Source organism: Pseudomonas sp. LM13 (genome assembly GCF_041381355.1).
In the GTDB taxonomy this organism is placed as follows: Bacteria; Pseudomonadota; Gammaproteobacteria; order Pseudomonadales; family Pseudomonadaceae; genus Stutzerimonas; species Stutzerimonas frequens.
On record NZ_JACBXH010000003.1, the window covers coordinates 1 to 113,669 of the forward strand.

The following is a 113,669-nucleotide window of genomic DNA, read 5'->3' on the forward strand; positions in this document are numbered from 1 at the left end:
TTAGACCGCGTCACCAAAAACTACACCGACGCTACCGCGACCGAGAGATTCAGTGGCGGTTGCGCAAGCCCGGCGGGACACTTGGCGGCGCCACTGGCTCCCAGGGGCCATCAGGCTGACCGGCACAGAACCAATCTCCATCCCAGCGATAGTAAAGACGCTCGCGATAGTACAGCTCGCGTCCTTCGACGACGTACACCCCAAGCCGGTTATCCCAGTGCGCCGCAACATGCGGCGGCGGCGCATAACGAGGATGGCTTTTCTGGGTCGCCGGCGCGCGCGGTGCAGGCGGCGCCTTGATCGGTGGCGGCGAAATGACCGGAGCACTCGGTTCGGGGGCGCGCGGTACCGGCTTCGCCGCGGGCGGCTGAGGGCTCGACTCGTAAGGGGTCCCCGCGCAAGCGCCGAGCAACACGCTCAACCCTACCAGCACGGCGTGTTGCCAGGTAGTCCGGAACGCGCGGCGTCCAAGGGTTGGCTTCGCAGTCATTTGTCTCTCTTGGGCGTCAGGGAGTGTCGGCACGATCGATGACGAGTCGTACGGTCCGCTCGTCACCCTTGGTGTCGAGCGCCTCGCTTCGACCCATCCACTCGCCTTTGGTTGCATCACCTGTGCTGGAAATCCTGGCCATCAGCACTACCTGCTCGACACTGGATATCTTCAGGGACGGGATCATCGCATCGGCATCGCTCAGGCTGATCGACGCCGGTAGATCGGCAACCGTCAGGCGCTTGGCCGCGAGCGGAGCAGGCGGTCCGGCGACGGCACGTGCGAAAACGAATACGCTGTCCTGCGGCGAAACAGCCTTGGCCACCTCAGGATCGAGCTGGACCTCAACCTGCAGCGTGATGCCCGCTACCTCAGGCTGCGACGCCGTTTCGGCAGGCTCACCGAGCTGCTCACGAGCGCGGTTGATTCCTCCCCGAATCGCCTCCCGAGACGGATCGTTCTCCGGAAGCGCAGCGACCAGCTGCTCCCAGAAACGTACCGCATCGGCATAACGCGCCTCTTCGAACGCCGCAATTCCGAGCAGCCCAAGGCTGGTTACCTCCTGAGGATCTCCCCGCAGCGCCTCGTCGGTCAGCGCCTGCAGGTCAGGAGTCCATTGCCGATCCCGCGCGAAATACAATGCCTGCGCCCACTGACCGAGCAACTCCGGCTGACGCCCTGCAAGCTCGACAACCTGGGCAAAAGCCTTCGCCGCATCCGCTGGACGCTCCTGATTCATGTAGGTACGGCCAAGGAAGTACCAGGCCTCGGCCGAATCCGGCTGCGCCTTCACTGCCTGTTCGAGGCGTGCGGTCATTTCCTCGACGGTGCGCGGCTGCTCACTGAACTGTCGCGCCAGCTGCACCTTGTCGCTGGCGCCCCAATGCAGGTATAGGCCATAGCCCATCAGCGGCACCAGAAGCGCCGCGACCAACGGGACGCTGCGACCAAGTTTGGCCGTGCGCGGTGCACCGCTCTCTTCGGTATCCTCAAGCAACTCACGAGCGGCATCCGCTCGCCCCGCCTCCAGCTGCTCGGCACTCAACGTGCCGGCCTCGTGCTGGGCGGTGAGCTCTGCCATGCGCTCCTCATACAACGCCACATTGAGCGCGGTGCGGTCTTCTTCTGCCTGGGCACGGCGGCCGCGCAGAATCGGAAGCAGGAGAAAGGCCAGCGCCACCAGCAGCAAGCCGGCGGCGGCAATCCAGAAATCGATCATGGTTCTTTTTTATCCAACAGCTTGGCGAGACGTTCGCGTTCTGTCTCGGAGAGAGTGTGCGATGCGGGGGCCTTCTCGAACCGGCGACGACGAACCAGAATGACCGCCAGTACGCCAAAACCCAGCACCAGCAGCGCGACGGGCCCATACCAGAGCAGCATGGTCTTCGCATTCATCGGCGGCTTGTATCGAACGAAATCGCCATAGCGCTCGACCAGGTAATCCACGATCTGCTCGTTGCTCTGCCCCTCTTCGAGCATGCGGAAGATTTCTTGGCGCAGGTCCATGGCAATCGGTGCGTTCGAGTCAGCGATGTTCTGGTTCTGGCACTTCGGGCAGCGCAGCTCTTCGGTCAGGGTGCGATAACGCTCGCGCTCGGCCTCGTCACGAAACTCATAGGTATCGATTGCGCCCTGCGCGCTGGTCACCAGCGCAAGCCCGAGAAGCACGGCGTGGATCAGTCGTTTCATTCGTCCACCAGCTCCTGATATAGCGCCGCCAGCTGCTCACGCCAGACCTGATCGTCGATGACCCCTACGAACTTGTGGCGAATGACACCCTGCTTGTCGATCAGGAAAGTCTCCGGCGCGCCGTAGACGCCCAGGTCCAGCCCCAGGCTGCCCTGCTCGTCGCGAATGTTCAGTTGATAGGGGTCGTGAAACTCGTTCAGCCACTTCTGCGCCGCCGCGTTGTCGTCCTTGTAGTTGACGCCATGGATCACCACGCCCTGAGCTGCGAGACGGTTGAGCACAGGGTGCTCGACCTTGCACGCGACGCACCAGGTCGCCCACACGTTGAGCAACGCCGGCTTGCCCTTGAGGTCGTCCTGGCTGATCAGGCGCTGCTCATCCTCCACCGAAGGAAGCGAGAACGACGGTACCGGCTTGCCGATCAACGCCGAAGGCAGCTCCGACGGATCGAGGAACAAGCCGCGATAGAGAAACACCGCGATGATCAGAAAGACCACCAGTGGCAGCAGCATCAACAGTCTTTTCACATCAGGCTCCTTGTGCCGCCATGCCGAGAGCTTCGCGCACCCGGGTCTTAACCTTCACTCGATAGCGGCGGTCGCTGGCCGCCAGCACACCGCCGAACGCCATCATCAGACCGCCGAGCCAGATCCAGCGCACGAACGGCTTGATATGCACTCGTACCGCCCAGGCGCCGCCATCCAATGGCTCACCCAGCGCCACATAGAGGTCACGGGTGAAGCCGGCATCGATGCCCGCCTCGGTCATCGGCATCTGCTGCACTATATAGAGGCGTTTCTCGGGATGCAGCGTAGCAACCTGCTTGTCGCCATCGAGCACGCGGATAGTCGCCTTGTCCGAAGTGAAATTCGGCCCGTCATGGTGCACGGCGCCTTCGAAGACGAACCGATAGCCACCCAGCTCCAGCGATTCGCCGGGCGCCAGCCGCAGATCCCGCTCAGCGCTCTGGTGGCTGGTCAACACGACACCGATGGCACAGACGACCAGGCCAATATGCGCCAAGTGCATGCCCCAATAGCTCGGCGACAGACTGCGCATGCCCTTGACCAGCCCCTTGTGACGGGTCTTGTCGAGCAGATCGCGAGCACTGGCCAGCACCACCCAGGCCCCAAGCAGACACACCGCCAGTACCGCCCAGTTGAAATCGCCGAACAACAGCGAACCCAGGCCGCCGAGGATCGCGCTGGCGATCAACACCGGCGTGAGCATGCCGAGCAGCCACTTGAATGGGGTGTCTTTCCAACGGACAAGGATGCCTACGGCCAGGGCCAACATCAGCGCCGCTACCAACGGAACGAACATCGCGTTGAAGTACGGCGGGCCGACCGAAAGCTTGGCGCCGGACAGCGCGTCGAGCAGCAGCGGATACAGCGTGCCCAGGAGAATCATAGCGGTCGCAACGACCAGCAGCAGGTTGTTCACCAGCAGCAGCGTTTCACGGGACCAAAGGCCGAAACCGACCTGACTCTTGACAACCGGGGCGCGCAGGGCGAACAGGGTCAGGGAGCCCCCCACCACCATCAGCAGGAAAACCAGAATGAATACGCCGCGTTCCGGATCGGTAGCGAATGCGTGTACCGATGTCAGCACGCCGGAGCGGACCAGGAAGGTGCCGAGCAGACTCAGGGAGAACGCGGCAATGGCCAGCAGCACCGTCCAGCTCTTGAATACGCCGCGCTTCTCGGTGACTGCCAGCGAGTGGATCAGCGCGGTGCCGACCAGCCACGGCATGAAGGAGGCGTTTTCCACCGGATCCCAGAACCACCAGCCACCCCAGCCCAGCTCGTAGTACGCCCACCAGGACCCCAGCGCGATACCCAGCCCGAGGAAGGCCCAGGCCACCAGGGTCCAGGGACGCGACCAGCGCGCCCAGGCGGCGTCGAGCCGCCCGCCCAGCAGCGCGGCGATGGCGAATGCGAATGCCACGGAAAAGCCGACGTAGCCCATGTACAGCATCGGCGGATGAACGATCAGACCGAAGTCCTGCAGCAACGGGTTGAGATCCCGACCGTCCATCGGCGATTGCGGCAGCAGCCGCTCGAACGGGTTGGACGTGACGATCAGGAACAGCAGAAAGCCGATGCTGATCAGCCCCATTACACCAAGCACCCGGGCGAGCATGTCTTCCGGCAGCTGGCGGGAGAAGATCGACACGGCGAAGGTCCAGCCGGCCAGGATTAATGCCCAGAGCAGCAGCGAGCCTTCGTGGGCGCCCCAGACCGCGCTGAACTTGTAGTACCAGGGCAGCGCACTATTCGAATTCTGTGCGACATAGGCGACCGAAAAATCATCGACCATGAAGGCATAGGTCAGGCAGATGAAGGCGAATGCGAGAAACGCGAACTGCCCCCAGGCCGCCGGCTGCGCCAGCCCCATCCACTGCCGGTCACCCCGCCAGGCACCGATCAACGGCAGCGTCGCCTGCACGACCGCCAGGCACAGCGCAAGAATCATCGCCAGGTGGCCAAGCTCGGGAATCATTTCGCGTACTCCTTCTTGCCGCCTTCGTAGTGTTTCATCATGCCGCTCTGCTCCAGCGCCTGGGTCACTTCGGGCGGCATGTAATTCTCGTCGTGCTTGGCCAGCACCTCATCGGCGACCAGGACACCATCGGCATTGACCCGACCCAATGCGACGATGCCCTGCCCTTCGCGGAACAGATCGGGGAGGATGCCCTGATAGCTGATGGTCACCGTCTCCACTCCGTCGGTCACTCGGAACGATACGCTGAGCGAATCGTTGGTGCGCTGTACCGAGCCTTCCTCGACCAACCCGCCGGCGCGAATACGCGTGCCTTCCGGCGCCTCTCCCGCCGCGATCTGGGTCGGTGTGTAGAACAGGTTGATGTTCTGCTGCAGAGCGGACAACGCCAGCGCCACGGCAATACCGACACCGGCGAGAATCGCCAGGACGATGAAAAGACGCTTCTTGCGCACCGGATTCACTTCGACTCCTCCCGGCGCAAACGACGCGCCTCATCTTGCAGATAGCGCCGGCGCGAGAGGGCCGGCAGCACGACATTGAGAATCAGGACCGCCAGGCTTATGCCGTAGGAAGTCCAGACATACACGCCATGATTGCCCATGGCGATGAATTCGGGGAAGGACGAAAAGTTCACGAGTTGTTTCCCACCAGAGCCTTGACCTCGGTCTTCACCCAGCTGGCACGCGATTCACGGCGAAGGACTTCCAGGCGCATGCGCATGAGCAACACCGCAGTAAAGAAGCAGTAGAAGCCGATCACCATGATCAGCAACGGCAGCCACATCTCTACCGGCATCGCAGGCTTCTCTGTGACCTTGAAGGTGGCCGGTTGATGGAGCGTGTTCCACCACTCGACCGAGTACTTGATGATCGGAATGTTCACCACGCCGACGATCGCCAGCACGGCGCAGGCCTTGGCAGCACTGTCGCGGTTGCTGATCGCCTGGCCCAACGCGATGACACCGAAATACAGGAACAGCAGAATCAGCATCGAGGTGAGGCGTGCATCCCAGACCCACCAGGCGCCCCAGGTCGGCTTGCCCCAGACCGCACCGGTCAGCAGTGCGATAAAGGTCATCCAGGCGCCAATGGGGGCCGCCTGCTGCAGCGCAACGTCGGCGAGCTTCATCTTCCAGACCAACCCGACCACGCCGGCGACGGCGAGCATCACGTAGATGGACTGGGCCAGAAATGCTGCGGGAACATGAATGTAGATGATCCTGAAGCTATTGCCCTGCTGATAATCCTCCGGTGCGAACGCCAACCCCCAGACCGTTCCGACGCCGATCAGCAATACCGCAGCCCACCCCAACCAGGGCAGCCAGCGCCCGCTGATCTCGTAGAACCACTTGGGTGAACCCAGCTTGTGAAACCATGTCCAGTTCATCGGATGACTCGTCGTTGTGCGAGTGCCTGAACTCAGGCCTCGACATTCGCTATGTCGACCGGGCACAGGCGCCGGCCATCAGGTGTACCGCTACTCGCCAACGCTGATCTTCAGCCCGGCGGCTATCGCAAAGGGTGTAAGAGTAACCGCCAACGCGGTCAGACTGGCCAGCCACAGCAGGTGCCCGACCGCCGGAAGCCCCTGCAAAGCGGCCTGCAACGCACCGCTGCCCAGGATCAGCACGGGGATGTAGAGCGGCAGAATGAGCAGAGCAAGCAGCAACCCGCCTCTTTTGAGCCCCACCGTCAGGGCCGCACCGACCGCGCCGAGCAGGCTGAGAATGGGCGTACCCAGCAGCAGCGAGATCAACAGTACCGGCATGGTGTCGAGCGGCAATCCCAGCATCAGCCCCAGCAAGGGTGCCAGCAGGACCAGCGCCAGACCGGAAAACGCCCAGTGTGCCAGCACCTTGGCGAGCACCAGAAGCGCAAGCGGGTGCGGCGAAACGACCCACTGCTCGAGCGAGCCATCCTCGAAGTCACTGCGAAAAAGGCCATCCAGCGAGAGCAGCACGGCCAGAAGCGCGGCGACCCAGACCAGCCCCGGAGAAATCGTTTGCAACAGTTGCGTCTCGGGCCCGACCGCCAGCGGAAACAGCGCGATGACGATTGCGAAGAACACCAGGGGATTGGCCAGCTCGGCCGGACGACGAAACAGCAGGCGCGCCTCGCGAGCCAGCAGAAGCGTGAAGACACTGCTCATGCGGCTCGCTGCCCCAGATCCAGTTCACGGTAGCCGGCAGGCATCTCGGTGAGACTGTGGTGAGTAGTCAGCACGACCAGTCCGCCCTGCTCGCAATGGGCCGCCAGGTGTCGCTCCAGTTGCGCCACACCATGCTTGTCGAGCGCCGTGAACGGCTCGTCGAGAATCCACAGCGGCGGCGGGGAAAGGTAGAGTCGCGCAAGCCCGACACGACGCTGCTGCCCCGCCGAAAGGGTGTGGCAGGGCACGTCTTCGAAACCGCGCAGTCCTACGGCAGCAAGCGCCTGCCAGATCGCTTCGCGACTTGCCGGTTGATGCAGCGCACACAGCCAGGTCAGGTTTTCTTCTGCGGTAAGCAGGCCCTTGATGCCGGCAGCGTGCCCGATCCACAACAGGTTGCGGGCCAGCTCGCCACGTTGCGCGTCGAGTGGCAGCCCCTTGAGTCTGACCTCGCCGGCGGTGGGCTGCATGAGGCCGGACAGCAGGCGCAGCAGGCTGGTCTTGCCGCTACCGTTGGGGCCGGAAATCTGCAGCATTTCGCCGTTCTCGAGGCGCAGATCGAGCTTGTCGAACAACAGCCGCCAGTCCCGCTCGCAGGCGAGCGCCACAGCTTCGAGGAAGGGAGTTGACACGCTGGCGACACCTCAAGATGAAAAAGGCCTGGCCGCTATACTCAGGCGGGTAGGCCAGGCGGGCGGAATTATACATGGCAACCTTGAGTGCCAAAGGCCGCAAGCACGAAAGGTTGTAAGAGCATTTGAGGAAAGATGACCGAGATCAAGAGTACCACCGCTCTGCCCCAGGCCGGCATGCCACGCCAGAGCGCAGCCTCCAGCGAGCTCGCACTGAAGCTTCTGCAACCGATGCAGGGTCTGCTGGCAGCCGGCGAGCAGGCCGAGGCAGAGGTGGTCGGCATCAGGGAGGCAGCGCAGGCCTTTCGCCTGGTGCTGCGTCTGACCATGACCGGGGGACGCCAGGCCACTGTCGAGGTCAGTAGCAACAAGGCGCCAGCTCTCGGCGCGGCCTATGTCATCACCGCACTCTCCGACACACGCCTGCTGGCGTCGCAACAGGCAGCCGGACGCCAACCCGCCTCCGCGCTCGATCTCGAGCAGTTGCCGGTCGGCAGTGTGATCCAGGGCCGTGTCGTCGCCAGCAGCGAACATCGGCTGGACGACGGACAGAAGCTGTTCAAGGTGGTGATCAGCTTGCTCAACTCACCACTCAGCGGCCAGAAGCTGAACATCGAATCGAGCGCCCCGCTAGCGCTAGGCAGCCTGCTGACAGCGCAGGTAAAGGGGAGCCAGGCGTTGAGCTTCTTGCCGTTGAGTGGCCGGCTCGATCAGCTGCATCTAGGCGAGCAGCTCAGCGCGCAGCAGCAGCGCCAGGCTTCGCTCGAAGGTTTGTTCAAGGCGCTGCAAGGCGCCTCGGGCACGCTGCCCGGCGGCCTGAAGGGCGCGGCCGAAGCCTTGCTTGGCCAGATCCCCGACATGCAGCAGCTGACCGATGCCAAGGCGCTGGCTGCGGCACTGGCCAAGAGTGGTGTCTTTCTCGAGGCGCGACTGCTGGCGGGACAAACCGAGGGCCTGCAGGGAGATATCAAAGCTGCCCTGCTGCGTCTGCTTGCGCAGATGCCGAGCCTCCCTGGCAGCACACCGCTGACTGGAGCCCAAGCCGGCGCCGCCATGGGACATGTGCTGCCGGCGTTCGCACGCCAGGCCCTGGGCGCATTGACCCAAGGCAGCACCCGCCAGCTCGCGATCGGCTTCCCCCTACCCAGCAAGCTTCCACCGGGCATGGAAGAGGAAGCCGACCTGGAACTGCTGCTCAAGCTTGCCGCGGCAGCAGTCTCGAGACTGCAAACGCACCAGCTTTCCAGCCTGGCGCAAACACAGGTCGGACCAGACGGTGCCCTGCTCACGACGTGGCAACTGGAACTGCCGATGCGGGACGGTCGGGACTTCGTGCCGTTGCAAATCAAGCTGCAGCGTGAAGACCCGCCAAGACGGCAGGAGAAAGAACGCGGCGAGGCAGTTTGGAAGATCGAACTGGCATTCGATATCGCGCCGCTGGGCCCGCTGCAGGTCCAGGCACAGCTGATGCGCGGCACCCTGGCGAGCCAGCTCTGGGCCGAACGCAGCGCCACCGCACAGCTGATCGCTACCGAACTCACGCACTTGCGTGAACGCTTGCAAGCCGCGGGATTGAGCGTGGGCGAGCTGACCTGCCGTCAGGGCGTGCCGCCGCAAGGGCCAAGCACCACACTCGAACAACGCTTCGTGGATGAAACCGCATGACCGACAAGCAACCGCCGCGCCAGGCCATAGCGCTCAGCTACGATGGCATCAACGCCCCGAGCCTTACGGCCAAGGGCGACGATGAACTGGCCGAGGCCATTCTGGCCATCGCGCGCGAACACGAGGTACCGATCTACGAAAACGCCGATCTGGTGCGCCTGCTTGCGAAACTGGAACTGGGCGACGAAATCCCCGAGGCGCTCTATCGCACCATCGCCGAGATCATCGCCTTCGCCTGGTACCTGAAGGGCAAGTGCCCACCTGGTTTCCGCGAACCGGCCAATGACACGACCCAGACGCTGCCACTGCTCAGTGGGCCTGGGCGTTGAGCGCAACGGCTGCTCGGTCCTCGCCGGTCACCTGAGGCAGGTCGTGCAACTGCCAGGCAAAGTAGCCGGCTCGAAAATAGAACACACGCTGATAGCCCCAGGCGACGGCCATGCGTGCGGCTTCCGCACTGCGGGGGCAGATCTCACTGTCGCAGTAGATGACCAGAGGCAGCTCCCGCGGCCATTCGGCACCTGCCAGGCTAACGAAGTCGCTGGCCAGATCGAAGTGCACCGCCCCCTCCACATGTCCCCATAGCCACTCGCGGTCCGAGCGCACGTCGATGAACACCGCACCCAGTTCGTGCAAGCGCTTGGCCTGGAAGACATTGATGGTCATGGCGCCATCCACCTCGTCCGGTGCTTCAACGGCGTGAACCGTGCCCAGAGAGGCCATCAACAATAGAAAAACGAGCACGCAGCGCATCACCGCCCTCCTCGTTCCGAAAAACGGAACCGTACCCTTCCTGGTCGGACCAGGCCGATACGAGTTGGAATGCAGTGGCTGGAGGAGGTTCCGATCACCTGGGAGGAACCGATGGGCGATGTGCGCCAGCTCAGGGTTTTTGACGCGCCTGATGCAGCTTGCTCATCAGCTCGGCCTCGGACTGGGAGAGACCGCAGGATTGGGTGAGATCATCGATGCTTGCCCCCATGCCGACCAGCTTGGCGGCCTGAGAGAAGGAAAAATTGTTGGGATCGCGCAGTTCCAGCTGGTTGAGCTTGTCCGGCAACGGCGCAACGACGCGCGCCAGCTCACGCAGCTCGTCGCCAATGCGCATGTTGCCTTCGAGATAGGCATCCAGACGATTGCTCAGCTCCTTGATGCGCTTGTCCCGCGCCGCGTCACGCTGGCGCTGCTGCTCAGCCAGCAACCGCTGTCGCTTGAGCAGCCAAAGGCAGAACCCCAGCAGGCCCAGACAGCAGAATGCCAGCGCGATCAGCGATGCGACCAGCGACGCGATCAGCATGTATCAGATGCTCTCAAGCTCGGCCCACTCTTCTTCGCTCATCATCTTGTCGAGTTCGACCAGAATCAGCAGCTCGCCGTTCTTGTTGCACACGCCCTGAATGAACTTGGCCGATTCATCGTTGCCGACGTTGGGGGCGGTTTCGATTTCCGACTGACGCAGGTAAACCACCTCGGCGACGCTGTCGACCATGATGCCGATCACCTGCCGATCCGCTTCGATGATCACGATACGGGTGTTGTCCGAAACCGGGGCCGGGGCCAGACCGAATCGCTGGCGCGTATCGATTACCGTGACCACGTTGCCTCGCAGGTTGATGATGCCCAGCACGTAGCTCGGCGCCCCGGGTACCGGCGCAATCTCGGTGTAGCGCAACACTTCCTGAACCTGCATCACGTTGATGCCGTACGTCTCGTTATCCAGACGGAAGGTTACCCATTGCAGAACAGGATCTTCGGAGCCCTGCGCAGACGTCATCTTCATAATCCCACCTTCTTCAATTACCGCTCGCGGCGGTCGATTCTATCGCCAGGCCGCACACCGCGTGCGACCGTCATTCATTCCTCAGCGCTTGTGCAGCTTTGCCGCGTCCTGCATCTGCTTGACCGCACCACTGGCGATCAACTCGGCCAGTGCCGTGACATCGACCAGCGCACACATGTGTTCGATAACCGTACCGGCCAACCAAGGGCGCTGGCTGCGCTGTGTACGCCACTTCACTTCGCTGGGGTCGAGACGGATCGACCGGCTGACCTGATGTACCGCCAGCCCCCATTGATAACCCTGCACCGAAATCACGTACTGCAGGCCCTGGCGAAAATCGTCGCGATAGCGATCAGGCATCACCCAGCGCGCGGTGTCCAGCACCTTCAGATTGCCCGCTTGGCTCGGCAGTATGCCAAGAAACCAGTCGGGCTGGCCGAACAGCGGCGTAAGCTCCTGCCCCGCCAGCGGATAGATGGACCCCAGGCAGACCAGTGGCACCGCCAGCGTCAGCCCGGCGACATCGAACAGCAAACACTCGAAGGGCTCGTCGCCCCAGCCCGGATGCCGATCAGCGACGATAGCTGTCGGTTCATCGACCGGCTGCGCAGCGGCAGCCAAGGCAATGATTGGCGCTGCGGCATGCACTGGCGCGGGCGCAGGTATTTCAGGGGCTTTAGGCGCGACGACCACAGGCGGCGCGGGCGGCGTGGCCACGATCTCCAGGCGCGGCGGCTGGCTGATTCGCGCATCGCGCAGCTGTTCCTCGAGCACGGCGGCCTGGAATTCGTCCTGACTGACCGAGTCCGCCAGTTCGATGGCCGCATCCTGCAGCAGCCCGTCGAGATAGGACTGCAGCGCTTGCTGGGATCGGGTTTCGGTAAGGACGGTGCGACTCATGGAAAGACTCGTAAGGAGAAGCTGAACAGGCTATCGGCTGCCGACGCAACAAACTTGAGGCGCCGAGCGCCGAGCGGTTGTCCCTTTTGTCAAGCCACCTGCGGCGACGGTTGCAGCGCCAGCAGGTGCTTCAGCAAGGCGCGATAGGCAAGAACGGCGCGGCTGGCAGGATCGAACTGCGAAGGTGTCAGACCGGCGCGACTGGCGTCGCGCAGCCGCGTATCGATTGGAATGAAAGCCGGCCAGAGATGGTCGGCGTAGCCGGCACGCAAGACTTTGAGCGTGTTCATCGAGGCCTGGGTACGACGGTCGAAAAGCGTCGGCACGATGGTGTACGGCAGCGCCTGCTTGCGCGAGCGGTTGATCATCGACAGCGTGCTGACCATGCGCTCGAGGCCCTTCATCGCGAGGAACTCGGTTTGTACCGGGATCACCAGTTGCTGGCTGGCAGCAAGCGCATTGACCATCAGCACGCCGAGCAGCGGCGGGCTGTCGATGACCGCGTAATCGAAGTCCTGCCAGAGCTGCGACAGACTCTTGGCGATCACCAGACCCAGACCGTTCTGCCCTGGCGACTGACGCTCCAGCGTCGCGAGCACCGTGCTCGACGGCATCAGGGAGATTCGCTCATGACTGGTGGAGAGTAGAAGCTGCCAGGGCAGACCTTCTGGCACGGTACCCTGGTGCTGGAACAGGTCGAAGACGCTGTGCTCCAGATTGTCCGGATCGTGACCAAAATAGCTGGTCATCGACCCGTGCGGATCCAGGTCCAGCACCACGACACGCTTACCGGAGTCGGCCAGCAAGCCCGCCAGCGCGATCGACGTGGTGGTCTTGCCCACCCCACCCTTTTGATTGGCAACAGCCCAGACTCTCATGGTTCCCCACCCGGCGAAGCTGACCGGCAGTTCCCACCTGAAACGGCGGGGCGACGGTGTTTTGACGATTGCACCTTCAGGCGCTCACATGGCTGCAGCCGGTGCAGATTGTGTGCCAGCCCGACGCAGTGCCTCGTTGGGCCTGGCATTTGCGCTACCGACGCCGGAAACGCTGCGGCGCACATCGAGATTGCGCGATACCACGAGGATCACCCGTCGGTTACGCGCGCGCCCCTCGGCCGTCGAATTGTCAGCCACCGGCTGGAACTCACCGTAGCCTACGGCCGCAAGCCGGGACGGGGCGACTCCTTGCGCGGCGAGCATGCGTACGACGCTGCCGGCTCGCGCTGCGGACAGCTCCCAGTTGGTCGGGAACTGGCTCGTGCTGATGGGCAGATTGTCGGTAAAGCCTTCGACATGGATGGGATTGTCGTAAGGCGCCAGGATGGCCGCGACCTTGTCGATCAACTGGAACGCCTGATCATTGGGCAGCGCGTCACCGCTGGGAAACAGCAGACTGGAGTTGAGCTCGATCTCGATCCACAGCTCATTGCCGCGAATGGTCAGCTGCTCGTTGGCGATCAGTTCGCCGAAGGTCTCGCGCATGCTTTGCGCGATACGCTCCAGCGGATCGAACGTCGGCGCTCCGGATGTCGAGGACGGGCCGGAGAGGTCCTGCACCTGCGAAACATCCGACTCGGTGGTCCGCGGCCGCTCGTCACCAATCGGGATTGGTTTCACGGCCCGATCGACCTGGTTGAACACGCCGACCAGCGAGTCGGAGAGAATCTTGTACTTGCCCTCGTTAATCGAGGAAATCGAGTACATCACCACGAAGAAGGCGAACAGCAGTGTGATGAAATCGGCGTACGAAACCAGCCAACGCTCGTGATTCTCGTGCTCTTCCGGCGCTCTGCGTCTGGCCATGGCGATCAGTCCATGAAGCCTTGCAGCTTCATCTCGATGGAGCGTGGGTTTTCGCCTTCGGCGATGGATAGCACACCTTCGAGCAGCATCTCGCGATAGGCCGTCTGGCGCTGAACGACACTCTTCAGCTTGTTGCCCACCGGCAGGACCAGCAGGTTGGCGAAGGCGACCCCATAGATCGTCGCGACGAAGGCCACGGCGATGCCGCTGCCGAGCTGGCTGGGATCGGCCAGATTGCCCATGACGTGAATCAGGCCCATCACTGCACCGATGATGCCGATGGTCGGAGAATAGCCACCCATGCTCTCGTAGACCTTGGCGGCCCGAAGATCGCGGCCTTCCTGGGTGTAGAGGTCAACTTCGAGAATGCTGCGGATGACTTCCGGCTCGGCGCCATCGACCAGCAGCTGCAGCCCCTTGCGTGCGTAGGGATCGGGTTCAGTCTCGGCAACCGGCTCGAGGCCGAGCAGGCCTTCCTTGCGCGCCGTATTGCTCCAGGCGGTGACCATGGCGATACCGCGAGCCAGATCGATGCGCGGCGGAAAGAAGATCCAGCGACCGATGCTCATGGCACGCATGAACACCGCGATGGGTGTTTGCAGCAGTACCGCGCCGAGCGTGCCGCCCAGCACGATCAACGCGGCAGGTCCGTTGAGCAGCGCCGATATCTGGCCACCCTCGAGAAAGTTGCCGCCGACGATCGCGACGAACGCCAGCAGCAACCCGATGAGGCTGAGAACATCCATCAGCGGCCAGCCTTCATCAGATGCAGGCCTCGGCCAGATTGCGGCCGATGTCGTCCAACCCGTAAACGGCGTCACTCAGATTGGCCTTGACCACCGCCATCGGCATTCCGTAGATCACGCAACTGGCCTCGTCCTGAGCCCACACCTGACTGCCGCTCTGCTTGAGCAGCCGCGCGCCCTCGCGGCCATCGGCACCCATACCGGTGAGCACCACTGCAAGCACCTTGTCGTGAAACGACTTGGCCGCCGAACCGAAGGTGACATCGACGCAAGGCTTGTAGTTGAGGCGATCGTCGCCGGGCAGGATGCGCACCGCGCCGCGCCCGTCGATCATCATCTGCTTACCGCCGGGCGCGAGCAGCGCCAGGCCGGGTCGCAGCACATCACCATCCTCCGCCTCCTTGACGCGAATGCGGCAGAGCTTGTCCAGGCGGTCGGCGAATGCCTTGGTGAACGCCGCAGGCATGTGCTGAATAAGCACGATGGGTGCCGGGAAATTGGCAGGCAGTTGAGTCAGCACCCGCTGCAGCGCCACTGGGCCGCCGGTCGAAGTGCCGATGGCAACCAGCTTGTAGGCCTTGCGCTTGGGCGCCGGCGCACGCGCGGGTGCTGCCGGGGTCGCGCCAGCACCGGTGCTACGGGCAGTGGCCAATGCGGCGGGTGTACCGCGGACAGAGGGTGCCGGGGCGCTGACGCTGGAACTGCAGAAGGTGCTGTAGCGTCGGTTGCTGCGCGAAACGGTGTGCACCTTCTCGCACAGCAGCTGCTTGACCTTGTCCGGGTTGCGCGAGATGTCCTCGAAGTTCTTCGGCAGATAGTCCACCGCGCCGGCATCCAGCGCATCGAGGGTGACCCGCGCGCCTTCGTGTGTCAGCGAGGAGAACATCAACACCGGCGTCGGACAGCGCTGCATGATCTGCCGCACCGCAGTGATGCCGTCCATCATCGGCATCTCGTAATCCATGGTGATGACGTCCGGCTTCAGCGCCAGCACCTGGTCGATCGCCTCGCGCCCGTTGGTAGCGGTGCCGACGACTTGAATATTGGGATCAGAGGAAAGGATTTCCGAGACACGCCGGCGAAAGAAACCGGAATCGTCGACGACCAGGACCTTGACTGCCATACATCACTCCTAGCGGCAGCGCGCCCCTCCCGGAACGGCGCTGCCTGACCGAATCAAATCCTGCGTGCGTAGCGCTTGAGCATGCTGGGAACGTCGAGAATCAGAGCGATGCGGCCATCGCCGGTGATGGTTGCGCCGGACATGCCGGGCGTACCCTGCAGCATCTTGCCCAGCGGCTTGATGACCACCTCCTCCTGCCCGACCAGTTGATCGACGACGAAGCCGATGCTCTGGTTGCCGACGCTGAGAATCACCACATGACCTTCGCGTTGCTCTTCCTGAGCAGCATCGTGAACCAGCCAACGCTTGAGGTAGAACAGCGGCAGCGCCTTGTCGCGCACGATCACGACCTCCTGGCCATCGACGACATTGGTCCGCGACAGGTCCAGGTGGAAGATTTCGTTGACGTTGACCAGCGGGAAGGCGAAAGCCTGGCTGCCGAGCATGACCATCAGGGTCGGCATGATCGCCAGGGTCAGCGGCACCTTGATCACCACCTTCGAGCCTTGGCCCTTGGTGGAGAACACGTTCACCGTACCGTTGAGCTGGGAAATCTTGGTCTTGACCACGTCCATGCCGACGCCACGACCGGACACGTCGGAAATCTCGGTCTTGGTCGAGAATCCCGGCGCGAAGATCAGGTTGTAGCACTCCAGATCGCTCAGGCGATCGGCGGCATCCTTCTCCAGCATGCCTTTCTCGACGGCCTTGGCGCGCAGGACGTTGGCGTCCATGCCCTTGCCGTCATCGCTGATGATCAGCAGGATGTGGTCGCCTTCCTGCTCGGCCGACAGCACCACACGGCCGGTACGCGGCTTGCCGGCCGCCTCGCGTTCCTCGGGCATCTCGATGCCGTGGTCGACGGCATTGCGCACCAGGTGCACCAGCGGGTCGGCCAGGGCTTCGACGAGGTTCTTGTCGAGGTCGGTTTCTTCGCCCACCAGTTCCAGGTTGATCTCTTTCTTCAGGCTGCGCGCCAGATCGCGTACAAGCCGCGGGAAACGGCCGAACACCTTCTTGATCGGCTGCATGCGGGTCTTCATCACCGCGCTCTGCAGGTCGGCGGTGACCACATCGAGGTTGGAAACGGCCTTGGCCATTGCCTCGTCGCCGCTATTGGAGCCCAGGCGCACCAGACGGTTACGCACCAGCACCAGCTCGCCGACCATGTTCATGATCTCGTCCAGCCGCGCGGTATCGACGCGCACCGTGGTCTCGGCCTCGGCCGGAGCCTTCTCGGCCGCGGCTGGCGCGGCGGGCTTGCTCGCTGCGGCAGCCGCTGGCTTGGCAGCAGCCGGACGAGCCGGCTCAGCTTTCGCGGGAGTCGGTTTGGTCGGCGCCTTTTCTACCGATGCAGCCGCGGCGGATTCGCTGACGCCGGCCGGGCTGGCGCTGACGACTGGGGGTTCGAACTTGCCTTTGCCATGCAGCTGATCGAGCAACGCTTCGAACTCGTCATCGGTGATCTCGTCGCTTGCGCCTGCCCCACTACTGGCTGTTGCAGGCTCGGCAGCCGCCGGCGTGGTCGCTGCGGTGGTTCCCGGCTCGAACTTGCCCTTGCCATGCAGCTGATCGAGCAGTGCTTCGAACTCGTCATCGGTGATCTCGTCGCTTGCGCCTGCCCCGCTACTAGCAATCGCAGGCTCGGCAGCCGCCGGCGTGGTCGCTGCGGTAGTTGCCGGTTCGAACTTGCCCTTGCCATGCAGCTGATCGAGCAACGACTCGAACTCATCATCGGTGATTTCGTCAGCCACGGTGCCTGTATCGGCGGATGCCAGCGGCTCGACAACGGGCGGTTCGATCGCGTCCAGCAGCTGCTCGAAATCGCTGTCGGCGCCTTCGCTCACAGGCTCGGCGATGGCCTGGGGCGCTGCGGCGGCAGGTGCTTCGTCGTCGGATGCAGGCTCGGCCAGACGGGCCAATGCGGCCAGCAGTTCAGGCGAGGCAGGAGTAGGTTCGACGCGCTCACGGACCTGGCTGAACATCGCGTTCACGGCGTCGAGCGCCTGCAGAACGACGTCCATCAGTTCGGAATCGACTCGACGCTCACCCTTACGCAGGATGTCGAAGACGTTTTCGGCAATGTGGCAGCATTCCACCAACTCATGAAGCTGGAGAAAGCCCGCACCGCCCTTGACCGTATGGAACCCGCGAAAAATCGCATTGAGCAACGCCATGTCATCGGGGCTGCTTTCCAGCTCCACGAGTTGCTCGGACAATAATTCGAGAATCTCGCCGGCCTCTACCAGGAAGTCCTGGAGAATTTCTTCATCGGCGTCGAAGCTCATATTCACTTCCCCTAAAAGCCCAGGCTTGAAAGCAGATCATCGACATCGTCCTGGCCGGAAACGACGTCTTCACGCATATCGGCATGCATCTGCGGACCTTCACCATTGGAAGGCGATTTTTCTTGTTTTTTCTTCTCTTGCTCGGCGCGCATGGCATTGCGGTCGTGCTGGATGCCAGCCACGCGGTCGACCTGCCCCGCCATCAGGACGAGATTGAGCAGATTGCTTTCAAGCTCGGTGATCAGTCGGGTGACACGCTTGATGACCTGACCGGTCAGGTCCTGGAAATCTTGGGCCAGCATGATTTCGCTGAGGTTCTGCGACAGCTGGCTGCCATCGTTCATGCTGCGCTTGAGGTACTGGTCGATGCGCTTGACCAGCCCACGGAACTGTTCAGCATCCATTTCGCGGCGCATGAATCGCTGCCAGTCGGCCGTCAGGCTCTGGGCCTCGTAGCTAACGTAGTTGACCAGCGGCGCCGATTCCTCCACCAGATCCATGGTGCGGTTGGCGGCCTTCTCGGTCATCTCCACCACATAGGACAGGCGATCGGTCGCATCGGTGATCGGTGACGGATCGCCGCCGGTGGCACAGGTATCCATCTCGAGTTTGACGATGGCGTTGTGCAGCTCGCGGGTGAGCTTGCCGACTTCCTGATAGAGACTGTGATTACGCGCCTGGCTGAGTTCATTGAACATCTGCGTCGCTTCATCGAAGCGGCCCTGCTGCAGGCTTTCAATCAACTTAGGGGCGTTGGCCTTCAGAGTCGCTTCGAACTCTGCCAGGCTCTGATCTGCTTGCGTCATAGTGCCCTCGCGGCGTTGCTGCTTCAGCCGTTGACGCGCTCGAAGATCTTCTCGATCTTCTCCTTGAGCACCTGGGCAGTGAAAGGCTTGACCACATAGCCGTTTACGCCGGCCTGTGCCGCCTCGATGATCTGGTCGCGCTTGGCTTCGGCAGTGACCATCAGCACCGGCAGGTGCTTGAGGCGCTCGTCGGCACGCACGGTACGCAGCAGATCGATACCGCTCATGCCCGGCATGTTCCAGTCGGTGACGAGAAAGTCGAAGCTGCCGCTTTTCAGCATCGGCAGCGCGGTGGTGCCATCGTCCGCTTCGGCGGTGTTGGTGAACCCCAGGTCACGCAAGAGGTTCTTGATGATTCGTCTCATCGTCGAGAAGTCATCGACGATGAGGATTTTCATGTTCTTGTCCAAGTCGACCTCCGTAAGTCCCAAAATGCCTCAGCAAACCGAGCACGTCATACCGCAAACAATCGTCAATTGGCGCGCCATTCACCGAGGCGCGCACGCAGGCGCGCCGCACACTGGCTATGCAACTGGCTCACACGCGACTCGCTGACTCCCAGCACCTGACCGATTTCCTTCAAGTTCAGCTCTTCGTCGTAATACAACGACAGCACCAGCTTCTCGCGCTCCGGCAGGTTGGCGATGGCTTCTGCCAGCGCCAACTGGAAACGCTCGTCCTCCAGATCGCGGAAAGGCTCGGGGTGCGTACTGCCGGCATCCTCCTGCAGCTCGCCATGCTCGCCTTCCTGCAGCAGGTCGTCGAAGCTGAACAGTCGGCTGCCGAGGGTATCGCCGAGGATGCTGTAATACTCATCGAGACTAAGCTTAAGTTCGGCCGCAACTTCATGATCTTTAGCGTCACGACCGGTTTTCGCTTCGATGGCGCGGATCGCCTCGCTGACCATGCGCGAGTTGCGATGCACCGAGCGTGGCGCCCAATCGCCCTTGCGCACCTCGTCGAGCATGGTGCCGCGGATGCGGATGCCGGCGTAGGTTTCAAAACTGGCGCCCTTGCCGGCGTCGTACTTCTTCGCTGCTTCCAGCAGTCCGATCATTCCAGCCTGGATCAGGTCGTCCACCTGCACACTCGCAGGCAGACGCGCCAGAAGGTGGTAAGCGATACGCTTGACCAACGGCGCGTACTGATCGATCAGGCGATATTGAGCATCCTTTGCCTGAGCCTTGCTGTAATACATAGCGGATCCGGCACCTGTCATTCGTGGCTTTCTGAAGCGGGACTGATGAGGCGCTCGACGAAGAACTCGAGATGGCCGCGCGGGGTAGCGGGCAATGGCCAGGTATCGATCTTCTGCGCAATGGCCTTGAAGGCCAGCGCGCATTTGGAGCGCGGATAGGCTTCATAGACGGCACGCTGCTTTTGTACCGCTTTGCGTACGGCCTCGTCGTAGGGCACGGCGCCGACATACTGCAGCGCCACATCGAGAAAACGCTCGGTGACCTTGGTCAGCTTGGCGAACAGGTTGCGACCTTCCTGGGGCGCATGCGCCATGTTGGCCAACACCCGGAAACGACTGATGCCGTAGTCACGGTTGAGCAACTTGATCAGAGCATAGGCATCGGTGATGGACGTGGGTTCATCTGTGACGACCAGCAGCACTTCCTGCGCGGCACGCACGAAGCTGACCACCGAATCACCAATCCCGGCCGCGGTATCGATGATCAGCACGTCCAGTTCATCGCCCAGTTCACTGAATGCCTGGATCAGACCGGCATGCTGCAGGGACGACAGCTGCACCATGCTCTGCGTCCCGGATGCCGCGGGCACGATACGGATACCGCCGGGGCCCTGAATCAGCACATCGCGCAGATCGCACTCACCGGCGATCACATCGGCCAGGGTTCGCTTGCTGGTCAGGCCAAGCAGGACGTCGACGTTGGCCAGACCCAGGTCGGCGTCGAGCAACACCACACGCCGGCCGAGATCGGCCAGCGCCAGCGCCAGATTGACCGACACGTTGGTCTTGCCGACGCCACCCTTGCCGCCAGTCACCGCAATCACCTGTACGGGATGCATACCCATGTTCACACGCCTATATCTTGCTGGGGCCATACGGCCGGCGATGCGCCCGCATGGCACGCATCTGGTTCATTCTGGTACCGCACTCGCTTGATCATCCGGCCCGCCGTGACGAGCCGTTGTACAACCCGGCGAACATGTCGGCCATGGCCTCTTCGCTCGGCTCCTCGCCTGATTGCAGGCTTACCGCACGGCTGACCAGCTGGTGGCTACGGGGCAGATGCAGGTCATCCGGAATCCGCGGGCCATCGGCGAGGTAGGCTATCGGCAAATGCTGGCTGATCGTGAGGCCGAGCACATCGCCGAGGCTGCCTGCCTCGTCCAGCTTGGTCAGGATACAACCCGCCAGGCCGCAGCGACGATAGTTGTGCCATGCCGCCTTGAGTACCTGACTCTGGCTGGTAGCCGCCAACACCAGATAGTTCTTGGATTTCACACCGCGATCCGACAGCGCTTCGAGCTGCTTGCGCAAGGTCGGATCGCTGGCCGGCAGGCCGGCGGTGTCGATCAGGATCACGCGCTTGCGGGCCAGCGGCGCGAGCGTCTTGCTCAATGGCTGGCTCGGGTCGATCTGCAGCACCGGTACGTCGAGGATACGCCCAAGCGTCTTGAGCTGCTCCTGCGCGCCGATCCGGTAGTTGTCCATGCTCGCCACGGCGATGTTCTGTGCGCCGTATTTGAGTACGTAACGTGCCGCGAGCTTGGCCAGGGTGGTGGTCTTGCCAACACCGGCAGGGCCGACCAGCGCGATCACTCCGCCCTCTTCCAGCGGCTCCTGCTTGCTGACCTTGATCGCCTGCGCCATATAGGCCAGCACCATGCGCCAGGCCTGACGCGGATCGTTGATGGTCGCGACCTTTTCCAGCAGGCTGCGCGACAGTTCGGCCGGCAGGCCGAGGCGCTGCAGCCGGCGCCAGAGGCTGGCCTGCTGCGGACGGCGGCTCTGCTCCTGCCCCCAGGCGATCGAGCCGAGCTGCACCTCAATTAGCTCACGCAGACCGTGCAGCTCAGAATACATCGCCTCGATCGCGCGCGGATCGACGGCAGCAGATGGCGCGGCAGCCGGCTCGGGCTGAGCGCTCGGCGCCACGGCGGCCGGCTTCTCGTCAAGCAGTTGACGATCCTGCATCTTCGCCTGCGGCGTGGCGCTCAGTTCGGCATGGGCACTGGCCAGGCGCGATTGCGTCTTGCGCAGCTCAGCTTCCAGCGCAGGATTGGGCTTGGTCGCTGCCGGCGCGGACTGCATCGGGTAGTCGAGTACGGCCGTCAGCTCGACGCCACCGGCCACCCGGCGATTGCCGATGATCACGGCATCGGCGCCCAGCTCGTCACGCACCATCTTCATGGCGATGCGCATATCGGCGGCGAAGAAACGTTTGACCTGCATGGCCTGTACCCTCGGTTAATTCTGACCCACCGTCGAGACGATGGTGACCTGCTTGTTGTCCGGTATTTCCTGGTAGGCCAGAACATGGATGTTCGGCACTGCCAGCCTTGCGAACCGCGACAGCATCGCCCTGACCGGGCCGGCGACCAGCAGAACCGCCGGTTTGCCGAGCATTTCTTGACGCTGTGCCGCTTCTACCAGAGACCGTTGCAACTTTTCGGCCATTCCCGGCTCCAGCAGGATGCCGTCATCGGAGCCCTGCCCAGCCTTCTGCAGGCTATTGAGCAAGATCTGTTCCAATCGGGGCTCAAGGGTGATCACAGGCAGCTCCGGCTCTAGTCCCACAACGTTTTGCACGATTGCGCGGGATAGCGCAACGCGCACCGCAGCCACCATCGCGGCGGGATCTTGACTCTTGGCGGCCACGTTGGCGATAGCCTCGGCGATGGTGCGGATGTCGCGCACGGGAACCTGCTCCTGCAACAGCGCCTGCAAGACCTTGAGCAGCGTGGAGAGCGACACCATGCCAGGCACCAGCTCCTCGGCGAGCTTGGGCGAGCTCTTGGCCAGCAGCTGCAGTAGCTGCTGCACTTCCTCGTGCCCCAGCAGCTCGTGCGCATGCTTGTACAGCACCTGGTTGAGGTGCGTGGCGACGACAGTGCTGGCATCCACCACCGTATAACCCAGCGACTGTGCCTGATCGCGCTGGCTGGTCTCGATCCACACCGCCTCCAGCCCGAATGCCGGATCCTTGGCGGCAATGCCGTTGAGTGGGCCGAACACCTGGCCCGGATTGATCGCCAGCTCGCGATCCGGATAGACCTCCGCCTCGGCCAGGCTCACGCCCATCAGCGTCAAGCGATAGGCGTTGGGTAACAGGTCGAGGTTGTCGCGGATATGGACCGAAGGCATGAGAAAACCCAGGTCCTGCGAGAGCTTCTTGCGCACACCCTTGATTCGCGCCAGCAGCTGCCCCCCCTGATTACGATCGACCAGCGGGATCAGACGATAACCGACCTCCAGGCCGACCATATCGACCGGAGTCACGTCGTCCCAGCCCAGCTCCTTGGTTTCGGCGGCTCGTTGCGCGGGCAGCATCTCCTGCTGCTTCTGCACCTCCTGCTCGGTCTTCTTGACGGACTGCTTCTGGCGGTGCCAGATCCAATAGGCACCTGCTGCAGCCGCGGCACCAAGGCCGAGGAAGGACATATGCGGCATGCCCGGGACCAGCCCCATGGCAATCATGATCGCTGCCGACACCGCCAGCGCCTTGGGCGAGGCGAACATCTGCCGCTGCACCTGCTGCCCCATATCCTCCGAACTGGTGACGCGGGTCACCATGATGGCTGCTGCGGTGGACAGCAGAAGGGAAGGAATCTGTGCGACCAGACCGTCACCAATGGTCAGCAACGCATAGACCTGGCCTGCCTCACTGAAGCTCATGCCGTGCTGCGCCATGCCGATGCCGACGCCGCCGATCAGGTTGATGAAAAGAATCAGCAGGCCGGCAATGGCATCACCGCGCACGAATTTCGAAGCACCGTCCATAGAGCCGTAGAAGTCGGCCTCCGAGGAAACCTCGCTGCGGCGCTTCTTGGCTTCTTCCTGGTCGATCAGGCCGGCGTTGAGGTCGGCGTCGATCGCCATCTGCTTACCGGGCATGGCGTCGAGGGTGAAGCGTGCGCTGACTTCCGAGATGCGTCCGGCGCCCTTGGTGACCACGACGAAGTTGATGATCATCAGAATCGCGAAGACGACGATACCCACGACGTAATTGCCGCCGATCACCACGTTGCCGAAGGCCTCGATCACGTGGCCAGCGGCCGAGCCGCCTTCATGGCCGTTGATCAGCACCACCCGGGTCGAGGCAACGTTAAGTGCCAGACGCATCAGGGTCGCGACCAGCAGGATGGTCGGGAAAACGGCGAAGTCCAGCGGCCGCAGCGCATAGACGCTGACCAGCAGCACGACAATCGATAGCGCGATGTTGAAGGTGAACAGCAGATCCAGGAGGAGCGGCGGCACCGACAGCATCATCATGCCCATCATCACGAGCAACAGCAGCGGTACGCCGAGATTGCCGCGCCCCGCGCCTGCCAGGCCGTTGCGAATATTGACGAGTTGCGTGCGATCCACAGAAACCCCGGAAATACAGAACGAATTCTTGACGCGAAATGCGCCCTGCCGGGGCTATAGCAAGAAGGGGTCCAACTCTTTGCCGCATCGGCTACCAGCGTGCTCTATACCGCGGGGCGGTGCGAACGCCATGCAGCGTCGGCAGTCACAGTTGCTACCGGCGGCACTCCGTCGCCGTCTGCGCAAAAGGAGCTTTCAGATGAAACAGTGGATCATCGCCGCCCTAGCCGGCTGCACCGCCTTCGCCGCCCAGGCGGAAACGCTGAACGTCGAGATCAACGCCGTCACCGCCCAGGGCATCGGAGAATCCGTGGGCAGCGTGAAGATCGAAAGCAATGAGTACGGCCTGGTGTTCCGTCCCGAGCTTGCCGACCTGCAGCCCGGCATCCATGGCTTTCATATTCATGCCAAAGGCAGCTGCGAGCCGGCCGAAGTCGATGGCAAGCCAACCGCGGCGGCGGCTGCGACCGGACACTGGGACCCGAAGAACAGCGGCAAGCACGGCGAACCCTGGGGCGACGGGCATATGGGCGACCTGCCCGCGCTCTACGTCGACAGCGAAGGCAAGGCCAACCAGCCGGTACTGGCACCACGCCTGAAGAGCCTGGGCGACATCAAGGGCCTGGCGCTGATGGTCCATCAGGGTGGCGACAACCATTCCGACCATCCGCAGCCACTGGGCGGTGGCGGCGCACGTGTCGCCTGCGGCGTAATCGAATAAGCGCTGCGGCCGGGCGACGCAACCCGTCACCCGGCCGGATCACTCGTCGCGCCGCAGGTCCGGCGGAATCGGCAGATTGTTCAACGGCTCGGGTCGGCGCCCCTTGCCCGCGCGGTACTGACGCAACTGATAGACGTAGGCCAGCACCTGTGCCACGGCCAGATAAAGGCCAGCCGGGATCTCATGATCCAGCTCGGTGGAGTAGTACACCGCCCGCGCCAGCGCCGGCGATTCCAGCACCGTCACCTTGTGCTCCTGGGCGATTTCACGAATCTTCAGCGCCACGAAGTCGCCACCCTTGGCCACTAGCCGCGGTGCACCGCCCTTGTCGCCGTCGTATTTCAGCGCGACGGCGAAGTGCGTCGGGTTGGTGATCACCACGTCGGCCTCGGGCACCGCCTGCATCATGCGCCGCTGCGCAGCCTCACGCTGCAGCTGGCGGATGCGCGACTTGACCTCCGGCTTGCCCTCGGAATCCTTGTATTCGTCCTTGACCTCCTGCTTGGTCATCATCAGCTTCTGCTTGTTGTCCCAAAGCTGGAACGGCACGTCCACCGCCGCGATGATGATCAGCCCGCAGGCCATCCACAGGGCGCACCAGCCGACGATCTCGACGCTGTGCATGATGGCGAGGTCCAGCGGCTGCTTGGCGATGGACAGCAGGTCGTCCTGATACGCCGACAACACCAGCAGCGCAACGCTGAGCACGACGAGGAACTTGCCCAGCGCCTTCAGCAACTCGACCAACGCTTGAGTGGAAAACATGCGTTTAAGGCCGGCCGCTGGATTCATCCTGCTGACCTTGGGCGCCATCGCCTTGGCCGAGAACAGCCAGCCGCCCAGTGCCACCGGGCCGACAATCGATGCGATCAACAATGCGATCAGCAGGGGCATGATCGCCTCCAGCGCCATCAGACCGCTGCCCATCAACAGACTCGCCATGGAGCCCTCGTCCAGCAGCGTTTCGCGGCTGAGCTCGAACGTGCCCTGCATCATGGCCATCAGGGCTTGCGCCAGGCCCCCACCGGACGCCAGCAACCCGCCGATACCACCCAGCGTTACCGCCACCGTGCTGAGTTCGCGGGAACGTGCCAGCTGCCCTTTCTCGCGTGATTCGCGCAGGCGTTTCTCTGTGGGTTCCTCGCTTTTGTCGGCGCCGCTTTCGCTCTCAGCCATGCGCGACCTCCGTCAGGTACAGGGCCCGGTTCATCAGCGTGCCCCCGCCAGCTCGCGCAGCATCATCAGTGCCTCGCTGACGAATATCTGGTATTGGGCGAAGATATCGGCCATACCGATCCAGACGATGAACAGGCCGAGCACCAGGGTCAGCGGAAAGCCAATGGAGAAGATGTTCAACTGCGGCGCCGCACGGGTCATCAGGCCGAACGCGAGGTTGACCACCAGCAGCGCGGTGATCGCCGGCAGCACCAGCAACAAGCCGGCACCCAGTACCCAGCCCAACTTGCCGGCCACTTCCCAGAAGTGATTGGTCGACAGGCCAGCCCCTACCGGCAGGGTGACGAAGCTCTCGGCGAGGATTTCCAGCACCACCAGATGGCCGTTGACCGAGAGGAACAGCAGGATCACCAGCATGTTGAAGAACTGGCCGAGCACGGGCACCGAGATGCCATTGGCCGGGTCGACCATCGAGGCGAAACCGAGGCCCATCTGCATCGCCAGCAGCTGGCCCGAGACGATGAAAACATGAAAGAACAGCTGCAGGACGAAGCCGAGCATCACACCAATCACCAGTTGCTCGGCAATCAGCAGCAAAGACCGCAGGCTGAGCGAATCGACCGCAGGCATCGGCGGCAGCGTCGGCACCAGGACCAGTGCGATCGCCAGAGCCAGATACAGGCGTACACGCATCGGCACCAGCTGGGTACCGATGAGCGGCATGCTCATGAGCAATGCAGCTATGCGAAACAGCGGCAGCAGAAACTGCGCCACCCAGCCGCCGATCTGTGCATTGCTCAGCTCCAGCATCGGGCTAACCGATCAGCAACGGGATGTTCTGCACGAGGTTCTGCGTGTACTCCATCAGCTCGCGCACCAGCCAGGGGCCGGCCCAGATCATCGTCAGCAGCATCACCAGCAGGCGCGGCAGGAAGCTCAGGGTCTGCTCGTTGATCTGCGTTGCGGCCTGAAACATCGCCACCACCAGACCGACCAGCAGGCTCGGCACCACCAGCACGCCGACGATCATCGCGGTCATCCACAGCCCTTCGCGAAACAGGTCCACCGCCACTTCCGGTGTCATTCGCGTCCCTCCTACAGGGTGCCGAAGCTGCCGGCCAGGGTGCCGATGATCAGCCCCCAGCCATCGACCAGCACGAACAGCATGATCTTGAACGGCAGCGAGATGATTAGCGGCGAGAGCATCATCATGCCCATCGCCATCAGCACGCTGGCCACCACCATGTCGATGATCAGAAACGGGATGAAGATCATGAAGCCGATCTGAAACGCCGTTTTCAGCTCGGAGGTGACGAACGCCGGCACCAGGATGGTCATCGGTGCCGCCTCGGGCGAGGTGATGTCGGTGCGCCGTGACAAGCGCACGAACAGCTCCAGATCGCTCTCGCGCGTCTGCGCCAGCATGAAGTTCTTCAGCGGCACCTCGGCGCGGCTGATCGCTTCCTGTGCCGGAATCTGCTCGCTCAGGTAAGGCTGCAGCGCCTCCTGGTTAATCCGGTCGAACACCGGGGCCATGATGAACAGCGTGAGAAACAGCGTCAGGCCGACGAGGATCTGATTCGACGGCGTCTGCTGCAGGCCCAGGGCCTGACGCAGGATGGAAAACACGATGATGATTCGGGTGAAGCTGGTCATCAGCATGACGAACGCCGGAATGAAGCTCAGCGCCGTCATGATCAGCAGGATCTGCAGGCTGACCGAATACTCCTGCTGCCCCTCGGCATCGGTAGTCAGGGTGATCGCAGGGATCGACAGCGGATTGTCGCCCTGCGCCAGGATGCCGGACGACTCCTGCGCGACAGCGAGAGGGCCGACCAGCATAAGCGCGGCCAGCAGCAGAATGCGCAACATCAAGGCTTGTCCTTGTGGTCCTTGCCGAGCAGCTCCATCAGACGCTGGGCGAATTCGGGATTGGCCGGCTCGGCATCCGGCAGGTGCACGGGCTCCTTCATCACGTGCAGCGGCGTGATGCGGCCGCCGCTCAGGCCGATGAGGATCTGTTCGCCGCCGACCTGCACCAGCACCAGCCGCTCGCGCGGACCCAGCGCCTGGCTGGAGATCAGCTTGATCACCTGGGTGCCACGTGGATTCAGCTGCTGCACGCGACGCAGCAGCCAGGCGAGCAGGAAGATCAACCCGATCACCAGCAACAGGCCGAGCAGCAGCTTGCTCAGCTGTGCGCCCATGGCGCTGCTGCTCATACTCGCAGTCGGCTCCGCCGCCCACACCGGGAACGCCAAGAGCACCGCCAGCAATGCCAGGCCGCGCATGTCAACGCAACTTCTTGATGCGTTCGGTGGGGCTGATCACATCGGTCAACCGGATGCCGAACTTCTCGTTGACCACTACCACCTCGCCATGAGCGATGAGCGTACCGTTGACCAGTACATCCAGCGGCTCGCCGGCCAGGCGGTCGAGCTCGACCACCGAGCCCTGATTGAGCTGCAGCAGGTTGCGGATGCTGATTTCCGTGCTGCCCACTTCCATCGAAATGGACACCGGAATATCCAGAATGACATCCAGGTTCGGCCCCTCAAGCCCCAGCTGAACACCTCCGGAGGACTTCGGCGCACTGGCGAAATCCTCCAGCGGTGCGCGCGGCGCAGTCGGTGCGGCAGGCGCCGCCGCTGCCGGCCCCTGGTTCAGCAGCGCATCGATATCGTCCTGGCTGGCATCGCCGGCTTCGGCCAGGGCCGCGGCCCACTCGTCGGCCAGCGCCTGCTCCTCGGGGGATGTATTGTCGTGTTCGTCTGCCATCGCTAGTCCTCGAACGGCTCGAATTGAGTAAAGGGCGGAGTCAGCGTGGGCGAACCACGGGCTCCAGCACCTGCAGCGCCAGGTTGCCCTTGTGGGCGCCCAGCTTGACCTTGAAGGCCGGCATGCCATTGGCACGCATGATCATGTCTTCCGGCATTTCCACGGGAATGACGTCCCCTGGCTGCATGTTGAGGATGTCGCGCAACTTGAGCTGGCGGCGCACGACGGTGGCCCCCAGCGGCACGTTGACGTCGAGAATGTCCTCGCGCAGCGCCTTGACCCAACGCTCGTCCTGGTCGCTGACATCCGACTGGAAGCCGGCATCGAGCATCTCGCGAATAGGCTCGATCATCGAATAAGGCATGGTCACGTGCAGATCTCCGCCGCCACTGTCCAGCTCGATATGGAAGGTGGAAACCACCACCACCTCGCTGGGGCTGACGATGTTTGCCAGCGCCGGGTTCACTTCCGAGTTGACGTACTCGAAGTTGACGTCCAGCACCGCGTGCCAGGCTTCTTTCAGGTCGGCGAAGGCCTGATCCAGCACCATGCGCACCACGCGCAACTCGGTCGGGGTAAATTCGCGACCCTCGATCTTGGCGTGGCGGCCGTCGCCACCGAAGAAGTTGTCCACCAGCTTGAACACCAGCTTGGCGTCGAGAATGAACAGCGCCGTGCCACGCAACGGCTTCATCTTCACCAGGTTGAGGCTGGTCGGCACGTACAGCGAGTGCACGTACTCGCCGAACTTCATCACCTGGACGCCACCGACCGAGACATCGGCCGAACGCCGCAGCAGGTTGAACATGCTGATGCGGGTATAACGGGCGAAACGTTCGTTGATCATTTCCAGCGTGGGCATGCGCCCGCGCACGATGCGATCCTGACTGGTCAGGTCGTAGCTCTTGATGGACCCCGGCTCGGAATCGCTTTCGGTATCCACCAGACCGTCGTCGACCCCATGCAGGAGCGCATCGATCTCGTCTTGCGAGAGCAGGTCTTGAACAGCCATCTGCGGCAGCCTTCTATTGCAATACGAAGTTGGTGAACAGCACTTGCTCGACGGCAAGTTTGCCGATTTCCTTCTGCGCCAGTTCCTGCACGCTGGCAGTGGCCTGCTGACGCAGCATTTCCTTGCCTACCGGCGTTTTCAGCGCCTCGAAATCCTGACTCGAGAACAGCATCACCAGCCGGTTACGCAACAACGGCATATGCACCTTCAGCGCATCCAGAGCGGCCTGGTCACGCGACATCAGCGCGATGCTCACCTGCATATACCGCTGCCGCCCCTTGTGGCTGTAGTTGACCACGAAGGCCGGCATCAGCACCTCATAGATCGCCGGCTGCTTACCCGAAGCGGTGGCTGGGGCTTCTTCCGCCTTGTCACTGTCCAGGCCATCACCCTTGCTCATGAAGTAAAGCGTACCGCCGATCGAAAGCCCCACAGCCACCAACATGGCGACCACGATCACCAGAATGAGTTTCAGCTTCCCTTTGCTTGCCTGAGGCGCTTCCGGCCCGGTTGGCGGCACTACCGGTGGAGCCTGTTTCTTAGCCATGCCAAATATCCGTCATCAACAGCGTTTCGACCCGATTGTGCGAAGTTAGGAGCAACAGCTGTGCCAACGTGCCGGCGCCAGCGCGCTAGGGTATGTCGTTCCGTTAGCGAAAAGGTATCAGGAAAAGGCTGCAGTCACGGCGACCGCAACGGGCCGCGACGGCTATCCAGACAGACGGCGGAAAACCGGCGCACCCCGAGGCTGGACGCGCCGGAGTGGAGGCAACACGACTCAGGCGTAGTAGTCGACCAGGCCGCGATCGCCACCGGTGCGGGTACTCGAAATCTCGCTGATACCGCTCTGCTGATCGTCCTCGATAGCCATATCGGACGCACCGGAGGAGCCGCCCCTCGACGAACCGCCGTCCGCCCCGCCCTGCCAGCCGCGCGCCAGCGACTGATCGGAGACATTGACGTCCATCAGGCTCATACCCTGCTGGTTGAACATTTCGCGCAAACGCTGCATCTGTCCTTCAAGCGCGTCACGTACGCCAGCGTGAGGACTGAGGAAGGTGACCTGCGCCTGGTCCTTGGTCATTTCGATACGCACTTCCATGCGTCCAAGCTCGGCGGGGTCAAGCTGAATCTCAGCCGATTTCAGGTTCTGGCTGGACATCCACATCACCCGATCCACCACGGCCTCGCTCCAGCCGGATTGCTGCACCTGGACCGGCTGTCCCGGCACCAGCGCCGGTCGCTGGGCCTGCTGAATCTGCTGCGCGATCGCCTGGCTCAACGGATTGACCCGGGCGGCGGCAGACTCGCCAAGGCTCGAGGCCCGACTCTCCTTGGGCGCATCAATCGTTTCCAGCAGCTCCTCGGCTGTCAGTTTCAGCTCTGTCTCCGCATCTTCGAGCGACTCGCTGCCAGCCAGCAACGCATTGGCGAAGCCATCATCGTTGTCGGCCTTGAGCTGTGCCTGGGCCAGCGGATCGTGCAGTTGCGCGGCCGCTTTCTGCATCCCCACCGGCTCATCGCTCACCAAGCCCGTGCTGGTCATGGTCGGCTCGGCGATCTCGCCGTCATCACTGACCAGCCCCTGCACGGCCGGCAACCCGGAGAGCAGGGTCTCTGGCTGGACTTCGCCGATTGGCTGAATCTCGCTCGGCGCGACGGACTGGCCGCCAAGGCCCAGCATCAGAAGCGGATCCAGTTCGGCCTCCGGCACCTCGTCCGACTCGCTTGCGGCAGGCAAGGCATTGCCGCTTTCGGCAACCGCCGGCTTTTCGTCACCGCTCGCCTCTGCCGCTTTCGCCTCGCTTTTTTCATCGACAGGTTTGTCGCGAGACGAATCGCCACGTTCGACGCGCTCGGTCGGCCGGGTCTGGCGCTCCCGTGCGTAGACGTCGGAAAAGCTCGCTGCGCCGCCGTCGCGGCTCTCGCGCGGCGTATCCGGCGCTTTTGCCGAAGCCTTGGGACGCACATCGACGGTGGGGGTCTTGAGCAGCAGGTCGGGGGTAACAGCCATGGAATGAGTCCGCCACGAATGATCGTGAGCGTGACAGAGCAATTTCTGGGCCAGGACGTGAGGGAGGCGCCCGGAGCGCGACCAGGGTCCACCGGCAGCGCGACTTACGCTACCGCGCGGACTGAGAGTCCTCCGACCGCCACTTGACCGAACAGCGCCAGAAAGTCGTCTGCTCAGCCGTAACGCTGTCGCTCAGCGCGGAACAGGATGCCGATGATGGCGAACTCGCGCTCGATGGACGCTAGCAGCGCCGGCGCATCCTCCAGCCGCTCATTGCGGGCGGCACTCTCCAATTGCTGGCAAAGCTCGGCGAGCAAAGTCGCGCCCATGTTGCTGCAGCTGCCCTTGAAGCTATGCGCGGCACGCCGCAGTGACTCGCTCTGATCCGAATGCAGCGCCTGGCGAAGCAGCCGGACGCGCTCCTCGGAATCGGTCAGGAAGGTATCCAGCAGCGCCGGGTACTCACCCTCCATCACGTCCTGCAGCGTGGCGAGCACGGCACTATCGAGATGAGTGTTGGTCACCGGGACACTCCTGATTCAAAGGGCCGGATTATGCCTCAGGCGGCCAGCTGAACTCTACGCTCAGACCTCGCCCGTCCGGCCGCCACTCGAACCCATCGCTCAGCTCGCGCACCAGGTGCAAGCCGCGCCCGCTGAACTGGTCTCGGCCGAGCCCGAGCCGCAATGCCCGGGCCACATCGAACCCGCTGCCGCTGTCGCTGATAGCGACCCGCAATCGTCCGCCCTGCGGGCCGGTCTTGATGCTCAGCTCGAGGTGCACATGGCCCTCGGCAAGCGTCTGCAAACGCTGCTGACGCAACTCATAGTAGCGCTTGAAGCCGTCCCCATCGCACTTGAGGGTCGAATCGAGCCCCAGCACGCCGTGCTCCAGCGCATTGGAATAGAGTTCGCCAAGCACTGTATAGATCTGACCGGCTCGCGGACGCAGCTGGTTGACCTGCAAGAGAACCTGCAGCACGGAGGGCAGCGGATTGCCGCCACGCAGGCTGTCGGCGCGCAGTTCGATCCGAAACGACCAGTCCATCGGACGTACACGACTTGCCGAAACCGGCGCCGCCAGCGGCATCGGCACCGCTTCGTCACTGACCACGACCTCGACCAGGCTCAAATCGTCGTGGGGCTGGCCATGAAAGTCGAGCAGCGCCTGCTCGATCTCGTCGAACAACCGCGACGGATCGCGGTTGGCAGCCAGGGCGGCCAGCAGACGCTGCTCACCGAACAGCTCGTCGTCGGCATTGCGGCTCTCCACGACCCCATCGGAAAGCAGCAGAAGCCGATCGCCCGGCGCCACAGGATAGTGTTCGAACTTGTCATCCAGCTTCGCAGCCGAGACGACGCCCAGCGGTAGATGCCGGGACACCAGCGGGGTCTGCCGACCATCCGCCGAAATCAGGTAGCCATCAGGAAGACCGCCGTTCCACACGCGTAAACGCCCCTGCTTGGGGTCGATGTCCAGCAGCGTTGCGCAGCAGAACATCTCCACCGGCAGGATCTGCTTGAGCTTGGCATTCATCTCGCGAAGGATGTCGTTGCTCGAATGGCCCTTGGCGGTCATGCCATAGAAGGTTTCCGCCAGCGGCATGGCGCCGATCGCCGCTGGCAGCCCATGGCCGGTGAAATCACCGAGCAGAACGAACATCTGCCCTGCCGGCGCCTGCGCAGCCAGCAGCAGATCGCCGTTGAACAGCGCCTGGGGTGATTGCCGGTAACGGATGTTAGGCGCGCTGAGACAGCCAGCATGGGCAACCTTGTCGAAGATCGCCTTGGCCGCGCGATGCTCGTCGAGCAGCTGCTGGTTGCGCCGGACGATCAAATCGCGCTGCTCGAGCACTGTCGCCTGCAGACGGCGCAGGCGATGCATGGCCTGGATCTTGGCTTCGAGAATGATCGGGTCGTAGGGCTTGGCGATGAAGTCGTCACCCCCTGCCTCGAGGCAACTGACCAGCGCCTGATGCTCGGTCAGCGACGTCAGGAAGATGATCGGCACCAGCTCGTCGCCGGCCAACTGCTTGATGCGCCGGGCCGCCTCGAAGCCATCCATCACCGGCATCAGCGCGTCCATGAGCACCAGCTGCGGCTTCTCGCGCTCGAACAGCTGTACCGCTTCAAGTCCATCGGCGGCGGTCAGCACGCGATGCCCCTGCTTGGCGACGATGGTCGAAAGCAGCATCCGATCGACCGGGCTGTCCTCGGCGATCAGGATTGACAGCCCCATGGGCATTTCAGGCGATCACGAACAGCTGTTCGAAGTTGGATACCGAGAGGATCTTGCGCACGTCGGGGCTGCAGTTGAGCAGGCGAATGTCCGCTTCGTCGCCCCCGGCATGGTCACGCAGCAGCAGCAGCATGCCCAGCGCCGAACTGTCCATGTAGGTCGTGCCCTGTAGGTTCACCACGTAGCGCTGCGGATGGACGTCCTGACGCTGATAAGCATCGCGGAAGGCCTGATGCGCGTTGAAGTCGAAGCGTCCACTGATGGAAATGGTCAGCTCCTGGCCATCCGCCGAAGGCTGCGAAGTGATGGTCATGTGACACTCCTGATCCGGTACGTCGTGAAGCTCGCTTGCGAGCGGTTGCCGCTAAGGCGAAATGAAACAGCCGTGTACCGGCTGAAAACGACGAACCGCCATCAGGACCTCGCCTGGCAAGGCCGCAGGCCCGACCGGGATCGCCGCGCTGAAACACCGCCAAGATTTAACATTCACGCCGCGGTACGGCAAGCGTGAATCCGGCCGGTTCGGGTCAATGCTCACGCCCTCTTCCGGCCAGCCGCTGGGCAAACTCGTCGAGCAACTTCTGTTCACGCTTGTCGGCAGCGATACGGGCCTCGCGCTGATAGCTCTCGACCAGCTTGCTCAGCCCCTCGACGCGCGCGTGGCGCTGCTGCCACTGCTCACGCAGCTTGCGCAGATTGTCGCGGTACCAGTTGACGCTACGCTGTTGCTGAGCGATGGCCGACTCGAGCTGGGACAGAAAGCGCTGGTAGTTCATCAGCCACTGGCCGGAAACGCCCTGGCTGCCCTGCTGCATCCATTGCTCCTGGTAGTCCCTGAAGTATTGCTCCAGCTCTCCCAACTTGGCTTCGGCCTGATTCAGTTGCGTCTGGCCCTGCCCGAGCAGGCGCGCGGCATCCTGCTCGGCCTTCTCGGCCATCTCGATCACCGGCGCCAGGCGTGCCGCTCGGCTGGCCGCCATCGATTAGCCGCCTTGCCGCGCGGCGAAGACCGCTGCAAGATGCGCCGAGCTGCGCGCCAGGTCCTCACTCTCGTCAAGTCCCTGGCGCAGGTAGCTGACCATCTCGGCCTGCCGCGCGATAGCCATATCCGTTTCTGGATCGCCGCCCGGCACATAGGCGCCGACACTGATCAGGTCGCGACTCTGCTGATAACGAGACCAGAGCTGCTTGAAGCGCTGCGAGGCGCGAACGTGCTCGGCGCCCACCACCTGTGGCATTACACGGCTGATGGAAGCCTCGATGTCGATAGCCGGATAGTGGCCTTCCTCGGCCAGGCGACGCGACAACACGATGTGCCCATCGAGCACACCGCGAGCAGCATCAGCGATCGGATCCTGTTGGTCATCGCCTTCGGACAGCACCGTGTAGAACGCCGTGATCGAGCCGCCACCCTGCTCGGCATTGCCGGCGCGCTCAACCAGGCTGGGCAGCTTGGCGAACACCGATGGCGGGTAGCCCTTGGTAGCCGGCGGCTCGCCGATGGCGAGGGCGATTTCACGCTGGGCCTGGGCATAGCGGGTCAGCGAATCCATCAGCAGCAGTACGTTCTTGCCCTTGTCGCGAAAATACTCGGCGATACGCGTGCAGTACTGCGCGGCACGCAGGCGCATCAGCGGCGCTTCGTCGGCCGGCGACGCGACCACTACCGAACGTTTGATGCTTTCTTCACCAAGGATGTTTTCGATGAACTCCTTGACCTCGCGACCGCGTTCGCCGATCAGCCCGACCACGATGATGTCGGCTTCGGTGAAGCGGGTCATCATGCCCAGCAATACCGACTTGCCGACACCGGTACCGGCGAACAGACCGAGACGCTGGCCGCGCCCCACCGTGAGCAGCCCGTTGATACTGCGGATGCCGACATCCAGCGGCTCGCTGATCGGGTGACGCTTGAGCGGATTGATCACCGGGCCGTCCATCGGTACCCAGTCCTCGGCTTTCATGCCGCCCTTGCCGTCCAGGGCACGCCCTGCTCCGTCCAGCACCCGGCCGAGCATCGACATGCCCATGGGCAGACGTCCGGTGTTGACCAGCGGCACTACACGCGCGCCAGGGGCGATACCGGCCAGGCTGCCGACCGGCATCAGATACAGCTTGCCACTGGAAAAACCCATCACCTCGGCCTCGACCTCGGTGGGGTGATAGCTGTCGTCGTTGATCACCAGGCAGCGGCTGCCGACCGCCGCACGCAGCCCCTCGGCCTCCAGGGTCAGGCCGACCATGCGCAGCAGGCGGCCCTCCAGCAGCGGCTGGCTGGCCAGCTTGATCGCGTCACCGTAGGCTTCGAGACGTTTGGCGAAGCTGGTTCGCTCAAGGCGCATCGGACACATCCAGGTCGATAGTCAGATCAGCCGCCGGCGGATGGGTCGCATTCTCCCGCTGCTGTTCGAAGAGCTGCTTGATGGCCTGGGTCAGACGCGTTTCGATACTGGCATCGATGCGGCTGTGCTCGGTTTCGATGTGGCAGCCGCCCGGTAACAGACTGCTGTCCTCGAGAATCCGCCAGCTTTCCTCGTGGCGTTCGCGCAACGCCTTGATCAGTTCGAAGTCCTGCGGGTTGACATGGATACGCACGTTGCTGGCCCCCATGGGCAGCAACTTCAGCGCCTCGCGCAGCACCTGACGAATCTGGCTGGAATCGATCAGCAGATCACGCTGGATCACTTCCCGGGCCATGTGGCTGACCAGGGTCGCCATGGCGTGCTCGAGATTGCGATCCTGATCGGCGATCGGATCGAGCAACTGTGTCATCAACCGCTCAAGGCTTTCCAGGCGTGGCGCCAAAGCGGCCTCGGCTTCCTGACGAGCCTTGAGCTGGCCCGCGTGGAAACCATCCTTTTCACCGGTGGCAAAGCCTTCGTTATAAGCCTGCTGGCGAATCGCCTCGAGCTCATCGAGCGTCAGCGGTTTGACTTCCTCGACCGGCACATCCTCACTGCGCGCCAACTCTTCGACTGGCTCGTCGACGTTCGGCTTCGCAGGCGGTTCCTCTTCACCCTGCGGGTCGAAGCTGGGCAATGACCAGCGATCGAACAGACTGACGTCTTTCGCGCGAATGAGGTCGCTGGGGTTGTCCTTCGCCATCTATGCAGTGCTGTCCTGTCAGATCATCTCTTCGCCGCCCTTGGAGCCGAGAACGATCTCCCCGGCTTCGGCCATGCGACGAGCAATGGTGAGAATTTCCTTCTGGGCGTTTTCCACGTCGCTGACGCGCACCGGCCCCTTGGCTTCGAGATCGTCGCGCAGCAGTTCACCAGCGCGCTTGGACATGTTCTTGAAGACCTTTTCCTTGATGCCGTCGTCGGCGCCCTTGAGCGCCATCACCAGCACGTCGGAGGATACCTCACGCAGCAGCACCTGGATGCCACGGTCGTCGACGTCGGCCAGGTTGTCGAAGACGAACATCAGGTCCTCGATCTGGCTGGACAGGTCCTCGTCCACATCGCGAATCGCATCCATCAGCTGGCCTTCGATGGAGCTGTCCAGGTAGTTCATGATATCGGCCGCACGCTTCACGCCGCCCAGGCTGGCGCGGCTGGTGTTGGTGTTGCCGGAGAACTGTTTCTCCAGGATCAGGTTCAGCTCTTTCAATGCGGCGGGCTGAACGGTGTTCAGCGACGACACGCGCAGGACGATGTCCAGCCGCACCTTGTGATCGAAGTGCGAGAGCACCTCGCCGGCCTGGTCCGGGTCGAGATAGGCCACCACGATGGCCTGGATCTGCGGGTGCTCGTAGCGGATTACATCGGCCACGGCGCGCGGCTCCATCCACTTCAGGCTGTCCAGGCCACTGGTATTGCCGCCCAGCAGGATGCGGTCGATCAGCCCGCCGGCCTTGTCCTCGCCCAGCGCCTGAGTGAGCATCTTGCGGATATAGCCATCGGAGCCGACGCCGAGACTGGTCTGGTCGCCGACGATTTCGACGAACTCGCTCATCACCTGTTCGATCTGCGCCTTCTGCACGTTGCGCATCTGCGCCATGGCCGTACCGACGCGCTGCACTTCTTTCGGCCCGAGGTGGCGCAGCACCTGGGCCGCGTCGGTCTCACCCAGCGAGAGCAGGAGGATGGCGGCCTTGTCGACCTTGTTGAGCTTGGCTTGAACTCGATTGTCATTCATCGGCGTTGATCCACTCTTTCACCACCTGGGCTACCCGTCCCGGGTCATCGGCCACAAGGTTCTTGATCGCGTTCAGCTGGGCTTCATATCCCTCGCTGGGGCTCGGCAGCAGAATGTTCTGCGGGCCGCTCAGGCTGACCCGGTCGCTGGCCAGGCCGGAATCGAGTCCATCATCGTCACCCAGTTCGCCCGGACCGCTGGCGACCTGCAGTTCCTTGCCAGCCGAGGGGTTGGTCAGGCTCTTGAGCACCGGGCGCAGTACGCCGAACACCAACACCAGGATGAACAGCACGCCGAGCACCTGTTTGACCACATCCCAGAACCAGGGCTGCGAGTAGAACGGTATCTCTTCGAAGGTCTCTCCGGCGCTGTCGGCGACGAACGCGGTGTTGATCACGCTGACGCTGTCACCACGGCTGGCATCGAAGCCCACCGCGTCCTGCACCAGACGGGTGAAGCGCGCCAGGTCATCGGCGTTCCAGGGCACGCGAACCATCTCGCCGGCCGCATTGAGCGTCATCTGGTCATCGACCACGACGGCAACCGACAGCCGGCGCAGGCGGCCCTGCTGCTGCTTGGTGTAGCTGATGGAGCGATCGAGCTCGTAGTTGCGGGTGGCCTGCTCGCGTTTGTCGGCCGGGAACGGCGCCAGCATCGGCTGCCCGGTTACCGGATCCATGATCTGCTGGCCATTGGCGTCGAGCAGCGGCTGGCCAGGGGCGACGGCACCAGCGGCGGCAGCGGCCTGGCTGGCCTGCTCCGGTGCTGTCGCCGGACCCGGTGGCTGGTTGCTCAGGGCTCCGGGTACGCCCTGCGGCGGCAGGCTGCTCTGGCGTTGTTCGTTGACGCTTTGCTCGCTGCGCAGCGCCGGCTGGTCCGGATTGAAGGTTTCCGATGTGGACTCGACCGCACTGAAATCCACGTCCGCCGAAACCTCGGCCTTGTAGCGACCGCTACCGAGCACCGGCTGCAGAATGTTGTGCACGCGCTGGGTATAGAGACTCTCCATGCGGCGGCTATAGTCGAACTGCTTGCCCGCCATGGTCAGCTCGGACAGCTCCTGCTGGTCGGACAGCAGGTTGCCCTTCTGGTCCACCACAGTGATCTGCGACTTGCTGAGCTCCGGCACGCTGGTGGCGACCAGGTTGATGATCGCCATCACCTGGCTCGGCTCCAGCGCGCGCCCCGGATAGAGTTCCACCAGTACCGAGGCGCTGGGCTTGCGCTCGTCGCGCACGAATACCGAGCTCTTCGGGATGGCCAGGTGCACGCGGGCACCCTTGACGTTGTTCAGGCTGGAAATGGTGCGCCCCAGTTCGCCCTCGAGGCCGCGCCGGTAGCGGGTCGCCTCCATGAACTGGCTGGTACCCAGCCCCTGGTCCTTGTCGAGGATTTCGAAGCCGATGTTGCTATCGGCCGGGGCGATGCCGGCGCCTGCAAGTTTCAGGCGCGCACGCGCCAGGTCATTGGCCTTGACCAGCAACGCGCCGGAATTGGGTTCGACGGTATAGGCGATGTCCGCCGCGGCAAGCGTCTCCATCACCTGATTCGCGTCCATCCCGGCCAGACTGCCGAGCAGTGGGCGGTAATCGGGCTGCTGCGACCAGAGCACCACGGCAAAACCGATGGCCACACTGGCCGCCAGTCCGACCAACAGGCCGACCTGCCGCAGCATGGACATTTCCGAGAGATTCTCCAGGAACGACAGTCCCAGCAAGGGCTTCTTGCCAACTTCGGGGGTAGCTGGTACCGGAACGTTGCTCACCGCTTCAGCCATGATTCAATCCGCCTCACACCGGCATCTGCATGATGTCTTGGTAGGCCTGAACCAGTTTGTTACGTACCTGGGTCATGGCCTGAAAGGAAACGCTGGCCTTTTGCGAGGCGATCATCACTTCGGTCAGGTCGACGCCGCCCTGCCCCATCTCGAAAGCTGACGCGAGCTGGCTCGAAGCCTGCTGGGTTTCGTGTACCTTGTTCACCGCCTGGCCGAGCATGTCGGAAAAGCTCGGCGCGCCGACCTCCTGGGTCTGCATCTCCGGCTTGGTGCGCGCCATGGCATCGGTCTGCATGGCCCGCATTTCCAGCATCAAGCGATTGAATTGGACACCCTGACTCATCTAATCCTCCAACAGCCGCGGTTTTTTTGACGCATCGCGGCGAGCACTGACTAGATAGCAACAAGGGTGCCAGAACCCCATGCGCCATTCCGCGTGGCGATGGGTTGCATGGACACGGGCGACGACTGTTACGTCCAATGCACCCGTGGCTGTACCGGGACGCCCACCAGTACTGCCCAATAGGCTAGCGATGAGCCGGATGGCAGCGTCCCTTTGCAATCTCGATAAATAGAAGAGCAAGAATGAATGAAACCAGCCGCATCGCCCTGCGCCCTCTGAGCGACAGCTCGCCCTCCACCGTCGTTGCCGGCTTCGTCGCCATGCTCACCGGCTATACCAGCTCGCTGGTGCTGATGTTCCAGGCAGGCCAGGCGGCCGGGCTGAGCGAGGCGCAGATCTCGTCATGGATCTGGGCACTGTCGATCGGCATGGCCATCTGCAGCATCGGCCTGTCGCTGCGCTATCGAACGCCAGTGGTGATCGCCTGGTCGACGCCGGGCGCGGCGCTGCTGATTACCAGCCTGCCTGGGGTTCCCTATGCCGAAGCCATTGGCGCGTTCATTTTCGCCTCGGTGCTGATCGCATTGAGCGGCCTGACTGGCAGCTTCGATCGCCTGATGCGTCGAGTGCCGGCTTCCCTGGCCGCCGCTCTGCTGGCTGGGGTGCTGTTCAATATCGGCAGCGAAATATTCCGCGCCGTTGGCGTTCAACCGGTGCTCGTGCTCGGGATGTTCTTCACTTACCTGCTGGCCAAGCGGATGCAGCCGCGCTTCGCCGTACTGGCCGCCCTGGTAGTCGGCTGCCTGATCGCCGGCGTCTCTGGCCTGCTGGATTTCCAGCGCTTCAGCCTGCAGGTAGCCGTGCCGGTGTGGACCACGCCGGCGTTTTCCTTCGCCGCCATCTTCAGCATCGGCATTCCGCTGTTCGTCATCGCCATGGCCTCGCAGAACATGCCGGGGCTGGCCGTGCTGCGCGCCGAAGGCTATCAGGTGCCAGCCTCCCCGCTGATCTCCACGACCGGCATCGCTTCGGTATTGCTGGCCCCGTTCGGCTCCCACGGCATTCACCTGGCAGCGATCACCATGGCGATCTGTGCCGGCCCCGAAGCACATCCCGATCCACAGAAACGCTACACCGCCGCGGCCTGGTGCGGCGTGTTCTACGGCATTGCCGGCATCTTCGGCGCGACGCTGGCGGCATTGTTCGCGGCGTTTCCGGCGGCGCTGGTGTTGTCCATCGCGGCGCTTGCCCTGCTCGGCTCGATCGGCTCCGGGCTGACCCAGGCGATGCAGCAGCCCGACGAGCGGGAAGCGGCGCTGATCACCTTTATGGTCACGGCTTCGGGCCTGACGCTGTTTGGCATCGGAGCTGCGTTGTGGGGATTGATCGCAGGGGTAATCGCCCTGCTGATTCTGCGCCGCCGCAGCTGAGCGGCGCAGAAGAAAGGGTGCCCGGCGAGACACCGGGCGCGCCCTCAGATTGCCGTCGCCCCCCCATCCACCGCCAACGAGTGGCCGGTCGTGAACGCGGCGCCGTCACTGCATAGGTAGAGCACGGCCGCGGCGATTTCGTCGACCTTGCCGATGCGCCCGACCGGATGCATGGCGGCAGCGAACTCCGCCTTGCGCGGGTCCGCCTCGTAGGCGCGGCGGAACATGTCGGTATCGATCACGGCCGGGCAGACGGCGTTCACGCGAATCTGCTTCTTGGCGTACTCGATCGCCGCCGACTTGGTCAGGCCGATCACCGCATGCTTGGACGCGGCGTAGATGCTCATCTTCGGCGCAGCGCCGAGCCCGGCGACCGATGCGGTATTGACGATCGCGCCGCCGCCCTGGGCCAGCATCACCGGCAGCTGATGCTTCATGCACAGCCAGACGCCCTTGACGTTGACGCCCATGATCGCGTCGAACTCAGCCTCGCTGCCTTCGGCCAGACGGCCCTGCTCGATCTCGATGCCGGCGTTGTTGAACGCGTAATCGAGCCGGCCGAACTGCGCCAGCGTCTGCTCGATCAGCGCCTTGACCTGCTCATCGCGGGTCACATCACAACGAACGGCGATCGCCTCGCCACCGGCGGCGCGGATGATTTCGGCACCGTCGCGGATACCCGCTTCGTCGATGTCCGCCAGCACCACCTTGAGGCCCTGCTGGGCGAAAGCCAGTGCCGTGGCGCGACCGATGCCGGCCGCCGCGCCCGTCACCAGGGCGACCTGACCGGAGAATGTCATGCTCATGATTGTTCTTCCCGAAGATTTTCGACTCGCTTTGTGCCTGAAATGACCACGCCAAGCGTCCCGGTCAGACTTATACCCTCATGCGTACGGGCATTTCACCGCCGCCGCGGTCATATCACCGAAGTGGATGCCTGTGCATTCCAGCGCTCCGACGTTCCTTGCAGCTGCGCGCCGGGCGAGCTACACCAAACCTTTCGCAACTACGAGGCAAACGTTCATGACCCTGCTCAACCAGCAATTCCTGCTCGCCCAGCGACCTGTCGGTGCACCGACCCGCGAGACCTTCGAGTTCGTCGAGAAACCGCTGGGCGAGCCTGGACCGAATCAGATTCTGGTCCAGGTCGAGTATCTGTCCATCGATCCGGCCATGCGTGGCTGGATGAACGACGCCAAGTCCTACATCCCGCCGGTGGGCATCGGCGAGGTGATGCGTGCACTGGGCGTGGGCAGGGTGATCGCCTCGCAGCATCCCGATTACAAGGAAGGTGATTACGTCAACGGCGCCCTGGGCGTGCAGGCGTACTACCTTGGCGAGCCGAAGGGCTTCTACAAGGTCGACCCGCAGCAGGCACCGCTGCCGCGCTATCTGTCAGCGCTGGGCATGACCGGCATGACCGCCTACTTCGCGCTGCTCTCGGTCGGCCAGCCCAAAGCCGGCGAGACCGTGGTGATCTCCGGGGCCGCCGGCGCGGTCGGCAGCATTGCCGGGCAGATCGCGAAGATCAAGGGCTGCCGCGTGGTCGGCATCGCTGGCGGCGCGGACAAGTGCCGGTTCCTCACCGAGAAGCTCGGCTTCGATGGCGCCATCGACTACAAGAACGAGGACCTGGCCGCGGCGCTCAAGCGTGAGTGCCCGAAAGGCGTGGACGTGTACTTCGACAACGTCGGTGGCGACATCCTCGACACGGTGCTGCAGCGCCTCAGCGTCGGCGCGCGGGTAGTGATCTGCGGCGCCATCAGCCAGTACAACAACAAGGAGGCGGTAAAAGGGCCGTCCAACTACCTGTCGCTGCTGGTCAACCGCGCACGGATGGAAGGCATGGTGGTGACCGATTATGTGTCGCGCTACCCGGAAGCGATACGCGATATGGCCGAGTGGCTCGCCAGCGGCCAACTGAAGAGCAAGGAGGACGTGATCGAGGGACTGCAGACTTTCCCGGAAACGCTGATGAAGCTGTTCACCGGCGGCAACTTCGGCAAACTTGTGCTCAAGGTCAGCTAAACATAGACCCCGGAGGCTAAAAAGGCCGAGCCTGCATGGGGCTCAGCCTTTTTTCGTTTGCGCTTAACCCAGCTCGGCGACCACATTGGCCAGCGCGCTCGCCGGGTCCGCGGCCTGGCTGATCGGGCGACCGATCACCAGATAATCGGACCCCGCCGCCATGGCCTGAGCCGGAGTCAGGATGCGGCGCTGATCGTCCTGGGCACTGCCGGCCGGCCGAATGCCCGGGGTGACCAGCTGCAGCTCCGGGAACTGTGCTTTCAGCGGCACAGCCTCCTGCGCCGAACAGACCAACCCATCCAGGCCTGCCTGCGAGGCCAGACCGGCCAGACGCAGCACCTGCTCCTGCGGGGCGATATCCAGGCCGATGCCGGCGAGATCGGCCTGTTCCATGCTGGTCAGCACCGTGACGCCGATCAGCAGCGGCGCGGGCCCGGTCATGCCAGCCAGGGTTTCGCGACAGGCTGCCATCATCCGCAGGCCACCAGAACAATGCACGTTGACCATCCACACGCCGAGCTCGGCGGCAGCTTTTACCGCCATGGCCGTGGTGTTGGGGATGTCGTGAAACTTGAGATCGAGGAACACTTCGAAACCCATCGCCTGCAACTCCTCGACGATCGCAGGCCCGCAACGGGTGAACAGCTCCTTGCCGACCTTCACCCGACACAGCCGCGGATCGAGCTGCCTGGCCAATGCCAGTGCGGCATCGCGGGAGGGGAAGTCGAGCGCTACGATAATCGGAGTCTGGCAGGTCATGGCATGTCCTCGAGAAATTCGGCGCGCATTGTCGCAGAAAATGTCCCATGCGACGAAAGCCTCGGCGCAGGGTCCAAACAGGCATGATCAGCAAAACGGTGACCGCTCGGGCGCACCCAAGTAAAGTGCGTGAACCCACCCACCGCTCGCCTGCCTGGAGGAACCCATGCCCTGGTATTTCTGGCTGATTCTGGTCGTCGCGCTCGGCTCGATCGTCGGCAGTCTGTTGATGTTGCGCTCCACGGCCCGGAAAATTCCGCTCACCGACGAGCAGAAGAAGCGTATTGCCCAGCGCAATGCCGAGGCCGACGCACAGGAGTCGCGCGACCGCTGAGCGCCGACCGATGCCTGGCGCAGGTACCGGCTGACGTTTACAGATGCCCGCCGCACTCAATAGTGGCACTATGCCTGTTTGCCGCGATCATGCAGTTCTGGCAGGACTTTCTTAATGCAATCTCCCCTCCCCGTTGACGGCCCGACCAACCCGAAGGCCAAGGCGATCTTTGCCCGTCGCATTCTCCCCGGCATGGTCGCGCTGCTGGTGGCGGCAATCGTCGCGGCCGCTTTCGCGGTCGTTCATATCGCCCGCAAGATCGACCAGGACGCCCTGCAACAGAGCCGCTTTCTCGCTGGCAAGGCGCTGCAGGCACAGTACGAATGGATGAACCGCTCCATCGTTGACTACGCCTTCTGGGGCGACGCGTACGTGCACCTCAATCAGCAGGTCGACGTGAACTGGGCATTCACGCAGGCCAATCTTGGCCCTTCGCTGTACAAGGACTTCGGCTACGACGCAGTGCTGGTGATCACCCCGGCGGGCACTACCTCGTATGCGGTCATCCGGGGCAAGCTGCAGCCGGTGGATGCTTTCCAGTATCTGCAACACGGCTTGCCCGAACTGCTGGCACGGGCCCGCGAGGCCGCCGAAGATGACGCAGGCGCCTCGACCCTGCTCTGGGCTGAAGGGCAGCCTGCTCTGGTTGCCGCTGCCTCGCTGACCACTGGCGGCACGAATATCGAAGAACACGAAGGGCCGCCTTCCACTCTGGTCTTCGTCGATCTGCTCGACGCCGCACGACTGGAGGCAATCGGCGAGCAGTACGCCGTGCACAAACTGCAGCTGCTTGCCGATCCATCGGCCCAGGCTGGACCGATCATCAGCCAGGCGCTGGAGGATGGAACGCCCGTTCACCTCACCTGGACGGCGGCAAAGCCGGGGCGCCTGCTGCTTCTGGTCACCCTGCCCGTTCTCACCGCCGTGGCGCTCGGTCTTGGGCTGCTCGCCTGGCTGCTGGTACGCCATGCGCTGCGTGTCGTGCACCTGCTCGACGTCAGCTATGCACGGCTCGCCTCCAGCCGCAGTGCGCTGGCCGAGAGCGAGGAACGCTTCCGCGATGTGGCAGAAGCTGCCTCCGACTGGATCTGGGAAACCGACGAACAGGCCCGCCTGACCTTTCTCTCAAACCGCTTCCAGCAGATCACCGGCTACCAACCGAAGCAGTGGCTGGGCCGACCTCTGCTGGAGCTGCTGATCACCGACAGCGCCGCGCTGCAGAGCTGGCTCGAGGCGCCCCACAGCGCACCGCTGCGCAGCAGCTACCGCGCCGCCGATGGCTGCGAGCGCTATTGCCGGCTGGCTGCGCGCACCATCCGGCACGATGGCAAGCTGCTCGGCTACCGCGGGACCGCCAGCGACGTCACCGAGGAGACCCGGGCACAGGCGCGGGTTCAATACCTGTCGCAGCATGACGCACTGACCGGGCTGCCCAACCGCAGCCGCCTGCGCGACTACCTCGAGCAGAACCTCGCGTCGCTGCGTAGCGGCTCGACCCTGACGCTGCTGTATATCGACCTCGATCGCTTCAAACCGGTGAACGACACCCTGGGCCATGCGGCCGGCGACGAGGTGCTGATCGGTGTCGCGTCACGTCTGCGCGAGCGCACCCGCGACGGCGACCTGGTGGCGCGCCTGGGTGGCGACGAGTTCGTCGTCGTGCTCCATCGCATGGGCGAGGACGACGATATCGATCGGCTGTGCAACCGCATCATCGATGCGCTGAGCGCTCCATTCACCTACGAGGATCAGCAAATCAGCATCGGCGCCAGCATTGGCGTGGCTCTGGCACCGAGCGACGCCAGCCAGGCCAACGAACTGTTGCGCTGTGCCGACATCGCTCTCTACCAGGCCAAGGACGCCGGCAGAGGCACATGGCGCGCCTACGGCCAGGAGATGGATCAGCGCCTGCATGAACGGCTGCGCCGCGAAGAGGAACTGCGCGTAGCGATCGCCGAACAGCAGCTTGAGGTGCATTATCAGCCGCGCTACCAGAGCCACGATCTGCACATCATCGGCGCCGAGGCACTGGTGCGCTGGGAACACCCACAGCGCGGCATGCTGCTGCCCGAGCAGTTCATCCCGCTGGCCGAGGAAACCGGGTTGATCATCCCACTCGGGCGCTGGGTGCTGCGCCAGGCCTGCCAGCAGGCGGCGCGCTGGCCGGGCAACACGGTGGTATCGGTCAATCTCTCACCGCTTCAGCTGCATGATGATCGGCTGCTGGAAGAGATCACCCAGGCACTGGCGGACAACGGCCTTGCCGGCGACCGCTTGGAACTGGAGGTGACCGAGAGCGCACTGCTGCGCGAAACCCAGAACACCCTGGAGTTGCTCAAGCGCATCAAGGCGCTGGGTGTTCGCCTCGCGGTGGACGACTTCGGCACCGGCTATTCATCCCTGACCACCTTGCGGCACTACCCCTTCGACGTGATCAAGATCGACAATAGCTTTGTCGCCGGCATCGGCCAGTCCATCGAAGATCACTCCATCGTCCGCGCCCTGATCGAGCTGGGCCGTGGCCTGCGGATGCGGGTGACGGCCGAGGGCGTGGAAACCGAAGAACAGCTACGCCTGCTGACCGACGACGGCTGCACGGAGGTGCAAGGCTTCCACATGAGTCATCCATTGCCCGCCGAAGAGCTGCACAGGATGCTGTACACAGCGGAGCGCCAGCGCTAGTCGCGGCGCCCGGGCAGCTTTAGCGCTTGAGTTCGAACTGGATTTCAGCACCTTCGATCAACGACTCGTCTTCGGCTTCGCCCGATATCAGGCGGCCGCCGATCTGCATCGATCGCGACGGCTCCCCCGTATCGAAAAGCGGTGGCAGAAGGCGGATGGATTCGCTGCTAGGCGCCGGTTCCAGCTCTTCGGCCAGTTCTTCCGGCAAGCGCAGATCAAGCACCGGCTCGACAAGCTCGACCTCGGCCGGCTTCTCCGGCTGCTTTGGCGGCGCAGGGCGCGATCGGGCGGCAGGCTGAGGAGCTTCAGGCTCAGGAATGTCGATCTGTACAGGCGGCGGCTCAGCTTCCGCCGCCTGATTCACAGGCGCCACCTCGACCTCCAGATCAGGTGGCGCCTCTGTCGCGTCAACGGGCTCTGATATCGACTGCTGCGGCGTTTGCGCTGCTCGTTCGGCTTCCGGAGCTTGCTCCTCGCGCTCGCATCCACTCAGCAAGGCCAACAATAGCAACAAAAACAGCGGCCTCGACATCGGCATCATTCCTCGCAGCGAAGGACTCAGGAGCGCCTATTGTGCGTCCTGGCACAGCTCCGACGCCAGTTGCCCGAGCGTACGCAAGGCGCGCTCGGTCTCGTGGTTCCAAGGCAAACCGCAGTTGAGCCGTATGCAGTGGTTGAACTGCTCGGTGTTGCTGAAGATCAGCCCCGGCGCAATGCTGATGCCCTGCGCCAGCGCCCGCACGTGCAGCTCTTGGGTATTGACCCGCACCGGCAGACTGACCCAGAGGATGAAGTTGCCCTTGGGCCGCGTCATCTGCGTGCCTTCCGGGAAATAGCGCTGCACCGCCAGCTGGAAGGCGCTGAGGTTCTTGCGATACTCTTGGCGGATCGCCCGCAGGTGCCGGTCATAGCCGCCGTTCTCCAAGTACGCCGCCACGGCCATCTGCGTCACGCTGCAGGCCGAGTGTGTACTGAACGTCTGCAGGCGCTCGATCTCCGGTTGATGGCGTCCTGCGATGACCCAACCGATACGCACGCCCGGGGACAGCGTCTTGGAAAAGCTCGAGCAGTAGATGACCCGCCCGTCCCGGTCATTGGACTTGAGCGCCTTGTACTGGTCCTGCTCGAACATCAGCTCACCGTAGATATCGTCCTCGACGATCTGGATGTCGAACCGTGCTGCCAGGTTCAGCAGCTGCTTCTGTCGATGGTCGGGCATGCTCACACCCAGCGGATTGCTCAGCCGCGCCGTGAGCACCAACGCCTTGATCGGCCATTGCCCTGCCGCCAGCTGCAGCGCCTCGAGGCTCATGCCGGTATCCGGGTCGCTGGGAATCTCGATGACCTTGAGCCCCAGCAGATCCGCCAGTTGCAGCAGACCGTAATAGCTCGGCGATTCAGCGGCAATCAGATCCCCTGGCCGCGTCAGCACCCGCAGCGACATCTGCAGCGCATCGACGCAACCATGAGTGATGACGATCTCGCCGGGATCGACCACCACACCGGCGTCGCGCATACGGATCGCCACCTGACGGCGCAACGGCTCATAGCCAGGACTGAACATGTAGCTGAACGCCCGCGGGCTCTGGAAGCGCGTGACCTTGGCCAGCTGCTGGTGCAGCGCCCTGACCGGCAGGTAATCCACATGCGGCACGGCGGCACCCAGCGGAATCAGCCCTTCGCGACGGGACTCGCTGAGTACCTGGTTGATGATGCTGCTGCGCGTGACCAGCGTGGGCCGCTCGACCCGCGCGATATCGGGTGTCGGCGCGGTGAGCACCGGGGTCTGGTGGACATAAAAGCCGGACTGCGGGCGCGCCCTGATCATGCCCTGATCTTCGAGATTGGCGTAGGCCTGGAGCACGGTCGCATGGCTGACGCTCAGCTGCCGGCTCATCTTGCGTACCGAAGGCACACGTTCGCCGGGTCGATACACCCCGCGCCGGATATCCTCGGCGAGCTGCTGGGCAATGCGCTGATAGAGCAACAGATTGGTCATCTCACCGGTCTCCCGCCAACTGAACCGTAACAGTAGCTCAGCGAAACACCAGCAGACCAATACAGTTGCGCAGCATGTGGGCGAAACAGTCCAGCCTCTAGCCCACGATTTCAGCGATCGGGCGCGAGATTACCTTCCCCGTCGGAAAACAGGATCTCGACCCGGCGATTCTGCGCACGGCCACGTGCCGAAGCGTTTTCCGCCAGCGGAAACTGCTCACCGTAACCGCGAACTTCGATACGCTCGGCGCTGATTCCCAAGCTAACCAACAGATCAGCCACCATCTGCGCCCGCGCGCGCGACAGTTCCAGATTCGCCTGCGGGTCGCCACGGCTGTCGCTATAACCCTCGATACGTACCTTGCGCTGCGGGTTGCGCTGCAGGAACTGGACGAGCTTGAGCAGGGTTCGGTTCGCCGTATGGCTCAGCTCCGCACTGTCCGGACTGAAAAGCACGTCACCGAGCGTCATGACCTGGCCACGGTCGGTCTCGCTCGCCGCCAGGCTCATCAGCTGGTCTTCGAGCCAGCGCCCCTGCTGTTCATCGGTCATCAGTCTGGCGTCCTGCAACATCCGCCGCAGTCGGTCCCGCTCCATTTCCAACCGCGCCACCCGCTCCTGCTGTTGCAGCAGCTTGCCCTGCAGCTCGGCGATCTCGCTGTAGCGCCGACTGAGATAGGCGTAATGGCGAGCATCCTCGGCACCGCCCCAATACTCTTTGAAGCGCTCGGATCGTTGCAGGGTTTCAACCGCGCGCTGCAAATCCTTTGGCGCACTGCGATGGACGGCAGGATCGGTCTCAATCCGCTGCAATGCGGCAGAGGCCTCGCCGATCGCCCGCTCGGTTTCCTGGCTTGCGCAGCCGACCAGCGCCAGCCCGGCCAGCAGCATTGCGAATCGCCCTGTCACCGTACGTCTCCTAACTGCTGCCGTAGACGCTGAATGCGCCGATTGAGATCGCCGACCTGCGCCTCACGCTGATCGCTGAGCACGCGCAGCTCCGCCAGACGGGCGTCCAGCTCGGCCTGCTCGGCCAACAGGCGCGCCTCACGGTTCTCGCCGGCCTCAAGCGCCGAGCGGGCAGCAGCCAACTTGGTCTCGGCCTGCACCAGTTCCTCGTAGACCAGAGCGGTTTCGATCGAGCGGGCCTGGGCAACAGCCTCTTCGGTCAGGCGCAACTGCGCCACGGGAGCAGGGTCACTTGCACACCCCAGCAGAACCAGCAGCGGCAACGAAAGGGCACAGGGAAGTAGTCGTCTCACGGTGAATCCTATTTTTTCGAAGCGCTGCCACGGCCAGTCTGCTGGTTCTTCCACACCGTCAGGTTGTGCACCAGCAACTGCTCTGGCACGCCGGCGGCGCGCAATTCTGTCATTTTCCGCGCCAGTTGTCCGCGCAACCAGGGATCGTTGCACGCCGAGTCATGGGAAATCGCCAAATGCATGTCACGGCCAACAACCGGAGGATCCAAACGTTGCACCTTGTCCAGCAATCCCAACGCGTCAGCTGCGGCAATCGTGCCGTAACGCTCATGCAACAGGTACTGGCGATCACCCTCGATCAACTGCCGCAGCCCCTGCTCGAGCCCGGGCGCCTGCTGCAATTGCAGATTTGCCTTGGCGAAGGCGTCGAACTCGCTGCCATAACGGCTGCCAGCGACAACCACGCCAGGATGACCTCGCAAGTCTTCGCGGCTGGAGTAGAAGAAACCGGGTTCATTACGCACCCATGCGACGGTTTGCAGCTGGACGATGGCCGGATGTATGAAGTCCAGTTCTTCCAGTCGCTGGATCGTCAGCGTCGCATCGGCAAGGACATCCACGCGTCCACTGCGTACCTCATCGAGCGCCTTGATGCGATCGCCGGTGTAGAGCAGCTCCAGCTTCAAGCCGAGGGAGTCGGCGATCTGCCCCAGCAGATCGGCGTTGGCACCCACCAGGCGCTTGGGGTTCTGCGGATCGCGCCAGAGAAACGGCGGGTTGTCTGCCGCACCGGTTGCCACCAGGCGATCACATTTTCCCGCTGCCGTTGCCGTGAGCGGCGCCGCCAGGGCCAACGCGATCAACGCAGATTTCAACGCAAAGGCGAAACGCATGAATATCCTCTTAGTGCGGTAAAGCTGGTGCGAAACGGTTACGCCGATGGTACACCGACGAGCCCGCTGATCGCCCATGAAAAAACCCGCTACATGAGCGGGTTTCTTCAACAGCGATCAGCTTCAGACCAGCTTTTCCAGCTCCGGCACGATCTCGAACAGATCGCCCACCAGGCCGTAGTCGGCAACCTGGAAGATCGGCGCTTCCTCGTCCTTGTTGATCGCAACGATCACCTTGGAGTCCTTCATACCTGCCAGGTGCTGGATGGCACCGGAGATACCGACCGCGATGTACAGCTGCGGCGCAACGATCTTGCCGGTCTGGCCGACCTGCATGTCGTTCGGCACGAAGCCGGCATCGACCGCGGCACGCGAGGCACCGACTGCGGCGCCGAGCTTGTCGGCCAGCGAGTACAGGTGCTTGAAGTTCTCGCCGTTCTGCATGCCGCGACCGCCGGAAACGACGATCTTGGCAGCGGTCAGCTCAGGACGATCCGACTTGGCCAGCTCTTCGCCAACGAAAGCGGACTTGCCGGCATCGCCAGTACCGGAGACTTGCTCGACCGCAGCCGAGCCACCGGTGGCATTCACCGCATCGAAACCGGTCGCACGCACAGTGATGACCTTGATGGCAGCGCTGGACTGCACGGTAGCGATGGCGTTACCGGCATAGATCGGACGCTTGAAGGTATCGGCGCTTTCAACCGCGATGATCTCGGATATCTGATCGACATCCAGTTGAGCGGCAACGCGCGGCAGGAAGTTCTTGCCGTTGGTGGTGGCAGCGGCCAGCACGTGGCTGTAGTTCTTGGCCAGGTCGGCGATCAGCGGCGCGACGTTTTCCGGCAGCTGATTGGCGTAAGCCGCGTCGTCAGCGACCAGGACCTTGGCCACACCTTCGATCTGCGCGACTGCTTCGCCGATGGCACCGCAGCCGCTGCCGGCGACCAGTACGTGGATGTCACCACCGATGGCCTTTGCTGCAGCAACGGTATTCAGGGTAGCGGCCGCGAGGACGGCATTATTGTGTTCAGCGATAACCAGGATAGTCATTTAGATTACCTTCGCCTCGTTCTTCAGTTTCTCGACCAGTTCAGCCACGGACTTGACCTTGATACCGGCGCTGCGGGCTGCCGGCGCTTCGACTTTCAGGGTCTTCACGGTGGAAGTGGTGGTGACGCCCAGTGCATCCGGGGTCAGCGTTTCCAGCGGCTTCTTCTTGGCCTTCATGATGTTCGGCAGCGACGCGTAGCGCGGCTCGTTCAGACGCAGGTCGGTGGTGACGATCGCCGGCAGGTTCAGCGCGACGGTCTGCAGGCCGCCGTCAATTTCGCGGGTGACGTTGACCTTGTCGCCAGCCACTTCCACCTTGGAGGCGAAAGTGCCCTGGGCATAGCCGGTCAGCGCGCCGAGCATCTGGCCGGTCTGGTTGTTGTCGCTGTCGATCGCCTGCTTTCCGAGGATGACCAGCTGCGGCTGCTCCTTGTCGACCACGGCCTTGAGCAGCTTGGCAACCGCCAGGGAGTTCAGTTCGTCGTTGGACTCGACTAGCACGGCACGGTCGGCGCCCAGCGCCAGCGCGGTGCGCAGCTGCTCCTGGGCAGCGGTCGGACCGATGGAGACGACAACGATTTCGCTCGCCACGCCTTTCTCTTTCAGGCGTACTGCCTCTTCCACGGCAATTTCGCAGAAGGGGTTCATCGACATCTTGACGTTGGCCAGGTCAACGCCGGAATTGTCCGCCTTGACGCGAACCTTGACGTTGTAATCGACCACTCGTTTGACAGCTACAAGAACCTTCATGGATTCCTCGTTACTCTCCGGTGAATAGAATTCCGCCGAGGCGAACCGAGCCTTGCTCGTGGCTTGGGTTTTGATAGCCGCTGCCCTGTTCGGCGAGTGCAAACCGTCCGTATCTTGACCGCAGGCCGCGGACGGGGTCAACAACGCATATGACCCGTCATAACGACGCGGTTCGGGCGATTCTAACAGGCTTCCAGAAAATTCAAACAAACGTTTGTATTGGACCGATTCGAGCGTCTATATATAATGCGCCGGCCCGGCTCGGTCAGGGGCCGATCACAGCCCTCCACCACTTATATAACAACCAAGCCCTGAGTAGGAGAAAGCCTAATGGAACGCGAATACATGGAATTCGACGTTGTCATCGTCGGCGCCGGCCCTGCAGGCCTATCCGCAGCCTGCCGCCTGAAGCAAAAAGCCGCCGACGCTGGTCAGGAAATCAGTGTATGCGTCGTCGAGAAAGGCTCCGAAGTAGGTGCCCATATCCTGTCCGGCGCGGTCTTCGAACCTCGCGCGCTGAACGAACTGTTCCCCGACTGGAAAGAACTCGGCGCCCCGCTCAACACGCCGGTCAAGCGTGACGACATCTACCTGCTGAAGACCGCCGAAGCGGCCAGCAAGCTGCCCAATGCACTGGTTCCCAAGACCATGCACAACGAAGGCAACTACATCATTTCCCTCGGCAACCTGTGCCGCTGGCTGGCCCAGCAGGCCGAGAACCTGGGTGTCGAGATCTACCCGGGCTTCGCCGCTCAGGAAGCGCTGATCGACGAGAACGGCATCGTGCGCGGTATCGTCACCGGTGACCTGGGCGTCGACCGCGAAGGCAATCCCAAGGAAGGCATGTACACGCCCGGCATGGAACTGCGCGCCAAGTACACGCTGTTCGCCGAAGGCTGCCGCGGTCATATCGGCAAGCAGCTGATCAACCGCTTCCAGCTCAACGCCAACGTCGACCCGCAGCACTACGCCATCGGCATCAAGGAACTCTGGGACATCGACCCCGCCAAACACGAGCAGGGTCTGGTGGTGCACACCGCGGGCTGGCCGCTGAACGACGATAACACCGGCGGCTCCTTCCTTTATCACCTGGAAAACAACCAGGTGGTCGTCGGCCTGATCGTCGACCTGTCGTACAGCAACCCGTATCTGTCGCCGTTCGACGAATTCCAGCGCTACAAGCACCATCCGGTGATCAAGCAGTACCTGGAAGGCGGCAAGCGCGTTTCCTATGGCGCACGTGCGATCGCCAAGGGCGGCATCAACTGCCTGCCGAAAATGGTATTCAACGGCGGTGCACTGATCGGCTGCGACGCCGGCACCCTGAACTTCGCCAAGATCAAGGGCAGCCACACGGCGATGAAGTCCGGCATGCTGGCTGCCGAAGCCGCTGCGGACGCACTGCTGGCCGGACGCGAAGGTGGCGACGAACTGACCGCGTACGAAGAGGGCTTCAAGTCCAGCTGGCTGTACGATGAGCTGTACAAGAGCCGCAACTTCGGCGCTGCCATTCACAAGTGGGGCGCAATCAAGGGTGGCGCGTTCAACTTCATCGATCAGAACATTTTCGGTGGCAAGATCCCCTTCACCTTGCACGACACCAAGCCGGACTACGCCTGCCTCAAGACGGCCGCAGAGTCGAAGAAGATCGACTATCCCAAGCCGGACGGCAAGCTGAGCTTCGACAAGCTCTCCTCGGTATTCCTCTCCAACACCAACCACGAGGAAGAGCAGCCGGTTCACCTGAAGCTGGCCGACCCGAGCATTCCGATCGAGAAGAACCTGCCGCTGTACGACGAGCCGGCACAGCGTTACTGCCCGGCCGGCGTCTACGAAGTGGTCAGCAACGACGATGGCAGCAAGCGCTTCCAGATCAATGCGCAGAACTGCGTGCACTGCAAGACCTGCGACATCAAGGATCCGGCGCAGAACATCACCTGGGTCGCGCCGGAAGGTACCGGCGGGCCGAACTACCCCAACATGTAAGCAACGAAAAAGGCTCCCTCGGGAGCCTTTTTTCTATCGGTGCTGACACCGAAATACAGCGATCACTATTCGGCACGGCCGATGGGAAAGAACACGCCGCCGCTCCATACGCCGAGCCAGCTCTCACCCTCTACATCACCGGGCACAGCCAGGCCCACCAACTGATAGAAGACGTTGCGATGAATCAGCGCCTCGAGATTGGCGCGCACATGAATGTACGGCGACGGCTCTTGGGTTTGCGGATCGAGGCTGACGCGCAGCGGGTGCTCCTGGCCGGCCTCCACCACATCGTCGACGTTGGTGACGAAACGGAGCAGCTGCGCTTCGCCCTCCCCACTCACGTCCAGCCGCACCGCGACGAAGGGTGCATCCTCGACCTGGATGCCGACCTTTTCCACCGGCGTGACCAAGAAGTAATCGTCGCCGTCGCGTCGAATAACCGTGGAGAACAGACGAACCATCGCCGGCCGCCCGATCGGCGTGCCTTGGTAAAACCAGGTACCGTCACGCGCGATACGCATGTCGAGATCGCCGCAGAACGGTGGATTCCACAAATGCACCGGCGGCAGCCCCTTCTTCTCGTTGGCCGAGAGCTGAGCCAGCAAGTCGCCCGCCTTGCCTGTATCGTTCATCCAGATCTCCTCGCTTCGCAGCTATGTCCGCTTCGATACTGCCACATCGCTCAGCGTGACAGACCCAGCAACCGACGAGCATAGTCCTCAAGCGGTGGCCGCAGAAGATGCTCGGGCCGGGTGTCATAGATCCCCAACAGTCCTCCGCGGCTGCGAATACGCGCGGTGTCGACCAAATAGCGGGTCCCCGTCTCGATCAGCATCAGTTGCACCACGCCGGAGTCCACGCCGAGTCGATCCAGCGCGCGCTGCTCATTCAGTTCGTCAAAGCTACCGATACGATCATCTGCGGCCGCATAGCGCAGATACAGAAGGTAATGGGCCCCGACCGCCGAGGCCTGTGCCATGGCCTCCTCCAATCCGGCTGGCTCGCGAGCACGGCGCACCAGCGGGAAGTATTCGACGAAACCGTTGAAGGCCTCCTCCGCCACCACATTCGGCCGTGGATAGACGTCACCCGGCGGGACGAAATGGCCCTGCGCGATATAGATGAAGGAATCCGCTTGCAGACGCCATGAGCTGGAGCGACGCGTGTCGCTGTGGTCAAGAATGCCGGCGTCACGAAGGTGATAGCGGGTACCCTCGGCCATATCACTGACCTTCATGCAGCCAGCCAGGACAAGCAGCGCCAGCAAACCTGGCACGCTTAACAGGAAACGCATGGACTCATCCTCCAGGAGGCCGGCGACGGAAAACCGGCAATCGCACCGGCAATGCAGCATCCACGCCATATTGCTCTTCGGCAGTTCACGGCGACCCCGCGCATCTGCGGTCATAGTCCGCGCTGCCACTCCTGGCGCAAAGGCGCGTTGCGGGGATCGTCGATCGCCTCGCGTAGCTGGCTCATCAGCCGCCGCTTGTCGGCACCCAGGGCGCCCTTGAGCACCAGGTAATTAGACGCGTGATCGCTGCGGAAAACCGTGTCGCGCAATTCGAGATCGCCCAGTAGCCACTCCAGTTCGACGAGCAGGTCAGTCAGCGTCAGCGGCTCGAAGTTTCCGTATCCCTCGCGAAAGCGCGCATCGCCCTGCGGGAAGCTGACCACCAGGGTAGAAAGGAACTCTGGCTGCGCCGCATTCATCAGACGCGCGGAATTGCGCGCATGCTGCCGGCTCAGCGCCCTTCCACCGAGACCGTTGAGAATCATCACCGAACGGGCAATTCCCGCCTGACCGAGCTTGTCCAGCGCACTCAGGGTCGAGTCGTAGGTTTCGCCCTTGTTGACCCGCGCCAGCACCTCGTCGTCGCCGGATTCGGCGCCGACGTAGGCCATGCCAAGCCCGGCGTCCGCCAGCTCGCGCAACTCCTCGACCGACTTTTTGCGCAGGTTTCTCGGCAGGCAGTAGCTGGAGACCCTCTGCACCTCCGGCAGGCACTGACGAATCTGCTCGAGGATCGTCAGCAGCCTGCGGGTCGGCAGCACCAGTGCATCGCCGTCGGCCAGAAACACCCGCTGAACGATCAGCTGCTCACCGCAGCGGCGGATCTCCTCGAGCACCTCGGCTTCATCGCGGGCGCGAAATTTCTTCTGCGGCGAGGTGTACATCTCGCAGAACGTGCAGGCGTTCCAGGAGCAGCCATTGGTCACCGGCAGGATCAGCGAGTGCGCCTCGCTGGGTGGCCGGAAAACCGGCTCGATGTAGCAGATGGGGAAATCGCGCATGCTCATCGGTTCTTGCCCGTCGCTCAATCAATCGCGCTTGCGCTTGTTGCCCATGCGCACACCGATATCCATCAGGAACTGGAAGAAGCCGTCCTGATCTTCCAGCACATTGCTCCAGAACGGCGAGTGATACAGCGCCACGGCTCCGTGCACCAAGGCCCAGGCGGCGCAATAGTGGAAGTACGGTGGGACGTCTTCCAGCTTGCCCTCGGCGATGCGGCCCTTGATCAGCTGGGTCAGGTGTTCGAAGTTGGAGGCGCGGATGCTGTGCAACTGCTCGACCATCTCTGGCACCTGGTTGCCCTTGACCACTTTCTCCTCTAGGCGGTCGAACAGCCGATAACGCTGCGGATCGCGCATGCGAAACTCGAAGTAGGCGCGCGACAGCGCTTCCTTGTCGCGGTCCAGGTCAGGAGAGTGGAGGATCTGGTTCAGGTCGCGCTCGTAGTCGAGCATCAGGCGCAGGTAGATTTCGGCCTTGGACTTGAAGTGCTTGTAGATCGTGCCTTTGCCGATGCCGACCGCATCGGCAATCATCTCGACCGTAACGCTGTCCTCTCCCTGATCGAGAAAAAGCTGCAACGCGGTATCGAGGATTTCCTGTTCGCGGCGACGAAATTCGCGGACCTTACGAGGTTCATTCTGCATAGGAAGGCTGCTTTGAGGTAAAAAACGAGGCAGCCATTATGCCTAACCGGTCATCAAATGCACGGGGCATCCAGCGATGTTTCACATAAATGACGAATTTCCGCAAATAGTCGGTTTGCGATATCTCAACCATGCTGCCGTCGCGCCCTGGCCTCGGCGAGCCGCCAGTGCCGTCAGTGCCTTTGCCGAGCAGAACGCCACCCTCGGCGCACGTAACTATCCGCAATGGCTTACGGTCGAGCGCAGCCTGCGCCAGCGCCTTACGCGCCTGCTCAACGCACCGACCAGCGCCGACGTAGCACTGGTCAAGAACACGTCCGAAGCACTGTCGTTTGTCGCCTTTGGCCTGGACTGGAAAAGCGGTGATCGCATCGTCATCAGCGATGAAGAATTTCCTTCCAACCGTGTCGTCTGGGAGGCGCTGCAGCCATTCGGTGTGGAGGTCGTTCAGGTCAGCCTTAAGGGTGCCGATCCGGAAGGCGACCTGCTGGCGGCCTGCGGGCCGCGGGTACGACTGATGGCGATCAGCGCGGTGCAGTACGCCAGCGGCCTGCGCCTGGATCTTGCACGTCTGGGCGAAGGCTGCGAGCAGCGCGGTGTGCTGCTGTGCATCGATGCGATCCAGCAGCTCGGCGCCCTGCCCTTCGATGTCCAGCAGAATCGCTGCGCTTTCGCCATGGCCGACGGCCACAAGTGGATGCTCGGCCCCGAGGGGCTCGGCGTCTTCTATTGCCGGAGCGACCTGCGCGATCAACTGAAGCTGCACGAGTACGGCTGGCACATGCTGGAACACGCCGGCGATTATGATCGCACGGACTGGGAACCGGCCCGCAGCGCACGACGCTTCGAATGCGGCAGTCCCAACCTGCTCGGGGCGATGGCGCTCGAGGCCAGTCTTTCCCTGCTGGAGGAAGTGGGCATGGAGCAGGTCGCCGCAGCCCTCGACGAACGCGTCGAATGGCTGTGTCGGGGATTAGGCGATCTGGGCGGGGTCGACATCCTGTCGCCGACAACAGCCGAGCGTCGGGCCGGCATCCTCACCTTCCGCCTGCATGGCTGGGACAATGCAGCGCTCTTCGAGCGGCTGAAGGCGGCGCAAGTCGTCTGCGCCTTGCGTGGCGGCGGCATTCGCTTCTCTCCGCACTTCTACACGCCGCAGCGCGTCATCGATGAAACCCTGGCGCTTCTGCATGAGCTGGCAAGTCACTGACGGCGATCAGCCAGCGAGACATGTATTCCAAATGCGTTTAAAAAGCCCGGAAATCCGCCAGCAGACCGCTAATGCAGCGTTAATACTTGAGTCACTGGCTAGGCAATCCCCCCACTGCCTGGCCAGATGAGGTCGCCTGGATTGCGATTTCATACTCCTAATGGTCTTGGCCCGGTTTCTCAGGAATCCGGTTTTTTTTTTGCGCGCTCGTAAGCCGATCAAGTCGACGCAGCACCGAGACGCGCCCGCAACCGGAAACACAGCCAGAGGAAGCCGACCCAGAACGGAATGGCGAACACCGACAGACGAATGCCGGGAATCCACAGCATGATCACCAGGATACCGCTGACGAAGGCCAGGCACAGGTAATTGCTGAGCGGGAACCAGAACGCCTTGAAGCTCGGTACCACACCCTGGCGCTGCATTGCCCGTCGGAATTTCAGATGGGCCAGGCTGATCATCGCCCAGTTGATCACCAGTGCGGCAACCACCAGCGACATCAACAACTCCAGCGCGCCCCGTGGCAGCAGATAGTTCACCAGCACGCAGAGCAGCGTCACCACAGCCGAGACGCCGATGGCGAGCACGGGCACACCACGAGCGTTGATCTTCATCAGACTGCGCGGCGCATCGCCCTGTTCGGCCAGGCCGTAGAGCATGCGGCTGTTGCAATACACGCCACTGTTGTAGACCGACAGCGCGGCGGTGAGCACCACGAAATTGAGCAGATGCGCGGCCGTATCGCTGCCGATCAGCGAGAAGATCTGGACGAAGGGACTGCCACTGTAGGGATCACCCGCCGCCCCCAACGTCTGCAGCAGCGCATCCCACGGATAGAGCGCCAGCAGCACGGTCAGAGCACCGATATAGAAGATCAGGATGCGGTAGACGACCTGATTGATCGCCTTCGGTATCACCGTCTTCGGATCGGCCGCCTCTGCCGCCGTGATGCCGACCAGCTCCAGACCACCGAAGGAAAACATGATGATCGCCAGTGCCAGCACCATGCCGCTGAAACCGTTGGGAAAGAACCCGCCGTGGCTCCAGAGATTGCTGATGCTCGCTTGCTCGCCGCCCTGCCCGCTCACCAGCAGGAACAATCCGAGCAGGATCATGCCGATGATGGCGGCGACCTTGATGATGGCGAACCAGAACTCGGTTTCACCAAACGCCTTCACGTTGCTCAGGTTGATCAGATTGATCAGTACGAAGAACGCCGCGGCAGTCGCCCAGGTGGGCACGTCCGGCCACCAGAACTGCACGTACTTACCCACCGCGGTCAGCTCTGCCATGCCCACCAGCACATAAAGTACCCAGTAGTTCCAGCCGGACAGAAAGCCTGCGTAGCCTCCCCAGTACTTGTGCGCGAAATGACTGAAGGAACCGGCTACCGGTTCTTCGACGATCATTTCCCCCAGCTGACGCATGATCAGAAAGGCGATGAAACCGCCGATGGCGTAGCCCAGAATCATGGACGGACCGGCGCTCTTCAGCACCCCGGCGGAACCCAGGAACAAGCCGGTGCCGATCGCCCCGCCCAGGGCAATCAGCTGGATATGGCGGTTTTTCAGGCCTCGTTGCAACGGCCCGGTGTGCAGCGTCTCAGCGGTCATTACGCCACCTTGCGGATAAAGTACGAAGTGCGCAGCGCGCGGCAGATCAGGCAGGTTGCAAGCACGGAAACCGCGACCTTTCAGCCGCGAACCCGGGCAAGCGGAAAAAGCGACCTGAAGTTGGCGGTGGTCTGCTCCGCCAGCTGTTCGAAGGAAACACCCCGCAGCTGCGCCAGGAACTCGGCCACCTCGCGCACGTACTGCGGCAGATTGGCCTTGCCACGGTAGGGAATCGGTGCGAGGTAGGGCGAATCGGTCTCCACCAGCAGGCGATCGGCAGGGACCTGCCGGGCGACGTCACGCAACGCGTCGGCATTACGGAAGGTGACGATGCCCGAAAGCGAGATGTAGAAACCGAGGTCCAGCGCGGCCCTGGCCATCTCCCAATCCTCAGTGAAGCAATGCAGCACCCCGGCCTGGGGCAAGCTGGCTTCACGCAACAGCGCCAGGGTGTCTGCGCGTGCCTCGCGGGTGTGCACGATGACCGGCTTGCCGGTCAGTCGGGCAGCCTCCAGATGCAGGCGGAACGACTGCTGCTGGAGTTCGGCCGCCTCGGGCTCGTAGTGGTAGTCCAGCCCCGTCTCGCCGATGGCAACGGCATGCGGATGCTGCAGCTCACTCAGCAGCCAGTCCAATGCCGGCTGACTGGTCGGCTCCAGATCGAGCGGGTGTACACCGATGGAACAGTCGACATTGACGTAACGCTCGGTCAGCGATTTGACCGCCGACGCGTTGTCGGCGCTGACCCCGATGCACAGGAAGTGTCCGACCCCTCGCGCTCGGGCAGCATCGAGCGCTGCATCGAGCGACCCGTCATGGGCGGTCAGGTCGAGTCGGTCAAGGTGACAGTGGGAATCTACCAGCATGGAGGGCGCAACTTGCTATCGCAGAAAAGGGGCGATTGTAGAGCAAATGGCGGGGAAGCAGAAAAGGCAGGCGGCACAATGGCGCCTGACGTAACGCACCGGGACGCCGACGATCACATGGTATGGGTCGGCCGATCGGATTTCAGCGCGCCGGCCAGATAGGTTTCGATCTTGTTGCGCGCGGTGTTGTCGCCCTCGTTGAACTGCACACCGATGCCTGCAGCCCGGCTGCCCTGGGCGCCCTTGGGGGTGATCCAGACCACCTTGCCAGCCACCGGAATCTTCTCCGGCTCGTCCATCAGGTTCAGCAGCATGAACACTTCGTCGCCGAGCTTGTAGCTCTTGTTGGTCGGGATGAACAGCCCGCCATGCTTGATGAAGGGCATGAACGCGGCATAGAGCACCGATTTGTCCTTGATGGTCAGAGACAGGATGCCGTTACGCGGACCAAGGTTTGCTGGCAGGCTCATGCGGTGTTCCTAACGAAAAGTCGGTCGATTCTAGCCCGCGCCCGGCAGCGTTGCCCACTGCACCAGCAGCGCTTCGAGAAGCAACACACGGTTGAGGTTGGCTTTGCCCAGCACTTTTTGTCGATGCTCGAGCAACCAGTCCTGCAGCGCGATCACTTTTTGCTGCGAGGATTTCTGTGCAAGATACTGCAGCACCTTCTGCATATCGGCCGCGCCGAGCTCCGCTTCATCGCCGGCCATCTGGTAACGCAGGATCAGATGCGCCCATTCGCAGAACCAGTCGAAAAGCAGGATCAGTGGCAGCGCGTTCCAACCTTCGGCGAGCTGGCTGGGCGATTGCTGCTGCTTGAGCAGCTTCTTCACACCGTCGACCACCTGCGCACGCAGCTCCAGGACCTTCTGCTCGTGCAGTTTGAGCGCCGCCAGCGGCGACCCAGCGGCAAGGGTCAGCAACTGCTCACGAAGCTCGGGAGCAAGCTCAGGCAGCTGCGCGGCGAGCCAGTCGAGGCACTGCTGTCGCCCCGGCAATGGGCAGGCCTGCTGCACGCAGCGGCTCTTGATCGTCGGCAACAGGCGGCTGGGCTGATGGCTGATCAGCAGTAGCACCGTATCGCCCGATGGTTCCTCGAGGCTCTTGAGCAGCGCATTGGCAGCATTCAGGTTCATGGCCTCGGCGGGCTCCAGCAGGATCACCTTGCGCCCACCCAGCTGCGCCGTCTGGGTGACGAAGCCGACCAGATCACGTACCTGATCGACCCGGATCGCCTTGTCGACCTCCTCGGGCTCGAGGATGTAATGATCCGGGTGGGTCTGCGCGGCAAGCAACTGGCAGGACTTGCATTCACCACATGCGCGGGCATCGACCGGCCGTTGGCAGAGCAACAGCGCCATCAGCTGCTCGGCCAGCAGGCGCTTGCCGATACCTGCAGGGCCATGCAGCAGATAGGCGTGCGCATGCTGAGCACGCCCCGCCAGCTGCCGCCAAAGATCAAGCTGCCATGGAAGCACGTCAGCCATCGAGGCGCACCAGCAACTCGGGAATCAGCGCCTCGACATCACGTTGGACCGCGCTGAGCGGTTGTCCGGCGTCGAGGACGCGATAGCGCGAAGGCGCTGCTTCCGCGCGCTGCAGATAGGCACTGCGCACCGCTTCGAAGAAGCGCATGCCCTCCTGCTCGAAACGATCGAGGCGTCCCCGTGCGGCCGCTCGTGCCAGTCCCACTTCCACTGGCAGATCGAAAATCAGCGTCAGGTCAGGGCGCAGATCGCCCTGTACAAAGGTCTCCAGCTGCGCGATCCGCTCAAGGGGCAGGCCACGACCGCCGCCCTGGTAGGCGTAGGTGGCATCGGTAAAGCGATCACATAACACCACCGCCCCTCGCGCCAGCGCAGGACGGATAACCTGCGCCAGGTGTTGCGCGCGCGCGGCGAACACCAGCAGCAGCTCGGTATCGACCGCCATCGGTTCGTCCGCAGGTGTCAGCAGCAGGTCACGAATGCGCTCGGCCAGTGGCGTACCACCGGGCTCGCGGGTCAATACCACATCCAGCCCTCGCGCTCGAAGGCGATCTGCCAGATACTCTCGATTGGTACTCTTGCCCGCGCCTTCGGGGCCTTCGAGGGTGACGAAGAGTCCTTTCATTGAGCGTTCTCGCTATTGGCCGGGGCCTGCCGGGGCGGCGGACTGGAACGGTAATCGGCGCGACGCTTGAGCTGATACTCGCGTACCGCACGGTTGTGCTGCTCAAGGGTGTCGCTGAAGACGTGGCTACCATCGCCGCGGGCGACGAAATAAAGACTGGAGCCTTCGACCGGATGCAGTGCGGCCCGGATCGCCTCACGTCCGACCATGGCGATCGGCGTCGGCGGCAGACCAGCGTTGGTGTAGGTGTTGTATGGCGTCGGCGTCCGCAGATCGTTGCGAGTGATGCGCCCCCGGTAGGCTTCGCCCATGCCGTAGATCACCGTCGGGTCTGTCTGCAGAAGCATGCCACGCGCCAGTCGGCGCACGAAGACGCCGGATATCTCGCCCCGCTCTTCCGGCACACCGGTTTCCTTTTCAATGATCGAGGCCATAATCAATGCCTGATAGGCATCCTTGTACGGCAACCCCTGCGCACGCTGCTGCCATTCCTCCTCAAGCACCTGTTCGAGGCGCGTGAAGGCACGGCGCAACAGGTCCAGGTCGGACGTTCCGCGAGTGAAACGGTAGGTATCCGGGAAGAAACGCCCTTCCGGATGCAGCTCCGGCGCGTCAAGTTTCGCCATGATCTCCGCATCGGATAGGCCATCCAGGGTCTGCTCCAGTTTTGGCTGGTTCTGCAACGCACCGCGCAGTTGGCGGAAATTCCAGCCCTCCACCAGGGTCAGGCTGTACTGCACAACCTCGCTCCGCTGCCAGAGTCCGATCATGTCCCGCGCAGTCATGCCCGGCGCGAGGCGATACTCACCGCTGTGCAGGCTCTGCCCGGACAGGTTCAGGCGCCAGTACAGACGCAGCCAGAACGCATCTTCCAGCACGCCGTCGGCCTCCAGCCGTTGAAATACGCCGCTGGGCGTATCGCCTGGCCGCACATCGAGCAGCAAAGGCTCGTCAGTCACAGCCAAGGGCTGCTCCAGCGCAGCATGTTGCTTCCAGGCGAACAGCCCGAGCGCAATTACTGCCAACAGGGACACCGTCAGCAGCAAGACAAGAAGTTTACGGATCACGAATCACTCAACAGGTCGGCAACAACGGTCTGCAGTTTACGGGTCAGCGGACCGACCGGCCAGACGCACTCGGCCAAACCTGTGACCGGCCAGATGCCGTAGAGGCTGTTGCAGAGAAAAACCTCGTCGGCCTGCATCAGTTCGGCATAGCTGACGTCGCACTCGCTCAGCGGCAGCGCCAGTAGGGGGGCGCGAGCCATGATTTCAGCGCGCATCACGCCGGCAACGCCACACCGGGCAAGCGAAGGCGTCCGCAGCTGGCCATCGGCAACCAGGAAGAGGTTGCTGAACACGCCTTCGATCACCCGGCCGGACAGATCCCGCATCAGCCCTTCGGCAAAAGCCGGATCCTGCCACTCGGCACGCGCCAGCACCTGTTCGAGTCGATTCAGATGCTTGATCCCCGCGAGCCTCGGCTGCTCCGCCAGGCGCGTGTCACAAGGAAAGAGCCGAACACCGTCTTCGGCATGCTGCGCTGGGTACGCGGGAAGCGGCGATCCCAGCAGCAGGCGCCGCGGTTGACAGGGCTGTGGAAGTGCATAGCCGCGCTGACCGGTGCCGCGTGTGACGATCAGCTTGGCGACACCCTGGCCGAGCGCCTCGCAGAACTGCAGTAGCTCATTGCGCAACTCGTCTATGTCGACGGGAATGGCGAGGCGTCGCGTGCCTTCACCCAGACGCTGGAGATGCCGGTCCAGCAGATGCGCCCGACCGCCCGTCACGCGGATCGTTTCGAACAACCCATCGCCATAGGCCAGTCCGCGATCGTGAACGGGCAACCCTTCTGTGGGCCGCCCGTTCAACCAGCTCACCGTCACTCGGCGAACCGGCGGAACACCAGCGAGCCGTTGGTTCCACCGAACCCGAAAGAGTTGGACACGACGACGTCGATCGGCCGCGGCTTGGCCTGATTCGGCACGAAGTCGAGGTCACAGCCCTCGTCCGGCTCCTCCAGGTTGATCGTCGGCGGCGCCACCTGATCCCGGATGGCCAGAACGCTGAAGATCGCCTCCACGGCACCGGCCGCACCGAGCAGGTGACCGACCATGGACTTGGTCGAACTCACCGACAGCTCGTAGGCGTGGCCACCGAATACGCTGCGAATGGCGGCAGCCTCGGCCTTGTCGCCAGCCGGCGTCGAGGTTCCGTGAGCGTTGATGTACTGCACCTGCTCGACGTTCAGCTGGGCGTCGTTCAGCGCATTGCGGATGCAGCGCGCCGCACCGGCTCCGTCGTCGGGCGGCGAGGTCATGTGGAAGGCGTCTGCGCTCATGCCGAAGCCGATCAGCTCGGCATAGATATGCGCACCGCGTGCCTTCGCATGTTCGAGCTCTTCGAGCACCAGCGCCCCGGCTCCGTCGGAGAGCACGAAGCCATCGCGCCCCTTGTCCCACGGCCGGCTCGCCCCTGCCGGGTCATCGTTGCGCGTGGAAAGCGCGCGCGCCGCGGCGAAGCCGCCAATGCCGAGCCCGCAGGCCGCCATCTCGGAACCGCCGGCGACCATCACGTCGGCTTCGCCGTAGGCAATGTTGCGCGCGGCCATGCCGATGCAATGGGTGCCTGTGGTGCACGCTGTGGCGATTGCATAGTTGGGGCCTTGCAGGCCAAGGTGAATCGACAGGAAACCGGACACCATGTTGATGATCGAGCCAGGCACGAAGAACGGCGAAATACGCCGCGGCCCCTGCTCCATCAATGCCTTGCAGCTGTTCTCGATGTTGGTCAGGCCACCGATACCCGAGCCCATCGCCACGCCGATTCGCTCGCGATTGGCATCGGTGATCTCCAGACCCGAATCACGCACAGCCTGAAAACTCGCAGCGAGGCCATACTGAATGAAAAGGTCAAGCTTGCGAGCTTCTTTCGCTGGCAGGTACTGCTCGACATCGAAGCCTTTGATTGACCCGCCAAAACGAGTGGAGTAGGCCGAAAGATCCATGTGCTCGATCAGGCCGATACCACTGCGACCAGCAAGAATACCCTGCCAGCTGCTTGGCACATCGTTACCCAGAGGCGAAAGCATGCCCATCCCGGTGACTACGACGCGTCTACGCGACACAGCGATTACTCCTATACCTAAACGTACTTGGCTCACTCCTGCCGCGACAGGAACGGTTCGAGCGCAAGGCAAGCGCCCGCAGTCTCGATAAAACCCCTCTCAAAGAAAAGCCGCACTACCCGATCAAGGCAGTGCGGCTTTCTTGATTCCGAGCGGATTACAACTTACTGCGCGTGCGCGTTGATGTAATCGATGGCTTCCTGAACGGTGGTGATCTTCTCAGCCTGCTCGTCCGGGATCTCGGTCTCGAATTCCTCTTCCAGAGCCATCACCAGCTCAACGGTGTCAAGAGAGTCGGCACCCAGGTCTTCGACGAAGGAAGCGCTGTTGGTTACTTCCTCTTCTTTAACGCCAAGTTGCTCGGCAACGATTTTCTTGACGCGTTCTTCGATGGTGCTCATACCTTGTTTTCACTCCTATGGAAAAATCAGGCAGCTGGTTTGCGCGGTAGTGTATAGAAAGCGTTTTCCGCATTTCAAGCTGGAAGCAGGCAAGCATGACGCCGCCTTCAACCATCTATCTATAAATCAGCTGCAGTTTTATAGCTAATTTAAAGACAGCCGTTATGACTGTCCTCCTGCGTTTGGCGTCACACTCAGCTCATGTACATGCCGCCATTCACCGGCACCGTGGCACCGGTAACATAGGCAGCGCCGTCAGAAGCAAGGAAAGCAACGACCTTGGCAATCTCTTCGGCCTGACCGAGACGCCCCAGGGGAATCTGCCCCAAGAGCGCATCACGCTGGGCTTCCGGCAACTCGCGAGTCATGTCGGTGTCGATGAAACCAGGCGCCACGGAGTTCACCGTAATGCCACGCGAACCGACTTCCCGCGCCAATGCACGGCTGAAACCCTCCAGTCCGGCCTTGGCTGCGGCGTAGTTTACCTGCCCGGCGTTACCCATGGCACCAACCACCGAACCGATATTGATGATCCGCCCCCAGCGCGCTTTGGTCATGCCGCGCAGCACCGCCTTGGACAGGCGATACAGGCTGTTCAGATTGGTATTGATGACGTCATACCATTCGTCATCCTTCATGCGCAGCATCAGGTTATCGCGGGTGATCCCGGCGTTGTTGACCAGAATCGCCGGCTGCCCGAGGTGCTGCTGAATGTGCTCCAGCGTGCTGCTGACCGATTCGTCATTACCGACATCGAGCACCAGACCTGCACCTTCGATACCGTTTTCCTTCAGCGTTTCGGCGATGCGCTCGGCGCCTGAAGACGTGGTCGCCGTCCCGATCACGATGGCACCCTGACGGCCCAGCTCAAGGGCAATGGCCTGGCCGATGCCGCGGCTCGCACCGGTTACCAGTGCCACCTTACCTTGCAGATTCATAGCGTTCTCCTTGTTCATGCCAATGCACCACGGGTCGCGGCAAAGGCTTCGGGGGTGTCGAGATTGTAGGTGCTGACGCCCTTGACGCAGCGCTTGTTGAGACCGGACAGCACCTTGCCGGGGCCGCACTCGACCAGCGAAGTCACGCCGCGATCACCCAGGACCACCATGGATTCGACCCAGCGCACCAGGCTGTACAGCTGAGCCAGCAGATCGCGCTTGAGCGTATCCAGATCGGCCACCACCGCGGCACTGACGTTCTGCACCAGCGGGATCTGCGGCGCCTGCCAGGCGATCGCCTCGACCGATGCGGCGAAGCGCTCGGCTGCGGGGCGCATCAGATCACAGTGCGATGGCACGCTGACCGGCAGCGCCATCGCGCGCTTCGCGCCTTTGGCCTTGCAGGTCTCGATGGCGCGCTCCACGGCCGCAGCACTACCGGCGATGACTACCTGACCCGGTGCATTGAAATTGACCGCACTGACCACCTCACCCTGAGCGGCCTCGGTGCAGGCAGCCAACACATCGGCATCTTCGAGACCGAGGATAGCCGCCATGCCACCCTGGCCGGCCGGCACCGCCTGCTGCATCAGCTGACCACGCAGCTCGACCAGCTTGACCGCATCGGCGAACGGCAAGCTACCAGCGGCAACGAGTGCGGAATACTCGCCGAGGCTATGTCCGGCAACGAAAGCAGGCCGCGCACCACCCTCCGCTTGCCACAGGCGCCAGAGCGCAACAGAAGCAGCGAGAATGGCCGGCTGGGTCTTGTCGGTCTGATTCAATTGCTCTTCCGGGCCCTGCTGAGTCAGTGCCCACAGGTCGTAACCCAACGCAGCGGAAGCCTCGGCAAAGGTATCGATTATCACGCTCTGCTGAGCACCAAGCTCGGCCAGCATGCCGAGCGATTGCGATCCTTGGCCAGGAAAGACGAAAGCGAGTGATGCAGACATGAAAACGACTCTCTTATAGGTTCTGTTCGTCTGAAGAACACGCCCGTGCAGGCGTACCGAATTTCAGTTGGATGGCCAGCCATCTCCAGCGGTCACATCATCCGCCCCACTGGATAGCCTGTCGCCAGAGAGAAATTGCCCCAGACGACTGCGCAGCTGCTCCGGAAGATCATGCTCGACATCCTGCGTCGCACGACGAATGGCCGCCTTGAATCCATCCGCACCGGCGCTACCGTGACTCTTGACCACAATTCCCTGCAACCCAAGAAAACTAGCACCGTTGTATTGCGCCGGGTTGAGTTCCGCACGCAATCTACGCAACAGCGGCAGCGCAGCTGCGCCGACGATGCGCGCCGCGACCGAGCGGCGGAACAGCGCCTCAACCTTGGCGACCAGCATCCCGGCCAGTCCCTCACTGGATTTGAGCAACACGTTACCTACGAAGCCATCGCACACCACGACATCCGCTTCGCCGCGATATAACCCATCACCCTCGATGAAGCCACGGTAATTGAGACCCGAAGCCTGCTGCAGCAGCGCAGCGGCCAGCTTGACCTGCTGATTGCCCTTTATCTCTTCCGTGCCGACGTTCAACAGCGCAACGCGCGGCTGCTTTGTCCCGAGGGACTCCGCGGCCACAGCACCCATTATCGCGAACTGGTAGAGCTGCGCGGCCGGGCAATCGACGTTGGCGCCGAGATCCAGTAGCAGGCAAGGCGCGCCTTGCGTCGGAAGCGCGGTTACCATAGCCGGCCGATCGATACCGGGAAGGGTTTTCAGCACCTGACGCGCCAGCGCCATCAGCGCACCGGTATTACCGGCGCTCACACAGGCTTGCGCATTACCGTCACGCACCTGCTCGAGCGCCAAACGCATCGACGAACGAGGCTTGCCGCGTAACGCTTGAGCAGGACGCTCGTCCATCGCGACCATCTCAGGCGCATCGACGATTTTCAGGCGCGAGTGATCGACGCCGGAATGCTTGGCAACCAGCTGTTCAAGAAGCGAGGATTGGCCGACGAGGACCAGATGCAGCGAGGAGTTTTCAGCCAGACAAGAAAGACTGGCCGGAACAATGCAGTGGGGACCGAAGTCCCCACCCATTGCATCGATCGCGATGACCGGAGCGGACAAGGATTACTCGTCAGCGCCCTTGTCGATCACCTTGCGACCACGGTAGAAACCGTCCGGGGAAACGTGGTGACGCAGGTGAACTTCACCGGTGCTCTTTTCCACGGACAGAGCGTTCGGCTCGAGCGCGTCGTGAGAACGACGCATGTCACGGGCGGAACGGGATTTTTTGTTCTGCTGAACAGCCATTTGGATCAACTCCTAAACGTTTGGGTCACGCTTTAACTGCGCCAGTACGCTGAACGGGTTGGACCGCGTTACCTCGTCCTCACTCGGCTCAGGCTCATCTGGCCCAACCGGCGGCTGGCAAATTTCAGGGTCATGGAGTGGAACAATGGGCAGAGCGAGCAACAACTCGTCTTCGACCAGCGCCAGCAGATCCAGAGGATCCTCTCCCACTTCCAGCACGTCGTAGCCCTTGGGCAGGTGCTGACTGCTCGCCCCTTCATTCACAACGGCATAATCGCACTCGCTATGAATTGGCAGAACAACCGGCTCCAGACAGCGCTGGCAGATCATCTTGACCTCAACGTCGAGCTGACTGTGGATCACCACAGTACGCTGCTCGTCGCGCCCAAAGGCAAAACTGGCGCGCACCACACCCTGATCATCTTCGAGAGGATCGGCGAGCCGCTTGAGCTGCGACAGCTGCAGCTCACCCTCAAGAGTGGCCGCTCGGTCAGCGAGCTTGCGCGGATCAACGTGCGGAGGTATCGGTCCTTTCAACATAAGCGCGGCATTCTAGGGAGGAGCCTTTCGGCTGTCAAAGGAATTCCGCCCATACGCGCCGCCCACTTACAATTGCCGACCCATGCATATAAAGGAAGGACTCATGCGCCATCTGCTGCTTGCCTCCAGCTCCCGCTACCGTCAGCAATTGCTTTCGCGCCTGCAGGTTCCATTCGACAGCTGCTCTCCCGATATCGACGAAACCCCCATGCCAGGAGAAGCTGCGGAGCAACTGGTGCGTCGACTGGCCGAACATAAAGCCCGAGCCCTGGCAGCCAGCCACCCGAACCACCTGATCATCGGATCCGACCAAGTGGCCGTGCTGGATCAACAGATTCTCGGCAAGCCCGGCTCGCCAGAGCGCGCAAAGGAGCAATTGCAGGCTGCCAGCGGCAAAAGCGTTCGATTCCTGACCGGCCTGGCCGTGCTCGATAGCGCAACCGGCCGAATCCAGGTGGACTGCGTACCATTCACCGTGCACTTTCGAACGCTGGACGAGGCACTGATCGAACGCTACATCAGCATTGACCAACCCTTCGACTGCGCCGGCAGCTTCAAAGCTGAAGGGCTGGGCATCAGACTGTTTAGGGCAACGGAAGGAGCAGACGCGACCAGCCTGATTGGACTACCACTGATTCGCCTGACGGACATGCTGCTGAACGAGGGGATCGAAATCCCCTGACACTACCTCAGCATTGGCCCCTGCACACCGACCAGCATTGCCAGACGCTCGGCGACGCCCGCCCCGAGCTTCTTGGTAAACCGATCGAGCGGCGACTCCTTGACCGTATAGTCGACCATTTCCGGCTCACCGATCACTTCGCGCGCGACGTGAGCGGTACTTCCCAGGCCATCAACAAGCCCCAGCTCGAGGGCCTGCTCGCCCGACCAGATGAGCCCTGAGAACAGTTCGGGGTGCTCGGCATCCTGAAGCCGCTCACCCCGACCGCGCCTGACGCTATCAATGAACTGCTGGTGAGTAGTGGCCAGCACCTCGCGCCAGAACTCGGTCTCCTCGGGCTTTTCCGGCTGAAACGGATCCAGGAATGCCTTGTGCTCGCCTGCCGTGTAGACCCGACGCTCGACACCCAGCTTCTGCATGGTATCGACAAAGCCGAAAGTGGCTGCCGTAACGCCGATCGACCCCACCAGACTGGACTTGTCGGCATAGATCTCATCTGCCGCACTGGCGATGTAATAGGCACCCGAGGCACCCAGATCGGTGATCACGGCATAGACCTTGATGGCCGGGTACTCGCCGCGCAAACGGCGAATTTCGTCATAGATGTATCCCGACTGCACCGGACTGCCGCCGGGGCTGTTGATGCGCAGGATCACGCCTTTTGTATTCGCATCTTCAAACGCTGCCTGCAAGGCCCCGACGACGTTGTCGGCACTAGCCGACTCCTCGTCGGCAATCATGCCTCGCACATTGATGACCGCGGTGTGACTCTCCCGCACAGCCTTGTCTTTTCCGAACTGCAGTGCAGGCGAAAACAGCGCCAGCGCCCCGAACAAATAGATGAAGGTCAACAGCTTGAAGAATATGCCCCAACGCCGTGCACGCCGCTGCTCCTGCACACCCGCAAGCAGGGTCTTCTCCAGCAACTTCCAACTGTTGCGATCGTCCTTGGACTCATCCACCGGAGCTTTCCATTCATCCGACATACGTATTCACCTCGGAACCAGCCATGGAGCGCAGCCAACTGCCGAGCCCCGAAAAACAATCGATCACCAGGCGCGGCTCGAACTGCTGCAGGACCTGCAGCGGCTGCGCGCCGTAGCCAACCGCAACACTGTCCACCCCAGCGCGATGAGCCATCTGCAGATCGAACACCGAATCCCCGATCATCAGCGCCCGCTCCGGCCGAACACCGCAGTGCGCGAGGATCTCTTGAATCATCAGTGGATCAGGTTTGCTAGCCGTTTCATCCGCGCAACGCGTGATATCGAACAGATCCTCCCACCCCTGCCCCGCCAGCACACGATCAAGCCCACGACGCCCCTTGCCGGTCGCAACCGCGAGCAAATAGCCAGCCTCGCGAAACTCCGAAAGCGCCTCGGTGACACCGGGGTATGGCATCGAAGGCTGAGCTTCCAATCCCAAGTAATGGTCGACGTAGTGCTGACGAAACGCCTCGACCAGCGCCGTATCGACCTGATTCGGGTACAGCATCTCGATAGCTTCAGGGAGCGCCAGCCCAATGATGCCCTTGACCGCCGCATCGTCGACCTGCGGCAGACCACAGATCCGAGCAGCAACATGGATCGATTCGACGATACGCCCGATCGAGTCGACCAGCGTGCCATCCCAGTCGAATATCAGCAGCTGGTAGTTACTCACCAAGTCGCTCCAGCGTCCTCGCCCACATTTCATCCACCGGGGCCTCCAGCGACAGCTCGCCACCATCAGGGAGCGGCACCTTCAAGGCATAGGCGTGCAGAAACAGCCGCTTGCCGCCCAGATCGCGAATCTCACGAGTGAACTCTTCATCGCCGTACTTGCTGTCACCGGCAATGCTGTGGCCTGCGTGACGCGCATGCACTCGTATCTGATGGGTACGCCCCGTCACCGGCTTGGCCTCGACCAGAGTGGCAAATTCGCCGAAGCGACGAAGTACGCGAAACAGCGTCAGCGCCTCCTTGCCGTCGTCAGTCACTTCGACCATCCGCTCGCCGGAGCGCAGGGTGTTCTTCAACAGCGGCGCACTGACCTGCTTCTTCGATGTCTCCCAACGCCCGCGCACCAGCGCCATGTAGCGCTTGTCGACACCATCCCCTCGCAGGGCCTGATGCAGATGGCGAAGCATGCTGCGTTTCTTGGCCACCATAAGCAGGCCGGACGTATCCCGATCCAGACGATGGACCAGTTCGAGCTCCTTGGCGTCAGGACGGAGCTGACGCAAGGCCTCGATCACTCCATAGCTCAACCCACTGCCACCATGCACGGCGATACCGGCGGGCTTGTTCAGCACGATAAGCGACTTGTCCTCATAGACGATGGCGTTTTCCAGCCGCTCCAGCAGTCCCTGCGCGAGCGGCTCCGGCTCATCGCGCTCCGCCAGCCGCAACGGCGGAACGCGCACGAGATCGCCCGCCTGGAGCTTGTACTCAGGCTTGATCCGCCCCTTATTCACCCGCACCTCGCCTTTACGCAGAATGCGGTAGATCAGCGTTTTGGGGACGCCTCTGAGCTGGGTTCGAAGGAAGTTATCGATGCGCTGGCCGGCAAGTTCCGGCGCGACCTCGAGTATTTGCACACCGGAGGTCTGGGAGGGGGTATTGGTCATCGCGGCATGATACCAATTTTCATGGAATTGAAGCACTTAAACATTGCTGTTATAGTCGCGAACGCCGCCAAAAGCGGTCAGGTCACAGGATGCCAGCGATATCGCCATCCGTGACCGGCAAACAATGTTCGAGGACGTGAGGCCGTCCGACGGAGCTTCCCTCAAGTAGCGGTGAAGTTGCGAAACAAGCCTTGAAGACATGATGCGTGCCCCTTAGGGGAATCGCGATAATCGACAACCCGCTCCCCGGATTCTGCGAGCGGCACCCGATTTTCAAAGTATGCGTGTTGGGTGGAGATGCACAGCATCGGATTGCGTAGCAAAGGCTTTCACAGACGTTTCATTCCGTCCGCTACCGATGCCTGATTCCTCCTCCCGAACCATTGCTTCTGTTCCGACAGCAAGCAGGAGACGTCGTCGCGACGCCGGCCCATTTGGCCGCACATCGCTGGACACTGGAGTGCCTTACAACCATTCCTGACTCACCTGACACCGACCGCGAGAGTCGTGTGTGCCGAACGCCGTTTCCGGATGCCACGGAAACCGACGGTACTACATGAAAAGAATGCTAATTAACGCAACTCAGCCTGAAGAGTTGCGTGTCGCACTGGTCGACGGCCAACGCCTGTTCGATCTGGACATCGAATCCGGTGCCCGCGAACAGAAAAAAGCCAACATCTACAAGGGCAAGATCACCCGCGTCGAGCCCAGCCTCGAAGCCGCTTTCGTGGACTTTGGTGCAGAACGCCACGGTTTTCTTCCTCTCAAGGAAATCTCCCGCGAGTACTTCAGCAAGGCACCTGAAGGCCGTGTGAACATCAAGGACGTCCTGCGCGAAGGCCAGGAGGTCATTGTTCAGGTCGAGAAAGAGGAACGCGGCAACAAGGGCGCCGCCCTTACCACCTTCATCAGCCTTGCCGGCCGCTACCTGGTGCTGATGCCGAACAACCCCCGTGCGGGCGGCATTTCGCGCCGCATCGAGGGCGAAGAGCGCAACGAGCTGCGCGAAGCGCTGAATGGCCTCAATGTCCCTGCCGATATGGGCCTCATCGTACGCACCGCCGGCCTGGGTCGTTCCAGCGAAGAGCTGCAATCGGATCTGGACTACCTGCTGCAACTCTGGACCGCGGTCAAGGAGGCGTCCCAAGACCGTGCTGCCCCGTTCCTGATCTATCAGGAATCCAACGTCATCATTCGCGCCATCCGCGACTATCTGCGCCAGGATATCGGCGAAGTGCTGATCGACAGCGTCGAGGCACAGGACGAAGCACTGAGCTTCATCCAGCAGGTGATGCCGCAGTACGCCAGTAAGATTAAGCTCTACGAAGACTCCGTTCCACTGTTCAACCGTTTCCAGATCGAAAGCCAGATCGAAACAGCCTTCCAGCGTGAAGTGAAGCTGCCTTCCGGCGGCTCCATCGTTATCGACCCGACCGAAGCCCTGGTGTCCATCGACATCAACTCGGCGCGAGCCACCAAGGGTGGCGACATCGAAGAAACCGCGCTGCAGACCAATCTGGAAGCGGCCGAGGAAATCGCACGCCAGCTGCGCCTGCGCGACATCGGCGGCCTGATCGTGATCGACTTCATCGACATGACGCCGGCCAAGAACCAGCGCGCCGTCGAAGAAAAGATGCGCGAAGCCCTGGAAGCCGACCGCGCACGCATCCAGGTCGGCCGCATCTCGCGTTTCGGCCTGCTGGAGATGTCACGCCAGCGCCTGCGCCCATCCCTGGGCGAAACCAGCGGCATCGTCTGCCCACGCTGCAACGGCCAGGGCATCATTCGTGACGTCGAATCGCTGTCGCTGGCAATCCTGCGCCTGATCGAAGAAGAAGCCCTCAAGGACCGCACCGCCGAGGTTCGCGCCCGCGTGCCCTTCCAGGTCGCAGCCTTCCTGCTCAATGAAAAGCGCAACGCGATCACCAAGATCGAACTGCGCACTCGCGCACGTATTTTCATCCTGCCGGACGACCATCTGGAGACGCCGCATTTCGAAGTGCAGCGCCTGCGTGACGACAGCCCCGAGATCGTTGCCGGTCAGGCCAGCTACGAGATGAGCCAGAGCGAAGCCGAAGAAGTCCAGCCGGTCAGCTCGACGCGCACCCTGGTTCGCCAGGAAGCCGCGGTCAAGACCGCACCGCAGCGCAGTGCACCCGCCAGTGCCGCTCAGGCCCCTGCCGAAGCACCCGTGGCCACGCCTGCACAAGAACCGAGCCTGTTCAAGGGCCTGATCAAATCGCTGGTCGGCCTGTTCGCAGGCAAGGCCGAGGAGCCACAGCCCGCTGCGCAAGTGGAAAAGAAGCCGGCATCCGCCCGTCCGCAGCGTAACGACGAGCGCCGTAGCGGTCGCCAGCAGAACCGCCGGCGCGACTCGCGTGGCGGACGTGATGACGAGCGCAAATCGCGTGAAGAACGCCAGCCGCGCGAAGAGCGCCAATACCGCGAGGAACGCCAGCCGCGTGAAGACCGGCAAGAGCGCCAGCCGCGCCCACCTCGCGAGGAGCGCAAGCCCCGCGAGCAGGCAGAGGCCGGAGAAGCCCAGCCACGTCGCGAACGTGCCCCGCGTGAAGAACGCAAGCCCCGTGAAGAGCGCAAGCGTGAGCTGCGCGCACCGATCGACGAGGCGCCGGCAGTAGCGCAGGAAGAGCAGGCCGAGCGCCAGCCTCGCCCCCCGCGTGAAGAGCGCAAACCGCGTGCCGAACAGCCGGCCGCAGCTGCGGACGAGCTGCTGCAGCAGGTCGTCGAAGCGGGCGAAACCGAAGACGCTCAGGAAGCCAATGACGGCACCGAAGGCAATGAGAGCGAGCGCCCACGTCGTCGCTCCCGTGGCCAGCGCCGTCGCAGCAACCGCCGTGAACGCCAGCGCGATGCCAACGGCAATGAGATCGAGGAAGTCGATGAGCGCAATGCCCCGGTGAAAACCGAAGAAATCGCCATCGCTGCAACTGCTGCCGCTCTGGCCGCCAACACCGCCGATACCGAGGCTGCGCCGCAGGCAACGCTGGCCGAAGACGCAGTGATCCAGACCAGCAGCGAAGGCATCGCGACGATCGTCGAGCACGCACCGGCCACCGAGGCCCCTGTTACCCAGGAAATGGACGAGCGCAAGGTTCTCGAGGAGCCGACCGCGGTCGAGGCTCCGGTACAACCGGCTGAAGAAGCGCCGAAAGAGGTAGCGCAGCCCGCTCAGCAGGCAGCGGCTCCGCAGCCTGCGCCCGAGCCGGTGGTCGAGAAGACCGAAGCGGCACCGGTTGCCACCCCGGCGTTGACGCCGAGTGGTCGCGCGCCCAACGATCCGCGTGAGGTCCGTCGCCGTCAGCGTGAAGCCGAGCGCCTGGCCAAGGAAGCGGCTGAAGCCGAAGCCAAGGCCGCTGCGGAACAACCGCTCGCTAGCCCGGAAATCGTCGCCAGTGAACCTGTCGTCGAAGCCCAGCCGGAACAGCCAGCCGCTCAGCAGGTAGCCGACGTCCAGCCCGAGCAGACAGTAGAGCCGGTGCTTGCCGAGGAACAGCCTGCGGCTGAAGAGAAGCCGATCGAACCGACCACCGAGCAGGCACCAGCCGCCGATGCAAGCGAGCGTGATCCGCTGGCATCGCTGACCGACGAGACACCTCAGCCTGCTACCGATGAATCGGAGCAGCCTGCTCAAGGAACCGAGCCGGACAGTCGTGAGAAGCCGCAAGGCTAAAACGACACTGCTGTTGAAAGGGGATGCTTCGGCATCCCTTTTTTATTTCTGTTGTCCCGTCCTGAACAAGGTCTACACCTCGCTCGAGCACAGCGGAGCGGGCGAACGGAACAGCACATACGAAAACGCCCAATGCATCGCATCGGGCGTCAGGTATGGGGGACGTCATTGGAACCAGGCTGCCGCCCAGGCCATCGAACGGCCATCAGAGCACGTTCGGCTCGATCTCCAGGGGGACACCGAAGCGCTCGAGCAGGTCGGCCTGAATTCGTCGCGCCAGGTTCAGCAGCTGCTCGCCGGTGGCCTGTCCATAGTTCACCAACACCAGCGCCTGCAGCCGATGCACACCGGCGTCGCCATCACGAAACCCCTTCCAGCCAGCCCTTTCGATCAGCCAGCCGGCCGCCAGCTTCACCAGGCCGTCATCCTGTGGATAAGCCACCAGATCGGGATACGCCTGGCGAAGTGCCTGCGCCGCCTCGGCGGACACCAGCGGATTCTTGAAGAAGCTTCCAGCATTGCCCAGCTCTCGTGGGTCCGGCAGCTTTTCACTGCGAATGGCGCAGACCGCACGACTCACATCCATTGCCGTAGGCTCGACGATCCCCTGCTCCGCCAGCCGCTGGCGGATCGGGCCGTACTCGAGATGCAAGGAGGCCTGGCGGCGCAGAGCGAAACGCACCCGCAGGATCAGATAGCGCCCCGGCCGCTGCTTGAAAACGCTGTCGCGATAGGCAAATGCGCAGTCGGCCAGCGCGAAGTCCCGAAGCGCCCCGGTTTCGATATCCAGTGCCGTGAGACCGGAGAATACATCCTTGATCTCGACGCCATAGGCGCCGATGTTCTGAATCGGTGAAGCGCCCACGGTCCCGGGAATCAGGCTCAGGTTTTCCAGCCCGGTCAGGCCCTGCTCCAGGCTCCAGAGCACGAAGGGATGCCAGGGCTCCCCGGCTTCCACCTCGACGATTACCTGGCTGGCCGAGTCTTCGATGATCCGCTTGCCTCGACTGGCCATGTGCAGCACCAGGGCCGGTACATCACGCGTCAGTAGTAGGTTGCTTCCACCACCGAGCGGCAGAAGCGGCACCTCGAGCTGGCGTGCATGGCCGATCGCCTCATGCACATCGGCATCACTGTGGGCCTCAGCGAAGTACCGGGCACGCTGGTCGACGGCAAAGGTGTTAAACGGCTTGAGGGAGCGGTTGGCTTCTATGGTGAGGCTCACAGTCGTCCCTTTATCTCGGCGAGCAGCGCATCACTGGCTTCTTCGATGAGATTCAGCACGTTGTCGAAACCGTCTGCTTCGCCATAGTAAGGGTCGGGCACTACATCGCAGCCAAGCCCGTAGCGACGCAGCAGCAGGTCGACTTCCGCCTTGGCGCCGTGCTTCGGGCGCAGAGCCTGCAGCCGTGCCAGATTGTCGTGATCCATTGCCAGGATGAGATCGAAACGCTGGAAGTCCGCAATGGAAACCTGCCGGGCGCGCAAGGCGTCGAGCGTGTAACCACGCCGTCTCGCCGCCTCGCATGCCCGCTGGTCTGGCGCCTTGCCGACATGCCAGTCGCCGGTTCCGGCCGAATCGATCTCGACTCGCGCGCCAAGGCCGGCCCGCTCGATCCGCTGGCGAAACACACCCTCGGCCGTGGGCGAACGGCAGATATTGCCCATGCAGACGAACAGCACCTTCATGTCAGCCACCCAGCAAACGGCGAACCCGATCCAGATCCTCAGCCGTGTCGACCCCGGCGGGAGGAGCTTCGACGGCATCGGCGACATGGATGCGCCGCCCATGCCAGAGCGCACGCAGCTGCTCCAGACACTCCGTATCCTCCAGCCAGCACGGGCCCCAGGACACGAAGTCGGCCAGGAATTCAGCACGGTAAGCATAGATGCCGATGTGCCGCCGGTAAGGGACTCCGGGTGGTAGCTGGCTGCGGTCCACGGCAAAGCTGTCACGCGCCCAGGGCAGCGGCGCTCGACTGAAGGTAAGCGCCAGGCCGTTGATATCGGAGAGCACCTTGACCACGTTGGGATTGAACAGCGCCTGCGCATCTGCCAGCGGTTCGGCCAGCGTAGCGATGGCCGCCTCCGGATGCCCTGCAAGGTTGGCGGCGACCTGGTCGATTACAGCCGGCGGAATCATCGGCTCGTCGCCCTGCACGTTGACCACGATGGCATCGCCAGGCAACCCGAGCTGCTCGGCCACCTCGGCCAAACGATCGGTGCCGGAGTTATGCTCGGCACGGGTCAGCACGACCTCTGCGCCAAACGCTGTGCAGGCATCGACGATGCGCTGATCATCGGTGGCAATCACTACACGCTGGGCCGCGCTCTTGCTCGCCTGCTCCCAGACGTGCTGAATCATCGGCTTGCCGGCGATGTCCTGCAGCGGCTTGCCGGGCAATCGGGTCGATGCGTAGCGGGCCGGAATGACGACGGTATAGGCGGTGCTCATTTGTCCAGACGCTCATCCACATCCAGAGTACGCGCTTCGCTCTCGAGCATTACCGGGATGCCGTCACGCACGGGAAAGGCCAGGCCATCGGCCTTGCAGATCAGTTCCGACTTGTCCTCGGCGAGCTTCAACGGCCCCTTGCATAGTGGGCAGGCCAGAATGTCGAGCAGTTTGGTATCCATGCGCAGTCCTTGGAAGCGATCGACCGCGGCAGCAGGTCGAGCGGCTTAAGAGAGATCGGGCAGCAATCGCGCCAGCTGATCGTCGAACCAGGTAACGAACGCCGTGGAGGGCACGGCCTGCACCTGCAGATACGACCAACCCGGGGGTGCGAACGCCCGGCATTTCACCGCGTCCTTCTCGGTCATCACCAGTGGTAGCTCGGGGCTGAACTTCAGCTGCTCCAGGCTGTAATCGGCGTGATCGGCGAAGGCGTGCGGAATCGGTCGCCAGTGTAGCGTCTCGAGCGTGTCGAAGAAACGCTGCGGGTTGCCGATACCCGCCACCGCATGCAACTGCTGGCCGGCCGGGTAACGACTGAGCGGCCAACACTCGCCGGAGCTCAACTCCACCAGCGCCACCGGGCGGAGGTTGAATGCATATCCATCATCGGAATCAGCCGTGGCGCCGTTGAACAGTACGGCATCCACCTCGTTCAACCGCACAGGCGGCTCACGCAGGGGACCGGCCGGTAGGCAGCGCCCGTTACCCAGCCCACGCGCGGCATCGATCAGCACCAATTCGAGATCGCGCGCCAGCCGGTAGTGCTGCAAGCCGTCGTCGGAGAGGATCAGATCGAGCGGCTCCTGCTCCAGCAAAGCGCGGACGGCGCGCGAGCGATCAGGATCGACCATCAGCGGCACACCAGTGCGCTGGACAATCAGCAAGGGCTCGTCACCGCAGTACTGCGCCGGATGCCCGGCGCGGACCCGCCACGGCAGCTCCGGCGGCTTGGCACCGTAGCCGCGGCTAACGACGCCGACACGCAGCCCGCGACGTTGACAGTGTTCGATCAACCAGAGGATCAGCGGCGTCTTGCCGGTTCCGCCGACGGTGATATTGCCTACGACGACAACCGGAACAGGAGCGCGATAGGCGGTGTTCGGATCTTCGAGGAAACGCCGGCGCCTGGCTCCGACCACGCGCCGGTACAGCAGCTCCAGGGGCGCCAACAGACGCAATGCCGGATGCCCCTGATACCAGGCACGTTGCAGGCGCTCGGCAAAGGACATCAGGGCGACGCCTGCGCCTCGACCGTGGTGATCCGCAGTTGGCCGAAGCCAAGCTTGCCAGCGGCATCCATCGCGGTGATGACAGCCTGATGCGGCGTCTTGCCGTCGGCGCTGATGATTATCGGCAACCGGTTGTCGCCGCCGGACTCCTTGCTCAGCGCAGCCATCAGCGAGTTCAGATCGCTCTTGAGCAGCGCCTTGCCGTTGAGCGAATAATTGCCAGCCACATCGATCAGCACCTCCAGCTGGCGGACCTCAGCATCCTGCGGTGGTGTGCCGCTGGCCGCTTCCGGCAGATCGACCTTGAGCTGCGTTTCACGGGTAAAGGTGGTGGTGACCACGAAGAACAGCAGCAGGATGAACACCACATCGATCAGTGGTGCCAGCCCGATTTCCACGTTCTCCCGGGGTTTGCGACGGAATTTCACGCCTTGTCCTCACCCAGATCGACATCGCGGTCGCCCTGTACCACTTCCACCAGCTTGATCGCCTCCTGTTCCATGCCCACCACCAGTTCGTCGACGCGACGCTGCAGGAAACGATGGAAGAACAGCGCGGGGATACCGACCATCAAGCCCGCAGCGGTGGTGATCAGCGCCTTGGCGATGCCTCCTGCGAGAAGCGGTGCGTTGGCCATGCCCGAGCCCATGAAGGCGCTGAAGATCTCGATCATGCCCAGCACGGTCCCCAGCAGACCGAGCAAGGGTGCAATGCCGGCGATGGTGCCCAGGGCGTTGAGATAGCGCTCCAGATCGTGAACGACGCGGGCGGCGGCCTCCTCGATGCATTCTTTCATGATCTCACGGCCACGCTTGGAATTGCTCAGGCCGGCGGCGAGGATCTCACCCAGCGGGGAGTCGGCACGCAACTCCTTGAGTTTCTGGTTGCTGAGCTTCTTCTCCTTGATCCACTTCCATACCTGGCCCAGCAGATGCGGAGGCGTGACACGGCTGGGACGCAGCGTCCAGAGGCGTTCAGCAACGATACCGGCGGCTGCGATGGAACACAGGATGATTGGCAGCATTATCCAGCCGCCTGCTTTGACCAGCTCCCACACGAGATGAATCCCCCTCGAAAAAGTGGCGCCACTCTAGCATAGGGTCGCTGGGTCGCCGACGGCCGCCGTTCTCATTTTTCCCGCCAGAATCGTCGCTGCGAGCGTTGCAGCTCTGGCGGCGAAAAACCGCCCAGATCGATCCGGATGGCGCCATGCAACGCGGTGTCGTAGGCCTTGATATCGAACGCCTCGAGCCGCGCGGTCACGCTCGGGTGCGGGTGGCCGAACGGATTGTGCAGACTTCGCGAGATCAGCGCGGCTTGCGCGGCCACGCCACGCAGAAACGGCTCCGACGAGGAGCTGCGGCTGCCGTGATGGGGCAGCAGCAGCCAGTGCGATGACATCTGCTGCTCACTTGCCAGCCAAGCCTGCTCGGCGGACTGGTCAATGTCACCGGTGAGCAGGATTCGCTCACCGTTGGCCTCGATCTGCAGCACGCAGGACTGCTGGTTGCTGTCCTGCGCCGCCTGCCATTGCCACAGACTGAAGCGCACATCGTTCCATTGCCAAGTGCTGCCGCTTTCGCAAGGTTCGGCGCCCAGATCCGGCGCGTGGCGAGACGGCTCGCCACTGACCACCCGCTCGACCCGGAGCAGCCGCTGGACCGCCTCCGCACCGCCCGAATGATCATTATCGGCATGGCTAAGCAACAGCAGGTCCAACCGGCTCGCGCCAAGAGTCCGGAGCGACGGGACCACCACCCGCTCGCCCGTGTCGAACTCGCCCTGTTTCGGCCCGGCGTCGTAAAGCAGTGCATGCTCGCGGGTGCGCACCAGCACCGCCAGGCCCTGGCCCACATCCAGCACCCAGACCTGCGCTCGGCCCTCCGGGACCTCGACACGAGGCGGGAATGCCAGCGGCAACAGCAGCACAAAGCCCAGCGAACGCAGCGGAATACCGGCTGGCAGCAACAGCAACAGCACACCCAGCCCGATCATCGCCAGAGCCCAGGGCGGCAGACCCATGGCAATCCAGGCGGGCTGCCACGACGCAATCGCTGCCAGCACATCGAAAAGTAGTGCCAGCGAAAAGCCCACCATCGACAGCAACGCTTCGCCAGCCCCGCCCAGCGGCAGCAGCAGCGTACCAAGCAACGCAAAGGGCACGGTGAGACTCACCCAAGGCACGGCAAGCAGATTGGCCAGCGGCCCGCTCGCGCTTATCGGCAGCCCCAGGGCGAGCAACAGCGGAAGCAGGCCGAGGGTCGCCGCCCACTGCGCCCGGGTCAGGGCCTTCCACCAGCGCCATGAACCGAGCCGCCCCGAGAACGCCAATGCAAGAACCGCCACCGCTCCAAACGACAGCCAGAACCCGGGCTGCAATGTCACCAGGGGATCGATCAGCAGGACGCCATCGAGCGCCAGTAGCAGCGGCAACCAGACGCCCAGATGGCGAAAGCGCAACCGCCAGACAAGCACCACCGTCACCATCAGGCAGGCACGACGCACCGGCACCTCGAAACCGGCCAGCCAGCCATAGGCCAGCGCACCGCTTAACGCCAGCCCGCACGCCCAGGGCAACCATGGCAACCGTCGCGGCCACGCACCCAGGCGAGCCAGCAATGCGACCAGACCATAGAGCAGCCCCGCCAACATGCCGATGTGCTGCCCGGAGATGACCATCAGGTGGACGGTGCCGGTGTCCTGCAGCACCTGCCAGTCGCCGCGGCTCAAACCGGAATCGTCACCCACCACCAGTGCCGCGATGGCGCCCTGCCGATCGGATGCCGGAACGGTCATGAGCCGCGCCCGAAGCTGATCGCGCCATCCGTCGCTTGCCCTCGACGCCGTCAGGCGCTCACCCGCCTTGATCGTGCCGGTGGCGCCGATACGTCGCGCCAGCAACCAGGCTTCGTAATCGAAGGAATGCGGGTTGACCATGCCATGTGGCCGTTTCAGTCGCGCCGCCAGCCGCCAGCGCTCGCCGGCTTGTAGCAGCGGACCGTCATACCAGGACAGCCGCACCTTCGATGGCAACCCGGCATGGCGCGATTGGATGTCGTCGAGCTCGAAGCGCACCACATTGCCGATACGGCTGGGCAACCCCACTACCCGCCCCTCAATCCAGAACGTGCGACCGTCCATGGGCGCTGGCAACCGGTCGTCGATGGCGCTCTGGCTCTGGTAGCAGGCCCAGCTCAAGCCCAGCAGAAACAGGCCTGGCGCCACCCAGCGGACGCGCAGCAGCAGCAACAGTCCGACAGCCGCCAGCGCCGCACAGAACCATTGCGCGGGCAAGGCTGGAAGGAAGCGTGGCAGGACCAGGCCCGCGGCGAGCGCAAGCATCCATGTGCGCATTTTTTCAGACTCCAGAAATCCTTTCCGGACCGTTATCGAAGCGGGGCAATCTGTCGCAGGCGCAGATGTAATGTCACAAAACTACTGTCAGCGTCGCACCGCGATTCAAGGCATAATCGCCGGGCTGCTGCCTTCAGAGAACCTTCATGCCGCGTCGTTTTTTCAAACGCTACATGCCGCACCCCGATCGCATCAAGACTAACAAGTCTCTGCGTTTTCTCGGCGCGCTGATTCACGATCCCAATCTCTGGCATCTCAATCGACACTCGGTATCCCGCGCGATGGCGATCGGCGTGTTCTGGGCCATGATCCCGATGCCGATGCAGATGCTTGCAGCGGCCGTCTGCGCCCTGCCCTCCAGAGCCAATCTGCCGATTGCAGTGGGACTGGTCTGGCTGACCAACCCGCTGACCATGCCGCCGGTCTTCTATTGCAACTACAAGATCGGCACCTGGCTGCTGGACACCCCGGCCTCCAGCATGCCGGCAGAACTGAGCCTGGCCTGGGTACGCTACATGCTGCAGCACAACTGGCAGCCGCTGTACCTGGGCTCCCTGGTCAGCGGGCTGGTGCTGGCGGTGCTCGGTTATGTATTCACCCAGGCCTACTGGCGCTGGTGGGTTGGCCGCAGCTGGCGGCGGCGGCAGAACGGCCGTCGTTGATGGCCGAGCCGGTCATTCGTAGCGCAGGGCCTCGGCAGGCTGGGTCTGCGCGGCGCGCCAGGCCGGGTAGATCGTGGCGAGAAAGCTCAGGGTAAGCGCCGCCAGCGATACCAGCACCACGTCATCCAGACGCAGCTCCGAAGGCAGCGTACTGATGAAATAGACGTCGGAGCTGAAGATGTGCTGTCCGGAGAGCCGTTCCAGCCAGGTCACCAGGTCGCTGACGTTCAGCGCGCCGAGCACACCCAGGATCACGCCAATCACGGTGCCGCTGAAGCCGATGATGCTGCCCTGGACCATGAAGATGGCCATGATCTGCCGCGGCGTCGCCCCCAGCGTCCGCAGAATGGCGATGTCGGCGCGCTTGTCGGCGACCACCATGATCAGGGTGGCGATGATATTGAACGCCGCTACCGCGACGATCAGCATCAGGAGCAGGCCAATCATGGTCTTTTCCATCTTCATCGCGCTGAACAGACTGCCCTGGGTGTAAGACCAGTCCTCCACGCGGTAGCCTTCGCCCAGCGTGGCCTGTACCTGTGCCGCCACCTCCGGCGCACGGTAGAGGTCATCCAGCTTGAGTCGTACGCCCTGGACCTGTTGCGGCGTCCAGCGATGGATCTGCGCGGCGTCGGCGCGATGGATCATCCCCAGGCTGCCGTCCAGGTCGGCACCCACCTTGAACACCCCGACCACATTCAGCCGCTGCATACGCGGCGTGACGCCACCGGGAGACGAACTGACCTCAGGGACGATCAACGTCAGCTTGTCGCCCAGCTTCAGCCCGAATCGCCGCGCGGTCATAAGACCGATGATCACACCGTACTCGCCGGGCTTGAGCGCATCCAGGCTGCCGCCGACCAGGCGCTCGCCGACGATGGAAACCTGCGCCTCGGCCTCTGGATCGATGCCGCTGATCTGGATCGGCTGCATGCTGCCCTTGAACGACAGCATGCCTTCGAGCTGCGTCACCGGCGCCATGCCGACGATCTGCGGGTATGTCGACAGACGCGCGGCAACCGCCTGCCAGTCATCCAGCGGCTGCTCGCCGATGACCGTCGCATGCGGCACCATGCCGAGAATCCGCGCGCTCATCTCGCGCTGGAAACCGTTCATCACCGAAAGGACCATGATCATCGCCAGCACGCCCAGCGCCAGGCCGATCAGCGAGGTCAGGGAAATGAACGAGATGAAATGGTTGCGCCGCTTGGCACGGGTGTAGCGGCTGCCGATGAAAACGCTGACGGGCCTGAACATCATTCGACCACCAGGCGCCCATCTTCCAGCCGCAGCACCTGATCCATCTGTGCGGCGAGCTGACGGTCGTGAGTGACTACCAGGAAAGCGGTATGCAGCGAGGTGCTGAGTTCGAGCATCAGATCCTGAATGCCCTGCGCGGTGTGATGATCGAGGTTGCCGGTTGGCTCATCGAGCAGTACCAGCGCAGGCTCGTTGACCAGCGCCCGTGCGATGGCCACACGCTGACGCTCACCGCCGGACAGCTCCGCAGGCTTGTGCTCCAGGCGATGGCCAAGGCCGACCCGCTGCAGCAGAGCGGAAGCTCGCTGACGCGCTTCCGGAATCGGCGTGCGCCCGATCAGCAGCGGCATGCAGACGTTTTCCAGCGCGGTGAACTCGGCAAGCAGGTGATGGAACTGATAGACGAAGCCCAGAGCCCGGTTGCGCAGCAGCCCACGGTCCTTCTCGTTGAGCGCCGACAACTCCTCACCGGCCAGCCAGACGCTGCCTTCGCTCGGCGTATCGAGCCCACCGAGCAGGTTCAGCAGCGTGCTCTTGCCCGAGCCGGAGCTGCCGACGATGGCCACGCGCTGACCGGGGAACAATTCCAGCTGGAGCCCGGACAGGACCTCCACCGATTCGGGGCCTTGCTCGTAGCGCTTGCCCAGGTTGCGGCAACTCAGCACCGCCTGCTTTTGCTCGTTCATTACCCGCTCACTCATAACGTAGCGCCTCTGCCGGCTGGGTGCGTGCGGCACGCCAAGCCGGATACAGGGTCGCGAGGAAACTCAGGATCAACGCGGCGACGCAGACCTGGATCACATCGACCGCCATCAGCTGGGACGGCAGGTAGTCGATGAAATACACGTCGGCACTCAGGAACTTGTGTCCGATCAGCCGCTCCAGCGCGGCGATCCAGCTGCTGACATTGACGGCGGCGAACATGCCGAGCAATGCGCCGACCAAGGTGCCGACCACGCCGATCACGGTGCCCTGGACCATGAAAATCGCCATGATCTGCTTCGGCGTAGCGCCCAGCGTGCGCAGGATGGCGATGTCGCCGCGCTTGTCGGTCACCACCATCACCAGCGTGGAGATGATGTTGAACGCGGCGACCGCGACGATCAGCAGCAGCAGCAGCCCGATCATGGCCTTCTCCATGCGGATCGCCTGGTAGAGGTTGCCGTGGGTGCGGGTCCAGTCGCGGGAATAGAAGTCGTCGCCCAGCTGACCAGCCAGCTCCCAGGCGATACGCGGCGCCTGGAACAGATCGGCGAAGCGCAGGCGCAGTCCCTGCACCTGATCCGGCTGCCAGCGCTGCAAACGAGCCATGTCGGCAATGTTGGCCAGCGCGACGTAACCGTCGATCTCACCAGCTCCGACATGAAAGATTCCGGTCACGGTGAAACGCTTCATGCGCGGGAACATCCCCGCTGGAGTCACAGTGACCTCGGGCGCCACGAAGGTAATCTTGTCGCCGACGCCGACACCGAGCTTGGCAGCTGCCTTGTCACCGATGACGATGCCGAACTCGCCGGCCTTGAGATCATCCAGCGAGCCCTCGCGGAAGAACTGATCGATGATCGAAACCTGGCGCTCCGCCTGAGGCTCCACCGCATTGATCAGGATCTTGGTCACCTGGCCCTGATGGGTCAGCAGCCCCTGGCTCTGGATGAACGGCGCAGAGGCCAACACCTGCGCGTGCTGCTCGACGCGCGAGCCCAGCGCCTGCCAATCGTTGATCGGCGTCGGGCTTTCGATGGTCGCGTGGGGCACCATGCCCAGCACGCGGGTGCGCATTTCATGATCGAAGCCATTCATCACCGACAGCACGACGATCATCACCAGCACGCCGAGAGCGAGCCCAATCATGGAAGTCAGGGAGATGAAGGAGACGAAGAGACTGCGACGTCTGGCGCGTGTGTAGCGCGCCCCGATGTACACGGACAGCGGTCTGAACATAGATCGACGGGTTCGCTGGCGGGGGAAAACAACATGCAGCTGACGCCACCGCGGGGCCTGATACACTCTGGCCATCAACGCTACCCGGGTATCGCCATGCCGACACAAGACACTGAAGAACGCCGCGAATACTACCGTATCGAGGATCGCGTGGCACTGGAAATCATCCCGGCGAGCCAGGACCACCCCGCTGCCAGCGAGCCTCTGCCCGCGCTGTTCAACCTGCTTGGCGAGCTTCATCAGCTGGACTTCGAAGCGCAGCATTTGTTACGCCAGATTGCCGAGAGCAACCGCACGCTGGCCAACTATCTCAAGGTGCAGAACAAGCGAATCGAACTGCTGGGACAGGCATTGGCGCAGGATCTGCTGAAGGATCAGAGCGCGCCGCAACCGGTGGTGCTTTCCGAAGGTGGCATCAGCTTTGCGAGCGAACAGCCGTTGACCGAAGGCGAGCTCGTCACGCTGAAGCTGGTCCTGCTGCCGCAAGGGCTTGGCCTGTTGTTACCGGCGCGGGTCATCTACTGCACCGCAATGGAGGACGGACGCTACGACATCGGCACCGAGTTCGAAGCGTTGACTGATGCACAGCGACAACTGCTTGCACGGCATATCCTGCAGAAACAGGCGTTGGAAAGGCGCCTGGCCCTGGAAAACCTGCAAGGAGAGTGACCGATGCGCCGCCTGGCGACCCTGCTGTTCACGCTGACATTCAGCCCGTCACTGTTCGCCGACGAGATTCGCATACCCGTCGGTCAGCAAGGCCAGTCCGAGATCGCCTTGCCCGCCCGCGGCGATTCGAAGATCAAGGTCCTGGACCGTTTCGGCCTGGCCGACGAAGAGCATCCCGCCGTTGGCCAGCCGCCGATCACCCGCTGGGATTATCGAGAATTCTCCGTATATTTCGAACGCGACCGAGTCATCAACAGCGTCCGCCACCACCAGCGCGCCCAACCACCCGTGAAGGAAGATCAACAACCGTGACACTCATCTACGGCCACCGCGGCGCCAAAGGCGAGGCTCCGGAGAACACCCTGGCAAGCTTCGAGCAATGCCTGCAGCATGGCGTACGCCGCTGCGAGCTGGACCTGCACCTATCCCGCGATGGCGAGTTGATGGTCATCCATGATCCGACGCTCAAGCGCACCACCGGGCGCCGAGGCAAGGTTGCCCAGCACGATGCCGAAGAGCTGGTGAAGTACGACGCCCGCCAGGGTGGCCCAGGCTGGAAGACACCCTGCCCCATCCCGCGCCTCAGTGAACTGTTCGAGAAGTGCGACTTCGAGCACTGGCAACTGGAAGTCAAGAGTGCTTCGCGCGATCGTGCAGCGCGCACGGTGCTGGCAATCAAGGCGCTGGCCGAGCGTTATCAGCTCAAGGAACGAATCACCGTCACCTCCAGCTCACGGGAGGTTCTGCGGGCTCTGAATCGGCTGGCGCCGGAAATCTCGCGTGGCCTGGTAGCCGAATACAACTGGCTCGACCCGCTCAAGGTGGCCCGTCAGTACGGTTGCGATCTGCTGGCGTTGAAGTGGACGCTGTGCACCCCGGAGCGCCTGGAGAAGGCAAAAAAACAGGGGCTGCATGTTTCGGTGTGGACCGTGAACGAACCGGCGCTGATGCGGCGCCTGGCGGACTTCGGCGTGGACAGCCTGATCACCGATTATCCGGGCATCGCCGTCAGTACACTGGCTCAGGGCTGACCTACAGGCCTTGCACCCATGCGACGATTCGACAGTGCTGGCGCTGCCGAACCGTCTCACCTGATCAGAAGCTCTCCCGGTTCGGCCAGTGCCAATCCCGGGAGTCCCAACCCTCTCCAGCCGGCTCAGGCCGCCGGCCGGAGCCGCTCAAAAAAGCCGGTTGAGCCCGTCGAACGCTGCCACCCGATAGGCTTCCGCCATGGTCGGGTAGTTGAAGGTGGTGTTGACGAAGTACTTGATGCTGTTCGCCGGCCCCTTCTGGTTCATGATCGCCTGGCCAATGTGGACGATCTCGGAGGCCTGATAACCGAAGCAGTGCACACCGAGCACCTCCAGGGTTTCGCGATGGAACAGGATCTTCAGCATGCCCACCGGCTCGAAGGAGATCTGCGCCCGCGCCATGCTCTTGAAGAACGCCTTGCCCACTTCATAGGGAATCTTCGCCTGGGTCAGTTCGCGCTCGTTCTTGCCGATCGAGCTGATCTCCGGAATGGTGTAGATGCCCGTCGGCACGTCATCGACGAAACGCCAAGAATCGTTCTCGACAATGCTGCCCGCGGCCGAGCGACCCTGGTCATAGGCGGCGCTAGCCAGCGATGGCCAGCCGATCACGTCGCCGGCTGCGTAGATGTTGCCGATCTCGGTGCGGTAGTGCTCATCGACCTGCACCTGACCACGGCTGTTGGCCTTGAGGCCGATGTTCTCCAAGCCGAGCTTGTCGGTATTGCCGGTACGCCCGTTGCTCCAGAGGAATGCGTCGGCCTTGATCTTCTTGCCGGACTTTAGATGCAGGATCACTCCGTTCTCCAGCCCCTCGACCCGCTCGTACTCTTCGTTGTGGCGAATCAGCACGTTGTTGTTGCGCAGGTGATAGCTGAGCGCATCGGAAATCTCGTCGTCGAGGAAGCTGAGCAGTTGCTCGCGGTTGTCGATCAGGTCGACCAACACGCCCAACCCGCTGAAGATCGAAGCGTACTCGCAGCCGATGACGCCGGCTCCGTAGATGATCATCCGACGCGGCGTGTGGCTCAGGGTTAAGATGGTATCGCTGTCGTAAATGCGCGGGTGGTTGAAGTCGATATCGGCCGGCCGATAAGGACGGGAGCCGGTGGCGATGACGAACTGGCTGGCAACCAGCTTTTCCACCATGCCGTTAAGGCAGACCACTTCAACGCTCTGCTCGTCGGAGAAGCTGGCGGTACCGAAAAAGGTGTCGATGCGGTTGCGGGCGTAATAGCTGGTACGGGAGGTGACCTGCTTGCTGATGACCTTCTCGGCGCTTTTCAGCACGTCGGGAAAGGAGAACCAGCGCGGCTCACCGATCTGGCGGAACAGCGGATTGGTGTTGTACTGCATGATCTGCCGCACCGAATGGCGCAGCGCCTTGGACGGGATGGTCCCCAGATGCGTGCAGTTACCTCCTACGAGCGGACGATTGTCAACCACGGCGACCTTGCGCCCCGCCTTCACGGCGTTGATGGCCGCGCCCTCCCCGGCGGGACCGGAACCCAGTACAACCAAATCGTAGTTATAGACCGCCATATACACTCCTGAAAACGCAGCGGAAGACGCCGCCGCTGTCAACGAATTCGCCGATGTCCAAGGACGCAAACCAGCATTGCCCGCACGCCTTCTCAGCGGGACCGACCAGGCATCTCCGCTCACGGCTGCCTGGGCGCGCGAAGGGTTACATCAACGCTTTGTCGCGTCGTAGGCGAGATCGGTATTGCCCGCGTTCTTCGCCTCGTTCACTTCTTCGCACTTCTCGCGGCTACCGCCACAGATGGAGCACTCCTTCTCGATGCCCAGATTGGCGATACCCCCGCAGGAACCCGCGATGGGCTTGCGTCCCATGATCACGCCGATGGCCATGCCGAATACCACAAGCAGCATCACCAGAAAAACCAGTAACCAAGTCATTGCTCTACTCCCGCACCGAACAGCTCGTCAAAAGCCTTGGTGCTCGTTGTTACGAAGCCTTGCCCCTCGCGCACGACGAAGAACGCGGCGATCGCATTACGCTCTGCCAGTGCCAGCCCCCGCTCGGGGCCGAGCACCATCAACGCGGTAGACAACCCGTCAGCACGCAAAGTCGATTTATCGATGACCGTCACCGCAGCGAGGTGATGCTCGATCGGTCTGCCGCTTTGCGGGTCCAGGGTATGTGAATAACGCCGGCCGTCCTGCTCGAAATAGTTTCGATAGTCGCCGGAGGTGGATACGCCCAGACCATCGAGTTCGACGATCTTTTGCGCAACCCGCTGGTCATCCCTGGGCGCTTCAATGGCTATGCGCCACGGTGCACCATCAGGCTTGCGGCCCTCAGCCTTGAGCTCCCCGGTGATTTCCACCAGGTAACTCTGGACGCCCAGCGCCTTCAAACGATCGACAACGCGATCGACGGCATAACCGGCAGCGATGCTGTTGAAGTCCAGCTGTACCGCCACCGCCTTGCACAACTGATCGCCATCGATGCGCAGATGCCGATGGCCGGTCAACGCCCGTGCGGCCTCAATATCTTCCGCCGACGGAACCTGTGTGGCGCGACCTTGCGGACCAAAGCCCCACAGGTTGAGCAGAGGCTCGAGTGTAAGATCGAATGCGCCTTCGCTGTCGGCCGATAGCTGATCGCCCGCTGCGACTAATTCGCGCACCATATCCGGCATCGGCTCACAGCTACCGCCCGGCAGGGCATTGAAGCGCTCGACGTCGGAATCGCTGCGATAGGTGGACAGCTGCTTGTCGAGGTCGGCGAGGATGGCCTCGACCTCACCATGCAGCACGTCCTTGGCCGGAACATCGCCACTGCGCACGTACTTGACCGTATAGGTACTGCCCATGGTCGGCCCGGTGAAGGCTTCGACCTTGTCCTGAAACAGACAGCCCGTCAGGGCTGTCGCGAAAGCGACAGCGATGACGGGCTGGAGAGACGCGACAGCAGTGGACCAGAGTGAAGCTCGGATCATGCTAGCCGCCGAAGTCGTCGAGCAGGATGTTCTCCGGCTCCACACCCAGGTCGGTGAGCATCTTGATGACCGAGGCATTCATCATGGGCGGGCCGCACATGTAGAACTCGCAGTCCTCCGGAGCCGGGTGGTCCTTCAGATAGTTCTCATACAGCACGTTGTGGATGAAGCCGGTCGGACCATCCCAGTTATCTTCAGGCAGCGGGTCGGACAGGGCCAGATGCCATTCGAAGTTGGGATTCTCGGCCTGAAGCTGGTCGTACTCCTCGACGTAGAACGCCTCGCGCATGGAGCGCGCGCCATACCAGAAGCTCATCTTGCGCTTGGACTTGAGACGCTTGAGCTGGTCGAAGATGTGCGAGCGCATCGGTGCCATACCCGCACCACCGCCGATGAAAACCATCTCCGCGTCGGTGTCCTTGGCGAAGAATTCACCGAACGGACCATAGACGGTGATCTTGTCGCCCGGCTTGAGGCTGAACACGTAAGACGACATCTTGCCCGGCGGAATATCGTCACGACCCGGCGGCGGCGAAGCGATACGGATGTTGAACTTCACCAGGCCACGCTCTTCCGGATAGTTAGCCATGGAGTACGCACGAATCACGGTCTCGTCGCACTTCGACACGTACTTCCACTGGTCGAACTTGTCCCAGTCGCCGCGATACTCTTCCTGAATGTCGAAGTCCCGGTAACGCACTTCATGCGGCGGGCACTCGAGCTGCACATAACCACCAGCGCGGAAGTCGACGTTCTCGCCTTCCGGCAGCTTGAGTGTCAGTTCCTTGATGAAGGTCGCGACGTTGGGGTTGGACTCGACGGTGCATTCCCACTTCTTCACGCCGAAGACTTCTTCCGGCACTTCGATCTTCATGTCCGCCTTGACCGGAGTCTGACAGGACAGGCGCCAGCCTTCGCCCGCCTCACGACGGGTGAAGTGCGACTCCTCGGTAGGCAGCATCTCGCCACCACCGCTCTCGACGATGCACTTGCACTGCGCGCAGGTACCGCCGCCACCACAGGCTGACGAGAGGAAGATGTTGTTGGCGGCCAGGGTCTGCAGCAACTTGCCACCGGCGGGCACGGTAATCGTACGCTCACCGTTGATTTCGATTGACACGTCACCGCTGGATACCAGCTTGGCGCGTGCAGCCAAGATGATCACCACCAGCGCAAGCACGATGGCGGTGAACATACCGATGGCGAGGAAAATTTCGTAACTCATCAGTTCGTTCCGTCCTTACAGCTGTACGCCAGAGAAAGACATGAAGCCCAGCGACATCAGTCCGATGGTGATGAAGGTGATACCCAACCCCTGCAACCCATCCGGAACATCGCTGTATTTCAGTTTCTCGCGAATACCGGCCAGCAAAGCAATGGCCAGCGCCCAGGATGCGCCGGAGCCGAACCCGTAGACGACACTCTCGCCCAGGTTGTAGTCACGCTCGACCATGAACAAAGTGCCGCCCATGATGGCGCAGTTCACGGTGATCAGCGGCAGGAATACGCCCAGTGCGTTGTAGAGGCTAGGTACGTACTTATCCAGCAGCATTTCCAAGATTTGCACAATGGCCGCGATCACGCCGATATAGCTGAGCAGACCGAGAAAGCTCAGGTCCACATCTGGCAATCCTGCCCAAGACAACGCACCGGCTTTCAGCAGGTAGGTGTAGATCAGGTTGTTGGCAGGCACGGTAATGGCCTGCACCACGATGACCGCGATACCCAGGCCGATTGCGGTTTCCACCTTTTTGGAAATCGCGATGAAGGTACACATGCCGAGGAAGAACGCCAGCGCCATGTTCTCGATGAACACCGCACGGACGAACAAGCTGATGTAGTGCTCCATTAGTAAGCCTCCTTGTTCGAGACTTGCGGCGCCATCTTGAAGGCAGGCTTCTCGACCTGTTCCTTCTTCCAGGTGCGAATGCCCCAGATGAACAGACCGATCAGGAAGAACGCCGAAGGTGGCAGCAGCAGCAAGCCGTTGGGCTGATACCAACCACCGTCGTTCACAACTGGAATAATGGTGTAACCCATCAGCTTGCCAGCTCCGAACAGTTCGCGAACGATGCCGAGCGCGATCAGCATGGCGCTGTAGCCCAGGCCGTTGCCGATACCGTCGAAGAACGACAGCAGCGGCGGGTTCTGCATGGCAAAGGCTTCCGCACGACCCATCACGATGCAGTTGGTGATGATCAGACCGACGAACACCGACAGCTGCTTGGACAGCGAGAAGGCGTAGGCCTTGAGCACCTGATCAACCAGAATCACCAGCGACGCAATGATCACCATCTGCACGATCATGCGGATCGAGTTGGGGATCTGGCTGCGGATCATCGAAATGAACAAGTTGGAGAACGCCACCACCAACGTCAGCGCGACAGACATCACCAGCGCCGTGTTCAGGTTGGAGGTGACCGCCAGTGCCGAGCAGATTCCGAGAATCTGCAGGCCGATGGGGTTGTTGTTGAAGATCGGATTGAGCAGAACTTCTTTGACAGTGGGTTGCGACATGATCAAGCCTCCCCAGCGCGCAGATTAGCGATAAATGGACCGAAGCCGTTCTCGCCCAACCAGAAGTGCAACAGCGCGTTGACACCATTGCTGGTCAGGGTCGCACCGGCCAGGGCATCGACCTGATGGTCGGCTTTCGGGCTCTGTGGGTCGACACCGCCCTTGACGATCTGCACGGCCAGGTCGCCGTTGTCGTCGTACAGTTCCTTGCCAGGCCACATGCCACGCCACTTCGGATTGTCGACCTCGCCACCGAGGCCCGGAGTTTCGCCGTGCTGATAGAAGCCGAAGCCGGCAACGGTATTCAGATCACCCTTGACAGCCATGAAGCCATAGAGGGTGGACCACAGACCGTAACCGCGAACCGGCAGAATCAGCGTATCGATCTCGCCTTCGCCCTGAGCTTCGACGATATAGACGGTACTGTAACGCTCACGACGCTTGATCGAAGCGATGTCCTGTTCGCTCGGCAGCGCTTTGGACAGTGCAGGATCTTTGGCCGCTGCGAGCGGATCGAAGGTCTTGGCATCGAATTCGTCGCTGAACTTGCCGGTTTCCAGATTGACCAGACGAGCAACGATGCGCTCGTTGAACAGCTGCTTGACCTGATTACCGGACATGCCCGGCTCGCCGAGGCCGGCGATCGCCAGGATGCTGCGCTGTTTGTCCAGCAGGCGGTTTTCCTGCTGGGTCGGACGCAGTGCCACGGCAGCACCGGCGACGAAGATGGAGCACACCAGGCAGACCAACAGGGCTACCGTCAGCGTGCGAACGGTGGATTCTTTCTGACTAGACATTACGTGCCAGCCTCCGCTTGATATTGGCCTGAATGACGAAATGGTCAATCAGCGGCGCACACAGGTTGGCGAACAGGATCGCCAGCATCATGCCTTCGGGGAAGGCGGGATTGACCACGCGGATCAGCACGACCATCACGCCGATCAGGGCACCGAACACCCACTTGCCGGTGTTGGTCATGGAAGCCGACACCGGGTCGGTCGCCATGAAGATCATGCCGAAGGCGAAACCGCCGACGACCATATGCCAGTACCAGGGCATCCCGAACAACGGGTTGGTGTCCGAGCCGATCAGGTTGAACAGCGTGCTCAGACCGATCATGCCCAGCATGACACCGGAGACGATGCGCCAGGAGGCGATCTTGCTGCCGATCAGGACGACGCCACCGATGAAGATCGCCAGGGTGCTGGTTTCACCGATCGAGCCATGAATGGTGCCGACGAAGGCGTCCATCCAGGTGATGCCGCTCTGGACGACGTTCTCGATACCACCGGCGAAGCCCAGGCTCAGCGCGGTTGCACCGGCATAACCATCGACCGCGGTCCACACAGCATCACCGGACATCTGCGCCGGGTAAGCGAAGAACAGGAACGCGCGCGCGGTCAGCGCCGGGTTCAGAAAGTTCTTGCCGGTACCGCCGAAGATCTCCTTGCCGATCACCACGCCGAAGCTGATGCCTAGCGCGACCTGCCACAGCGGAATGGTCGGCGGCAGAATCAGGGCGAACAGCACGGAGGTGACGAAGAAGCCTTCGTTTACTTCATGCTTACGGATCGAGGCGAACAGCACTTCCCAGAAACCACCGACGATGAAGGTCACCGCGTAGATGGGCAGGAAGTAGGCCGCGCCCTGGATGAAGTTGTCCCACAGGCTGTTGGGATCGAAGCCGGCCAGTGCACCGATTAGTGCGAACCGCCAGCCTTCCTGGGCAGCCAGCAGATCGGGGCTCTGCGCGTAGATCAGGTTGGCCTGATAGCCGGTGTTCCACATACCGAAGAACATCGCCGGGAAGGTGCACAACCAGACAGTGATCATCATGCGCTTGAGGTCGATGCCGTCGCGCACATGAGCGGTGGTCTTGGTGACGCTACCGGGACGATAGAGGAAGGTGTCGGCCGCTTCGTACAGTGCGTACCACTTTTCGTACTTGCCGCCTTTTTCGAAGTGATGCTCGATCTTGTCGAGGAATGCGCGAATGCCCATGCTTAACCCTCCTTCTCGATGCGGGTCAGATTGTCCCGCAGGATCGGGCCGTATTCGTACTTGCCGGCACAAACATAAGTGCACAGCGCCAGATCTTCTTCATCCAGCTCCAGGCAGCCGAGCTTCTGCGCCACCTCGGTGTCGCCCACGATCAGGGCGCGCAGCAGCTGGGTCGGCAGCACGTCCAGAGGCATGACCTCCTCGTAGTTGCCCACCGGCACCATGGCGCGCGGACTGCCGTTGGTGGATGTGGAGAAGGCGAACTTCTTGCCACCCATCAGCTTGGAGATATAGATGTTGAGGATCGAGTGCTTCTCCACACCGGCACGCAGGTAGTGCAGCATCTCGCGCTCTTTACCTTCGCGCAGGCACGACACTTGCTGGTGATAGCGACCAAGGTAGGCGAACGCGCCGTGAGCGGTACGACCGCCGAGCACCGAGCCTGATACGACGCGGTTGGCGCCGGGCTGCAGCTCACCGGCGGTCAGCTCGTCGAGATTGGCACCGAGACGGGCACGAACCAGACGTGGCTGCTCGACCACCGGGCCGGCCAAGGAAACGACGCGCTCGACCGACAGACGGCCGCTGGTGAACAGCTTGCCGACCGCGATCACGTCCTGATAACCGATAGTCCAGACGCTCTTGCTGGCGCTGACCGGATCGAGGAAGTGAATGTGCGTGCCAGCCAGCCCGGCAGGATGCGGACCGTTGAAGCTTTCGACCTGAACCTTGGCCAGGGACTCGCCAGGCAACGAGGCATTCGGCGCTTTGCACAGGAACACTTTGCCCAGGTTGCCGAGTACCTTCAGGCCTGCCTCGAAGGCTTCCGCCTGCTCGGCGATGATCACCGCAGGATCAGCGGCTAACGGATGCGTATCGATGGCGGTGACGAAAATCGAGGCAGGCGTGGCATCGATCGCCGGGACCTTGCTGAACGGACGCGTGCGCAGCGCGGTCCACAGGCCGGACTGCTGCAGGTTTTCACGCACCTGCTCGCTGCTCAGACCATCCAGCTGGGCTGGAGAATAGCTCGCGAAGGTGACTTCCTCATCGCCATCGAGGTCGATGACCACCGATTGCAGCACACGCTTCTCGCCGCGATGCACCGCACTGACAACGCCGGCACCGGGCGCGGTGTAGTTTACGCCCGGCGACTTCTTGTCGGAAAAAAGGAGCTGCCCCAGCTTGACCCGATCACCGACCTGAACGGCCATGGTCGGCTTCATCGTCGGATAGTCGAAGCCAATGACCGCGACGCTGCGCACGGGCCTGCCGGCCTCGATACGCTGCGCCGGGGCACCGGCTATGGGCAGATCGAGCCCTCGTTTTATATTGATCATCGGTTTGCCTAACCACTGATTTTAGAAAGCTTTTTTTGCAGATCCAGCGGCATGGCGCAAAGTAGGATTGCGCCGCGCGCGCCAATAGGTTATTGGCGCGACACCATGTCGCGGACCCAGGTAAAAAATCCGCCCGATTATAGAGGTCGCGCACCTTGACTGACCACCCAAGCATTGCGGATTTTTGACTCGAAACAAGAGAAGCAAAAATACCGAAGCACGGTGGCGGGTCGGGCGGGCGACGGCTCAGGCTAGCCCGTTCGCAACACGAGACCAGCCGTCCAGAAAACGAAAAACGGGAGCCGAGGCTCCCGTTATTTGTCACTTCCGCAGCGCTTAACGCGGGAAGGCTGGCGGGTTGACCCCGGCCATGTCCTCCATCACGCGCACGACCTGGCAGCTGTAACCGAACTCGTTGTCGTACCAGACGTACAGCACGACGCGGTTGTCGTTGCAGATGGTCGCCTCGGCGTCCACTACGCCGGCATGACGCGAACCGACGAAATCAGTGGATACAACTTCCTGCGAGTTGACGAAGTCGATCTGCTTCTGCAGGTCAGAGTGCATGGCCATCTGGCGCAGGTACTCGTTGATCTCGTCACGGCTGGTGGCTTTCTCGAGGTTCAGGTTGAGGATGGCCATGGACACGTTCGGCGTGGGCACGCGGATGGCGTTGCCGGTCAGCTTGCCCTTGAGCACCGGCAGCGCCTTGGCGGCTGCAGTGGCGGCACCGGTCTCGGTGATGACCATGTTCAGCGCGGCGCTGCGACCACGACGACTGCCCTTGTGGAAGTTGTCGATCAGGTTCTGGTCGTTGGTGTAGGAATGCACGGTCTCGACGTGACCGTTGACGATACCGTACTGATCGTTCACTGCCTTGAGCACCGGCACGATGGCGTTGGTGGTGCAGGACGCGGCAGAGATGATCTTGTCATCGGCGGTGATGTCGCCATGGTTGATGCCATGCACGATGTTCTTCAGCTCACCCTTGCCTGGCGCGGTCAATACGACGCGAGCGACGCCCGGGCACTTGAGGTGCTGACCCAAACCTTCGGCGTCGCGCCACTTGCCGGTGTTGTCCACCAGCAGTGCATTCTCGATGCCGTACTGGGTGTAGTCGACCGAGGCCGGATCGTTGGAGTAGATCACCTGGATCAGATTGCCGTTGGCGGTGATGGTGTTGTTCTCTTCATCGATGGTGATGGTGCCATCGAAAGGACCATGCACCGAGTCGCGACGCAGCAGGCTGGCGCGCTTGACCAGATCGTTGTCGGCGCCCTTGCGCACGACGATGGCGCGCAGGCGCAGGCCGTCGCCACCACCGGTCTTCTCGATCAGGATGCGCGCCAGCAGGCGGCCGATGCGGCCGAAGCCGTACAACACGACGTCAGTGCCCTTGTGCCCGGTAGCCGCGTGACGCTTGTCGGCGACCTCGGCCAGCTCTTCGCGCACGAACTGCTCGAGGCTGCGGCCGTTGCCGGCATCCTTGTACTTGGCGACCAGCTTGCCGAGATCGACCGAGGCGGCGCCGAGGTTCATCTCGCTCATGGTCTTGAGGATCTGGAAGGTGTCATGCACCGACAGCTCGGTTTCGTCGGCGATGCGGTGACGGGCGAAACGGTGCGCCTTGAGGATGGCGATCACCGAACGGTTGATCAGGCCACGACCGTAGATCGAAGTCACCACGTTGTTGTTGCGATACAGCTGACCAATCAGCGGAATCATCGCTTCGGCGAGGGCTTCGCGGTCAATCCATTCACCAAGACACTGGTCGGGCTTCTGAGTCACGGGCAGTTCCTTCCAACATGTAGGGGCTGAGAAAAGGGGCTACATTATGACGGCGCACCCTAGCGTCGGCAATCTGCAGCGGACGAAACACTGACAGCCAAGCGCCTCGATAGTTACAATCCCGGCGGCCTATTTTTTCCATCGGAGCCACGCCCACTCGTGTCCGTCTTGCGCCTTCCCCCTCTGCCTGCCGCCAGCGGCAAGCAACATTGGGGCAATCTTCCAGGAGCCGCGCTGAGCCTGGCGATTGCCGAAGCAGCCAGCAACGCCAAACGCTTCACGCTCCTCCTCACCGCCGACAGCCAGAGCGCCGAGCGCCTGCAGGAAGAACTCGCCTTCTTCGCTCCGGATCTGCCGGTTCTGCATTTTCCGGATTGGGAAACGCTGCCCTACGACCTGTTCTCGCCGCACCAGGACATCGTTTCCCAGCGCATCGCCACGCTCTACCAGCTGCCTGAACTGAGCCATGGCGTGCTGGTAGTGCCGATCACCACTGCCCTACACAGGCTGGCGCCGAAGCGCTTTCTGCTCGGTTCGAGCCTGGTGCTGGATGTGGGACAGAAGCTGGATGTCGAGCAGATGCGCCTGCGTCTGGAGGCGGCCGGCTATCGCTGCGTGGACACGGTCTACGAACATGGCGAGTTTGCCGTGCGCGGCGCGTTGATCGATCTGTTCCCCATGGGTAGCGCCCTGCCCTACCGCATCGACCTGTTCGATGACGAGATCGAAACCCTGCGCACCTTCGATCCAGAGAACCAGCGTTCCATCGACAAGGTGGAGTCGATCCGCCTGCTGCCGGCCCGGGAATTTCCGCTGAAGAAGGAAGCGGTCACCGGCTTCCGCGCACGTTTCCGCGAGCGTTTCGACGTCGACTTCCGCCGCTGCCCGATCTACCAGGACCTGTCCACCGGCATCACGCCTGCCGGTATCGAGTACTACCTGCCGCTTTTCTATGAGGAGACGGCGACCCTCTTCGACTACCTGCCCGAAGACAGCCAGGTGTTCTCCCTGCCCGGCATCGAGCAGGCCGCCGAGCAGTTCTGGAACGACGTGCGCAATCGTTACGAGGAGCGCCGCGTCGACCCCGAGCGGCCGCTGCTGCCGCCGGCCGAGCTGTTTATGCCGGTGGAAGACTGCTTCGCCCGACTCAAGCTGTGGCCTCGCGTGGTCGCCAGCCAGCAGGACGTGGAACCGGGTATCGGCCGCGAGCGCTTCCCCGCGCAGCCCCTGCCGGAACTGGCGATCGAATCCAAGGCCAGCGAGCCACTGGGCAAGCTGCGCCAGTTCCTCGACAGTTTTCCGGGGCGCGTGCTGTTCACCGCCGAGTCCGCGGGGCGCCGCGAAGTGCTGCTGGAGCTGCTGGCGCGCCTGAAGCTGCGCCCGCAGGAAGTCGAAGGCTGGGACGGGTTCCTCGCCAGCGAGGAGCGCCTGGCGATCGCCATCGCCCCGCTCGACGAAGGCTTGCTGCTGGACGAAGTCGCCCTGGTCGCGGAAAGCCCGCTGTTCGGCCAGCGCGTCATGCAACGCCGGCGGCGCGAGAAGAGTCGCGACGGCGGCGACAACGTCATCAAGAACCTCACCGAGCTGCGCGAAGGCGCGCCGGTGGTGCATATCGATCATGGGGTCGGCCGCTATCAGGGGCTGGTCACCCTGGAAATCGAAGGCCAGGCGCAGGAATTCCTCCTGCTGCAGTACGCCGACGAGGCCAAGCTCTACGTGCCGGTCGCCAGCCTGCACCTGATCGCCCGCTATACCGGCAGCGACGACGCCCTGGCGCCACTGCACAAGCTCGGCTCGGAAACCTGGCAGAAAGCCAAGCGCAAGGCCGCCGAGCAGGTACGCGACGTGGCTGCAGAACTGCTCGACATCTACGCCCGCCGCGCCGCGCGCCAGGGCTATGCCTTCAAGGACCCGCAGGTCGACTACGAAACCTTCGCCGCCGGCTTCCCCTTCGAGGAAACGCCGGACCAGCAGGCCGCCATCGACGCGGTGCGCGAGGACCTGCTCTCGGTCAAGCCAATGGACCGTCTGGTGTGTGGCGACGTCGGCTTCGGCAAGACCGAAGTCGCCATGCGCGCCGCCTTTATCGCCGTGCATGGCGGCAAACAGGTCGGCGTACTGGTACCGACCACCCTGCTCGCCCAGCAGCACTACAACAGTTTCCGCGACCGCTTCGCCGACTGGCCGGTACGGGTCGAGGTGATGAGCCGTTTCAAGTCGGCCAAGGAAGTGCAGAACGCCATCACCGAGTTGGCCGAAGGCAAGATCGACATCCTCATCGGTACCCACAAGCTGCTGCAGGACGACGTCAAGTTCAGCAACCTGGGGCTGGTCATCATCGACGAGGAACATCGCTTCGGAGTACGTCAGAAGGAGCAGCTCAAGGCGCTGCGCAGCGAGGTGGACATCCTCACCCTGACCGCCACGCCGATTCCGCGCACGCTGAACATGTCCATCGCCGGCATGCGCGACCTGTCGATCATCGCCACGCCGCCGGCGCGCCGGCTGTCGGTGCGCACCTTCGTCATGGAGGCCAACAACCCGACCATCAAGGAAGCGCTGCTGCGCGAGCTGCTGCGCGGCGGCCAGGTCTATTACCTGCACAACGACGTCAAGACCATCGAGAAGTGCGCCGCCGACCTGCAGGCGCTGGTGCCCGAGGCACGCATCGCCATCGGCCACGGACAGATGCGCGAACGCGACCTCGAGCAGGTGATGAGCGACTTCTACCACAAGCGCTTCAACGTGCTGGTGGCCTCGACCATCATCGAAACCGGCATCGATGTGCCCAGCGCCAACACCATCATCATCGAGCGCGCCGACAAGTTCGGCCTGGCCCAGCTGCACCAGCTGCGCGGCCGCGTCGGCCGTAGCCATCACCAGGCCTATGCCTATCTGCTCACCCCACCGCGCAAGGCCATGACCGATGATGCGCAGAAGCGTCTGGAAGCCATCGCCAACGCCCAGGACCTCGGTGCCGGCTTCGTCCTGGCCACCCACGACCTGGAGATCCGCGGTGCCGGCGAGCTGCTCGGCGAAGGCCAGAGCGGGCAGATCCAGGCCGTCGGCTTCACCCTCTACATGGAGATGCTCGAGCGCGCGGTCAAGGCCATCCGCAAGGGCGAACAGCCAAACCTGGAGCAGCCGCTCGGTGGCGGCCCGGAAATCAACCTGCGCCTACCGGCACTGATCCCCGAGGACTATCTGCCGGACGTGCATGCGCGCCTGATTCTTTACAAGCGCATCGCCAACGCCGCCGATGAGGACGGCCTGAAGGAACTGCAGGTTGAGATGATCGACCGCTTCGGCCTGCTGCCCGAACCGACCAAGAACCTGGTGCGCCTGACCCTGCTCAAGCTGCAGGCCGAAAAGCTGGGCATCACCAAGATCGACGCCGGCCCGCAGGGCGGACGCATCGAGTTCTCGGCCGACACTTCGGTTGACCCGATGGTGCTGATCAAGCTGATCCAGAGCCAGCCGAACCGCTACAAGTTCGAAGGCGCCACGCTGTTCAAATTCCAGGTGCCCATGGAGCGTCCCGAGGAGCGCTTCAACACCCTGGAAGCGCTGCTTGAGCGGCTGGCGCCCAACGAGCAAGGTTCCTAGATGCCGCGTCGCTATCTGGCCCTGTTGTTATTGTGGCTGGCGCCGCAGGTGCACGCCGAGGCGCTGTATCGCGTCGAGCTGATCCTGTTCCGCCACGCCACGCCGCTGGAGGCCAGCCAGCACGCGCCTTACGACTGGGCACGGCAAGCCCGGCCGCTGGAGCGCCGCGCCGAGCGGCAGCCGGCGCTGGAGCACATCGCCGCCCGGCTGACCCCGGGGCAGGGTTATCAGGTGCTGCTGCACCGCGCCTGGCAGCAGCCGGTCAGCGACGACGGCCCGGCCATCGCCATTCACCAGGGCCAGCGCCACTTCGAACACTATCCGATCCAGGGTACGCTGAAGCTGCGACCGGGCCGCTACATGCAGACGGACATGACGTTCTGGGTCAACCGCTTCGGCGGGTACGGCCAGCTGCTCGCCAGCGAACGCCTGACGCAGCGGGTCCGCCTGGTACCCGGCCGACTGACCTACATCGATCACGACAGCCTCGGACTGCTGATCGAGCTCAGACGGCTATGAGCCTGTTGCCTTTGCGCCCCCGGCGGCGGCATCGCATCCCTGCAGCGGGGGCCTGAACCTTGGTCCCAGCACTGCCTTCGCGTCCGGAGCGGCGGATCGACGATCTCGCGCCAGTGCCGCAGCTCAGCCTGGGCAGCCATCTGGCGACCAACTACCAGCCCGGCAACCGGCGCATGGTCAGCGAGTACCAGCACCGGGCGGGCCTGGCGTTTCTCTATGGCTCAGCGCGCGTGCACGGCAAGCGCGACGGCGAGCGCATTCGCCATCCGGCGGACGACGAGCTCCAGCTCATCGCCCGCCAGCCGCAGGCCGAGCAGGCATTGCGCAAGCAGCTGGAGCAACTGGGCTTCCGTCCCGCGTTGCGCCAGAGCCTGGCCTTGCCGAAGGAGTCGGCGGAGATGTTCCAGCTGCCCGGCGAAGAGGCCTGGATCAGGTTCGTCCAGCAGCAGCTGCCGGAGCTGCGTCGTCAGGGCTGGCAGATCGACATTCACCCGGGCTTCGCCTACGACCTGACCGCCATCGACAGCTGGTACGCCGAGATCGACGAATCCGCGGCGGACGACTGGTTCGACCTCGACCTCGGTATTGTCGTCGATGGCCAGCGCGTCGGCATCCTGCCCGTGCTCCTGCGCCTGATCCGCCAGAGCCCTCAGCTGCTCACGCCGCGTGCACTGGCCCAGCGGGGCGATGACGAGCAACTGCGCGTGCAGCTGGAGCGACGCGACGGACAACCGCTGCAGGTCGCCCTGCCCTTCGCCCGCATCAAGCCGATCCTGGCGACCCTTGGCGAACTCTATATGCGCGAGCCGATGGATGGCCCCGCGCTGCGTCTGAGCAAGGCCGACGGCGCACGCCTGGCCGGTCTAGAAAGCGTGGCAGCACACTGGCGCGGAGGCGAGCGGTTGCGTGCATTCGCCCGACGTCTGCACAGCCCAGGCACTCAGCCTGGCCAACCGCCGAGCGCGCTGAACGCCACCCTGCGGCCCTACCAGCTGCAGGGCCTGGCCTGGATGCAGACCCTGCGCGAACTGGGCGCCGGCGGCATCCTCGGCGATGACATGGGCCTCGGCAAGACACTGCAGAGCCTGGCGCACATCCTCGCCGAAAAGCAGGCCGGACGTCTGGATCGCCCTACGCTGGTGGTGATGCCCACCAGCCTGATCCCCAACTGGCAGGATGAAGCGGCCCGCTTCGCGCCTGGGCTGCGTCTGCTGAAGCTTACCGGTAGCGGCCGACAGAAGCACTTCGCCGAACTCGTCGATCACGACCTGTTGCTGACCAGTTATGCCCTGCTCACACGCGACATCGCCGTGCTGCGCGAGCAACCGCTGCATCTGCTGATCCTCGACGAGGCGCAGCACATCAAGAACCCCTCCAGCAAGGCCGCCCAGGCGGTGCGCGAGCTGCAGACCCGGCAACGGCTGTGCCTGTCCGGCACGCCATTGGAAAACCACCTGGGCGAGCTATGGTCGCTGTTCCACTTCCTCATGCCCGGTTGGCTCGGCGATGCGCGGCGCTTCACCCAGGACTACCGCAACCCCATCGAGAAGCACGGCGACGAGGCCCGGCTGGCGCATCTGCGCGCTCGCATCCGGCCGTTCCTGCTGCGCCGCACCAAGGAACAGGTGGCCACCGAGCTGCCAGCGAAGAACGAGTTCGTCCACTGGGTCGAGCTGTCGCCCGCCCAGCGCGAACGCTACGAGACGCTACGCCTGGCCATGGACCGCAAGGTCCGCGATGAAATCGAGCGCAAGGGCCTGGCACGCAGCCAGATGGTCATCCTCGAGGCGCTGCTCAAGCTGCGTCAGGTCTGCTGCGATCTGCGCCTGCTCAAGGGCGATGCCGTTGCGACGTCTCGCGGCAGCAGCTCGGGCAAGCTGGACAGCCTGCTGGACATGCTCGACGAGCTGATGAGCGAAGGACGCCGCGTGCTGCTGTTTTCCCAGTTCACCTCGATGCTGGCGCTGATCGAACAGGCGCTGCTCAAGCGCGGCATCACCTACGTCAAGCTGACCGGCGAGACCGACGATCGACGCACGCCGGTCGAACGCTTCCAGGCCGGCGAAGTGCCGCTGTTTCTCATCAGCCTGAAGGCCGGCGGCACCGGACTGAACCTGACGACCGCCGACACGGTGATCCATTACGACCCCTGGTGGAACCCCGCTGCCGAGAACCAGGCTACCGACCGCGCCTATCGCATCGGGCAGGACAAGCCGGTGTTCGTCTATCGTCTGATTACCCGCGGCACCGTCGAGGAACGTATCCGCGAGCTGCAGGCGCGCAAGGCCGAGCTGGCCGCCGGCGTGCTCGAGGGCAGCGGTGAAGGCGGCTGGCAGCTCGCCGAGCAGGACATCGAAGCGCTCTTCGCGCCGCTGCCTTGAGGCATGCCTGGCGAAGTTGTGACGCCGACAAGCGCAGCATTTCGCGCTTTGCCAGATCATCGCCACCTCGTTTAACTTCTCACCAGACGACGGCATGGCCGTCCCCACCCGCCAGCGCTACAAGGAGCAACCCATGAGCCTCTACGAGATTGCCTTTTCCGGCCAGCTGCTCCCCGGCGCGAAGCTCGAACAGGTCGAAGCCAACCTGACCAGGCTGTTCCAGGCCGATGCCCAGCGCATCGCGCTGCTGTTCTCCGGGCGCCGCATCGTGATCAAGCAGAACCTGGACTTCGCTGCGGTGGAAAAATACCGCCAGGCCATGGAGCGCGCCGGTGCCCAGGTCGAGGTCAAACCGATGCCGGTGGATGTCGAGGAGATCGAACTGGCGCCGCCACCAGCCGCCACCCCTTCCGCTCCCCCTGCGAGTACCGCACCTGCAACGGCTCGGCCCGGCGAGACACCTGGCGCACTGAAGGTGACGCCGCGGGATGAATACATGGCCGCCTTCAGCGACGTCGAGGCGCCGGACTTCGGTATCGCACCGGTTGGCGTCGACCTGCAGGACGCCCGTCCCGAACCCGAAGCCCCGCGTGTAGACCTTTCGCAATTCAGCCTGGCTCCGGTGGGCAGCAACATGGGCGAGATGCCGCGCGCCGTCGACGGGCCCAAGCCGGACATATCGCACCTCAAGCTGGCGGACTGACAGCGCAACAGCCGGCGAGCTTCTGCCCGCCGTCGTACCGGGCGAACTCGCAGCGCCACACCGCGCTCCAAACCTACAAGCCCGCAAAGCGCCTGTACTCATGGACCTTGTCGTTGCCCGCCCCGAAGGGCTGTATTGCCCGCCCGGTGATTTCTATATCGACCCCTGGCGGCCGGTCGATCGCGCCGTCATAACCCACGCCCATGGCGACCACGCGCGCTGGGGCATGGGTCATTACCTGGCTTCCAGCGACAGCGAAGGCATCCTGCGCTCGCGCATCGCCGCCGACATGCCGCTGCAAACGCTGGCCTATGGCGATTCCATCGAGCATCACGGCGTAAAGCTCAGCTTCCATCCCGCTGGCCACGTGCTCGGCTCGGCCCAGGTGCGCCTGGAATACAAGGGCGAAGTCTGGGTCGCTTCGGGCGACTACAAGGTCGAGCCGGACGGCACCTGCGCGCCGTTCGAGCCGGTGCGCTGCCATACCTTCATCACCGAATCGACCTTCGGCCTGCCGATCTACAAGTGGCCGGCGCAGACCGAGGTCTTCCGCGAGATCAATGACTGGTGGCGCGCCAACGCCGCGGCCGGGCGCGCCAGCGTGCTGTTCTGCTATGCCTTCGGCAAGGCGCAGCGCATCCTGCACGGCCTGGATGAAAGCATCGGCACCATCGTCGTGCATGGCGCGGTAGAGCCGCTGAACAAGGTCTATCGCGAGGGCGGCATCTATTTGCCGCCGACCGTCTATGCGGGCGACCTGAAGAAGGGCGATCCGCGCCTGAAGCACGCCATCATCCTCGCCCCGCCCTCGGCTGGCGGCAGCACCTGGATGCGCCGCTTCGGTGACTATGCCGACGCCTTTGCCAGCGGCTGGATGATGCTGCGCGGAACCCGCCGTCGGCGCGGCGTCGACCGCGGCTTCGTGCTTTCCGACCATGCCGACTGGCCAGGCCTGCTCTGGGCCATCGAGCAGACCGGTGCCGAACGGGTGATGGTCACCCACGGCTCCGTTGCGGTGCTGGTGCGCTACCTGCGCGAAATGCGCGGCCTTGATGCCCAGGCCTTCGCCACCGAATACGGCGAAGAGGACGATGCCGCGACGGAGGGCACCGCATGATCGAAGGCCACGCCGCTCGCCCGTGCCGCCGCGATCGCCGAAGGGGAGGCGCCGCATGAAAGCCTTCGCCACGCTTTACGGTCGTCTGGACGCCACCACGTCGAGCAATGCCAAACTGGCCGCGATGCGCGACTACTTTCGTGAGGCCGATCCGGCCGACGCTGCCTGGGCGGTCTACTTCCTGGCCGGCGGTCGCCCGCGTCAACTGGTGCCGACCCGCGTCCTGCGCGAAACCGCCATGCAGACGGCGGGCTTGCCCGAATGGCTGTTCGAGGAAAGCTACCAGGCGGTCGGCGACATGGCCGAGACCATCTCGCTGCTGATGCCCGAGGCCGAACACAGCTCCGAGGACGGGCTGGCCGTGTGGATGCAGGACCGACTGCTACCGCTGCGCGGCCTGCCGCCGGAGGAGCTGGCCGAACGCTTGCCGGCGCTATGGGCACAGCTGGATCGGCTCAGCCTGATGGTCTGCATCAAGCTGATCACCGGCGCCTTTCGCGTCGGCGTGTCGAAACTGCTGGTCACCCGCGCGCTGGCCTCGCTGGCCGACCTCGACCCCAAGCGCGTCGCGCAGCGCCTGGTCGGCTACACCGACCTGTCCCATCGACCCAGCGCCGAGGGCTACCGCGCGCTGATCGCCGAAGAATCCGAGCATGAGCATGCCCAGCGTGGTGGCCAGCCCTACCCGTTCTTTCTCGCTCATGCGCTGCAGGCCCCGGTGGACACGTTCGACACCCTGCTTGGCGCGCCGGACAACTGGTTCATCGAATGGAAGTGGGACGGCATCCGCGCCCAGCTGGTCAAGCGCGACGGGCAGATCTGGGTCTGGTCGCGCGGCGAGGAACTGGTCAGCGAGCGCTTTCCCGAGCTGTGCGAACTGGCCCGCTGCCTGCCCGACGGCACGGTGATCGATGGCGAGATCCTGGTCTGGAAGCATGCGCCGGAGACCCCGGCCGGCGAGCTGTTCGACGCCGCCAGCACCGGCGAGCCCAGCGCCGATGGCTTCGGTGTACAGCCCTTCGCCCTGCTGCAGCAGCGCATCGGCCGCAAGAACCTCACTGCAAAAGTCTTGCAGGACGCCCCGGTCGCCGTGCTCGCCTACGACCTGCTGGAATGGCAGGGCGACGACTGGCGGCAACGCGAACACCGTGAACGCCGCCAGCAGCTCGAGGCGGTCGTGGGCCAATGCCCGAGCCCGCAGCTGATGCTTTCACCACTGGTGAACGGAGCGGATTGGCAGGACCTCGCCCGCCAGCGCGAAGCCTCCCGCCAGTTGGGCGTGGAAGGCATGATGATCAAGGCACGGGCCGCGCAGTACGGCGTCGGCCGGACCAAGGACGTCGGCGTCTGGTGGAAATGGAAGATCGACCCCTACTCCGTCGATGCGGTGCTGATCTATGCCCAGCGCGGTCATGGCCGCCGCGCCAGCCTCTACACCGACTACACCTTTGCCGTCTGGGACGGCGAGCCGGGCGACCCGGAGCGCAAGCTCGTGCCCTTCGCCAAGGCCTATTCCGGTCTCACCGACGAGGAAATGCGCAAGGTCGACGCCATCGTGCGCAAGACCACCGTGGAGAAGTTCGGCCCGGTGCGCAGCGTCACGCCGACCCTGGTGTTTGAACTCGGCTTCGAAGGCATCGCCGCCAGCAGCCGCCACAAGAGCGGCATCGCCGTGCGCTTCCCACGCATGCTGCGCTGGCGCCTCGACAAGCCGGTGGAGGAAGCCGATACCCTGGAGACGCTCAAGGAGCTGCTTGGATGATTGGCGAGGCCTGTCACCCTACCCCGCCTATCGACATCTTCGTGGTCAGCGCCGCCCTCGCACGAACGAATTCCGGCGGGCTGCTCCATGCCTGATGCAATGGGCCTGTTGAGCGAGCAGTGGTTCGCCCGTCGGGGCTGGCAACCCTTCCCCTTTCAACAAGAGGTCTGGCACGCCATCGACCGAGGCGAGTCGGGGTTGCTGCACGCCACCACCGGCTCCGGCAAGACCTACGCCGTCTGGCTCGGAGCCCTGAATCGCTTTGCGACCAAGGCACCTTCTCCCACCGCGACGGACAAGCCGGCGCCTTTGACGGTGCTCTGGATCACCCCAATGCGCGCCCTGGCCGCCGACACCGTCCGCGCCCTGCAGGCGCCACTGGACGACCTCGGCATTGGCTGGAGCATCGGCCTGCGCACCGGCGATACCAGCGGTGCCGAGCGTGCGCGGCAAGGACGGCGTCTGCCCAGCGCGCTGGTCACCACGCCGGAAAGCCTGACCCTGCTGCTGACCCGCGCCGATGCACGCCAGGCCTTCGCCGGTTTGCGCATGCTGGTGGTGGACGAATGGCACGAGCTCTTGGGCAACAAGCGCGGCGTGCAACTGCAACTGGCCCTGGCGCGCCTGCGCCAGTGGATGCCGGAGCTGATCGTCTGGGGCCTTTCCGCCACCCTCGGCAACCAGCCCCACGCGCTGGACGTGCTGCTGCACCCCGGCAGCGGCAGGCTGGTGCAGGGCAAGGTCGACAAGGACTTGCGCGTTGACACCCTACTGCCGCCGAGCATCGAGCGCTTCCCCTGGGCCGGCCATCTCGGCCTGCGCATGCTGCCGCAGGTGGTCGAAGAGATCGACTCCGCCGCGACCACCCTGGTGTTCACCAATACCCGTTCGCAGTCGGAAATCTGGTATCAGGCGCTGCTGGATGCGCGGCCGGACTGGGCCGGGTTGATCGCCCTGCACCACGGCTCGCTGGCACGCGAGGTGCGCGACTGGGTCGAACTGGGCCTCAAGCAGGGCGCGCTCAAGGCCGTGGTCTGCACCTCCAGCCTGGATCTGGGCGTGGACTTCCTGCCGGTCGAGCGAGTTTTGCAGATCGGCTCGCCCAAAGGCGTGGCGCGGCTGATGCAGCGCGCCGGCCGCTCCGGACACGCGCCGGGGCGAACCTCGCGGGTCACCCTGGTGCCGACCCATAGCGTGGAGGTGGTGGAAGCTGCCGCCGCCCAGGTGGCCATCGCCGAGCGCCGCATCGAGGCCCGCAGCGCACCGCATCGCCCGCTCGACGTGCTGGTGCAGCACCTGGTGAGCATGGCCCTGGGCGGCGGCTTCCGCCCGGATGAGCTGTACGCCGAGGTGCGCCAGGCCTGGTCCTACCGGGAGCTGACCGACGAGCACTGGCAATGGGCGCTGGCCTTCGTGCGCCATGGCGGGCATTCGCTGACGGCCTACCCCGACTATCAGCGGGTCGAGCCGGACGAAACCGGCCTCTGGAAAGTACCCAGTCGTCGCGTGGCGCTGCGCCATCGCATGAGCATCGGCACCATCGTCAGCGACGCCAGCCTGACGGTGAAGTTCTGGGCAAAGGGCGGCAGCGGGCGTTCGCTGGGCAGCGTCGAGGAAGGTTTCATCGCGCGCTTGCGCCCCGGCGACAACTTCCTCTTTGGCGGTCGCCTGCTGGAGCTGGTGCGGGTCGAGAACATGACCGCCTACGTCAGCCGCGCGACGGGCAAGAAGGCTGCCGTGCCGCGCTGGAACGGCGGACGCATGCCGCTATCCAGCGAGCTGGCCGATGCCGTGGTCGAGCAGCTCGGTGCTGCCTCGCGCGAGCAGTTCACCACGCCCGAAATGCGCCTGGTCGAACCGCTGCTTCGCGTCCAGATGGACTGGTCGGCGCTGCCCACCAAGACCACC

General features: G+C 63.0%; 116 protein-coding genes (1 of these 116 running past the window's edge). 22 read left to right on the forward strand and 94 right to left on the reverse strand.

Going from position 1 to position 113,669, the window contains the following annotated elements; translation table 11 throughout:
• Positions 1-49: 49 nt before the first annotated feature.
• From HZR81_RS03795 to ccmA, 10 genes are all read right to left on the reverse strand, one after another.
• The gene (locus tag HZR81_RS03795; protein WP_073865888.1) at positions 50-490 is read right to left on the reverse strand and encodes a hypothetical protein; all 441 of its coding nucleotides are present in this window, start codon (positions 488-490) and stop codon (positions 50-52) included.
• Positions 491-506: 16 nt separating this feature from the next.
• Complete coding sequence (ccmI, locus tag HZR81_RS03800; RefSeq protein WP_208216272.1) at positions 507-1,709, reverse strand: c-type cytochrome biogenesis protein CcmI; 1,203 nt, start codon at positions 1,707-1,709, stop codon at positions 507-509.
• Positions 1,706-2,179 carry a cytochrome c-type biogenesis protein gene (locus tag HZR81_RS03805; RefSeq protein ID WP_063539822.1) on the reverse strand — a complete coding sequence of 158 codons (474 nt, stop codon included), beginning with the start codon at positions 2,177-2,179 and terminating at the stop codon, positions 1,706-1,708. Before HZR81_RS03805 ends, ccmI begins: the two co-directional genes overlap by 4 nt.
• Positions 2,176-2,706 carry a DsbE family thiol:disulfide interchange protein gene (locus HZR81_RS03810; RefSeq protein WP_063539823.1) on the reverse strand — a complete coding sequence of 177 codons (531 nt, stop codon included), beginning with the start codon at positions 2,704-2,706 and terminating at the stop codon, positions 2,176-2,178. Before HZR81_RS03810 ends, HZR81_RS03805 begins: the two co-directional genes overlap by 4 nt.
• Position 2,707: 1 nt before the next feature.
• Positions 2,708-4,681: a heme lyase CcmF/NrfE family subunit gene (locus tag HZR81_RS03815; RefSeq protein ID WP_500127382.1), complete on the reverse strand. Its 1,974-nt coding sequence runs from the start codon at positions 4,679-4,681 to the stop codon at positions 2,708-2,710.
• On the reverse strand, positions 4,678-5,145 hold the full coding sequence (gene ccmE, locus HZR81_RS03820; RefSeq protein ID WP_063539825.1) for a cytochrome c maturation protein CcmE: 468 nt from the start codon (positions 5,143-5,145) through the stop codon (positions 4,678-4,680). The genes HZR81_RS03815 and ccmE overlap by 4 nt, the downstream gene beginning before the upstream one ends.
• Positions 5,142-5,318, reverse strand: a complete 177-nt coding sequence (ccmD, locus tag HZR81_RS03825; RefSeq protein ID WP_500127383.1) for a heme exporter protein CcmD — start codon at positions 5,316-5,318, stop codon at positions 5,142-5,144. The genes ccmE and ccmD overlap by 4 nt, the downstream gene beginning before the upstream one ends.
• Positions 5,315-6,070, reverse strand: coding sequence for a heme ABC transporter permease (locus HZR81_RS03830; RefSeq protein ID WP_063539827.1), 756 nt, complete (start codon positions 6,068-6,070; stop codon positions 5,315-5,317). Before HZR81_RS03830 ends, ccmD begins: the two co-directional genes overlap by 4 nt.
• A 90-nt stretch (positions 6,071-6,160) precedes the next feature.
• Complete coding sequence (ccmB, locus tag HZR81_RS03835) at positions 6,161-6,832, reverse strand: heme exporter protein CcmB (RefSeq protein ID WP_063539828.1); 672 nt, start codon at positions 6,830-6,832, stop codon at positions 6,161-6,163.
• Positions 6,829-7,464, reverse strand: coding sequence for a cytochrome c biogenesis heme-transporting ATPase CcmA (ccmA, locus tag HZR81_RS03840; RefSeq protein WP_063539829.1), 636 nt, complete (start codon positions 7,462-7,464; stop codon positions 6,829-6,831). Before ccmA ends, ccmB begins: the two co-directional genes overlap by 4 nt.
• Before the next feature lie 135 nt (positions 7,465-7,599).
• On the opposite strand from ccmA, the gene fliK reads away from it, so the two are divergent.
• Together fliK and HZR81_RS03850 are read left to right on the forward strand one after the other, a co-directional pair.
• Entirely contained in the window at positions 7,600-9,129 is a 1,530-nt protein-coding gene (gene fliK / locus HZR81_RS03845; protein ID WP_500127384.1) for a flagellar hook-length control protein FliK, read from the forward strand.
• Positions 9,126-9,458 carry an EscU/YscU/HrcU family type III secretion system export apparatus switch protein gene (locus tag HZR81_RS03850; protein WP_133456698.1) on the forward strand — a complete coding sequence of 111 codons (333 nt, stop codon included), beginning with the start codon at positions 9,126-9,128 and terminating at the stop codon, positions 9,456-9,458. Before fliK ends, HZR81_RS03850 begins: the two co-directional genes overlap by 4 nt.
• Here the strand turns inward: HZR81_RS03850 and HZR81_RS03855 are convergent.
• The 15 genes from HZR81_RS03855 to flhA all read right to left on the reverse strand — a co-directional run bounded on the left by HZR81_RS03855 (position 9,439) and on the right by flhA (position 24,140).
• Positions 9,439-9,882: a rhodanese-like domain-containing protein gene (locus HZR81_RS03855; protein ID WP_133456697.1), complete on the reverse strand. Its 444-nt coding sequence runs from the start codon at positions 9,880-9,882 to the stop codon at positions 9,439-9,441. The two genes, HZR81_RS03850 and HZR81_RS03855, sit on opposite strands and share 20 nt — an antisense overlap.
• Positions 9,883-10,012: 130 nt before the next feature.
• Entirely contained in the window at positions 10,013-10,426 is a 414-nt protein-coding gene (locus HZR81_RS03860; protein WP_063539833.1) for a DUF2802 domain-containing protein, read from the reverse strand.
• Between the two features lie 3 nt (positions 10,427-10,429).
• On the reverse strand, positions 10,430-10,909 hold the full coding sequence (locus tag HZR81_RS03865; protein ID WP_063539834.1) for a chemotaxis protein CheW: 480 nt from the start codon (positions 10,907-10,909) through the stop codon (positions 10,430-10,432).
• 81 nt (positions 10,910-10,990) lie between these two features.
• Complete coding sequence (locus HZR81_RS03870; protein WP_500127385.1) at positions 10,991-11,809, reverse strand: CheW domain-containing protein; 819 nt, start codon at positions 11,807-11,809, stop codon at positions 10,991-10,993.
• 89 nt (positions 11,810-11,898) lie between these two features.
• Complete coding sequence (locus tag HZR81_RS03875) at positions 11,899-12,687, reverse strand: ParA family protein (protein WP_063539836.1); 789 nt, start codon at positions 12,685-12,687, stop codon at positions 11,899-11,901.
• A gap of 84 nt (positions 12,688-12,771) precedes the next feature.
• Positions 12,772-13,614: a flagellar motor protein MotD gene (gene motD / locus HZR81_RS03880; RefSeq protein WP_063539837.1), complete on the reverse strand. Its 843-nt coding sequence runs from the start codon at positions 13,612-13,614 to the stop codon at positions 12,772-12,774.
• Positions 13,615-13,619: 5 nt separating this feature from the next.
• Positions 13,620-14,360, reverse strand: a complete 741-nt coding sequence (locus HZR81_RS03885; RefSeq protein WP_500127386.1) for a flagellar motor protein — start codon at positions 14,358-14,360, stop codon at positions 13,620-13,622.
• Positions 14,361-14,376: 16 nt separating this feature from the next.
• Positions 14,377-15,483: a protein-glutamate methylesterase/protein-glutamine glutaminase gene (locus tag HZR81_RS03890; protein WP_102840205.1), complete on the reverse strand. Its 1,107-nt coding sequence runs from the start codon at positions 15,481-15,483 to the stop codon at positions 14,377-14,379.
• A gap of 53 nt (positions 15,484-15,536) precedes the next feature.
• Positions 15,537-17,771 (reverse strand): chemotaxis protein CheA, encoded by a 2,235-nt coding sequence (locus HZR81_RS03895; protein WP_500127387.1) that lies wholly within the window; start codon positions 17,769-17,771, stop codon positions 15,537-15,539.
• A gap of 11 nt (positions 17,772-17,782) precedes the next feature.
• The gene (locus tag HZR81_RS03900; RefSeq protein WP_500127388.1) at positions 17,783-18,577 is read right to left on the reverse strand and encodes a protein phosphatase CheZ; all 795 of its coding nucleotides are present in this window, start codon (positions 18,575-18,577) and stop codon (positions 17,783-17,785) included.
• Between the two features lie 23 nt (positions 18,578-18,600).
• Positions 18,601-18,975 (reverse strand): chemotaxis response regulator CheY, encoded by a 375-nt coding sequence (locus tag HZR81_RS03905; RefSeq protein WP_011913679.1) that lies wholly within the window; start codon positions 18,973-18,975, stop codon positions 18,601-18,603.
• Positions 18,976-19,049: 74 nt separating this feature from the next.
• Positions 19,050-19,775: an RNA polymerase sigma factor FliA gene (gene fliA / locus HZR81_RS03910; protein WP_102840202.1), complete on the reverse strand. Its 726-nt coding sequence runs from the start codon at positions 19,773-19,775 to the stop codon at positions 19,050-19,052.
• 17 nt (positions 19,776-19,792) lie between these two features.
• Complete coding sequence (gene fleN / locus HZR81_RS03915; protein WP_063539843.1) at positions 19,793-20,620, reverse strand: flagellar synthesis regulator FleN; 828 nt, start codon at positions 20,618-20,620, stop codon at positions 19,793-19,795.
• Positions 20,621-20,711: 91 nt separating this feature from the next.
• A complete protein-coding gene (gene flhF, locus HZR81_RS03920) occupies positions 20,712-22,004 on the reverse strand; it encodes a flagellar biosynthesis GTPase FlhF (RefSeq protein ID WP_102840201.1) in 1,293 nt (430 codons plus the stop codon).
• A gap of 15 nt (positions 22,005-22,019) precedes the next feature.
• Positions 22,020-24,140 carry a flagellar biosynthesis protein FlhA gene (gene flhA / locus HZR81_RS03925; RefSeq protein ID WP_063539845.1) on the reverse strand — a complete coding sequence of 707 codons (2,121 nt, stop codon included), beginning with the start codon at positions 24,138-24,140 and terminating at the stop codon, positions 22,020-22,022.
• Between the two features lie 199 nt (positions 24,141-24,339).
• Between flhA and sodC the strand changes: the two genes are divergently transcribed.
• The gene (gene sodC, locus HZR81_RS03930; protein ID WP_063539846.1) at positions 24,340-24,861 is read left to right on the forward strand and encodes a superoxide dismutase family protein; all 522 of its coding nucleotides are present in this window, start codon (positions 24,340-24,342) and stop codon (positions 24,859-24,861) included.
• Between the two features lie 39 nt (positions 24,862-24,900).
• Here sodC and flhB read toward each other — a convergent pair whose 3' ends face one another.
• From flhB to fliE, 18 genes are all read right to left on the reverse strand, one after another.
• A complete protein-coding gene (gene flhB, locus HZR81_RS03935; RefSeq protein ID WP_152481445.1) occupies positions 24,901-26,037 on the reverse strand; it encodes a flagellar biosynthesis protein FlhB in 1,137 nt (378 codons plus the stop codon).
• Between the two features lie 33 nt (positions 26,038-26,070).
• Positions 26,071-26,847 carry a flagellar biosynthetic protein FliR gene (gene fliR / locus HZR81_RS03940; RefSeq protein ID WP_152481446.1) on the reverse strand — a complete coding sequence of 259 codons (777 nt, stop codon included), beginning with the start codon at positions 26,845-26,847 and terminating at the stop codon, positions 26,071-26,073.
• A gap of 4 nt (positions 26,848-26,851) precedes the next feature.
• Complete coding sequence (gene fliQ, locus HZR81_RS03945) at positions 26,852-27,121, reverse strand: flagellar biosynthesis protein FliQ (RefSeq protein ID WP_102832867.1); 270 nt, start codon at positions 27,119-27,121, stop codon at positions 26,852-26,854.
• A gap of 11 nt (positions 27,122-27,132) precedes the next feature.
• Complete coding sequence (gene fliP, locus HZR81_RS03950) at positions 27,133-27,879, reverse strand: flagellar type III secretion system pore protein FliP (RefSeq protein ID WP_231098769.1); 747 nt, start codon at positions 27,877-27,879, stop codon at positions 27,133-27,135.
• Positions 27,880-27,908: 29 nt separating this feature from the next.
• Positions 27,909-28,328, reverse strand: a complete 420-nt coding sequence (fliO, locus tag HZR81_RS03955) for a flagellar biosynthetic protein FliO (protein WP_500127389.1) — start codon at positions 28,326-28,328, stop codon at positions 27,909-27,911.
• Position 28,329: 1 nt separating this feature from the next.
• Entirely contained in the window at positions 28,330-28,815 is a 486-nt protein-coding gene (gene fliN, locus HZR81_RS03960) for a flagellar motor switch protein FliN (RefSeq protein WP_063539851.1), read from the reverse strand.
• Positions 28,816-28,855: 40 nt separating this feature from the next.
• Positions 28,856-29,827 carry a flagellar motor switch protein FliM gene (fliM, locus tag HZR81_RS03965; protein ID WP_013983226.1) on the reverse strand — a complete coding sequence of 324 codons (972 nt, stop codon included), beginning with the start codon at positions 29,825-29,827 and terminating at the stop codon, positions 28,856-28,858.
• A gap of 13 nt (positions 29,828-29,840) precedes the next feature.
• Positions 29,841-30,374 (reverse strand): flagellar basal body-associated protein FliL, encoded by a 534-nt coding sequence (fliL, locus tag HZR81_RS03970; protein ID WP_063539852.1) that lies wholly within the window; start codon positions 30,372-30,374, stop codon positions 29,841-29,843.
• Between the two features lie 231 nt (positions 30,375-30,605).
• Positions 30,606-31,841 (reverse strand): flagellar hook-length control protein FliK, encoded by a 1,236-nt coding sequence (locus tag HZR81_RS03975; RefSeq protein ID WP_500127390.1) that lies wholly within the window; start codon positions 31,839-31,841, stop codon positions 30,606-30,608.
• A 173-nt stretch (positions 31,842-32,014) separates the two neighbouring features.
• Entirely contained in the window at positions 32,015-32,365 is a 351-nt protein-coding gene (locus HZR81_RS03980) for an Hpt domain-containing protein (protein WP_063539854.1), read from the reverse strand.
• A gap of 28 nt (positions 32,366-32,393) precedes the next feature.
• A complete protein-coding gene (locus HZR81_RS03985) occupies positions 32,394-34,085 on the reverse strand; it encodes an ATP-binding SpoIIE family protein phosphatase (RefSeq protein ID WP_500127391.1) in 1,692 nt (563 codons plus the stop codon).
• 1 nt (position 34,086) lies between these two features.
• Positions 34,087-34,392: an STAS domain-containing protein gene (locus tag HZR81_RS03990; RefSeq protein ID WP_110776515.1), complete on the reverse strand. Its 306-nt coding sequence runs from the start codon at positions 34,390-34,392 to the stop codon at positions 34,087-34,089.
• Positions 34,393-34,606: 214 nt separating this feature from the next.
• Positions 34,607-35,059, reverse strand: coding sequence for a flagellar export protein FliJ (fliJ, locus tag HZR81_RS03995; RefSeq protein ID WP_063539856.1), 453 nt, complete (start codon positions 35,057-35,059; stop codon positions 34,607-34,609).
• A gap of 3 nt (positions 35,060-35,062) precedes the next feature.
• Positions 35,063-36,421 carry a flagellar protein export ATPase FliI gene (gene fliI / locus HZR81_RS04000; RefSeq protein WP_133456683.1) on the reverse strand — a complete coding sequence of 453 codons (1,359 nt, stop codon included), beginning with the start codon at positions 36,419-36,421 and terminating at the stop codon, positions 35,063-35,065.
• Positions 36,411-37,184, reverse strand: coding sequence for a flagellar assembly protein FliH (gene fliH, locus HZR81_RS04005; RefSeq protein ID WP_500127392.1), 774 nt, complete (start codon positions 37,182-37,184; stop codon positions 36,411-36,413). The genes fliI and fliH overlap by 11 nt, the downstream gene beginning before the upstream one ends.
• An 18-nt stretch (positions 37,185-37,202) precedes the next feature.
• Entirely contained in the window at positions 37,203-38,219 is a 1,017-nt protein-coding gene (gene fliG, locus HZR81_RS04010; protein WP_063539859.1) for a flagellar motor switch protein FliG, read from the reverse strand.
• Positions 38,212-39,996, reverse strand: coding sequence for a flagellar basal-body MS-ring/collar protein FliF (gene fliF / locus HZR81_RS04015; RefSeq protein ID WP_500127393.1), 1,785 nt, complete (start codon positions 39,994-39,996; stop codon positions 38,212-38,214). The genes fliG and fliF overlap by 8 nt, the downstream gene beginning before the upstream one ends.
• A 13-nt stretch (positions 39,997-40,009) precedes the next feature.
• The gene (gene fliE / locus HZR81_RS04020) at positions 40,010-40,339 is read right to left on the reverse strand and encodes a flagellar hook-basal body complex protein FliE (protein WP_270053404.1); all 330 of its coding nucleotides are present in this window, start codon (positions 40,337-40,339) and stop codon (positions 40,010-40,012) included.
• Between the two features lie 242 nt (positions 40,340-40,581).
• Between fliE and HZR81_RS04025 the strand changes: the two genes are divergently transcribed.
• Positions 40,582-41,769, forward strand: coding sequence for a benzoate/H(+) symporter BenE family transporter (locus tag HZR81_RS04025; RefSeq protein WP_500127394.1), 1,188 nt, complete (start codon positions 40,582-40,584; stop codon positions 41,767-41,769).
• A gap of 44 nt (positions 41,770-41,813) precedes the next feature.
• Here HZR81_RS04025 and HZR81_RS04030 read toward each other — a convergent pair whose 3' ends face one another.
• Complete coding sequence (locus HZR81_RS04030; RefSeq protein ID WP_500127395.1) at positions 41,814-42,575, reverse strand: SDR family oxidoreductase; 762 nt, start codon at positions 42,573-42,575, stop codon at positions 41,814-41,816.
• 217 nt (positions 42,576-42,792) lie between these two features.
• Between HZR81_RS04030 and HZR81_RS04035 the strand changes: the two genes are divergently transcribed.
• On the forward strand, positions 42,793-43,797 hold the full coding sequence (locus tag HZR81_RS04035; RefSeq protein WP_500127396.1) for an NADP-dependent oxidoreductase: 1,005 nt from the start codon (positions 42,793-42,795) through the stop codon (positions 43,795-43,797).
• 63 nt (positions 43,798-43,860) lie between these two features.
• Here HZR81_RS04035 and pyrF read toward each other — a convergent pair whose 3' ends face one another.
• The gene (gene pyrF / locus HZR81_RS04040) at positions 43,861-44,556 is read right to left on the reverse strand and encodes an orotidine-5'-phosphate decarboxylase (RefSeq protein WP_500127397.1); all 696 of its coding nucleotides are present in this window, start codon (positions 44,554-44,556) and stop codon (positions 43,861-43,863) included.
• 166 nt (positions 44,557-44,722) lie between these two features.
• Here pyrF and HZR81_RS04045 point away from each other — a divergent pair, with 166 nt between their 5' ends.
• On the forward strand, positions 44,723-44,890 hold the full coding sequence (locus tag HZR81_RS04045) for a DUF2897 family protein (RefSeq protein WP_011913707.1): 168 nt from the start codon (positions 44,723-44,725) through the stop codon (positions 44,888-44,890).
• 114 nt (positions 44,891-45,004) lie between these two features.
• Entirely contained in the window at positions 45,005-47,572 is a 2,568-nt protein-coding gene (locus tag HZR81_RS04050; RefSeq protein WP_500127398.1) for a bifunctional diguanylate cyclase/phosphodiesterase, read from the forward strand.
• Positions 47,573-47,591: 19 nt separating this feature from the next.
• On the opposite strand, the gene HZR81_RS04055 is transcribed toward HZR81_RS04050, so the two are convergent.
• From HZR81_RS04055 to HZR81_RS04085, 7 genes are all read right to left on the reverse strand, one after another.
• Positions 47,592-48,104, reverse strand: a complete 513-nt coding sequence (locus HZR81_RS04055; protein WP_500127399.1) for a hypothetical protein — start codon at positions 48,102-48,104, stop codon at positions 47,592-47,594.
• Between the two features lie 36 nt (positions 48,105-48,140).
• Positions 48,141-49,571, reverse strand: coding sequence for an aminotransferase-like domain-containing protein (locus tag HZR81_RS04060; protein ID WP_500127400.1), 1,431 nt, complete (start codon positions 49,569-49,571; stop codon positions 48,141-48,143).
• A 110-nt stretch (positions 49,572-49,681) separates the two neighbouring features.
• Entirely contained in the window at positions 49,682-50,461 is a 780-nt protein-coding gene (locus tag HZR81_RS04065) for an OmpA family protein (protein ID WP_202633950.1), read from the reverse strand.
• A gap of 14 nt (positions 50,462-50,475) precedes the next feature.
• Positions 50,476-50,832, reverse strand: coding sequence for a DUF4398 domain-containing protein (locus HZR81_RS04070; protein WP_063539870.1), 357 nt, complete (start codon positions 50,830-50,832; stop codon positions 50,476-50,478).
• 8 nt (positions 50,833-50,840) lie between these two features.
• Positions 50,841-51,665 carry a transporter substrate-binding domain-containing protein gene (locus HZR81_RS04075; RefSeq protein WP_161611634.1) on the reverse strand — a complete coding sequence of 275 codons (825 nt, stop codon included), beginning with the start codon at positions 51,663-51,665 and terminating at the stop codon, positions 50,841-50,843.
• A gap of 123 nt (positions 51,666-51,788) precedes the next feature.
• Positions 51,789-52,718: an electron transfer flavoprotein subunit alpha/FixB family protein gene (locus HZR81_RS04080; protein WP_152481454.1), complete on the reverse strand. Its 930-nt coding sequence runs from the start codon at positions 52,716-52,718 to the stop codon at positions 51,789-51,791.
• Positions 52,719-53,468 carry an electron transfer flavoprotein subunit beta/FixA family protein gene (locus HZR81_RS04085; protein WP_003299612.1) on the reverse strand — a complete coding sequence of 250 codons (750 nt, stop codon included), beginning with the start codon at positions 53,466-53,468 and terminating at the stop codon, positions 52,719-52,721.
• A 330-nt stretch (positions 53,469-53,798) separates the two neighbouring features.
• Between HZR81_RS04085 and HZR81_RS04090 the strand changes: the two genes are divergently transcribed.
• On the forward strand, positions 53,799-55,454 hold the full coding sequence (locus tag HZR81_RS04090) for an electron transfer flavoprotein-ubiquinone oxidoreductase (protein ID WP_152481455.1): 1,656 nt from the start codon (positions 53,799-53,801) through the stop codon (positions 55,452-55,454).
• Positions 55,455-55,519: 65 nt separating this feature from the next.
• On the opposite strand, the gene HZR81_RS04095 is transcribed toward HZR81_RS04090, so the two are convergent.
• From HZR81_RS04095 to HZR81_RS04110, 4 genes are all read right to left on the reverse strand, one after another.
• Complete coding sequence (locus HZR81_RS04095; RefSeq protein ID WP_152481456.1) at positions 55,520-56,086, reverse strand: DUF1285 domain-containing protein; 567 nt, start codon at positions 56,084-56,086, stop codon at positions 55,520-55,522.
• 50 nt (positions 56,087-56,136) lie between these two features.
• Positions 56,137-56,748, reverse strand: coding sequence for a DUF4823 domain-containing protein (locus HZR81_RS04100; protein ID WP_500127401.1), 612 nt, complete (start codon positions 56,746-56,748; stop codon positions 56,137-56,139).
• Between the two features lie 110 nt (positions 56,749-56,858).
• Positions 56,859-57,755, reverse strand: coding sequence for a radical SAM protein (locus tag HZR81_RS04105; RefSeq protein WP_500127402.1), 897 nt, complete (start codon positions 57,753-57,755; stop codon positions 56,859-56,861).
• 21 nt (positions 57,756-57,776) lie between these two features.
• A complete protein-coding gene (locus tag HZR81_RS04110) occupies positions 57,777-58,397 on the reverse strand; it encodes a TetR/AcrR family transcriptional regulator (RefSeq protein ID WP_003299617.1) in 621 nt (206 codons plus the stop codon).
• A 76-nt stretch (positions 58,398-58,473) separates the two neighbouring features.
• Between HZR81_RS04110 and HZR81_RS04115 the strand changes: the two genes are divergently transcribed.
• Positions 58,474-59,607 (forward strand): aminotransferase class V-fold PLP-dependent enzyme, encoded by a 1,134-nt coding sequence (locus tag HZR81_RS04115; protein ID WP_500127403.1) that lies wholly within the window; start codon positions 58,474-58,476, stop codon positions 59,605-59,607.
• Between the two features lie 218 nt (positions 59,608-59,825).
• Here HZR81_RS04115 and HZR81_RS04120 read toward each other — a convergent pair whose 3' ends face one another.
• The 14 genes from HZR81_RS04120 to HZR81_RS04185 form a co-directional block, all read right to left on the reverse strand.
• A complete protein-coding gene (locus HZR81_RS04120; protein WP_500127404.1) occupies positions 59,826-61,220 on the reverse strand; it encodes an amino acid permease in 1,395 nt (464 codons plus the stop codon).
• Positions 61,221-61,300: 80 nt separating this feature from the next.
• Positions 61,301-62,086, reverse strand: coding sequence for a TatD family hydrolase (locus tag HZR81_RS04125; protein WP_500127405.1), 786 nt, complete (start codon positions 62,084-62,086; stop codon positions 61,301-61,303).
• Positions 62,087-62,199: 113 nt separating this feature from the next.
• Complete coding sequence (locus HZR81_RS04130; RefSeq protein ID WP_037043113.1) at positions 62,200-62,556, reverse strand: PilZ domain-containing protein; 357 nt, start codon at positions 62,554-62,556, stop codon at positions 62,200-62,202.
• A 30-nt stretch (positions 62,557-62,586) separates the two neighbouring features.
• The gene (locus HZR81_RS04135; protein WP_500127406.1) at positions 62,587-63,573 is read right to left on the reverse strand and encodes a DNA polymerase III subunit delta'; all 987 of its coding nucleotides are present in this window, start codon (positions 63,571-63,573) and stop codon (positions 62,587-62,589) included.
• Positions 63,566-64,198, reverse strand: a complete 633-nt coding sequence (gene tmk / locus HZR81_RS04140; protein WP_063539881.1) for a dTMP kinase — start codon at positions 64,196-64,198, stop codon at positions 63,566-63,568. The genes HZR81_RS04135 and tmk overlap by 8 nt, the downstream gene beginning before the upstream one ends.
• Positions 64,195-65,265, reverse strand: coding sequence for an endolytic transglycosylase MltG (gene mltG, locus HZR81_RS04145; protein ID WP_200595458.1), 1,071 nt, complete (start codon positions 65,263-65,265; stop codon positions 64,195-64,197). Before mltG ends, tmk begins: the two co-directional genes overlap by 4 nt.
• On the reverse strand, positions 65,262-66,077 hold the full coding sequence (pabC, locus tag HZR81_RS04150; protein ID WP_500127463.1) for an aminodeoxychorismate lyase: 816 nt from the start codon (positions 66,075-66,077) through the stop codon (positions 65,262-65,264). Before pabC ends, mltG begins: the two co-directional genes overlap by 4 nt.
• A 2-nt stretch (positions 66,078-66,079) precedes the next feature.
• Positions 66,080-67,324 (reverse strand): beta-ketoacyl-ACP synthase II, encoded by a 1,245-nt coding sequence (fabF, locus tag HZR81_RS04155; protein ID WP_063539884.1) that lies wholly within the window; start codon positions 67,322-67,324, stop codon positions 66,080-66,082.
• Between the two features lie 164 nt (positions 67,325-67,488).
• The gene (gene acpP / locus HZR81_RS04160) at positions 67,489-67,725 is read right to left on the reverse strand and encodes an acyl carrier protein (protein ID WP_003283670.1); all 237 of its coding nucleotides are present in this window, start codon (positions 67,723-67,725) and stop codon (positions 67,489-67,491) included.
• A gap of 194 nt (positions 67,726-67,919) precedes the next feature.
• On the reverse strand, positions 67,920-68,663 hold the full coding sequence (fabG, locus tag HZR81_RS04165; protein ID WP_063539885.1) for a 3-oxoacyl-ACP reductase FabG: 744 nt from the start codon (positions 68,661-68,663) through the stop codon (positions 67,920-67,922).
• 14 nt (positions 68,664-68,677) lie between these two features.
• The gene (gene fabD / locus HZR81_RS04170) at positions 68,678-69,616 is read right to left on the reverse strand and encodes an ACP S-malonyltransferase (protein ID WP_500127407.1); all 939 of its coding nucleotides are present in this window, start codon (positions 69,614-69,616) and stop codon (positions 68,678-68,680) included.
• Between the two features lie 63 nt (positions 69,617-69,679).
• The gene (plsX, locus tag HZR81_RS04175) at positions 69,680-70,750 is read right to left on the reverse strand and encodes a phosphate acyltransferase PlsX (protein WP_152481464.1); all 1,071 of its coding nucleotides are present in this window, start codon (positions 70,748-70,750) and stop codon (positions 69,680-69,682) included.
• Positions 70,751-70,753: 3 nt separating this feature from the next.
• On the reverse strand, positions 70,754-70,936 hold the full coding sequence (gene rpmF / locus HZR81_RS04180) for a 50S ribosomal protein L32 (RefSeq protein WP_003293518.1): 183 nt from the start codon (positions 70,934-70,936) through the stop codon (positions 70,754-70,756).
• 12 nt (positions 70,937-70,948) lie between these two features.
• Positions 70,949-71,476, reverse strand: a complete 528-nt coding sequence (locus tag HZR81_RS04185; protein ID WP_063539888.1) for a YceD family protein — start codon at positions 71,474-71,476, stop codon at positions 70,949-70,951.
• A gap of 103 nt (positions 71,477-71,579) precedes the next feature.
• Here HZR81_RS04185 and HZR81_RS04190 point away from each other — a divergent pair, with 103 nt between their 5' ends.
• Positions 71,580-72,158, forward strand: a complete 579-nt coding sequence (locus HZR81_RS04190) for a Maf family protein (RefSeq protein WP_156243762.1) — start codon at positions 71,580-71,582, stop codon at positions 72,156-72,158.
• Between the two features lie 2 nt (positions 72,159-72,160).
• On the opposite strand, the gene sppA is transcribed toward HZR81_RS04190, so the two are convergent.
• From sppA to rluC, 3 genes are read right to left on the reverse strand one after another with little or no spacing between them, the layout of a single operon-like run.
• On the reverse strand, positions 72,161-73,144 hold the full coding sequence (sppA, locus tag HZR81_RS04195; protein ID WP_500127408.1) for a S49 family peptidase: 984 nt from the start codon (positions 73,142-73,144) through the stop codon (positions 72,161-72,163).
• On the reverse strand, positions 73,134-73,820 hold the full coding sequence (locus HZR81_RS04200) for an HAD-IA family hydrolase (protein WP_500127409.1): 687 nt from the start codon (positions 73,818-73,820) through the stop codon (positions 73,134-73,136). The genes sppA and HZR81_RS04200 overlap by 11 nt, the downstream gene beginning before the upstream one ends.
• Positions 73,813-74,766: a 23S rRNA pseudouridine(955/2504/2580) synthase RluC gene (rluC, locus tag HZR81_RS04205; RefSeq protein WP_063539892.1), complete on the reverse strand. Its 954-nt coding sequence runs from the start codon at positions 74,764-74,766 to the stop codon at positions 73,813-73,815. Before rluC ends, HZR81_RS04200 begins: the two co-directional genes overlap by 8 nt.
• Positions 74,767-75,322: 556 nt before the next feature.
• On the opposite strand from rluC, the gene rne reads away from it, so the two are divergent.
• Positions 75,323-78,457, forward strand: a complete 3,135-nt coding sequence (gene rne, locus HZR81_RS04210; protein ID WP_500127410.1) for a ribonuclease E — start codon at positions 75,323-75,325, stop codon at positions 78,455-78,457.
• Positions 78,458-78,662: 205 nt separating this feature from the next.
• Here the strand turns inward: rne and murB are convergent, their stop codons facing one another.
• From murB to HZR81_RS04250, 8 genes are all read right to left on the reverse strand, one after another.
• A complete protein-coding gene (murB, locus tag HZR81_RS04215; protein ID WP_500127411.1) occupies positions 78,663-79,682 on the reverse strand; it encodes a UDP-N-acetylmuramate dehydrogenase in 1,020 nt (339 codons plus the stop codon).
• Complete coding sequence (locus HZR81_RS04220) at positions 79,679-80,146, reverse strand: low molecular weight protein-tyrosine-phosphatase (RefSeq protein WP_234493482.1); 468 nt, start codon at positions 80,144-80,146, stop codon at positions 79,679-79,681. Before HZR81_RS04220 ends, murB begins: the two co-directional genes overlap by 4 nt.
• A gap of 1 nt (position 80,147) precedes the next feature.
• On the reverse strand, positions 80,148-80,912 hold the full coding sequence (gene kdsB, locus HZR81_RS04225) for a 3-deoxy-manno-octulosonate cytidylyltransferase (protein ID WP_500127412.1): 765 nt from the start codon (positions 80,910-80,912) through the stop codon (positions 80,148-80,150).
• Entirely contained in the window at positions 80,909-81,094 is a 186-nt protein-coding gene (locus tag HZR81_RS04230) for a Trm112 family protein (RefSeq protein ID WP_011913743.1), read from the reverse strand. Before HZR81_RS04230 ends, kdsB begins: the two co-directional genes overlap by 4 nt.
• Before the next feature lie 45 nt (positions 81,095-81,139).
• Positions 81,140-82,144: a tetraacyldisaccharide 4'-kinase gene (gene lpxK / locus HZR81_RS04235; RefSeq protein WP_500127413.1), complete on the reverse strand. Its 1,005-nt coding sequence runs from the start codon at positions 82,142-82,144 to the stop codon at positions 81,140-81,142.
• The gene (gene pocB / locus HZR81_RS04240) at positions 82,144-82,572 is read right to left on the reverse strand and encodes a flagellar polar localization protein PocB (RefSeq protein WP_063539898.1); all 429 of its coding nucleotides are present in this window, start codon (positions 82,570-82,572) and stop codon (positions 82,144-82,146) included. The genes lpxK and pocB overlap by 1 nt, the downstream gene beginning before the upstream one ends.
• Positions 82,569-83,201: a flagellar polar localization protein PocA gene (pocA, locus tag HZR81_RS04245; RefSeq protein WP_063539899.1), complete on the reverse strand. Its 633-nt coding sequence runs from the start codon at positions 83,199-83,201 to the stop codon at positions 82,569-82,571. The genes pocB and pocA overlap by 4 nt, the downstream gene beginning before the upstream one ends.
• A 71-nt stretch (positions 83,202-83,272) precedes the next feature.
• The gene (locus tag HZR81_RS04250) at positions 83,273-85,498 is read right to left on the reverse strand and encodes a DNA internalization-related competence protein ComEC/Rec2 (protein WP_500127414.1); all 2,226 of its coding nucleotides are present in this window, start codon (positions 85,496-85,498) and stop codon (positions 83,273-83,275) included.
• A 146-nt stretch (positions 85,499-85,644) separates the two neighbouring features.
• On the opposite strand from HZR81_RS04250, the gene HZR81_RS04255 reads away from it, so the two are divergent.
• The gene (locus HZR81_RS04255; protein WP_500127415.1) at positions 85,645-86,160 is read left to right on the forward strand and encodes a DUF2062 domain-containing protein; all 516 of its coding nucleotides are present in this window, start codon (positions 85,645-85,647) and stop codon (positions 86,158-86,160) included.
• Between the two features lie 12 nt (positions 86,161-86,172).
• On the opposite strand, the gene HZR81_RS04260 is transcribed toward HZR81_RS04255, so the two are convergent.
• From HZR81_RS04260 to HZR81_RS04270, 3 genes are read right to left on the reverse strand one after another with little or no spacing between them, the layout of a single operon-like run.
• Positions 86,173-87,417, reverse strand: a complete 1,245-nt coding sequence (locus tag HZR81_RS04260; RefSeq protein ID WP_500127464.1) for a lipoprotein-releasing ABC transporter permease subunit — start codon at positions 87,415-87,417, stop codon at positions 86,173-86,175.
• Positions 87,417-88,106 (reverse strand): lipoprotein-releasing ABC transporter ATP-binding protein LolD, encoded by a 690-nt coding sequence (lolD, locus tag HZR81_RS04265; RefSeq protein WP_063539901.1) that lies wholly within the window; start codon positions 88,104-88,106, stop codon positions 87,417-87,419. Before lolD ends, HZR81_RS04260 begins: the two co-directional genes overlap by 1 nt.
• A 7-nt stretch (positions 88,107-88,113) precedes the next feature.
• A complete protein-coding gene (locus tag HZR81_RS04270; protein ID WP_336315838.1) occupies positions 88,114-89,361 on the reverse strand; it encodes a lipoprotein-releasing ABC transporter permease subunit in 1,248 nt (415 codons plus the stop codon).
• A 33-nt stretch (positions 89,362-89,394) separates the two neighbouring features.
• On the opposite strand from HZR81_RS04270, the gene HZR81_RS04275 reads away from it, so the two are divergent.
• Genes HZR81_RS04275 through HZR81_RS04285 form a run of 3 tightly spaced genes read left to right on the forward strand, consistent with a single transcriptional unit; the run spans position 89,395 to position 91,061 of the window.
• On the forward strand, positions 89,395-90,030 hold the full coding sequence (locus HZR81_RS04275; protein WP_081253726.1) for a PilZ domain-containing protein: 636 nt from the start codon (positions 89,395-89,397) through the stop codon (positions 90,028-90,030).
• Between the two features lie 3 nt (positions 90,031-90,033).
• Entirely contained in the window at positions 90,034-90,342 is a 309-nt protein-coding gene (locus HZR81_RS04280) for a phosphodiesterase (RefSeq protein ID WP_152481469.1), read from the forward strand.
• Positions 90,339-91,061 carry a glycerophosphodiester phosphodiesterase gene (locus HZR81_RS04285; RefSeq protein WP_152481470.1) on the forward strand — a complete coding sequence of 241 codons (723 nt, stop codon included), beginning with the start codon at positions 90,339-90,341 and terminating at the stop codon, positions 91,059-91,061. The genes HZR81_RS04280 and HZR81_RS04285 overlap by 4 nt, the downstream gene beginning before the upstream one ends.
• Before the next feature lie 147 nt (positions 91,062-91,208).
• On the opposite strand, the gene sthA is transcribed toward HZR81_RS04285, so the two are convergent.
• The 10 genes from sthA to HZR81_RS04335 form a co-directional block, all read right to left on the reverse strand.
• On the reverse strand, positions 91,209-92,603 hold the full coding sequence (gene sthA, locus HZR81_RS04290) for a Si-specific NAD(P)(+) transhydrogenase (protein WP_003299651.1): 1,395 nt from the start codon (positions 92,601-92,603) through the stop codon (positions 91,209-91,211).
• Between the two features lie 150 nt (positions 92,604-92,753).
• A complete protein-coding gene (gene nqrM, locus HZR81_RS04295) occupies positions 92,754-92,981 on the reverse strand; it encodes a (Na+)-NQR maturation NqrM (RefSeq protein ID WP_102823543.1) in 228 nt (75 codons plus the stop codon).
• Entirely contained in the window at positions 92,978-93,901 is a 924-nt protein-coding gene (locus tag HZR81_RS04300) for an FAD:protein FMN transferase (protein WP_500127465.1), read from the reverse strand. The genes nqrM and HZR81_RS04300 overlap by 4 nt, the downstream gene beginning before the upstream one ends.
• Positions 93,902-94,028: 127 nt before the next feature.
• Positions 94,029-95,255, reverse strand: coding sequence for an NADH:ubiquinone reductase (Na(+)-transporting) subunit F (gene nqrF / locus HZR81_RS04305; protein WP_174214587.1), 1,227 nt, complete (start codon positions 95,253-95,255; stop codon positions 94,029-94,031).
• A gap of 12 nt (positions 95,256-95,267) precedes the next feature.
• Complete coding sequence (gene nqrE / locus HZR81_RS04310; RefSeq protein ID WP_003283709.1) at positions 95,268-95,876, reverse strand: NADH:ubiquinone reductase (Na(+)-transporting) subunit E; 609 nt, start codon at positions 95,874-95,876, stop codon at positions 95,268-95,270.
• Positions 95,876-96,550 (reverse strand): NADH:ubiquinone reductase (Na(+)-transporting) subunit D, encoded by a 675-nt coding sequence (locus tag HZR81_RS04315; protein ID WP_172974172.1) that lies wholly within the window; start codon positions 96,548-96,550, stop codon positions 95,876-95,878. The genes nqrE and HZR81_RS04315 overlap by 1 nt, the downstream gene beginning before the upstream one ends.
• The gene (locus HZR81_RS04320) at positions 96,547-97,341 is read right to left on the reverse strand and encodes a Na(+)-translocating NADH-quinone reductase subunit C (RefSeq protein WP_102840154.1); all 795 of its coding nucleotides are present in this window, start codon (positions 97,339-97,341) and stop codon (positions 96,547-96,549) included. The genes HZR81_RS04315 and HZR81_RS04320 overlap by 4 nt, the downstream gene beginning before the upstream one ends.
• Positions 97,334-98,545 carry an NADH:ubiquinone reductase (Na(+)-transporting) subunit B gene (locus tag HZR81_RS04325; protein ID WP_102840153.1) on the reverse strand — a complete coding sequence of 404 codons (1,212 nt, stop codon included), beginning with the start codon at positions 98,543-98,545 and terminating at the stop codon, positions 97,334-97,336. Before HZR81_RS04325 ends, HZR81_RS04320 begins: the two co-directional genes overlap by 8 nt.
• A gap of 2 nt (positions 98,546-98,547) precedes the next feature.
• Positions 98,548-99,885, reverse strand: coding sequence for a Na(+)-translocating NADH-quinone reductase subunit A (locus HZR81_RS04330; protein ID WP_102840152.1), 1,338 nt, complete (start codon positions 99,883-99,885; stop codon positions 98,548-98,550).
• Between the two features lie 336 nt (positions 99,886-100,221).
• Positions 100,222-101,673, reverse strand: coding sequence for a glyceraldehyde-3-phosphate dehydrogenase (locus tag HZR81_RS04335; RefSeq protein WP_020307150.1), 1,452 nt, complete (start codon positions 101,671-101,673; stop codon positions 100,222-100,224).
• A gap of 159 nt (positions 101,674-101,832) precedes the next feature.
• Between HZR81_RS04335 and mfd the strand changes: the two genes are divergently transcribed.
• From mfd to HZR81_RS04370, 7 genes are all read left to right on the forward strand, one after another.
• Complete coding sequence (gene mfd, locus HZR81_RS04340) at positions 101,833-105,279, forward strand: transcription-repair coupling factor (RefSeq protein WP_500127416.1); 3,447 nt, start codon at positions 101,833-101,835, stop codon at positions 105,277-105,279.
• A complete protein-coding gene (locus tag HZR81_RS04345) occupies positions 105,280-105,798 on the forward strand; it encodes a peptidoglycan binding protein CsiV (RefSeq protein ID WP_500127417.1) in 519 nt (172 codons plus the stop codon).
• A gap of 59 nt (positions 105,799-105,857) precedes the next feature.
• Positions 105,858-108,179 (forward strand): DEAD/DEAH box helicase, encoded by a 2,322-nt coding sequence (locus HZR81_RS04350; protein ID WP_500127418.1) that lies wholly within the window; start codon positions 105,858-105,860, stop codon positions 108,177-108,179.
• A gap of 133 nt (positions 108,180-108,312) precedes the next feature.
• Positions 108,313-108,882: a hypothetical protein gene (locus HZR81_RS04355; protein ID WP_500127466.1), complete on the forward strand. Its 570-nt coding sequence runs from the start codon at positions 108,313-108,315 to the stop codon at positions 108,880-108,882.
• 100 nt (positions 108,883-108,982) lie between these two features.
• Positions 108,983-109,999 (forward strand): ligase-associated DNA damage response exonuclease, encoded by a 1,017-nt coding sequence (locus tag HZR81_RS04360; RefSeq protein ID WP_500127419.1) that lies wholly within the window; start codon positions 108,983-108,985, stop codon positions 109,997-109,999.
• Positions 110,000-110,054: 55 nt separating this feature from the next.
• Entirely contained in the window at positions 110,055-111,761 is a 1,707-nt protein-coding gene (locus HZR81_RS04365; protein ID WP_500127420.1) for an ATP-dependent DNA ligase, read from the forward strand.
• 87 nt (positions 111,762-111,848) lie between these two features.
• Positions 111,849-113,669, forward strand: partial view of a ligase-associated DNA damage response DEXH box helicase gene (locus HZR81_RS04370; protein ID WP_500127421.1) — the 5' portion only. 765 nt of this gene lie beyond the right edge of the window; only the first 1,821 of its 2,586 coding nucleotides appear in the window; its start codon is at positions 111,849-111,851; its stop codon lies beyond the right edge, outside the window.

Bases quoted from the DNA above. Each gene is read 5' to 3' on its own strand.
- HZR81_RS03795 (WP_073865888.1), bottom strand. From the start codon at position 490: ATGACTGCGAAGCCAACCCTTGGACGCCGCGCGTTCCGGACTACCTGG.
- ccmI (WP_208216272.1), bottom strand. From the start codon at position 1,709: ATGATCGATTTCTGGATTGCCGCCGCCGGCTTGCTGCTGGTGGCGCTG.
- HZR81_RS03805 (WP_063539822.1), bottom strand. From the start codon at position 2,179: ATGAAACGACTGATCCACGCCGTGCTTCTCGGGCTTGCGCTGGTGACC.
- HZR81_RS03815 (WP_500127382.1), bottom strand. From the start codon at position 4,681: ATGATTCCCGAGCTTGGCCACCTGGCGATGATTCTTGCGCTGTGCCTG.
- HZR81_RS03830 (WP_063539827.1), bottom strand. From the start codon at position 6,070: ATGAACTGGACATGGTTTCACAAGCTGGGTTCACCCAAGTGGTTCTAC.
- ccmB (WP_063539828.1), bottom strand. From the start codon at position 6,832: ATGAGCAGTGTCTTCACGCTTCTGCTGGCTCGCGAGGCGCGCCTGCTG.
- fliK (WP_500127384.1), top strand. From the start codon at position 7,600: ATGACCGAGATCAAGAGTACCACCGCTCTGCCCCAGGCCGGCATGCCA.
- HZR81_RS03850 (WP_133456698.1), top strand. From the start codon at position 9,126: ATGACCGACAAGCAACCGCCGCGCCAGGCCATAGCGCTCAGCTACGAT.
- HZR81_RS03855 (WP_133456697.1), bottom strand. From the start codon at position 9,882: ATGCGCTGCGTGCTCGTTTTTCTATTGTTGATGGCCTCTCTGGGCACG.
- HZR81_RS03860 (WP_063539833.1), bottom strand. From the start codon at position 10,426: ATGCTGATCGCGTCGCTGGTCGCATCGCTGATCGCGCTGGCATTCTGC.
- HZR81_RS03865 (WP_063539834.1), bottom strand. From the start codon at position 10,909: ATGAAGATGACGTCTGCGCAGGGCTCCGAAGATCCTGTTCTGCAATGG.
- HZR81_RS03870 (WP_500127385.1), bottom strand. From the start codon at position 11,809: ATGAGTCGCACCGTCCTTACCGAAACCCGATCCCAGCAAGCGCTGCAG.
- HZR81_RS03875 (WP_063539836.1), bottom strand. From the start codon at position 12,687: ATGAGAGTCTGGGCTGTTGCCAATCAAAAGGGTGGGGTGGGCAAGACC.
- motD (WP_063539837.1), bottom strand. From the start codon at position 13,614: ATGGCCAGACGCAGAGCGCCGGAAGAGCACGAGAATCACGAGCGTTGG.
- HZR81_RS03885 (WP_500127386.1), bottom strand. From the start codon at position 14,360: ATGGATGTTCTCAGCCTCATCGGGTTGCTGCTGGCGTTCGTCGCGATC.
- HZR81_RS03890 (WP_102840205.1), bottom strand. From the start codon at position 15,483: ATGGCAGTCAAGGTCCTGGTCGTCGACGATTCCGGTTTCTTTCGCCGG.
- HZR81_RS03895 (WP_500127387.1), bottom strand. From the start codon at position 17,771: ATGAGCTTCGACGCCGATGAAGAAATTCTCCAGGACTTCCTGGTAGAG.
- HZR81_RS03900 (WP_500127388.1), bottom strand. From the start codon at position 18,577: ATGACGCAAGCAGATCAGAGCCTGGCAGAGTTCGAAGCGACTCTGAAG.
- HZR81_RS03905 (WP_011913679.1), bottom strand. From the start codon at position 18,975: ATGAAAATCCTCATCGTCGATGACTTCTCGACGATGAGACGAATCATC.
- fliA (WP_102840202.1), bottom strand. From the start codon at position 19,775: ATGTATTACAGCAAGGCTCAGGCAAAGGATGCTCAATATCGCCTGATC.
- fleN (WP_063539843.1), bottom strand. From the start codon at position 20,620: ATGGGTATGCATCCCGTACAGGTGATTGCGGTGACTGGCGGCAAGGGT.
- flhF (WP_102840201.1), bottom strand. From the start codon at position 22,004: ATGCAGGTCAAACGTTTCTTCGCCGCCGATATGCGCATCGCCATGAAG.
- sodC (WP_063539846.1), top strand. From the start codon at position 24,340: ATGAAACAGTGGATCATCGCCGCCCTAGCCGGCTGCACCGCCTTCGCC.
- flhB (WP_152481445.1), bottom strand. From the start codon at position 26,037: ATGGCTGAGAGCGAAAGCGGCGCCGACAAAAGCGAGGAACCCACAGAG.
- fliR (WP_152481446.1), bottom strand. From the start codon at position 26,847: ATGCTGGAGCTGAGCAATGCACAGATCGGCGGCTGGGTGGCGCAGTTT.
- fliQ (WP_102832867.1), bottom strand. From the start codon at position 27,121: ATGACACCGGAAGTGGCGGTGGACCTGTTTCGCGAAGGGCTGTGGATG.
- fliP (WP_231098769.1), bottom strand. From the start codon at position 27,879: ATGCTGGTCGGCCCTCTCGCTGTCGCGCAGGAGTCGTCCGGCATCCTG.
- fliO (WP_500127389.1), bottom strand. From the start codon at position 28,328: ATGCGCGGCCTGGCATTGCTGGCGGTGCTCTTGGCGTTCCCGGTGTGG.
- fliN (WP_063539851.1), bottom strand. From the start codon at position 28,815: ATGGCAGACGAACACGACAATACATCCCCCGAGGAGCAGGCGCTGGCC.
- fliM (WP_013983226.1), bottom strand. From the start codon at position 29,827: ATGGCTGTTCAAGACCTGCTCTCGCAAGACGAGATCGATGCGCTCCTG.
- fliL (WP_063539852.1), bottom strand. From the start codon at position 30,374: ATGGCTAAGAAACAGGCTCCACCGGTAGTGCCGCCAACCGGGCCGGAA.
- HZR81_RS03975 (WP_500127390.1), bottom strand. From the start codon at position 31,841: ATGGCTGTTACCCCCGACCTGCTGCTCAAGACCCCCACCGTCGATGTG.
- HZR81_RS03985 (WP_500127391.1), bottom strand. From the start codon at position 34,085: ATGCCCATGGGGCTGTCAATCCTGATCGCCGAGGACAGCCCGGTCGAT.
- HZR81_RS03990 (WP_110776515.1), bottom strand. From the start codon at position 34,392: ATGACCATCACTTCGCAGCCTTCGGCGGATGGCCAGGAGCTGACCATT.
- fliJ (WP_063539856.1), bottom strand. From the start codon at position 35,059: ATGGCGGCCAGCCGAGCGGCACGCCTGGCGCCGGTGATCGAGATGGCC.
- fliI (WP_133456683.1), bottom strand. From the start codon at position 36,421: ATGCGCCTTGAGCGAACCAGCTTCGCCAAACGTCTCGAAGCCTACGGT.
- fliH (WP_500127392.1), bottom strand. From the start codon at position 37,184: ATGGCGAAGGACAACCCCAGCGACCTCATTCGCGCGAAAGACGTCAGT.
- fliG (WP_063539859.1), bottom strand. From the start codon at position 38,219: ATGAATGACAATCGAGTTCAAGCCAAGCTCAACAAGGTCGACAAGGCC.
- fliF (WP_500127393.1), bottom strand. From the start codon at position 39,996: ATGGCTGAAGCGGTGAGCAACGTTCCGGTACCAGCTACCCCCGAAGTT.
- fliE (WP_270053404.1), bottom strand. From the start codon at position 40,339: ATGAGTCAGGGTGTCCAATTCAATCGCTTGATGCTGGAAATGCGGGCC.
- HZR81_RS04025 (WP_500127394.1), top strand. From the start codon at position 40,582: ATGAATGAAACCAGCCGCATCGCCCTGCGCCCTCTGAGCGACAGCTCG.
- HZR81_RS04030 (WP_500127395.1), bottom strand. From the start codon at position 42,575: ATGAGCATGACATTCTCCGGTCAGGTCGCCCTGGTGACGGGCGCGGCG.
- HZR81_RS04035 (WP_500127396.1), top strand. From the start codon at position 42,793: ATGACCCTGCTCAACCAGCAATTCCTGCTCGCCCAGCGACCTGTCGGT.
- pyrF (WP_500127397.1), bottom strand. From the start codon at position 44,556: ATGACCTGCCAGACTCCGATTATCGTAGCGCTCGACTTCCCCTCCCGC.
- HZR81_RS04045 (WP_011913707.1), top strand. From the start codon at position 44,723: ATGCCCTGGTATTTCTGGCTGATTCTGGTCGTCGCGCTCGGCTCGATC.
- HZR81_RS04050 (WP_500127398.1), top strand. From the start codon at position 45,005: ATGCAATCTCCCCTCCCCGTTGACGGCCCGACCAACCCGAAGGCCAAG.
- HZR81_RS04055 (WP_500127399.1), bottom strand. From the start codon at position 48,104: ATGTCGAGGCCGCTGTTTTTGTTGCTATTGTTGGCCTTGCTGAGTGGA.
- HZR81_RS04060 (WP_500127400.1), bottom strand. From the start codon at position 49,571: ATGACCAATCTGTTGCTCTATCAGCGCATTGCCCAGCAGCTCGCCGAG.
- HZR81_RS04065 (WP_202633950.1), bottom strand. From the start codon at position 50,461: ATGCTGCTGGCCGGGCTGGCGCTGGTCGGCTGCGCAAGCCAGGAAACC.
- HZR81_RS04075 (WP_161611634.1), bottom strand. From the start codon at position 51,665: ATGCGTTTCGCCTTTGCGTTGAAATCTGCGTTGATCGCGTTGGCCCTG.
- HZR81_RS04080 (WP_152481454.1), bottom strand. From the start codon at position 52,718: ATGACTATCCTGGTTATCGCTGAACACAATAATGCCGTCCTCGCGGCC.
- HZR81_RS04085 (WP_003299612.1), bottom strand. From the start codon at position 53,468: ATGAAGGTTCTTGTAGCTGTCAAACGAGTGGTCGATTACAACGTCAAG.
- HZR81_RS04090 (WP_152481455.1), top strand. From the start codon at position 53,799: ATGGAACGCGAATACATGGAATTCGACGTTGTCATCGTCGGCGCCGGC.
- HZR81_RS04095 (WP_152481456.1), bottom strand. From the start codon at position 56,086: ATGAACGATACAGGCAAGGCGGGCGACTTGCTGGCTCAGCTCTCGGCC.
- HZR81_RS04100 (WP_500127401.1), bottom strand. From the start codon at position 56,748: ATGCGTTTCCTGTTAAGCGTGCCAGGTTTGCTGGCGCTGCTTGTCCTG.
- HZR81_RS04105 (WP_500127402.1), bottom strand. From the start codon at position 57,755: ATGAGCATGCGCGATTTCCCCATCTGCTACATCGAGCCGGTTTTCCGG.
- HZR81_RS04110 (WP_003299617.1), bottom strand. From the start codon at position 58,397: ATGCAGAATGAACCTCGTAAGGTCCGCGAATTTCGTCGCCGCGAACAG.
- HZR81_RS04115 (WP_500127403.1), top strand. From the start codon at position 58,474: ATGTTTCACATAAATGACGAATTTCCGCAAATAGTCGGTTTGCGATAT.
- HZR81_RS04120 (WP_500127404.1), bottom strand. From the start codon at position 61,220: ATGACCGCTGAGACGCTGCACACCGGGCCGTTGCAACGAGGCCTGAAA.
- HZR81_RS04125 (WP_500127405.1), bottom strand. From the start codon at position 62,086: ATGCTGGTAGATTCCCACTGTCACCTTGACCGACTCGACCTGACCGCC.
- HZR81_RS04130 (WP_037043113.1), bottom strand. From the start codon at position 62,556: ATGAGCCTGCCAGCAAACCTTGGTCCGCGTAACGGCATCCTGTCTCTG.
- HZR81_RS04135 (WP_500127406.1), bottom strand. From the start codon at position 63,573: ATGGCTGACGTGCTTCCATGGCAGCTTGATCTTTGGCGGCAGCTGGCG.
- tmk (WP_063539881.1), bottom strand. From the start codon at position 64,198: ATGAAAGGACTCTTCGTCACCCTCGAAGGCCCCGAAGGCGCGGGCAAG.
- acpP (WP_003283670.1), bottom strand. From the start codon at position 67,725: ATGAGCACCATCGAAGAACGCGTCAAGAAAATCGTTGCCGAGCAACTT.
- fabG (WP_063539885.1), bottom strand. From the start codon at position 68,663: ATGAATCTGCAAGGTAAGGTGGCACTGGTAACCGGTGCGAGCCGCGGC.
- fabD (WP_500127407.1), bottom strand. From the start codon at position 69,616: ATGTCTGCATCACTCGCTTTCGTCTTTCCTGGCCAAGGATCGCAATCG.
- rpmF (WP_003293518.1), bottom strand. From the start codon at position 70,936: ATGGCTGTTCAGCAGAACAAAAAATCCCGTTCCGCCCGTGACATGCGT.
- HZR81_RS04185 (WP_063539888.1), bottom strand. From the start codon at position 71,476: ATGTTGAAAGGACCGATACCTCCGCACGTTGATCCGCGCAAGCTCGCT.
- HZR81_RS04190 (WP_156243762.1), top strand. From the start codon at position 71,580: ATGCGCCATCTGCTGCTTGCCTCCAGCTCCCGCTACCGTCAGCAATTG.
- sppA (WP_500127408.1), bottom strand. From the start codon at position 73,144: ATGTCGGATGAATGGAAAGCTCCGGTGGATGAGTCCAAGGACGATCGC.
- rluC (WP_063539892.1), bottom strand. From the start codon at position 74,766: ATGACCAATACCCCCTCCCAGACCTCCGGTGTGCAAATACTCGAGGTC.
- rne (WP_500127410.1), top strand. From the start codon at position 75,323: ATGAAAAGAATGCTAATTAACGCAACTCAGCCTGAAGAGTTGCGTGTC.
- HZR81_RS04220 (WP_234493482.1), bottom strand. From the start codon at position 80,146: ATGAAGGTGCTGTTCGTCTGCATGGGCAATATCTGCCGTTCGCCCACG.
- kdsB (WP_500127412.1), bottom strand. From the start codon at position 80,912: ATGAGCACCGCCTATACCGTCGTCATTCCGGCCCGCTACGCATCGACC.
- HZR81_RS04230 (WP_011913743.1), bottom strand. From the start codon at position 81,094: ATGGATACCAAACTGCTCGACATTCTGGCCTGCCCACTATGCAAGGGG.
- lpxK (WP_500127413.1), bottom strand. From the start codon at position 82,144: ATGTCCTTTGCCGAGCGCCTGCAACGTGCCTGGTATCAGGGGCATCCG.
- HZR81_RS04250 (WP_500127414.1), bottom strand. From the start codon at position 85,498: ATGCGCACATGGATGCTTGCGCTCGCCGCGGGCCTGGTCCTGCCACGC.
- HZR81_RS04255 (WP_500127415.1), top strand. From the start codon at position 85,645: ATGCCGCGTCGTTTTTTCAAACGCTACATGCCGCACCCCGATCGCATC.
- HZR81_RS04260 (WP_500127464.1), bottom strand. From the start codon at position 87,417: ATGTTCAGGCCCGTCAGCGTTTTCATCGGCAGCCGCTACACCCGTGCC.
- lolD (WP_063539901.1), bottom strand. From the start codon at position 88,106: ATGAACGAGCAAAAGCAGGCGGTGCTGAGTTGCCGCAACCTGGGCAAG.
- HZR81_RS04270 (WP_336315838.1), bottom strand. From the start codon at position 89,361: ATGTTCAGACCGCTGTCCGTGTACATCGGGGCGCGCTACACACGCGCC.
- HZR81_RS04275 (WP_081253726.1), top strand. From the start codon at position 89,395: ATGCAGCTGACGCCACCGCGGGGCCTGATACACTCTGGCCATCAACGC.
- HZR81_RS04280 (WP_152481469.1), top strand. From the start codon at position 90,034: ATGCGCCGCCTGGCGACCCTGCTGTTCACGCTGACATTCAGCCCGTCA.
- sthA (WP_003299651.1), bottom strand. From the start codon at position 92,603: ATGGCGGTCTATAACTACGATTTGGTTGTACTGGGTTCCGGTCCCGCC.
- nqrM (WP_102823543.1), bottom strand. From the start codon at position 92,981: ATGACTTGGTTACTGGTTTTTCTGGTGATGCTGCTTGTGGTATTCGGC.
- HZR81_RS04300 (WP_500127465.1), bottom strand. From the start codon at position 93,901: ATGGGCAGTACCTATACGGTCAAGTACGTGCGCAGTGGCGATGTTCCG.
- nqrE (WP_003283709.1), bottom strand. From the start codon at position 95,876: ATGGAGCACTACATCAGCTTGTTCGTCCGTGCGGTGTTCATCGAGAAC.
- HZR81_RS04320 (WP_102840154.1), bottom strand. From the start codon at position 97,341: ATGTCTAGTCAGAAAGAATCCACCGTTCGCACGCTGACGGTAGCCCTG.
- HZR81_RS04325 (WP_102840153.1), bottom strand. From the start codon at position 98,545: ATGGGCATTCGCGCATTCCTCGACAAGATCGAGCATCACTTCGAAAAA.
- HZR81_RS04330 (WP_102840152.1), bottom strand. From the start codon at position 99,885: ATGATCAATATAAAACGAGGGCTCGATCTGCCCATAGCCGGTGCCCCG.
- HZR81_RS04345 (WP_500127417.1), top strand. From the start codon at position 105,280: ATGCCGCGTCGCTATCTGGCCCTGTTGTTATTGTGGCTGGCGCCGCAG.
- HZR81_RS04355 (WP_500127466.1), top strand. From the start codon at position 108,313: ATGAGCCTCTACGAGATTGCCTTTTCCGGCCAGCTGCTCCCCGGCGCG.
- HZR81_RS04360 (WP_500127419.1), top strand. From the start codon at position 108,983: ATGGACCTTGTCGTTGCCCGCCCCGAAGGGCTGTATTGCCCGCCCGGT.
- HZR81_RS04365 (WP_500127420.1), top strand. From the start codon at position 110,055: ATGAAAGCCTTCGCCACGCTTTACGGTCGTCTGGACGCCACCACGTCG.